This window comes from Chitinophaga sp. 22308 (assembly GCF_052045305.1).
Classification (GTDB): Bacteria; Bacteroidota; Bacteroidia; order Chitinophagales; family Chitinophagaceae; genus Chitinophaga; species Chitinophaga varians_A.
Window position 1 is genome coordinate 461372 of the sequence record NZ_JBQEOP010000004.1, and the last position, 115343, is coordinate 576714.

The window sequence follows — 115343 nt, forward strand, 5'->3', positions numbered from 1 at the left end:
TGATCATCGAAAGTGGCATATTATTGGAAGAGGAGATCATCAAATGTTGCCAGCTCTACAGTAAATACGGGGTAGATTTTGTAAAGACTTCCACCGGATATGCGGAGAAAGGCGCCACCGTAGAAGCGGTGAAACTGATGAGGGCCAACCTGCCTGATAATATACAGATTAAAGCTTCCGGCGGTATTCGTACCTTTGCCTTTGCGAAGGAGTTGATAGCAGCCGGCGCCACCCGCATAGGGGCCAGCGCCAGCGTTAATATCATGAAGGAAGGCGGAGAAGACACGGCCCAATCAGATTATTAATTTTTAATTATACAGTATTCATGCAAAAATTATTCATCCTGGTTTGCTGCCTGTTGGGAAGTAGCTGGGCCATGGCGCAGGACTACACTATGTCCGGCAATGGTTCGGTAAAAGTGATCAAGGATAGCCGGCTGGACGTGCTGATCAGAAAACAGATCTACATCAACACCCTGGCTATTCGTAACCAGTCCGGTTTCCGGGTACAGGTGATCTCCACCAACAAACGCGGCGATGCCAATGAAGCCAAAGCCCGGGTAATGCAGTTGTACAGCGATTATCGTACTTACCTGGATTATCAGGCCCCCTATTTTAAAGTGCGCGTAGGCGATTTCAAAACCCGCGAAGAAGCGAGCGAGTTGCGTGATAAGCTCTCCAGCCTCTTTTCAGGCGGCGTATTTGTTGTTCCCGCCATCATCAACGTGTCACCGGATAAAGAACTGTCGAATGAAGAACCGTATTAAAGAGCTGGCCAAAGCCTATGCACCTGCTTTTATAGATATCAGGCGTCATATTCACTCCCATCCCGAATTATCTTTTCAGGAACATAAAACCTCCGAATTCATCCGGCAGCAACTGGATACTTTCGGCGTGCCTTATAAAGCCGGTATTGCCGGTACGGGCATTATCGCCCTGATAGAAGGTAAAAACCCGGCCTCCAAAACCATCGCGCTGCGTGCGGATATTGATGCGCTGCCGATCACCGAGGCCAATGATGTGTCTTATAAGTCAGTAAACAATGGCGTCATGCACGCCTGTGGCCATGATGTGCATACCACCGTGGTACTGGGCGCGACTAAAATATTACATGAGCTGAAAGATGAACTGGAAGGCACCATCAAGATCCTGTTCCAGCCCGGGGAAGAAAAACATCCCGGCGGCGCCAGCATCATGATAGAAGAAGGCGCACTGGAAAACCCGCGCCCCGACGCTATCCTGGGCCTGCACGTACATCCTTCCATGGAAACCGGTAAACTGGGGTTCTGTGAGGGCAAGTACATGGCCAGCGCGGATGAAATCTACGTTACCATCAAAAGTAAAGGCGGACATGCCGCCCAGCCACACCTTACGGTAGATACCATTTTGGTGGCTTCGCAGCTGGTAGTGAGCCTGCAACAGGTGATTTCGCGCAATAACAATCCATTCTCCCCGTCTGTACTGTCTATCTGTGCTTTCAATGGAGGGTTCACCACCAACGTGATCCCCAGCGAAGTGAAGCTGATGGGCACTTTCAGGGCCATGGATGAAACCTGGCGTTTTAAAGCGCATGAGCTGATCCGCAAACAGGCGGCGGGCATTGCGGAGGCTACCGGTGCTGAAATTGAGATCGATATATTAGTGGGTTATCCCACCCTGTACAATAACGAAGTGGTGACCGCCAAAGCAAGACAACTGGCGGAAGATTACCTCGGCAAAGAACAGGTGGAAGATACAGAACTGCGTATGGGCGCGGAAGATTTTGCGTTTTATTCGCAGATCGTACCGGCCTGCTTCTTCCGGCTCGGCACCGGCAACAAGGAAAGAGGCATTACCTCCGGTGTACATACCCCTACCTTCGATGTGGACGAAAGGGCCATTGAAATAGGGATGGGCACAATGGCTTACCTGGCCACACAATTCTGATCGTTGAGCTATTCACATAAAACAGAGCGTCCTGATGAACATCAGGACGCTTTTTTTATCAATTAACTTTTGTGATGACAGAGGAGGAGTAAAAAATCTTCCCCGGGTTGTGAATCTGTAAAATCGTATAGTCTAAAACGTTAGTAGTTATTTTATTTCCCTGATTTTTTGCAGCACTTTTTCGGAGAGCTCTATTTCCTGCAGACTGTCTACCTGAATATGTCCCCGTTGATAGGCGCCTTTAAAGCGGAGCTTAGAACCTTTGCCCAGGGCAATGTTTACGCTGTCGGCCGTTGTCTCCTCGTTGATATCGAGTGTGCCTCCCTGCCCGCCGGTAAAAGAAAGCGTGCCTACCTGGTTGTTGTTGACGCTTGCTTCCACATTCGGGCCTGTTGTGATGATCAGTGCCGGCTCTTTGTAGTTACTGATCCTCAGATGGGAAGAAGGTGCCATGACCTGTGTGATATGAGGCGCTTTCAGTTCCAGGTTGCCACCATGAAATACTGTGAGTATCAGCGTGTCGGCAGCATACCTAACTAATATGCTGTCTGTGCTTCCTTTCGTCAGGGTATAGTTTTTATCAGATGAGATATTGACGAAACCGGACGGCCAGGTACTTTTGATGGTCGTCTCGCTGGTGGTTTTTCCATCCATGGAGCGGGCCTGACGGACACGGGTTTCAAATGCGGTATCGTACAACGGGCGGCCGGAGGCGGTCTGTAATTTTACCACCTGAAAGGGCTGCAGTGTTATCGTGGTTGGTTGTTCGGCGGGGGTGCTTCTGCCAAAATTGGCATTGGTGATCCCTTTGCTGAAGTTGGCGCGCAGCACGATATCTGTGCAGAGCATCAATAACACGAGCGAACCGAAGAAGCCGAGTAATAATTTAGTGCTGGTTTTCATGTTATTTGAAATTAGATTTTTTGAATTTTTCGTAATACGGTTTCAGTTCATCTACATCGATATCCAGCAAATACATGCTACGGAAGAGAGATGGCAGCTCATTGGTGATAAACGAATCTTTCTTGAACTGCCTGATTTTTTTGACAGCATCATTGCTGATGAAATAGCCGATACCCCTTTTATTGTAGATGATCTCCTGCTGCTGAAGCAGCTCGCAGGTACGCATGACGGTGTTGGGATTGACTTCCAGCTGAACAGCCAGTTCCCTGACAGAAGGGATGCGTTCTTCCGGTTGCCATTTGTTCAGCAGCACCTGTTCGCATATATAGTCTGCGATTTGCAGATAAATGGCTTGTGAGTCTTTAAATTCCATGTCGCAATGTTTTAGATTTCCTTGTCTTTTAACCGGAAATAGGCGATGGTCCAGAGAATGGGCGCCAGCACGTACTGTGCAATGAATGCATAGCTGTGGACCATTTTTTCTGAGATCACGAATACATCTGTTTTAAACTTACCGCCGTGGGTCCCTACCAGTATGAAAGGCGCGTTTTGAAAAGGCGTGGGCGTATGCCTGCCGAACAGTATCCAGACAAACAGTGTGTTCAAAAGGTATAGGCACACGAGGCATAATAAGGTGGCCACCAGTGTCTTTATAAAAGCCAGACGGCCAAAGGATACGGCACCCAGCAAAAACACCGCATGGAAGAAGATATAGGCAAAATAGATATAAATATGGCCGTCTTTCGAATCGAGGAACTCCCAGTCAATAAGAAGGCTCACCTCGTGCCTGATGAGGGATACCCGGTTAAGAAACAGCAGGGCTGAGTAGGCGGCTATATGATATACCAGGAGGTAACCGACGGTGGTGACCAGGAAAATGGTGAGGAACTTTTCAAACTGGGAAGCCGGCAACATGAGGAACTGGCTTCCTTTTTCCTTGCTGGAGAGATCGTTGAATGCCATGCTGGTAAATAGCAGGCCACCAAAGAAAAGGCCGAAATAGTAGACGCCTACCACTTCGCTTAATTCCCGGGGAGCGTTGTCTGTGAGCAGCATAAAAGCCGGTATCAGCATCAGCAGGCCGAAGATGGAGAGGGCTCCCAACAGGTACGATTTCCACGATGCCAGCATATGGTATTGGAAATAATAGCCCAGGCGGCGGAAATCCAGGACGTTATTGGTTTGCATGTGTTTAATCAGTTAAAAAGTTCTTGAATGGGTTGGCGGTTGGAGAGGATGGCGTTAAACAGCAGTTCCATATCGATCTTGCTCTGTTCCATGGTTTCATTTTTCATGATCACGGAGTGGCCGCGCAGGCTGCTGTCGGCATACAGCACCGGCTGGCGGTCGTCCAGCTGTGCCAGCAACTTGAAGCTCAGTTTATCCGTTACCGTGCCTACGTCCTGGTGGAAGATAATTTTATGATCGTCGATGATCACGATATTATCTATGAGGTTATCAAGATCTCTCACCTGGTGTGTGGAAATCACTATGCACTTGTCATCCGTGACGGCGGCAGCCATCACTTTGCGGAACTGGCTCTTGGAGGGAATGTCCAGCCCGTTGGTGGGTTCGTCCATAATGAGCACTTTGGTATTGGTGGCCAGCGCAAAACTGATGATAACCTTTTTCTTCTGGCCGTAAGACATGTTGGTCAGCTGCTGGTCCTGTGGAATGGAAAATTCTTTCAGGTAGCTGTAGAAGGCCTGTTCATCGAAACGGGGGTAGAAAGGGGCGTTAGCTATAACATAAGTGCGGATACTGACTTTAGGCAGAGAGAACTCTTCCGGTACCAAAAATATTTCCCGAAGGAAAGCCGGTTGCCTTTTAGCCGTTTTATAACCCATTACCTCACAGGTGCCCCCGTCGGGGAATAACAAACCGGCTATCTGTTTAAGCAGCGTGGACTTGCCAGCACCGTTTTTACCGAGGAGGCCATATATATGACCTGCCTCCAGATCCAGGCTGAGGTCCTCGAACAGGGGCCTGTTGGGGCGGTAGCTGAATTTCAGGGATTGGATGTTAATCATATCGTGTGATTTAGTGTACTACTTAACTAGTACACTATAAAAGTACGACTTCTATTGATAATTCAAAATATTTTTTTGGGGAGATGGGTGGGCGGTTGAAAAAAAAAGGGGGAAATGAGGGAGAATGAGGCGATGAAAGAGAGGCGGCGGAAATTGTAGATATGCCTTTATGCTTGGTTGGGTACAATCATCTTGCAGGATAAAAGAACTAACCCAATACGATAAATATCTCAGGAAAGGGGATTTGAACTCAACGTAGCCCAGGGCTTCAGCCCTGGGACGAAAAAAGGCTGCCCGGGTAACAGGCAGCCTTGCTATAAAGAATATATTATCATCCTACAGTTCCGGGTACAGCGGGAACTGCTGCATGAAGCCATTCACTTCACCTCTTACTTTGGTGATAAGGGCTTCGTTGTCAGCGTCCATCAGCAGTTGATCGATCCAGTCAACGATCTGCTCCATATGACCTTCTTTCAGGCCGCGGGTGGTGATGGCAGGAACGCCTACACGGATACCAGAGGTGATGAAGGCGGATTTATCGTCGAACGGCACCATGTTTTTGTTGGCAGTGATTTCTGCTTTCACCAGGGTTTGTTCGGCTTTTTTACCGGAGATGTTTTTATTGCGGAGGTCAATCAGCATGAGGTGGTTGTCTGTACCGCCGCTGATGATCTGATAGCCTCTGTTGACGAAGCTTTTAGCCATAGACTGGGCGTTTTTCAGCATCTGTTTGGCGTATACGTCGTATTCGTCAGACAGGATTTCGAAGAAAGACACCGCTTTAGCAGCGATCACGTGTTCCAGCGGGCCGCCCTGGATACCGGGGAATACAGCGGTATCGATGAGGGAGCTCATGAGGCGGATTTCGCCTTTCGGTGTTTTCAGGCCGAATGGATTTTCGAAGTCCTTGCCCATCATGATCATACCGCCGCGGGGACCGCGCAGTGTTTTATGGGTGGTGGTGGTTACGAAATGGCAGTGTTCAAATGGTGAGTTGAGCAGTCCTTTGGCGATAAGGCCGGCAGGGTGTGCAATATCAGCCAGTACAAAGGCGCCTACCTGATCAGCGATTTCGCGGATACGTTTGTAGTCCCAGTCACGGCTGTACGCGGAAGCGCCACATACGATCAGTTTTGGTTTTTCGCGGTTGGCGATTTCCTCCATTTTATCGTATTCTACGAGGCCGGTTTCTTTGTTGACACCATAGAAATGAGGCTCATAAAGCTTTCCGGAGTAGTTTACGGAAGAACCGTGGGTCAGGTGGCCGCCCATGCTCAGGTCCAGACCGAGGATTTTGTCACCGGGCTGCAGGATGGCCAGCATCACTGCTGCATTGGCCTGTGCGCCGGAGTGAGGTTGTACGTTGGCATAAGCCGCACCAAATATTTGTTTAGCCCTGTCGATAGCCAGTTGTTCGCTCTGGTCCACGATTTCGCAGCCGGCGTAGTATCTTTTGCCAGGGTAGCCTTCGGCATATTTATTCGTCATCACATTACCCATGGCCTGCATTACCTGCAAGCTGGTAAAGTTTTCAGATGCGATCAATTCGATGCCATGGCGCTGACGCTCCAATTCCTGGCGGATAATATCAAATATTTGCTGGTCTCTTTGCATGATGCCTTAAAATTTGCTGCAAATTTAGAATAACTCCTGATGAAATGCAATTCAGAGATTTAGGGATTTTCATATTGGCGAATTTTGTGTTTTTGATTGTTAAAATTCGCACAGCCATAAAGCCCAAAATCCCTAAATCTTCATAATTTGTCCTATTTTCGCGGCATTCGGAGCTTATCCTAACTACAACTACATGAAGGCAATAATACCTGTGGCAGGAGCTGGTACTAAACTCAGGCCACATACATATACACAACCCAAAGCACTTATTCCATTAGCCGGCAGGACCATATTGAGCATCATCGTGGACCAGCTGGTGGATGCAGGTATCACTGAATTCGTTTTTGTGGTGGGATACCTGGGTGAGAAAATACAGCATTACGTTGAAAAAAAATACCCGCAGCTGACCTGCCACTTTGTGCAGCAAAACAGCCGTGAGGGCACCGGTCACGCTATCCTGCTGACCCGCGAGGTAGTGGCCAATGATGAGGTGCTGATCGTACTGGGAGATACCATCTGCGAATGCGATTTCAAAGAAGTGATTGCTTCTCCGTATTCTGTACTGGGACTGAAAAAAGTGGACGACCCGCGCAATTTTGGCGTGGCTGAACTGGAAGAGGGCGGAAAGATCACCCGGGTAGTGGAAAAACCACAGATCCCTAAATCGAATTTGGCGCTGGTAGGACTTTATAAAATCAAGGAGAGCGCACAGCTCTATGAATGCCTGCAGGCCAATATCGACAATCATATCAAGTCGCACGACGAGTTCCAGCTGACCGATGCGCTGGAATGCATGATCGAGCATGGCGTACAGTTTAACGCCTTTAAGGTGATCAATTGGTTCGACTGCGGCCGTAAGGACACCCTGCTGGAAACCAATGCCATCCTGTTGAAAAAATACAAAGCCGCTAACAATCCGGTATTGCCGTATGAGAATACCATTATCATACCGCCGGTGAGCATAGGGGAAGGCTGCAACATCAAAAACTCCATCATCGGCCCTAACGTGGCCGTAGGCGATAATACGGTGATCAACTACTCCATCGTAAAAGATTCTATTATCGGTTCATTCAGCAACCTGTATGAGGTGGTGCTGAAATCATCGCTGATAGGCAGCGATGCCAATATCCGCGGCCTTAGCCAGAGCCTTAATATCGGCGACAATACGGAAATCGATCTGGGCTAAAGATATTATATTCGTTACATGAACCGGATTTCAACTTTATTCGGGATACAATACCCGATTGTACAAGCCGGCATGATATGGGCCAGCGGATGGCGTTTAGCCAGTGCAGTGAGTAATGCAGGCGGGCTGGGCCTTATTGGCGCAGGCAGTATGTACCCCGATGTACTGAGGCATCATATCCAACGCTGTAAAGAAGCTACCAACAAACCTTTTGGGGTGAACGTGCCCCTTTTGTACCCGGACATCGAACAATTGATCAACATCATCCTGGAAGAAAAAGTACAGGTGGTGTTTACTTCTGCCGGTAACCCCAAAACCTGGACACCGGTGTTGAAGGCTGCGGGCGTCAAGGTGGTACATGTGGTGTCCAGTTCCACATTTGCACTGAAAAGTGAAGCTGCAGGCGTAGACGCCGTAGTGGCGGAAGGTTTTGAAGCCGGCGGACATAACGGCCGCGAAGAAACGACCACCATGGTGCTGATACCGGCTGTCTGTGAAAAAGTACAGATACCCGTGATCGCTGCAGGGGGCATCGGTTCCGGAAGAGCCATGGCAGCAGCTTTTGCGCTGGGAGCTTCGGGAGTACAGGTAGGCAGCCGTTTTGTGGCAACCCCGGAAGCATCTTCCCATATTAACTTCAAACAGGCGGTGGTCAACGCCAGGGAAGGCGATACCATGCTTAGTCTGAAGAAACTAACCCCTGTACGCCTGATTAAAAATCATTTTTACGAATCGGTAAAAACCGCTGAAGACAGCGGTGCCGACCCGGATGCACTGAAAATACTGCTGGGCCGCGCCCGCGCCAAAACCGGCATGTTTGAAGGCAACCTGGAAGAAGGAGAACTGGAAATAGGCCAGGTAAGCGCATTGATCCACGATATAAAGCCTGCGGCCGAAGTACTGGAAGATATCTGGAAGGAGTTTCAGACAGTGCGGAAACAATTGGGCGATTTAGCTATTTGATCATTTTGATATTTGATTATTTAAAGAACGCCTGGCGCGCTTCAAATAATCAAATATCAAAATAGCCAAATGCTTAAATGATATTATCCTTTCTTCACCACCCATTTCAGGGCTTCTTTCAGGGTGATTTTTTTACCATACAGCAAAATGCCTGTACGGTATATCTTTCCGGCCGCCCAGGTATTCACTATAAAACCTCCTGTCAGCAAAGCAAAAGACAATGCCAGTTGCCAGTAGGGCACGGTTCCCGGCACGCCATACGGCAAACGGGCCATCATCACCATGGGCGAAGTGAAGGGAATAATGCTGCCCCATACGGCCAGCTGGCTGCCCGGGTCCTGCACGGCTTTCATCATGATCATAATACCAATAATGATGGGCACCGTGATGGGAAAAGTCAGCTGTTGCACATCGGAAGCGTCTTCATTGGCCAGGCTGCCGATAGCGGCAAACAGCGAGGAGTAGAACAGATAGCCGCCGAGGAAATAAAATGTGAAGCAGGATAACAGCAATGGCCAGTTGATACTGTCCACCACGTCGGCCACCCGGCGGAAAGCTTCTGCTGCCTCAGCATTGTTGCCCTGCGCCATCATGTTGCTTTGACTGGCAGCCTGGATACTTTCCGGGGAAAGGAACAGCGGTATGATGGTATAGATGACGCTGATCAGTACGCCCCATATCAGAAACTGCAACAGTCCCACTGCCGCAATACCTACGATCTTGCCCATCATCAGCTGGAAAGGTTTTACACTGGAGATCATCACTTCGGCGATGCGGCTTACTTTCTCTTCCATAACGCCGCGCATTACGGAAGTGCCGAACAGCAGCAGTACGATATAGATGGTAAAGCCACAGGCATAGCCTACGCCGTAGGCCACCCATGAGTTGCCTTTCTTTTCGTCGTCGCCGCTTTTGAAGTCGACGGAGATATTGGAACGGAGCGCGTCCAGCTTGGATTTGTCGATGCCTTCCTGCTCCATGCGTTTCCTTTCGATCACGTTGTTGATATCACCGTTGATCGCTGATTCCAGGGAGATGCCCACCTGGCCTTTACTGTAGTATTCCAGTCCGACCGGGCGGTTAATATCAATATCCGGTATATAAAGGATACCGGAGTAGTCTTCTGCCTCGTAGTGGCGTTTGAGACTGTCGAGATTGGCGTCCGGCAGGTATTTGAAGTAGACGCCTCTTTTGTCCGGCAGCTGGTTGTTGAAGATGCCGCTTTTATCGATGACCGCAATGCGTTTGCTCTCGTTGCCGCTGACAGCCATGAGGATGGGGATAATGATCATGGCGGCAAAGGCTACCGGCACCAGCAGGGTTACTACCAGGAAGGAGCGTTTGCGGACGCGGGTAAGGAATTCTCTCTTAATGATAAGCCATATCTTGTTCATAGTCGATGTGCTGGGTGATCAGGCAGGTTGCTGCGCCGCTGTGATGACAGGCGCTTGTTCCGTTTGCTGGACCTGGGTGATGAATACTTCGTTGATGGAGGGCAATATTTCCTCGAAATAGGTAACGGGTATGTTCTGATGGATGAAGTGCAGCAGGATGTCATTGGTAGAGCTGTCTTCATTCATCTTTACCGTGACGGTATTTTCGTGTATGCTGACGATGGTGAAGTGATAGGTGGCCATCATTGCTGCGTTGGGCACTACGCCAAGACCTATACGGAAGAGTCCCTGTTTGAAGTCCTGTTTGATTTGTTTTACGCTGCCATCGAGTATTTTATGGCCTTTGTTGACCAGCATGATGTGGTCGCATATTTCTTCCACCTGTTCCATGCGGTGGGTGGAGAAGATGATGGTGGTGCCCTGCTGCGCCAGGTCAAAGATCTCCTGCTTGATCAGGTTGGAGTTGATGGGATCGAGGCCGGAGAAGGGCTCATCAAGGATGAGCAGTTTAGGGTCATGCATGATGGTGGAGATGAACTGCACCTTTTGTTGCATGCCTTTACTGAGTTCGTCCACGCGTTTGTTCCACCAGGAGTTGATATCGAATTTGTCGAACCATTTTTTGATTTTGGCGGTAGCTTCTTTTTCGCTGAGGCCTTTGAGGCGTGCGAGGTACAGGGTTTGTTCGCCGACCTTCATTTTTTTGTATAGCCCTCTTTCTTCGGGCATGTAGCCGATCAGCGGGGTATCGCGTTGTGGATCGAAGGGTTTGCCGTTGAGCAGGATGGAGCCTTCATCGGGGTAGAATATGCCGGTGATCATGCGTAGCAGGGTGGTTTTCCCGGCCCCGTTGGGGCCGAGCAGACCGAATATGCTGCCTTGCCGGATGTTAAAGCTGATATCATCTACAGCTTTGTGGGTGGCATAGTGCTTCTTCAGGTTTTTGACTTCAAGTAGATTCATGATGAAAATTTAGCAATTATTCGTGAATAATGTGCTATGCCTTTCATCATGATAATCCGTGGAGGCGGGCAGCGATCATGGCGGCCACGCGTTCCCCGTCCATAGCGGCTGATACGATGCCGCCGGCATAACCAGCGCCTTCCCCGCAGGGGTATAAGCCTGCCAGTTGCGGGTGTTCCAGAGTATCGTTGTCGCGGGGTATCCTTACGGGAGAGGATGTACGGGATTCTGTGGCCACGAGGATGGCATTATCTGTATAGTAACCTTTTATTTTGCGGCCAAATGCTTTAAAGGCGCCGGCGAGGCGTTGGTGTACCGCTGCCGGCAGGACAGTGCGCAGGTCGGTGCTGTTGACGCCGGGAAGGTAAGAGCATTCGGGCAGCGTGGAAGACACTTTGCCTTTCACGAAGTCGGTCATCCGCTGCGCCGGCGCTACGAAGAGTCCGCCGCCGGCAATGAAGGCCTGGCGTTCCACTGCCTGTTGATAATACATAGCTGCGAGCGGGCCATGGTGGGCAAATGGTGCGAAGTCGGATTCATCTACGGTAACGACCATACCGGAATTGGCGTATGGGTTGTTGCGTTTGGAGGGCGACCAGCCGTTGACCACCAGTTCACCGGGATCTGTGGCTGCCGGGGCGATGATACCGCCGGGGCACATGCAGAAGGAGAATACGCCGCGTCCTTCTACTTGTTCCACGAGGCTGTAGCTGGCGGGTGGCAGGTATTCGCCGCGCAGGGCGCAATGGTACTGGGCGCTGTCGATCAGCTCCTGCGGGTGTTCCACGCGGACGCCGAGGGCAAATGGTTTGGCTTCCAGCAGTATGTTTTGCCGGTGAAGCATGACGAAGATATCGCGGGCGGAGTGGCCGGTGGCGAGGATCACGTGGCGCGCGCTGAAAGTGTGTCCTGCTGCGGTTTCCACGCCGGTAACAGTGCCATTGTGTATCTGGAGGCTGCTGACTTTCTGTTCAAAGTGTACTTCCCCGCCGGCGGCGATGATCTGTTCGCGCATGGCCGTAATGATATGCGGCAGTTTATTGGTACCGATATGCGGGTGTGCGTCGATCATGATTTTTTCTTCCGCGCCGAAGTGTACGAATATGTTAAGGATGCGGTTGATATCGCCTCTTTTGTTGGAGCGGGTGTACAGTTTGCCGTCGGAGTAGGTACCGGCGCCGCCTTCCCCGAAGCAGTAGTTGGAGTCGGGATTGACGATGCCTGTTTTATTAAGGGCTGCGAGGTCGCGGCGTCGTGCGCGTACATCTTTGCCTCTTTCGAGGATGATGGGTTTGATACCGTCTTCAATGAGGCGCAGTGCGGCGAAGAGGCCGGCAGGGCCAGCGCCGGCAATGATAACGGCCGGTGCGTTGGCAGGCAGTGGTTTGTAGACAGGATGTGCATGTACCCTTTCATGAAAGGGTTCATTGACAAATACGAGCAGGGTGAGGATGAAATACACCTGTTGCCTGGAACGTGCGTCGATAGAGCGTTTGAGCAGGTGGTAACCGGTGATGGCAGCAGGTTTTACGCCGAGGGTGGCTGCTGCCTGTGTAGTGATGCGGGAAGGGTGGGCTGCGTCCGCGGGCGTCAGCTTCAGGGAGATTTGTTGTTGCATAAACGTAGTTAGGGAGTTATCCTAAAAAGAGTTATGAATTATAAATTTTGAGCTTTGACTTTATAACGAAGAGCTTAACGGATAATGTGTTTTGAAGCATTATACGTTAAGCTCTTCGCAATAAATTCGTCTCGTCATTCCACATGACCGGGTGGTCATTAAAACGGCAGATCGTCGCCACCATCGCCGGCAGCAGGCATCTGCGGAGTGTTGTAGTTAGGCATGGGGTCTGCGCCGGGAGCAGGAGCTGCCATTACAGATTCCATACGCCATGCGTCCAGGTTGGTGATGTAGTTGACCTTGCCGTCTTTTTCCCATCTGGTGCCTTTGATATTGAAATAAACTTTAACGTTTTCACCTTCATTGAACCGGTCAACAATACCTGTACGGTCCTGTACGGACTGGAATTTGATATAGTTGTTAATCACACGGCCGTTGATATCATCGGATTTCTCAATAACGAACTCTCTTGTTTTAAAAGTTTCGCTGCGTTGTACCGTGTTGTACTTCACAATCAGCTTTCCGGTAATTTCAAAACTCATAGAAAAATTTTTTAAATTCAGAAGCATCAAAGATACGGTATTCAGCTAAGTGCGTGCAAATATTTTTTATTAAAACCGGGCGCGCGGATATCTAATAAATTTATCTGGTAATAACTAATTGGAAACACATTTTTTTAAATGGAGATACTAACATAGTTTTGCACCCTCGCAGAAAAAATTGTGAATATCTCATCCTTTTCCTGCGGTCGTTTTTTTTGCCATGAGGAGGTGCGATATTATTTTATCAGTTATATATCCATATTTATGATAAAAAGGACAATGAGAAAGACAAAGATGCTGCTAATCAACGGAGTTTATAGTACTGAAATCCGTGTAACGTTAGTGCTGTAAAGCGCTGACAGCAGGGCGTGACGCAGTATCAACACACTGTTGTCCGGGGAATATAAACAAGGGTAGATAAATTTTTTTTTTCAACATTTTCTACAGATATTCGTCGTCCTGTCTGAAAATTTTTCAACATCCTGCGTTGGGAGATTTCTAAAAATTCGAGAACTAAGCAGCATCCTTAATTAAGAAACAACTAATTTATTTTATCTCAATGAATAAAACTTGCGAACAAGTTTGGGAAAGGTGTCTTAATATAATTAGGGATATTGTGGAATGGCAGCCGTTTAAAACCTGGTTTGAACCTATTAAGCCCATTAAACTTGAAAACAATGTTTTAACCATCCAGGTCCCCAGCCAATTCTTTTATGAATACCTTGAAGAGCATTATGTGGGATTGTTAGGGAAAACTATAAAAAGAGAATTAGGTAAAGAAGCCCGGTTGGAATACCGCATTGTAGTGGAAAACGGTACACCACACCAACATCCCAGAACGGTGAACATGCCTACGCAGTTCACAAAACCCCAGAAAGATAATGAGGTAGACTTTCCGTTAACCATACATAACCCGGTAAAGAACCCATTCGTTATCCCGGGGATTAAACGGGTACAGATCGATTCTCAGCTCAATCCAAACTATACGTTTGATGCGTATATAGAGGGGGATTGTAACCGTGTGGCGCGCCGGGCAGGAAAAACGGTCGCGGAAAAACCAGGCGGCACCTCTTTCAACCCACTGGTGATCTACGGTGGCGTTGGACTGGGAAAGACACACCTCGCACAGGCCGTGGGCAATGAAGTGAAGCGTATTCATCCGAATAAGGCCGTGCTGTATGTGAGTGCCGAGAAATTCATCAACCAGTTTATTGATCACTCAAAAAATAATATCATCAACGACTTCATTCACTTCTATCAATTGATAGACGTACTGATCGTGGATGACATCCAGTTCTTTGCCCGTGCGGAAAAAACACAGGACGCGTTCTTCGCGATCTTTAACCATCTGCATCAATCAGGCAAACAACTGATCCTTACGTCGGATAAGGCCCCCAAAGACCTTGATGGCGTACAGGAACGCCTGCTGAGCCGCTTCCGCTGGGGCCTCAGCGCGGATATCCAGATACCTGACTTTGAAACCAGAATGGAAATTCTGGAACTCAAAATGAAAAACGACGGACTGGAAATGCCAAAGGAAGTGGTGAAGTATGTTGCCTATAACATACAAACCAACGTACGTGAACTGGAAGGTGCGCTGATCTCCCTGCTGGCCCAGTCTTCCCTGAACCGCAAAGAGATCGACCTCGAACTGGCTAAACGTGTACTGAAGTCTTTCGTTAAAACTTCTTCCAAAGAAATTACCATCGAAAGCATCCAGAAAATGGTCTGCGAATATTTTGATGTGCCCTACGATAAACTGCTGCAGAAAACACGCAAACGCGAAATCGTACAGGCGCGACAGATAACCATGTACCTGGCTAAGTCATTTACAAAAAATTCACTGAAAACCATCGGCGAACATTTCGGTGGCAGAGACCATACTACAGTGATCCACAGCTGTCAAACCGTTAAAGACCTGATGGACACCGACAATAATTTCCGCGACAGCGTAATCGAACTACAGCAAAAAGTACAGCTGGCCGCTATGTAATGGCCATCCCCTAACCTATTTGAATAATGCCGCTCCATACCGGAGCGGCATTATTGTTTATGACATATTTATTAAAATAACATGTGTTTTTACGATTTTGTGCAACTTAATTGCCGTTATTGACAAGACAGCTGTTGTAATGAACGTAAAAAAGACGCGGCGATATTTTTAAGGTAATACGCTGTAATGCTTTACTGTAAAGGCTTCTGCCGGTAAGTGCCACGCTCGTCTTCACTGCTTCAAAGAAAATTTCTGAAAAAAATTAAATTGCTTTTGGAGAATATAAAACTTTTCCTATTTTTGCAACCCCTTCACAGAGGAACGGTGAGGTGCCTGAGTGGCCGAAAGGAACGGTTTGCTAAACCGTCGTACGGGCTTAAACCTGTACCGAGGGTTCGAATCCCTCCCTCACCGCAGAGAAAAGTCTTCAAATATTATTTGAAGACTTTTTTATTTTAAACAGATTTCGGAGCGCTATTGACGCTCCGCTGAATATAAAGCAGCGATAGCAGTTTAATGAAAACTAGTATCGCTGTTTTGTTTTTTTACAGATACTATTGCGCCTGCACTGACGACGCAATTAAGTAACTTTACCTGCCCAACTGACGAGGTGAATAAAGAGTGGGTTAGTTTTGAATGGATAATAATTAGATGTTTTTAAGTTAAATCATTTAACATGGGACCAATTACTATCAGAGAAGCCTCCATCACCGATGCCAAACAACTGAGCGACCTCATTACCGAAAATGCAAATGCCCTGCTAAAACCCCACTACAGCCCCGAACAGTGGGAAATATTCATTAGATACTATTCTGAACAGACCATGATTGAAAAGATAAATCAGCAGGTCATGTTCTGTGCGGAAGCAAATGGCCACATTGTTGGCACTGTCGCACTGGACAACGATTTGGTGGTCGGCTTTTACACACGGCTCCAACAAGTGGACCAGGGAATAGGAAAACAACTGATGTCGCACCTGGAAAATTACGCGCGTGCCCACGGAATAAAGGCGTTACAGTTAGCAGCATCTCCCGCCGGCCTGGCATTCTACCATAAAAACGGCTGGCAGAAGGTAAAGGACTTCACTGTTTACCACTACGGCGTAGGCTTTGAAGAGACATTAATGATAAAGACACTTTAGCCGTCGCCGGAAGAAGGCTTTGCATCTCTTCAAATTCCTGAATGCGCAAATACAGCCCGTTATTATTCCTGAATTCGTAAACCATTCCGTCTGCCTGCATTTACCTTTGCAAAAATTTTTTGCATGAGCATTATGTTGAAGCGGATGATATGGGGGATATGGCTCCTGCTGCCTTTGTGGGTGGCAGCCCAGCATGAAACCACAGGGAGCCTCACTGGTAAAATTACATCGCTGGACCATCAGCCGCTGGAGCTGGTATCAGTGTCATTGCCGGTGTTGCAGAAAGGCACACTGACCAACAACGCAGGAGAGTACCAGATCACCGGCATCACTCCCGGAACATACACGCTGCGTATACAAATGCTGGGCGCCACAGAAAAAGACTTTACGGTGGTCATCACCGCAGGACAACCAACGGTAGTGGATTATCAGCTTAGTAAAGAAAACATACAGGCCTTGCAGGAAGTAAGGGTAGTGGGCACCGTGAATAAGTTCTCTCATAAAGAGAGCATCTATATCAGTCGCCTGCCCCTGAAAAACCTGGAAAACCCGCAGGTGTACAACATTGTGCCGAAAGCGCTGATAGAAGAACAGATGGCGCTTGACCTTGGCAGTATCTCCCGTAATGTGCCCGGAGCAGGCATTCCGATGCTGGCCAACCAGGGCCGTGTCACTTTCCGCTCCCGCGGTTTTGAAACAGAACCGAATGCCAGAAACGGAGTTGCCGGTGCGGCTTTTTCTACTATCGACCCGGCCAACCTGGAAAGGGTGGAAGCTATCAAAGGGCCGTCTGCCACCCTGTTTGGCACCAACGTGTCCAGCAGTTACGGCGGTTTATACAACCGTGTTACCAAAAAACCATATAACGGTTTTGGTGGCGAAGTGGCTTACTATGGCGGCAACTGGAACTTTAACCGGTTGACCGTAGACGTGAACACACCCGTGAATACAGATAAAACAATGTTGTTCCGTTTGAACGGGGCCACTACATTTGAACAGAGTTTTCAGGACATGGGCTTTACCCGCAGCCTGAGCCTGGCCCCCAGCTTCTCGTATCAGATCACGGATAAACTGTCATTGTTGCTCGATGTGGAGTTCGGACAGGCTAAAGGTACTTCGGTAGTGCGTTTCAACCCTTATACCGGTAGCAACAAAACACAGTCCGTCGCTGATATGGGTTTTCCCTATAACCGTATGTTCCTGGGTAATGATATCGCGTATCAAACGCAGATGATGAACATTTTTGCACAGTTGAACTATAAAATATCTTCCAACTGGACATCACAAACAATTCTTTCCCGTGCCCGCTCTTCTATCGACGGATACATCACCGCGCTGAACGGCCGCTCTGATTCTACCCTGCGCGCGCAGGTAATGGTGGGCTACACCGCTTTTATTGCAACTGACATACAGCAGAACTTCATCGGGGATTTTAAACTGGGTGCTTTCCGTAACCGCCTGGTAGTGGGACTCGACTATTACAACAACTCCAATTCATTTGACCGTGTGTCCGTTAACGGGCCTACGGTGAATTTTATCAATCCGGGGAACAGCTATAAGATCACCCGTGCAGATATTGACGCGCTGGTGCCTAACGGTACGCCGCGCCGGGAAAACAATGGTGATAACACCTACGCCGTCTACGCTTCCAACGTGATCAACTTTACGGACCGCCTGATGGCCATGCTGAGCCTGCGGCTGGACCGATACGAGAACCAGGGAGTATATAACATCACTACCGGCGTGACCAACGGTGCTTATGGCCAGACATCACTGTCTCCCAAATTGGGCCTCGTGTACCAGGTAGTGAAAGACAGGGTGTCCCTGTTTGGTAACTATATGAATGGTTTCCTCAACAAAAGCGGTTCAGATGCGCAAGGCAATTCTTTTAAACCGGAGCAGGGCAACCAGCTGGAATACGGCGTGAAGGCGGATGTGCTGGACCACAAGCTGGTAGGCACTGTCAGTTACTATGATATCCGCGTTAAAAACGTGTTACGTACAGATCCCAATGATGTGAACTATTCCATTCAGGACGGTACCCAGGAAAGCAAAGGCGTGGAGGTGGAATTTACTGCTGCACCGGTCACAGGGTTGAACATAGTGGCTGGATATGCTTATAACGATAGTAAATATACGAAAGCGGACAAGTCGGTGGAAGGACTGCGCCCTGCGTTGTCCGGGCCGGATAAAATGCTGAATTTCTGGGCCAGTTACCGTTTCCCGAAAGGAACGCTGAAAGGACTCGGTATTGGCTTCGGCGGTAATGCCGGTAGTGCTTCGTTCCAAACCAATACCCAGACCGCCAGGGTGATCATCCCGTCCTATACCATCCTGAATGCAGCCTTGTTTTATGACTATGGCAAGATTCGTGTAGGCGCCAAGGTGGATAACCTGACCAGTGAAAAGGCCTGGTCGGTGCGGTTAACGCCGCAGAACCCCGCCCGCTTCACGGGTAGCGTCAGCCTTAAATTCTGATATTCATATAAAAGAGCCGGTTTCAAACCGGCTCTTTTTGTTTAGGGTAAACAATCTCCGACAGGATAAAAAAATCTTGCAATGAATAGTCTACAAATATTGTGTACTAATAAAAATAGTATTACTTTTACGCCGTTGTCATATCAGCGCACACTGTAAAACCAATCTATATACAGCAGAACCAGCCTTGTGTAGTTTTTAGCACCACCCGATAAAACTACCGGCAGCAGTGTTGCAGGGCGACTTATTCTTCAATACTAAACTTTAAGTAGATGTCAACCACTGACTACTTTAACCGTACATGCGGAGCGCGGTGCTGTTTCGTATGCTGTTGTAGACGGTAACAGCTTTCCGGCGCTTTCCCTTTTGTCATTTCTCTGAGAAGCCCGTTTTCTCCGGGCAGGCCTTGTTATGTCCTGCTGCCAGCAACATTGGCGGCGGGTGGTCTAAACTTTTAAAACATGCAAAGAATGTTACGAAAAAACATATTGGCATGGATAGGGCTATCCATGCTTTATTTGCTGCCACTGCTGGTGGTGGCGCAGGTGCCCACCACGCCGCTGATTAATTCGCATCTGACGGGGCGCGTGGTAGATGCCCGTACCCATGAGCCTTTACCCGGAGCAGTAGTGAATATCAAAGGCACTACCCACGGTGTTTCCACGGATGCGGAAGGACGTTTTGTATTCGTTACCGGACAGAAATTCCCCTATACGCTGATCATCAGTTACATCGGTTACCGTAAAATAGAAGTTACTGCTACCGGTGGCCATATCGAGATTCCGCTGGAAGCGATACAAAGCCAGTTGAATGATGTGGTGGTAGTAGGTTATGGCACACAGAAAAAAAGCGACCTTACCGGCGCTATTGCTTCTGTTTCCGGTCCGCTGCTGAAGCAGCCTGTCAGCTCCTTTGACCAGGCGTTAAAAGGCGCGATTCCCGGCGTACAGGTAACGCAGACATCCGGGCAGCCCGGCGGCGGCGTCAGCATCCGCATCCGCGGCGGCAGCTCTATACAGGGCGGCAACGAACCACTATATGTCATTGATGGTTTTCCTATTTATAACAGTACTGCCAGTCCTGGCATCCTCACGGGCGCGCCTGTCAACCCGCTGGCCAGCATCAACCCCGCAGACATAGAAAGCATCGATATCCTGAAAGATGCCTCCGCCACGGCCATCTATGGCTCCCGTGGCGCCAACGGCGTAGTGATCGTCACTACGCGCAAAGGCAAAGCGGAAAGGAATACATTGAACTACGAAGGTTCCTATGGCGTACAATCACTTCGAAAGAAAATAGACCTGCTGGACGCCCGCAACTTCGCAATCCTGCGCAATGAAGCGCTGTATGACGCTAACCCGTCGAAAGGGCCTAACCAGTACCTGTCGGCGGACCAGGTCAGCCAGCTGGGAAAAGGCACCGACTGGCAGGATGCGGTGTTCCGTACAGCACCGGTACAGAACCATCAGCTGTCTATCAGCGGTGGCAACGCCAAAACCCGTTACCTGCTCTCCGGCAACTACTTCGATCAACAGGGGATTATCAAACACACGGACTTTACCCGGCTGGGTATCCGGGCCAACGTAGACGCGCAGCCGTTAGACAGGCTGAAAGTCAGCGCCAGCCTTTCTGTTAACAAGTCAGATGCTAACGTGGCGCCTTCGGGCTTTGTTACCTCGCTGTTGTTGATGCCGCCTACGGCAACTATCTACGAACCCAATGGCAGCTATACCCTGCGTAATCCTTTTGAGAATATTTTCGCCAACCCGGTAGCCACGATCAATGAACAGATCAACAAGTCCACCACCAACCGTTTGCTGGGGACCGCTTTTGCCGAATACAACATTATCGACGGCCTGAATGTAAAAGTGCTGCTGGGAGCCGATGTGAACAATACCACCGAAAAGAATTATATCCCGTCTACCATATACGAAGGACTACTAACTAAAGGAAGCGCCGCCCGCGGCACCTACAACGCCTACTCCTGGCTGAATGAAAATACGGTAACGTATACACGGAATATAGCTAAGCATACTTTTGATGTGCTGGCGGGTTTTACGCAACAGGAATTCAAAAGCGACATTGTAAGGGCCGGTGCACAGAATTTTGTCACAGACGACCTAACCTACAACAGTTTGCAGAGCGGCGCCACACTGGTGCGCCCTTTTGCTGACGCCACCGCCTGGGTGCTGCATTCTTACCTGGCACGTGTTAATTACAATTACAACAGCCGCTATTACTTTACTGCCAGCATCCGGGCCGATGGCTCGTCCCGTTTCGGGAAAGGCAATAAGTGGGGCTATTTTCCTTCTGCCGCCGCTTCATGGCGTATCAGCAATGAGCCGTTTTTTAAAGATGCATCGCGTGTAGTGAATGACCTGAAACTACGTGCCAGCTTCGGCACTACCGGTAACCTCGAAATCGGCGAGTATCAGTCGCTTGCCACTTTATACAGCCTGAACTATCTCTTCGGCAAAAATATGGCGACCGGTTTTGCGCCTTCCCGTCTGGCCAATGATCACCTGGGATGGGAAAAAACGTATCAGTACAATGCCGGTCTGGATGCAGCTTTCCTCAACAGCCGCTTGTTGTTTACCGTAGATGCCTACTATAAGAAGACGACCAACCTGCTGTTGAACGTGGAAATCCCCTGGACCTCCGGACAAACTTCTTCCTTACAGAACTTCGGATCAGTGCTGAATAAAGGCATAGAGCTGAGCCTTAGCAGCCGGAACTTTACCGGTGCCTTCACCTGGAACACCGATTTTAATATTTCCTTTAACCGTAACGAAGTACTGAAAATCGGTAATGGCGCCCGGTCCTATATCAGCGGGAACTACATTGTCCAGGTGGGGCAACCGCTGGGCAGCTTCTATGGCACGGTTACAGATGGTATCCTGCAAACCGGTGAAGAAGCGACCAAAGGCAAATATACCGGCAATGCCGTACCCAAAGCAGGCGACCGGCTGTATAAAGATATCAATGGCGATGGCGTGTTTACTACCGCCAACGACCGTACGATTATCGGTAACGCGCAACCTGATTTTATACTCGGACTGGGCAATAACTTCTCCTGGAAAGGGTTTTCACTGTCCGTGTTCCTGCAGGGTTCTTATGGAAATAAAATCCTGAACTCCAACCAGCAGTCCCTGGAGCTGTTTAACGGCCAGCAAAATGCTGCCGCATCCGCCCTGGACCGTTGGACACCGGCACATCCCAGTCAAACGACGCCCCGTGCCAAGCTGGACCCTGCGCCGGTTTTCTCCGACCGGTTCATTGAAAACGGCTCCTTTCTGCGTGTGAAAAACGTGTCGCTGGGGTACTCGCTGCCGAAGTCGGTTATCGGAAAAGTATCAGCCATTAACGTGTTTGTATCCGCGCAAAACCTGCTCACCTGGACCTCCTACACCGGCTTCGACCCGGAAGTCACCTCCGGCAATAATATCTCCCCGGGAACAGACCTGGGTATCTATCCGGTATCGCGGACAGTCAGTGCAGGCGTACGCGTTACCCTGTAGTCGTTATTCATCTTCCAAAAAATGAACGTATGAAAAAAGCCTTTTTACGATATAGTGTGTTACTGCTGCTGCTGGGAACTTCCTGCTCCAGGCTGGATGAACATCCGGAAGCAGTTCTGATCACCGACAATTTTTACCAGAACGAAGACCAGGCCAATGCAGCCGTGACAGCGGCTTACCGCAAGTTGTATGAAAGCGGCCAGTCGCTTTACAACAGTCTTTTCCAGATAGGCGTGGAGATGGCCACCGATGACTATGAGGCAGGGCCACGTGCGCGTAATGCGCATGTACGGGCTATTTCAGGGCTTACCCATGATGCCTCCAACGACAGGATGGAGCAGTTGTGGAAGCAGAGTTATGATGCCATCAATGTGTCTAACATCGCCATTGACAGGATTGCGCTGATCAAAAAAGAGAATATCACCGAAACGATAAGGGTACGCCTGATCAATGAAGCGAAGTTCCTGCGTGCGCTTCATTATTTTAACCTGGTGAGATGGTTTGGCGGGGTGCCGCTGGTCTTGCACGAACCCGGCTCGCTGTCGCCGGAGGCGCTGTATGTGGAGAAATCGCCGGAAGCAGATGTATATGCGCAGATCATCAGTGACCTTACCGCCGCGGAGAGCCTTCCCGCGCCCAATGAATACGGCGCCAATGATATCGGCAGGGCCACCGCCGGCGCGGCCAGGAGCCTGCTGGCGAAAGTTTACCTCACACGGAAAGACTGGGCCAAAGCGGCCGCTAAAAGCAAAGAGGTGATCGACAGTCATTGGTATGGCCTGTTTGAGAATTACGCCGATGTGTTTAATGTGGCCAAAAAGAATGGCATTGAACATATATTCTCTGCACAGTTTCAGGGCAATTCCGGTTACCAGGGCAATAGCCTGGCCAGCCGCTCTGCACCCAATGAAGTACCTGGTATCAATGGCGACTATGCTGATGCGCTTCACAAACAGGGAGGGCTATACGAAAGTTTTGCGGAGGGCGATGCCCGTAAAGCTGTCACCTTTGTCACACAGATGACCAGCCCCACAGATGGAAAGCTGTACACCTTTGAACCACACTTCTACAAATACTATGATCCCGCGGTAATCGGTAACCAGGGGGAGTCTTCCAAAAACCTTCCGATTATCCGTTATGCGGAAGTGTTGCTCATCTATGCGGAAGCCCTGAATGAGCTCAATGGCCCTACAACAGAGGCGTACCAGGCGGTAGATGCTGTGCGGCAACGTGCCGGTGTGGCACGTTTGCAGGATGTGGCGCCCGGCCTAGGCGCGGACAACTTCCGTGATTCCGTGTTCCAGGAAAGAAGGAAAGAGTTTGTGTATGAATACCAGCGCTGGTTTGACCTGGTACGGCGCGGGCCGGATTATTATGTCAAAGTGCTGAAAGCTGCCGGTAAAACGCTGGCGGCGCCGCGGCATATCCATTTCCCGACACCGCAGCGGGAGCTGAACCTCAATCCCAAACTGAAACAAGACCCGCTGTGGGTTAATTATTGATATCGCTTTTAAAGTATGTCTGATGAAAAAGATGCTTACCACCCTGGCCCTGCTCGGCTGTTTCAGCTGGAGCATGGCCCAGAAACAGCAGCCCAACATCATCCTCATTATGGTGGATGATATGGGCTACTCCGACATTGCGCCCTATGGCGGAGAAATACAAACGCCTAACCTGTCGCGGCTGGCGGCCGAAGGGCTGCGGCTACAGGAGTTCTACAACAACTCCATCTGCGCGCCTACCCGCGCATCGCTGTTGACGGGGCAGTCCAACCACAAAGCCGGTATTGGTTTCTTTAATGTCAACCTCGGTTTGCCGGCATACCAGGGATATCTGAACCGGGAATCGCTCACGTTGGCGGAAGTGCTGAAACAGGCCGGTTACAGCACGCTGATGTCCGGCAAATGGCACGTCGGTGATGACAGCATCTATTGGCCCAATCAGCGCGGGTTTGACAGGTTCTTTGGTTTCATCGGCGGCGCCAGCAATTATTTCGATATTGGTAATTATACCGATAAAGCGCCACCAGTGCCGCTTGTGGAAAACAACCGTCGCTTCAACCTGGAGCCGGGACATTACCTGACCGATGAAATTGCAGGCCACGCGGTGAAATTTCTCGAAGAGCAAAGTCATACCAATAAACCATTTTTTCTGTACGTAGCCTATAATGCGCCACACTGGCCCTTACAGGCGCTTCCGGAAGATATTGCCAAATACAAGGGCCGATACGCCATTGGTTGGGATTCGCTGCGCGAAGAACGTATAGCGCGGCAGAAAAAACTGGGACTGATCAAACCTGACGCCACGATAGCACCTGATCCCGAAGTGCCCGGGTGGGAAAGCCTTACCTATGACGAGAAGAAGTTATGGGAGAAAAAAATGGAAGTATATGCGGCTATGATAGACCGTATGGACCAAGGCATTGGTAAGATACTGGACAAACTGAAAGCATTGAAGAAAGATGATAACACCCTGATTGTATTTATCTCTGACAACGGTGCCCAGGGCGGGTTTATCCCCGCTGGCAGAAAGCGGCAGCGCAGTTCAGGCCCTATCGGTTCCGCCGGTTCCTATGACTATCAGGAGCAGAGCTGGGCGCATGTTTCCAATGCCCCTTTCCGTTCTTATAAAGCCAGTGCTTATGAAGGTGGTATCAGTTCCCCGCTGATCGCCTGGTTTCCTGCCAAAATCAAAGGCGGTGGCATTGCCCGTGGTACGGCCCACCTGATAGACCTGGCACCTACTTTCTATGAAGTGGCCGGAGCGGCCTATCCCGCCACCTATCACAACGTTGCTACCCATCCATTACAAGGGGTGAGCCTGGCGCCTTTATTTTTTTCCCTTCGGGAGATAGACAGGGCCGCGCCCCTGTTCTGGGAGCGGGCAGGCAACAGGGCCGTGCGTAAAGGCAAATGGAAGCTGATATCGTCGTACCCGTCCAAAGAATGGGAGCTATACGATATTGACCGCGACCGGGGCGAAACCAACGATCTCGCAGCACAGCAACCGCAGGTCGTGAAAGAACTGTCAGCCGCGTACGACGTATGGGCCAAAAACAATAACGTGGTGGATTATGATAAGATCAAACCTGTTGGCCCTGCCGGGTTTGCCGGTCCAACAGGAGGAGGTCCCACATCGCCGGCAGGCAGAAAAAAATAAGGTCATCATCCTAAAAAAACAAACATGAAAAAAATATGGATAGCACTGGCAGCTATCGCACAGCTGTCGGCCGCAGGTAACGTATACGCGCAAACGAAAAATCCCAACATCATCCTTATCCTGGTAGATGACATGGGCTACTCCGATCTCGGGGCCTATGGTTCGGAGATTCACACACCCAACCTGGACCGCCTCGCCAAAGAAGGATTACGGCTGAAAGAATTTTATAACAACTCCATTTGTGCGCCTACGCGGGCATCCCTGATGACTGGCCAATACCAGCACAAGGCTGGTGTGGGTTACTTCGATGTAAACCTCGGGCTGCCTGCCTATCAGGGTTTTCTGAACAAGGAATCGCTGACGTTGGCGGAGGTATTGAAGACAGCAGGTTATAACACGTTGATGTCCGGCAAATGGCATGTTGGGAATGATAGCCTCGCATGGCCCAATCAGCGTGGTTTTGAGCGGTATTATGGTGTCATCGGCGGCGGCGCTGATTACTTTGACGCCAAACCGATGCCATTGTTTGGTACCGAGTATCCGGTGGTGCTGATAGAGAATAATCAGCGCCTGCATCCGGCAGATAACAGCTATTACTTTACTGACGAGATCGCCGCGCATGCCGTGAAATATCTCGAAGAGCAAAACAAAAGCAACAAGCCGTTCTTCCTGTACCTCGCTTTCAATGCGCCACACTGGCCGCTGCAGGCGCTTCCCGAAGACATTGCCAAATACAAGGGGCGCTATGACATCGGCTGGGATTCGTTGCGCAACGAACGATTGGCAAGACAGCGGCAGCTCGGCCTTCTCGATGCGCAACAGACCATTGCTGCGCGGGACGCGGAGGTCCCCGAATGGAACAGCCTCACCTATGACGAAAAAGAACTGTGGAAAGCCAAAATGGAGGTGTATGCCGCCATGGTGGACCGTATGGACCAGGGTGTGGGCAAGGTGCTGGATAAACTGAAAGCGTTGAAAAAAGACGATAATACGCTGATCGTATTTATCTCTGACAACGGTGCTCCGGCAGAAGATGTGGCGCACTGGGGCGGAAAACGCGCCGCCCGTAATACCGGTCCGGTAGGCACGGCCGGCTCTTTTGAGTCGCAGGGCAAAAACTGGTCGTACGTGTCCAACAGTCCTTTCCGTGCGTTTAAGAATTTCATGTATGAAGGCGGTATCAGTTCTCCGCTGATTGCCTGGTATCCTGCTAAAATCAAAGGTGGCAGCATCGCCCGTGGCACCGCTCATCTGATAGACCTGGCGCCTACCTTCTATGAACTGGCCGGCGCCCGGTATCCGCAGCAGTATAAAGGCGTACAGCCGAACCCGTTACCCGGCCGGAGCCTGACGGGACTGTTCTTCCGTGGGGAAGAACTGCACCGCGAAGAGCCAGTGTTCTGGGAGCGGGCCGGTAACCGCGCGGTGCGCAAGGGCAAATGGAAACTGGTGTCTATCTATCCGCAGTACCGGTGGGAGCTGTACAACATTGACGAAGACCGTGGCGAAACCAACGACCTGGCAGCTAAGAATCCGCAGCTGGTCAATGAGTTGTCGGCCGCTTATTTTGAATGGGCCAAACGTACCGGGGTGGTAGAATATGAGCAAATCAAACCAAAGGGGCGGCTATAGCGCTTTTGCGGATGGCTGACATGCCCTGGTTGTAAAAACGTTTCATCATTTTATTGAGATGACTGCTGTCGGTGAAGCCGAGGTCGTACGCTATTTCCTTAAAGGGGATGTCGGTGTACAGGGCCTTGGCTTCCGCCAGTTTCAGCTTGGACCGGAGCACAAATTCCTGATAGGTTTCGTTGGCGTTACGTTTGAAGTATTCGCTGAAATAGGTCGCTGAAATATGGAACTTTTCGGCCAGGTATTGCGGAGAGATCATCTCTTCATCCAGCAGATGGTAGTGGATGTGCAGCAGCATGTCGGCAAATTTTTTCTCTTCATATAGTGTCTGTGGTGATATCACTGCCGCCACATTGCGGGCGATCAGTTCAAGTACCGTAACCATGGTGCTTTGCATGATGCGGCGTGTATGCGGGTCGTTGCGTTTGGTTTCCACCATCAGCAACTGTAGCAGTTGTACGAGATGTTGTTTGTCCACCGGATCACTGATGAGTTCTCCCGGCAGCCGGTTGTAGTTGCCGATGATGAAATTGAGCCGGCAGAACCATTTGCCGAAGTCAATTACACAGTCGTCATCGCTGGAGAAATAGGTCGCGGTAAAACGAATGAACAGGAAAGTGGTTTCTTCCCTGATAGTATAAGTATGGCAGTCTGATGCCGGCAGCAGGAATATACTGCCAGCCTGGTAGGGGATCTGGTTATAGTTGACACATTGTGCCCCTTTTCCTTCGATGATATACACCAGTTCGAAAAAGTTATTCCGCCGGTTCCGTTTCTCCCAGTGGTCCAGTGTTTCTATGTTGACGCTGAAGGGTGAGTGTGCTTTTTCCATACCGCTAAGTTACATATTTTGATGTTGGCGGTTCAGGGTCATCCCATCTCGTTACCGTTCTTCCCTTTCTGTTTACCATTCCAGCGGCAGTTGTCCTGCTACCTTTGCCAGTACCAAAAATTACAAAAAGATGAAAGCTATAGTATTAGAAAAACTCGACCCTGCATCCCCGCTGGCAGTAACAGAGACAGCAGTTCCTAATATCGCCTCCGATGAGGTGCTGGTGAAGACCCATGCACTGTCCATCAACCCCGTAGATGTTAAAACGCTGGAAGACCATATCGTCACCCGTGACGGCGAACGGATGCGCGGCAGCGCTGCGCCGGTATTTGACGGCGTATCGCCTATTATACTGGGCTGGGACATCGCCGGGGTAGTCACCGTCGTAGGCAGCGATGTCACTAAATTTAAAGTGGGCGATGCCGTATTCGGTATGGTGCATTTCCCTGGTCATGGTAAAGCCTACGCCGAATATGTAGCCGCCCCGGCATCGCACCTGGCGCTGAAGCCCGCGCAGGTGAGCTTTGAAGCCGCCGCCGGCGCCACATTGGCTGCTATCACCGCCTGGCAGTGCCTCACCACACATTACACCGTTAAACCCGGCGACCGTGTCCTGATCACCGCGCCCACCGGCGGTGTAGGCCACTATGCCGTACAGATGGCCAAACACCTGGGAGCATATGTCATTGCGCTGACCAATCCGGCCAATGCCGCCCTGGCAGCCGAGCTGGGCGCCGATGAGATCCTTGAATATGCCTCCTTCGACGCAGCAACCGCCGCGCCGCTGCAGCTGGACCTCGTACTGGACGCTGGCGGCCGTAACCCTGCTTCCTGGTTTGCCCCTCACCTTAAGCCCGGTGCGCCGCTGATTTATTTGCCCTCCGGCCTTTCTAAAGCTGAGCAGGAGCGGAACGCAGCGCAAGGGCTTAATGCCGCTTTCAAAATGGTCACCAACGAGGAGCGTGCCATTGATGATATCGCGCGGCTGTTGCACGATGGCAGCATCGTCACTAAAATCGCCGGTGTTTTTGAATTTGCAGAGATGAAAGCAGCCTTCGCTGCGCAGCAAAAAGGTACCGCTCAGGGGAAGATCATCATCCGCATGCCGGTGTCAGCATAAAAAATATCAGCTGAAGATGCCCTCCTACTGGGCGTCTTCAGCTGATAATGTTTTTTTATTTGAAATTTTTTTGGATATCATTGTAATATCCCTACCTTTGCACTCCACTAATCAGGAAACAAAGTACTGAAAGGTGGGTCCAAGGGGACTTCGGGGCGTAGCGTAGCCCGGTTATCGCGCCTGCTTTGGGAGCAGGAGGTCGCAAGTTCGAATCTTGCCGCCCCGACGGAAACAAAAAAGCCTTGCATTTATGCAGGGCTTTTTTGTTTTAACCATTCCCGGTAAGAAAACTTCTCAGGCGCTAATTTCAAGCCTATATCCTTTCCCACGTATCACCACAATTTTAATATTCGGATAAGGTTCCAGTTTTTTCCTGAGTTTTGATATGAACATGTCCAGACTACGGCCTACAATAACTCCTTCATCTTCCCATATCTCTTTTTGAAGCCTGCTTCTCTCAATAGTCTCGTTAGGAGACAATGCGAAAATGTGCAATACACGGGATTCAGTACCGGTTAATTCTGTCGTTTGCCCATTTATGATAAGCTTACGATTGTTCGCATCAAACAAAACGGGGCCCAAAGTAATCATGCCTGTCTGCTGGTCTTCCCTGGGCGGAGTGTTTTGCGGCTTAACTGATCTCAAAAAAAGAAAACCAACAAATGCCAGAAATGGCAGGCTGCCCAGAAGATATACATTTTTTGCAGTGTGGCCGCCTGTTGATTTGAATTTAATATTAATCATATAACACGCACTGGGTTGCTCTCTTCCCATGCATGCTATGATATCATCTTTTTTATTTTTGGATATGGCGTATCCATAGGCAACGCTGGAATTACTACAGTTCAGTACGTTAACAACATAATCACGTGCAAGAGGGTCTTGTGACAACAAACGCCGGGTGGTATTCACCAGGGAGTCTGGTTGAAAGGTAAGATCATGCTCAAAGCTGATTAGATATTCATTTTCTGCGATCTTTTTTACCGGGAGCACCCTTGACTTATTGTCGCCCGACTGTAAAAGGAGTTCATGTCCAATCTTGCGGAGTAAAACTTCTCTTCTGGAAATATCAAAATCGTCATTTCCCTCCAGGCTGAAAGCCACGGTGATGATCGAGATAAACAAGAACAGTATCAAACCGAACAGGTATTTGCGTTTTCCGGAGAGGAGGTTTGGGCGGCCAGGCATACTGTTTACGATTTATTTACAAAGGTTACATTTTTATTTACAATCCTGATTTCCAGGCTGAAAAATAGGAAGTTACTTTCGTTGAAATCAATTTTATAAGATATGAAAAATCTAAAAAATGCCTTAAACGGACCTGATTTATCAGAAGGTAGATCTATGTTTAAATCTACAAAAAATTTGAAAAAAGTTATTTACGCGCTGATCTTACCGCTGGTTGTGGCAGGCGGACTGGTATTTGCTAATCGCGAAATCAAAAATGATACTTCTAAAAAATCAACCCCGAAGCCACTCTCTGCCGCTGAAATGAAAGCAGAAAGGGAGAGATGGGAGGCTACCCCTGCTGGTATAAAGTACAAACAATGGGAAGCGTCCCCCGAAGGTAAAAAAGTACTTGCCGGTGCTGCTAAAATAAGGAATCATATAAGTAATTTTACAAATATGGAGGCTGTTGTAACCTCTCTTTCTCTGCCGCCAGGCTCACGATTAGGTTTCGGAGTGATGGCCAGAATTAATGGGGAAGATTATATTCTTAGTTTTGGGCCGGAAAAGTCTGACTGGAATTTTTTGAACTTTAACAATGAATTTCAGCAATTGCATAGTCTGAAAGTTGACGACAAGATAATTATAAAAAGCCATAGCGTATCGCACGCGCCCAAGTATTCATATCCGATAGTATCGGGCGATTATGTAGAACGGGATAGTAAAATAATTTACAAACGTGCCTCTCGCAAAGGTGGTTGCTGAGTAAATAAATCATGAAAAATACACGGACATATATGCTTTGTTCCTGATGTTTGTTTTTTATACTTCCCGTGGACAAAACCAAACAAATGTAATACAAGATAGTTTCAGTAAAGGACACGATGGCTACTCCGGGGGGGGCTACCTCGAAGGTTTCTATGAGTATGGTTCGGAATGTAAAACAAAAAAGAAATAAAGGAGGGGCAGCCTGCAAGCGACTTACAAACAATTGTAAGGCTTCATACCCCGGAGTTTGGGTGGTAATATTTAATGTCGTACCGGTGCTACTTGGTCAGATACTGTATCGCTGTTTGTAATATAACATCTCTCTTTCCCAGCACTTCTTGCAGGGAAAGAGGTACCTCAACATCGGGCTTTATACCAGTCCGCTGCGTTTCGCTGTTGTCAGGATAGGTAATACGTACACCGGAAAAAGTGAAGCCTTCTATTCCGATACCGGGTATAAAGCTGACATTGCCATCCGCTCCCGCTGTTGTCCTGCCAAAAAGCCTAACATGCTTATATGCCTGAAACATCATCGTGTTAAACTCTCCTCTGCTTTGTGTTCCTTCGTCAATTAACAAGGCCAGTTCTCCCTGGAATAACGGTAATTTGTTGCCGGCTGTCCTGCCTTCCACTTTTTTCTCCAATATTCCCGGATGGGTCCCCGGGTACATAAAATTGACATAATGGGTTTCCTGCGGAATGAAATATGCTGTTATTCTCAAAGCATCCAAAGAAGGATATTTCCTGAAGTCTATAATTGCTTTCTTTGCTAATGGGAATAACAGCATGAATTGTGTGGTATCTTTTTGGGAATACCTGGCAGCATCCACATATAATATCGAATCACTCAGCATCCTGACGGCAGGATCCGCGGCTTCTTCCAGAATCGGCCCCATCATGTTTTTTCCGATAAAGGATGCGTAGTTTTTATAAAACGCCGGGGATATCATCTGAGTGGCCATGCCTGTACTATCGTCTTTCGTCATATATTTCAATGACAACGAATCACTTGCCAGGCATATACCCGTGAGCAGATTGGACCGGGAAATATAATGATACTTCATATTTATCCTGCCACCACCAATATAGTTGACAAGATTCGAAACATAGGCTGATATCTGCTGATTATTGATCGCCAGTATTTTGTCCCCGGCTTTAATACCAGTATTACGTGAAAATCCTGTATCAATCTGACTTACTACCACCCGGTTACTATCCATTACGTTTAACTGCACAGGCAGTACCGCGAGTTTTCCATTCCCATACACCGCCGTCCAAAAGACCAGGTTATTCACTCCGGCGACTAATGCAGCATGACCATCATTAATCTCGGTATTCAATCGCAAAGCAGTAGCTACATAGGCATTCCGGCTGGTTGCTGTTATGAAGGCGGGAATATATTCCTCCAGCACCTTATCCCAGCTACTGCCCATAGCATATTTGTAAGGATAATAGTATTGAATGATATTCCAGTACCTTGCAAGCATCAATAGCCGGTATCTCATGTCCGGCAACTCATACATGCTGTAAGGTTTTTCGTGCTGGAATTTAGGGTTGGGAGCAAAATCATTATCGCCTACCGATACATAGTAATTATCAAATGCCCGGAAGTTTTCCTTTAAGTTTAATAATTTACCACGTACCTGTTTAGGGAGCAATGTGGATTTATACAGCCAGCTGTCATCACAGTTTATCAACTGCGCTGCTGAAAAAGCGTTAACGGGTGATATCTTTCCCAATTTGCCTGTCTGTGAAGCGACGATCAGATCGTTCAGTTGTTTCTTCAGGCCATCTGTATCACCAGTTCCAAACACAGCTGGGATGTATTTTATAAATACGTCATCCCAATCCACCTTCTTTTCACTGATTGAAGCGGCATAATACTTCAGGAATCCCCATACCTTCACAAATAAAGCTATCTTTTTTATCAACAGGCTGTCGGACTTTACCTTTTCTGCATATGTTGATTTCCACACCGGATCAAACTCACCTTTTGTGACGGTAATTTTCAGATTTTTTACCTGCACGCTACCGGGTTTTTTCAGATATACAAAACCGACTATTTTATTTATAGGTGTTTCAAATGGGATAACCAGGTAAACATAATTAACTGTATCACGGCCTTTAATACTCTCAAGGGAAAGGTTTCTGAAAACAAAGGGGGGCTGGTCATTCTGACTTCCCTGTATGGAAATGCCTGCATCGTTTGCATCTGTCAGGCTATCCGTCTTAAACTCACAGGTCAGCACTATTGCCCCTTTTGTAACAACGGAATCCAGGAAAAAAACATTATTCAGCCAAGAAAGGCTGTCTATAGCCCTACTTCTGGAAATACTGCCATATTTCAGTTGAACGGTATCATCTGCAGCTGTCTTCAGCTCATATCGGTCTCCCTGATAAACCAGTGGCCTCCATCCCTGTTGTGTAAAGCGATAAGATTGCTGCGCCACAACCAGAACTGGGACAAAGAAGAAAACAAAACACAGGAGCCATCCTCTTTTTAACAAAGGTGAATAATGCATATCAAAACAGGGTTCATTGTTACAGTGTTTAAGATAGAAGAAATGAGTAACAAAACAAAGAAGACCAAAAAATATATCAACTTATCAGGACTCACTATTCAAAGGAAATCCATATTTTCACCAAAGGATCATATGGTCCAGATTAGCATTTGGCAGACAATCCCACAAGCATCCCGATTAAATGTTCAACCCAGTTAAACAATCACGTGCATGGAAAATCCCTTAGTTGCTCGGTTAAAAAATATTTTACTGACAAACACAATAGCCCTTATTTGCAATGGACTGGAGGGCAAGGCTGGTGCCTGCATTTTTTTCTTTCATTATTTCCGGGCTACCGGTAAAACAGTATATAGTGATTTTGCCGCGGAGCTGCTGGAAATCTTAATCGAGAAAGAAAGTAATACCCGCCAGCAACCAGACCTTTCTCTCAGTAAAGGGATTACCGGAATTGGCGCTGCCCTGATATATCTTTATGAGTCAGATTTCCTTGATATTGAGTTGAATGATTTTTTATCACCTATTGATAAAGAACTGATCAATATAACGGATATTTTTTCGACATCCGTTGCAACAGCTCCGGATGTATTAATTGATATTGCCTTCTATTGGACATACAGGTTGCAAACCGAAGTGACCCAACAGCTAGACCCTGCTGCTGCTCAGCAGTTATATCAACATCTGGAGAAAATTATCTATAAACTTAATAATCTGCCTGTCAACCAGCTGCATAAATATTATTTTAAACTGGCGATCCTCGACGCAATACTGCTAAAACATACTTCTCTCCGGCTCGCGGGTCATATCATGTCTTTCCCGGATGCACCTGCTATCGTCACGATACAAATGCCAGACTGCTATTGGATGTTATTGTTTACCATGCCTCATCAGGATTGTGCTATAAAGGAATCGATCGCCGCAGCCATTGCCAAACATAACAACGACGCTGAAGCGCCCATGCCTGTTTATGAAAAAAACCGTTCCACATTGGCACTCCTGTCAGGTACAACAAGCACCGGCGGGCATACTGGAAAATTCAGCGACTACTTGGACAAAACTATTTTGCCGGAAGAGCTTCCGGACCTGATAGTGATCGGTATTAACCATATACTTTTATTGAACCAGATATTGTCGCTTTAGTTTCTCATACAGCGAGCCGGGAGCATAACTCCAGTCTTTATTAAAGCCGTTGCGACGCCAAAGTTCATTCCACAGATGGATAGCCAGGCTCTCTTCCGGAATACTATACGGACGTCCGTCAATTAAGCGGTGTACCTCCATTGTATCAAGCGGGCAAAATACCTCCGGTGATCTCATATACTCTTCAGATTCATAGGTATCCAGTACTTTTTTCATCAGTTTTAGGGAGATTTCTCCCCAGTAAAGGTTGTCAAATCCCCTGGCATTGATGTAGTCAATGCATTCTTTTAAAAATTCTGCATGTGCGGGAGCCTTGATGTTGCCACAGTTCAAAATGATATTGCCAAACCTGTCATACTCCGAAGAAAAGCAATATTCTTCAGGTACATCAAAATATTTCAGACAGATGCTATCCATATCCACCCACCATCCACCTTTTTTATAGAGCAAACAATAACGAAAATAGTCCGCGAAATGGGCCCATGTGCCGCCGTCCTGAAATACCACCTCTGAAGGAACAATCTGGCTGGCATCCATCAGCACGGTCCCGGAAGGAATATTCTCTATTTCGTCATATACGTAGAGATGAAAATCATGACCGTTCTTAACAAAGGAATTAATGCAAAGCAGCTCCATGGTTGAAAGCCGGGAAGAGCCTACCCACAAGCTCTGAATAATCTTATTATCCATAATATACCATAATTTATCTATTACATATTATAAAAAGGGGATCGCAGCTGTTTCTGTCACTTTTCTATATGTTGCCATCAGCTGATTCACCATCCGCTGAGAGCTGAATTGCTCCAGTACTGCTTCCCTGGCTTTTTCTTTCATTTGAGCTGCAAACAGCGGGTCAGACAACAGCCTTATAATAGCATCAGCCATCTCCTGAATGTCGGGGCTCACCTTGTCCTTGTCCAATTTTACCTTCAGTGCTGAAACGTTGTGTTCAACAACCTGCTCAAAAGCGGGGATATCACATACGATCATGGGCAGCCCGTTTGACATCATTTCCAGGCCCACATAACAACTTTGTTCATGAAGAGAGGGAATTACGCCAACATCCGCAAGCCTGTAAAATTTATACAACTCTTCTTTTTCCAGATAGCCCGTGAATGTTATATAACTTCTTGCTCCATTGCACTTGTCAATGTAATTCTCAAAGCCGCCAAAATGAGCAACGTGTTCATTTCCCGCGATGATCAGTCTTACGTTCTTTCGTTTTTTTAGCACGAGTTTAAATGCATCAATCAGAAATGACAGTCCTTTCGTGGGATGCAACCGTCCTGCAAACATGACAATTTGTTCCCGGGGGATAAGGCCCAGCTCTTCTTTTATGGAGAGTACATCCTCCTGACTGTCTAAAACCGGTACCTGGATACCATTACCAATCAGTGCTATTTTTTGGGCCGGTATTCCGTAGTCATTGATAATGTATTCTTTTGTGTCTGCTGTCAGACATATGATTTGAGAAGCGGCACTACATATGTTCATTTCCATATCGATAAAAATCAGCATCTTATCATCCCGCTGGGCCCGTGCCTTTAAAAACTTTTCATGATCATTATCGAATAGCTCTTTCCATAGAGAAAGATGTACGGTATAGATAATGCTGTTCCAGGAGTATCCTTTCAGTAGTTCACAAATACTCCATTGTAAATTACTGTTCAAGTGAAAAACCGTGGGTAAAGAGAGGTCAGCTACTTCACTGACCAGACAATAGGCAGCCCTGGCCGTCAGCCTGGTAATAAAAAAACCACTCATCTTTCGTACGTCAAAAGGAATGAAGATGTCTACCACATTTCCCTCTTCCTGTATGCAGACTTCACTCACCTTTGTTGATAACAGGTGAACATGATAGAATCTGACACCTGCAACGCCTTTTATTCCGTTGACAATATTCAGCGCATAGGTGCTCAGCCCGTACTTCCTGCTGGTGCCTTCGGATTCAAAAAATACGATATTCATACCTTGATGAACGTTTAATTCAGACTGCTGTTTCTTGTTAAAAGAAGACTCGCTATTGCGCTACTTCTCACAACAAGAAACATAAATGATACACATAGCTTCAGGTGGCATCCAAAGATTTGCAAACCCTCTAATGGCATGCCGCAAGTGTAGGTCCGTTTGTGTAAGGTGATGTGCAACCAACTACAGTGCATTCCACGGTGCATCTTACCGTAGCCGGCGGACACCCGGCTATAGAGCATTCGTTGGTAACAGGACATTGCCCGCAGGCTGTTATTTGCGTAGCCGTTCCACAATAAACAGCTGTGGCCATGACATCGCCACCGAGCATATAACGTTGCTCTTCCTCTGTCAGGTCGGAGATGTGTTCTCTTTTGAACGCCAGTGTTTTTACTATTTTCTTTTTCATAATTAAATTGTTGGTTAAGAATAGAACCCTGGGTAGCTGGTAAGCTGCTTAAAGGAGGTAAGGCATTAAACCTTACCTCCTTTCTTTAACAGGAAAAAGATGTTTTACATATGCATGAAACATCTTCTGAGTTCCGGTAACACAATTTTTTATTCATAAAATTGTATGACCGGTTAAGCATAAAAGGTTACTTAGCTATGACAGCCACAAGTCGCATCTTTATAAGTTGCAGGGCATTGTCCGGTGCATTCTGCCTTCGTGCAATTGACGCTCGAAAAGCATATGTTAAGGTTGGTGTGCGCACAATCCAGATAGGTGCTGGAAGGGCTACATCCGGTCTGTGCAGCGCTCGGGCAAGGACCGGTACACCCCTGGGTGCAGTTGGAAGGTCCAGCGGTAACTGTTCCGCAACCAACCTGCGTACAATAGCCACCATGAGCAGGATCTACAAAAGTTGGTGCAACACCTCCAATCATATAGCCCTGCTCTTCCTGGCTAAGATCAGTAATGTCTTCCTTGGTGAAGGATAGCTTCTTGATAATTTTCTTTTTCATTTTTGCATTTATTTAAATTGTTAGGAAAGGAAACATTGTTATGTCGACGGATAACAATGAAAAAGGTAAACTCGCACCCTCCTTCCGGGCATAACAGCCTACTCCCGCCATCTGATGATGGCAGCACAAATACATCTCTCCTGAAGTTGTAAATCCATTTACAACTTCAGTCGATGTTATTATAGGCACGCACACTGAAATGTATTGTTATGCGGAATTCATGAGGTTACTGCGACTTTGAAGGGTTATTCAAAAACATCATAATTATCTGTTGTTAATTTACAATCATGTGGAACAGGATTTCACTTACACACATTGCTATTACAAATCATAAACTGCCATCGGTTAACTTCTATCATAGCTTCTGCACACAAACAATATGGCGATAGGTAATGCTCAATGTTCAGATTTCACAAGAAATAATGTGTTGGGTTGTTGGTCAGGATTCTCTTTGAATTTTGATTCTAATTGACATAAACTAATGTACTGTTTAATTCTAGAAATTCTAAAACATTCGTATGCTTGATAAATACATGATGTTTGAATAATCAGCACTCTAAACAAAAAGGACAATAAGCATGTTGAAAACAGATTTTTCGAATTTATCGAGTCTTTAATTTTTGTGTTCTCTTGAATCATTATCCATAAATTGTTTGAAATAACTGCCATTACATGGGCCACTAAAAACATTGTAGGATAATCTTTGTCACGGTAAAATCTAGTCCCTTATTTTTAAAAAGTTAAACCTGTTAACCGCGTTGTAAATCCTGTAAAGATGAGTTTCCAGTTCTACAAACAAGCGAATGCCAAGGATTGTGGTGCTACGTGCATCAGAATGATTGCAAAGTACTATGGCAAAAATTATTCGATGGAAACACTCAGGAACCTCACTGGTTTTAACAGAGGAGGTGTCTCCATGCTGGCTCTCAGCAAAGTTTCTGAGAAAATCGGGCTTCGCCCGCGGGCTGTACAGATGGGGTTTGATGACCTTAGTGTATTGAATGGCTCTCCCTGTATCCTTCACTGGCAACAAAACCATTTTATCGTTTTTCTGAAGAAGAGCAAATCGGGTAAAGTAAAAATTGCTGATCCAGGTGGAGGCATTATCTGGTACACAAAACAGGAATTTCTGGATGGATGGATAGCCGCCGTTAATAAAAATAAAACGCCGGTCGGCACTGCATTACTTATCGAAGTGTCACCAAGGTTCTATCAGGAAGAAGATGAAGAAGAAACCAAACTTGACTGGACATTTTTTTTCTCCTATCTTAAGCTGGCGCGAAAACAAATCTATAGGATCTTCGCTGCTTTTGTATTTGGTCTGCTGCTTCAGATGATTGCCCCTTTTATTATGCAGAGCACTATAGATATTGGTATTAATGGGAGAAATTTCGGGTTTATTAAGGTTATTATCATCGCCCAGCTGGTGATGCTAATCAGCAGCACCATCGTGAATTTTATTCAAAGCCGTGTTTCCTACAGGATGTCTAATATACTCAATATCTCCATCCTGTCTGACTTCTGGATTAAGCTCTCAAGGTTGCCTATCTCCTATTTTGACAAGTACCATACCGGAGACACACTGAAGCGTCTGGGGGACCATGGTGTTATACAAGGGTTTATGACCAGTACCGCCCTCGGGATCACTACATCGGTTATTAATTTTATTATCTATTCCGTTATCCTGTTGAACTATAGTATACAACTGTTCACAGTCTTCGTTTTAGGTAACCTTGTCTATTCCCTTTGGATAAGATTGTTTTTAGGTGTCCGTCGAAAACTGAACTATCAGAGCTTTGAACTGGGCGCCAAGGCGCAAAATATGACAATTCAGATGATCCAGGGAATGCAGGAGATAAAACTTAATAATGCAGAACAGGTTAAACGTTGGGATTGGGAAAAGATCCAGGCGGCTGTATTTAAATTTGGATTTAAGAGTATGGATTATAACCAGATTCAGTCCGCAGGTGGTTTACTGATCAGCCAAAGTAAAGATATTCTGCTTACATTAATCGTTTCCAAACAAGTGATTGATGGCACCATTAGCCTTGGTACGATGGTTGCCGTACAATATATCATCGGACAGTTGTCCGGGCCGGTAAGCCAGTTCATTGGCTACATACAGAGTACGCAGGATGCCAAAATAAGCCTGGAGCGATTGAACGATATTCATAAAGTGGAAGAAGAAGAGCCATCTTCCCGCCAGTTTATCAATACATTGCCAGATGGCAAAGACATTCAACTGAAGTCGCTTTGTTTTTCCTATCCGGGATCAGATACAAAAGTGCTGGACAACATTAATCTCTCTATTCCTATCGGGAAAATTACTGCCATTGTGGGAGTGAGTGGTGGTGGCAAAACTACCTTGTTAAAGATTTTAATGAAGTCGTATTATGAGTACGAAGGAAGTATTGAAATTTCGCAGACAGATTTTCAGAACATTAGTCCTTCTTATTGGCGAAGCATATCCGGGGTTGTACAACAGGATGGCTATATTTTCAATGAAAGTATCTCTCAAAATATTGCACTGGGATCAGAGGCAATAGACACCGACAAACTCATTAAATGTTGCCGCATCGCCAATATTCTGTCCTTTATTCAGTCACTTCCCAATGGTTTTAATACCAAGCTGGGCACAGATGGAGTAGGTATCAGCCAGGGGCAACGACAAAGGATGCTGATAGCAAGAGCTTTATACAAAGATCCGCGGTTCATTTTTTTTGATGAGGCCACGAATGCCCTCGACGCCAACAACGAAAAAGAAATCATCGAAAATCTGAACGATTTTTTTGATGGACGTACTGTCGTAGTGGTGGCACACAGGCTGAGCACCATCAGAAATGCCGACAAGATTATTGTACTCCACCAGGGAACAGTGGCAGAAGAAGGTACTCATGAAGATTTATACCACCTGAAAGGCCGGTACTATGAACTAGTAAAGAATCAATTCGGTTTAAAAGATGTTGTGTCATGAAAGCAGCTGAAAGAGAACTTACAGAGATGAGCATCAACGGTGTTGAGCGCTCAGAGGACGCAAAACTTATCATTTTCCAGGATCAGGGCCCTGTCGAAAAATGGGGTATATACATCATTATATCGATCTTTTTTCTGTTGATAGCCGGTACCTGGTTTATTAAATATCCGGACGTGATAACTACAAATGCCTATCTGACTTCCGAAAATGCGCCCAAAGAAATCCTTTGTAAAACAGACGGGAAAATAAAAATACTCTTCTATAAAACCGGTGATTTTGTGAACGAAGGTACGATTATTGGATGGATTGATAATATAGCGAGCTATCGCGACGTGATGCAGCTGCACGCTGCCATTGATTCCCTGGAAAAAATAATTGACCAAGAGAGGACATCTGTCATTTCACCGGAGATTGTAGTTAAAGGGATGGATATCGGAGAGCTTCAGGGCTACTATACCGACTTTATAAAAGCCTGGCAGCAGTACAATGATTATTACGTTAACGGTTTCTATGACCAGAAAATAACCTACCTGGCCCATGATATAGATCTGATTAAAAGGAAAAACCAAGTTATACATGATCAACAGCAGCTGGCGGAAGAAGACCTGGACCTGGTGAAAGAGACCTATGAAATGAACAAGAAACTGGAACAGGAGAAAGTTATCTCCCGTGATGAACTCAGGAAACAGACCAGCGCAGTGATCAATAAAAAGTTGTCGAAACAGGAACTGTTGTTCTCGTTAATTTCCAACGAATCAGTTGTGCGTGACAAAGAGAAAGAGATATCGCAGATCATCCATGACAAAATCCAAAACAAAGTGCAATTTGTGCAGGCTATACAAATCCTCAAGAGCAATCTGAATAGTTGGATAGAACGGTTTGCCATCCGCTCGTCCACCACCGGGAACATTGTTTATTCGTCTTTTATTCAGAACAACCAATTGGTGCCGGTGAACCGCAACCTCGGATACATCGTTCCCTTGAAGACAGTATATTATATGAAAACGAATCTCAGGCAGGATAACTTTGGTAAAATCGGATTGGGCGCCAGTGTACAGATCCGCTTCAATTCTTATCCTTATAATGAATTTGGCGCCGCCTCGGGAAAGTTGACATATATATCACAGGTAGCCTCCGACAGCGGTTTTCTGGGAAAGATACAACTGGTCAATGGACTGGTGACCAGTCAGAAATATAAAGTCCCTTACAAGGAAGGGTTGGGCGCACAAGCTATCATCATTACCAAAGATATGCGGCTCTTGCAGCGACTCTATTACAATCTCATCGGTTCTTCAAAACTCTATTAACTCTCTTTGTTTATGGAATATAAACCCGCGCTACAGATGGAAGATAACCTGAACCTGTTGACCAACCGATTTCTGGTCAATCAATTTTTATTCAATGGAAATATTGGACATGAAATTGAGAAAATGCACTATCTCCTCGTTGTTTATTCGATACAGGAAAACGATATGTATCTGGATCTGGCCATAGCGCTGCTGGGTGATTTGATGAAAGATACAGCTTCTTCCAAAGCGGGAAATACATCCGACTATCTGGTTAACCTTGCCTCTTTTGTTGGCCGAATGGCAGACAATGGTATGTTAAATACCGAGGTGGATGATTTTTATGATATAACCGATGAAAGTATTTGTAAAGGCTGGACAGATCCCGGTAACATCACGGCATTACTAAGGGCAGGGATCTACCTTAACGACAGGAAACGAAAAAATGCTTCAGAGAAGTTACCGTTGGCGCCGCAGGTTTTCCGGGCGTCAAAACGCATCGCCGACAGCTTAAGGCAGGCAAGACGTTCTGCGCTCAGCGCAAGGGATCTTTTTAACTGGGCAGTGTACAATTCCACCGTACAGCACCCCGGCAGTGCACTGCCAGATAATAACGATCTGCTGAAACAAATCTTCAGAACGTTCAGAACTGCGACATCTGCAAGCGAAAAGATAATCCTTCTCTGGAGCGCGTGGTTATTATGCGGAGGGGAAGAGACAGGAAAATTCCTTAAAAAAATACGACGGGAAATCAACACTTTGCTTCAAACTTTGGAAATGCTAAAGGAGTGCGATAGTTTTCTGTTGTTGCATTTATTGGATAGTCTTTCGGGCAATCAGATCACGGCAACAGGAATATCCATATCCACGCTGTTTGATCTTCTGTATAGGGATAAGTCGATCCAACTCAGTACCGGTCTTTTGCTGGCACTGTGCGAAGCCTCACTGCCGCCGGAACAATTGTTACGTAGTGTTGCTACTATTATTGATCTAAGCAATAATTAAACCTTAAACTTAAAAGATGTCAGGAAAATTGGATGTTTTTTTTGTAGAGACATTGGGCCTTAGCAGTGAATATGGTGTTGGGAGCTATGGTAAACACCTTATGCCCCAATTAACGGAAAGCCCCGAGGTCAATAAGCTATATTATATACAGGTGGGATATGCAGACACGGGAAGCGTTACCCGCACTGTTACATCCGACAAAATCATCAACATAAAGATATTATTTAAGGCACATAATCCGGTATTGAAGGATATTGATTGTTCCATCTCCACGCATATGGCTAAAGTGTGTTTCTCCGTTATCCTGCAGGAGCCGAATATCGATGAAGGGGTATTTCATATTAATTCTATTCTTCAGTACCAGCTTGCCGTGATCGCCAAAAGCTATGGTTTTAAGGTGGTGTTCGTACAACACATTTCCCTGTGGAGAGCTGCCTTTAAGAACAACTATGATCTGCTCAGACAGGCGTCCCCGGGAGATATGAGATTCGTCGCACTCGATACGGACCGAAGACAATGCCTTCTGGCAGACAGGATCATTTGTTTGTCTGCAGAGGCAAAATCATTTGTAGTGCAACAATATGCCTTGCCAAAGAGCAAAATAGCCATCATCTGCAACGGATTAAAGTCATCTCATCAGCCAAACGAAAACAAAAGCCAGTTATTTCGGTCACAGTATGGTTTTCGCGAGGATGATTTTATTTTCCTTTTTGTAGGAAGGATCACCCGGGACAAGGGTATTTTTGATCTGATAACATCCTTCATGAAGTTCTCAAAACAGCGGTCGGACATAAAACTACTGATCGCAGGCGGTGGAGATATGGTGGCCGCTCATAAGATTGCCCACGAGGGCTGTGGTAAAGTCATACTGACTGGCTTTATTCCCCCGGATAAATTAAACGACCTCTATAAAATAGCGCATGCAGGCGTATTGCCGTCTTATCATGAGCAATCGAGTTATGCTGTATTGGAAATGATGAGCAACGGGCTTCCGATGGTTCTCAGTCAGATACCCGGCTTTCAGATTTTCAGAGATCGCATACACGTTTTAAAAGCTAGAATGATAAAGGGGATCGACGATTTTATTGGCGTTGACCAACATTCGTTGACCGCCTGTATGGAAGAAATATATCAAAGCAAAAGCCTGAGAAAACAATTAACCGATAATGCAATTGCGTTGCTGGATGGCAAACTGAGTGCTAATTCCATGGGAAGAAAAACACTGGGCGTCTATAAAATGGCAATGCGGAACGAGTAGTATTAAATCCTTCAGCAGTAAAAAAATAGAAAATGAAGCTTACCAGGGAAGAACCACGCCAGATTATGGCTCTTGAAGCTCTCAATAAGATACGGGATATCATTGCTGCATCTGTGCGCTATGGTGCACCGCCGGATTATGGTGCTATGTCCACGTCATCGGGATACCTGCTGTTTCTGTTGAATTATGCAAAGGTTTTTAATGATGAGAGCATGGAAGAAAAGGCCTACGAGCTGCTGGATCATCTTCTTTCCCGAAAGAAGGTATACCGGGAGGAAATACCTGGAACGATTTCATTCTGTTCCGGTGTACTGGGAACAGCATGGGTCCTGTTGCATGCCAGAAACAGAGATTTTATAGACTTTGATGATGACATACTGGATGACCTTGATCCGGTGGCTATGAATTTCATCGAGCACACCATGAAAAAAGGCAACTACGATTTCCTCCATGGTGCAGGTGGTGGCATCTATTATTTAATGCAAAAACGTAAGACGCCTGCAACTCTGCAGCTCTTGAAAAAAGCCGTTCAGTTGCTGCTGGACCAGAGTATTATTCGCGATGGCTGTCAGTACTGGGAATCATATGATGTACTGGAAGAGAGGAAGGACGCGAATGTAATTAATCTGGGTCTTTCTCACGGAATGCCTTCCATCATTGCAATATTATCAAAATTGTATGTATGGGACCCGGAATTTTATTTTCTGGGAGATGTTATCAGAAGGGTAGTAGCAGCTGTGCGTTTCGGGCGAAATGACGAAAACGCCGGCTCCATATATCCATACGCGAAAAACATTCAGCTGGCTGCATCAGATACCTCTAGAATAGCCTGGTGCTACGGCGATATGGGAATTGCGGTCAGCTTGTGGCAGGCCGGTGAAGCTATGGACGAAGATGATTTCCGGCAGGAAGCTGTGTTCCTCCTGGAACAAATATCTGCCAGAAGTACAGAAGACACTTCTGTAAATGATGGCGCACTGTGCCATGGTACAGCCGGTAGCTCTCATATTCTGAGGACTTATGCTGCCATTTGTGGTAGCAGAGAGATGTCGAAAGCGGCGGACTTCTGGCTGGAAAAGACCTTAGAGTATTTGCATCCCGTAGAAGGATTGTTAACAGCCAGAGCCAAATGGGACGCCCAAAAGGGTTATGTTAATTGCTTTAGCTTGTTGGAGGGACTTAGCGGAATAGGCCTCGCATTATTGTCAGCATATTCGCCGGAGAGATTGCACTGGGACGAGACACTCATCATCAGCCTTTAATTAATATACGACCCAACATTGTCTTCCATGAAAAATACAGATTTTGCAATACCCTTTTTCACGTTACGTATACCCTCGTTGTCTATTGAAGACTTGTACCAGTTCTATTCGGAACTGGAAAGAAGTAACGATCCCCACCGTGCTATCCTTGAAAGATTCAATACGCCTCTGTTGCAGGAGGCACTATATCTGGCTTCTCCTGTTTTGTGGGAGGAATACAGTAAATATCTGGCTCACCCTGCTTTCTGCCGGCCCGAAGAAAAACAGAAGCTTGCGGGGTCCATTCTCAAATATTATATAAGAGCCTGTACTCGTTCCACTCCTTTCGGATTGTTTGCCGGGTGTACTATCGGCGCCATAAAAGATTGTACCCGTTTGAATTTGTCTGCTGATGACAGCATTATCCGGCATCTCAGGCTCGATATGGATTATTTATGCTCTCTTGGAAATTATTTGGGCACTATTCCCGGCGTCAGAAATACGTTACTGTATACACCCAATCCAACAATATATAAGCTCAATGGAGAAACCAAGTATATAGAATACAGATATGGCAGATTTAATGACCGCAGCTTCCACCTGGTGAGTTTAAAATTGGATAACCCCGTTATTAGAGATATTTTAAAGATATCCCAATCCGGCAAAACTATTGAAGCGCTGGTCGACTATCTGGAGCAAAATTATGAGCTGGAAAGGAAAGAAATCAGGTCCTATATTGAAGACCTGATTTCCAACGGTGTACTTCAAAGCTCCATAGATCCTAATGTAACAGGCGATGAATATTTCCATGTTTTACATGCTGCTGTCACCGCAGCAGCAGTGGTAGATCCGACAGTCGGCACCATTGCGGCACTATTTGATCGTGTTCACGCCAAAATACTGGACATTGGAAGAGGCGGCACTGACATCGCTGCCTACAGAGAGGTTTTACACCTGCTGAAGGAAATCAATCCCGGAAATGAAGTAAACGAAAGCCGGTTATTCCAGATGGATACCGGCAGGGAATCTGCTTCCTTAAGCATTGATATGGCTGAGACAGCGACCTTACTGGAATGCCTCGAAAAAATCAATAACCTCTATTCCAATACCTCCCTGAAGGGATCACTGAGTACTTTTAAAAAAGCTTTTTATGAAAAATATGAAGCGAGAAGCGTAAAACTCGTCGAAGCACTGGACAGTGAAGTAGGTATTGGGTTCAAAAGCGCGCGTAGCCTGGCTGACTATTATTCCTCCGATGCCCCCGCACCCGGACAGACAACTGGCATAGATGCATTGGCTTTTCGTAAATACAAAGAATTTATCCAATCCAATAGCTCGGAGATAGTCCTCACGGATGAAGATTTTGGCCATACTTCAGGTGCAAGTAGGCCATTGCCTGACAATTTCAGTATAATGACAACGGTTCTGCAATCGGAGGGGAAAACGCTTTTCTGGGTACCGGAAATCGCCCTCTCTACCACCAATTTACTAGGGAGGTTCTGCCATTCCAACAAACAGCTGAACGATCATGCAGTCTCCCTCATCCAGCGAGAACAATCAGCATTGAATGGGAACGCCATCATAGCAGAGATAGCGCATCTTCCACAATCAAGGGTAGGTAATGTATTATCGCGCCCGCATTTAACAAACTATGAAATAGAATATCTCTCACGTTCCTCTCTGCCGAAAAAACAACAAATTAATATTGACGATCTTTATTTAAAAATAGAAAATGGCGATCTGATTTTATTCTCAAAAAAACTGAAAAAGAGGATCATTCCGAGATTGTCTTCCGCACACAACTATATGTCAGGCAGCCTCGATATATACCATCTCCTGGGAGAACTACAACATCAAAATATGTCCCTCATCAGCACATGGTCCTGGAACCCCATGTTCTATAACTCGGTTTTCCTCCCCAGGGTTTCCTACAAGAATTGTGTGCTTTCACCAGCCAAGTGGGTGCTGGACAGCAAATCTATTTTAAAGAAGATAGGCAGCTGGGAGAAGTTCAATACTCTGTTTCACAGGGTAAAGTCCGAAATTGGCCTCCCGGACATGATAGTGGTGAAGGAATCAGACAACTCATTACTGCTGGATACCCGCATATCTATCTGTCTTGAAATCCTGAAAAAGACCCTTATAAAAATGGATGTTCTTGTGGTGCAGGAAACCATCAGTAATTACCATGCAGCCAGCCCCGCAGTAAAGGATCCGACTGGTAAGCCGCTGACAAACGAGGTAGTTTTTCCAGTGGAAAAGATATCCGGAAGAAGAACAATAACGCCGATAAACAGCGATTGGTTGACAGGCACCAGAAGTCAACGGTCTTTTTTTCCGGGCGATGAATGGTTATACCTTAAAATCTATTCAAAGCAAAAAAATTTCAACAGTATCCTCCGGGAAATAGGTCCGTTGTTGCACAGGAAAATGAAACGAAAAGAAGTCCTATCCTGGTTTTTTCTCCGTTATGCCGATCCTGCGCCACATTTGCGAATACGTATCAGGCACAAAAACAACCAGACAGATATCCTGAAAGAAGTGCACACCCGACTGAATAAGCTGACCGCCAGCGGGTTTATCTCCAATATGATAGTGGACACCTATACCCGGGAGCTGGAACGATATGGCGACAAGACCATTGATGTGAGTGAAAATATATTCTGCCATAACAGTGACCTCGTTTGTTATCTGCTTCACCGGCGCGACAGTCAAGTAAATCCCGTCAGCCAGGACATAACAGCAACATTTGTCGTAGACCACTTGCTGACAACCTTTGGTTACGACACAAACGCTAAATCCTTATTCTGGGAAGAAGGCTATAAACAGTTCGCTGCTGAGTTCAATCTCAAAAATAACAAAGGTCTGAGAGATGCCATCCAGAAATCCTACCGGGCCAAACGAGATGATATAAAAAAAATCATAGCAAATGGAGAGGAAATGCTGGGGACAACCTACTTTAAAGCCTATAACGCAACCTCCCGTGCATTAAGCATCAGGCTGAAGGACCTCACTAAGTCGGAACTGGACAGGAACATGGCCAGTTATGTACATATGTTTATCAATAGGTTTTTTTCAATCGCTCAGCGACAGGAGGAACTGATCATATATTACTATCTTGATTCCCATTACAGATCATTAAATGCCATAAAAAAACACGCTGGTCAGGTAATGGACTAAATAGGGCGTGATTGAATGAAAGTGATATTATCGAAAATAAATCAACAGCATTAAAAATGGACCGGTAGCAAATCCCGCTGCCGGTCCCCGTTTACTCCCTCACTGGTGCCGGACACACTATAAAAAAGGCCATCCTCTTATATTCTACTGGTTCATTAGAAGCATCTGTTGGTGCCCATCTGGCTTTCTGCGGACCTTAAAGCTGCACGGTATCGGAGCAGTCTCTTTGCTCTTTGTTGCTGCGGCGAATGCGCCCATGATCACCGCGAAAAAAGTGATAGCAAAGAGTAATTTCTTCACGATTTTATTTGGAGGTTTTAAATGATGATGATATTGTTCGAAATGGAGGATGATTAAGAATGACGGATGTTTTATGTTGATGTAAGAAATAACAGAAACAGAAGAAGGTGCGGGGACAATCAATTTGGTGCGGCGAATAGAGCTATATATTGTATGATCTTTTGTATCTTACAATAGTCCACGTAAAAAACTAACAGTCATGAACAACAAGCACGAAATAACATTGCGGAAAACGGTAGTTGCCGATTTAGAGCACCTCTTTATTTTTCAGCTTGACGAGGAGGGTGGCTATTTAGCCGCTTTTATGCCCAAAAACCATACAGATAAGCAGGCTTATCTTCAGAAATACACAAAGTTCCTCAGCGAACCGACGATTAATATGTGCACTATTCTGGTGGATAATATTATAGCAGGCAGCGTCTCCAAGTTTGAAATGGACGGCAATGCGGAGATCACCTATTGGATTGATAAGAAGTTCTGGGGAAAAGGAGTGGGCACTCAGGCACTGCGTGATTTTTTAACCCTTGAAGGGGCCAGGCCTATTTTCGGACGGGTAGCGTTTGACAACATAGGTTCTCAACGGGTACTGGAGAAATGTGGCTTTACAAAAATCGGTACCGACAGAGGGTTTGCCAATGCGCGGCAAACAGAAATAGAAGAATTCATTTATAAACTGATCTGAGAAAATACTTTTTGCAAACCGGTAGGTGGTTTCCCACCACCGGTTTGTTTGGGCAACAGATACAGGTTGCTAAACTTATCTACCATTATTTTTCCTTCCTTTCTACCCAACCTCTCCGGTTATTCCTGCCGTTTACTATTGTAAACAGACTTTTCTATGAAATATCTTCCCCTTATTTTTTTGGCGGTAATGCTGGGTATCTGCTGCGTGATCGGTTGCAGAAAGGATATGACGGAAGCGGCCCGTCAGGAGCTGGCAGCTGAAAAGGCAGCGAAGCTTGCTGCCGGACTTGATTCTGCCGGTAACCCGAAGGACACGTCCCGCCACGATTCTATTCCCCATCCGGGAGATACCACCAAACCTCATTGGCCGGTTGACAGCCCTAAAATTCCGGTCGATAGTCCCAGGCATCCGGTGGACAGCCCGAGACATCCGGTAGACACGCCGTGGCATCCACGTCCGGACAGTTCCCGGAGAAGGTAGCCTGATTACGTATATGCTATCATGTTAGAAAAAACGTATTCTGTTCTACATTTGCGCCCAAACTGATAGTAAAAACGATAGTTGCTGTATGACTGATAGTCTATGGCAACTTTTCCCGTTTTGATAACCCACATTTCCTACTGTAACGGATTGCCCTTTGGAAGATTTACAGCAATTGGTACGTGAGTGCCTGACCAATAACAGGCGGAGCCAGGAAAAATTATACCGGAAGTTCTATCCGGCACTATTCCTATTGTGCAGGAAATTCTTCAACCAGCAGGAAGAAGCGGTAGAAGTATTGAATGATGGCATGCTTCGGGTATTTACGCAACTTGATAAGTACGATGCAGATAAAGGCGAATTCTTTAACTGGGTATATACTGTTGTCAGAAATACAGCACTGGATAAAATAAGGAGCCGCAAATGGCAGTCCCATAATGAAATTGAAGATGAGATGGTGGCAACGCAAAATAATATTCTGAGCAAGTTGGCCTGGGAAGATATCTATAAACTGCTCGACGTCCTGCCTCCATCTACCAGGGCCGTATGCTCGTTATTCTATCTGGAAGGAGTACCGGTAAAAGACATCGCTGAAATGCTGCAACAGAGCCCGGGAACAGTCAAATGGCACCTCAGTGAAACCCGAACTAAACTGAAACCGATATTGGAGCAACATTACCTTAAATGATACCTGAGTGAGTGAAAGTAACCTGCATAAACACTTCCGGGACGATGGCAATGTCCCTATTCCCATACCTCCGGCCGATGACAGCTGGAAGTTGATGGAACAACGGCTCAATGAAGTGATGCCTGTAACACACCAGGCAGGTGGGCATGCCACGCCCAATTCGTCAGGTATCATCGCTAAAATGCTGCCGGCTGTTAAATATGCGGTCGCCGCAATATTTGTGTCGGGTGTAGTATTGTATAGCCTGCACCGTATCAATCGTCCTGTACCGGCGCCGGCTCCTGCGGCGCAGGACGGCCCGGCTACTACAAAAGACAGCGCAGCCCTGACAATAGACACCATGGCTGATCAAAGCAATATCATCACCATACCGGATACCAATTATACAACATCACCAATCAATGCCGGCGCAGAGGGCAATATACCACCGGTAAACGCTTCAGGTAAACCGCTGGGAAACACTTCCGGCAGCACCGCTGAGGAACAGACCGGGCATCCGTCTGTCACTAATTCGATAGCTGCTACTGTTGGTACACCGGCAACCCAAATGATAACGGATGCCAACGCAGGCCATACAACACATCCCTCAGCTACCGGTACGGCAGCAGCCAAACCTTCCGCCACGGGGAAAACAGCCGCTGCGGCCTCTGTCAACAGGAATATCCCGCATAATGCCAATACAACGAAAGCCACCAGGGGGAAACAGATGATTCCCCATGACCAGCCCACTCACCGAACTCCCGCTGGTAAAACATCAAAAACCATTAACCAGCAAAAAAATCTTTTAAAATCCGGTCGACAGCCATCTGACGGGGTACATACATCGCTTCCCGCAGACAGCCCGGAAGAAAATAATGTTGCAGTAGTAGGCCGGGAAGGTCATAACCTCCCCGAAACAGCCGCCATGCTAGAACCTGGGTTACCTGCCCGGCTGACCCTGCAACAATTACCGCTTTACAAGGTCAGTCAGCCACTGAAAGTTAGCCGTGAAACCATAGACCGCCTGGCGTCTTACCGCATGCCGCGCTCCAGGTCCTATACCCCCGGATACTGGCAGCTAATGGCACAATGGACCGTGCCGGTGCCAGCTGTCAGCAACCCTGGCTATTACAAAGGCCCCGATGGGAACACCCAGTTATACAGACTGCTAATCCCCGGCATAAGAATGCAGCGTACCTGGAGTAATGCAGCGCTAAGCCTGGACCTCAACGCCATGAGTACACAACCCTACAGGAACGAGCCTTATTATTACACCAACAATCTGGCAGGTGCTGACTGGATGACCCGCACCATCCTGCAGACATTCGGCTACAGCGCCTCACTGGCTTATCATCACCGCATCGCTGGTAATTTTTTCGGCAGTGCAGGCGTACAGGCATATTACGGACATACCGCTTCCATCCTGGAGGTAGTCCGGTCACACGATACGACAGGCGTACATACCAAAACAACTACCAGCAGCGAAAAAGACAAGGTATGGAACAGCATCAATAAGTTCCGGGGGCGTATAACCGGCGAAATATATTACGACCAAGCCAGGTGGCAGGCCGCATTACGTACGGCCGTTCCCATACAACAACCGGCGAAAGACTCCATGGGAATGGGGATGAAACCTGTCGTACAGTTCGAATTGTTACTTAGATGGAAGATCAACCGGAGAAAATAAACAATTACTTTTACCTTTTCTGTTGTATGGTTTTATGATTATATTTGGATGATACAAACGTCCCGTTTTCCCATATTGAAAAACCAGATAGTTAGCCTTATTAACCATGCTAGTCAGTAATAAACATTTTACTCCGGTTATTGGACTGGATATCCATATCGTTATTTTGTTTGGCTTTCCTGTGCCATTGCCTCATCCATATATTGGGCTGGTGATAGACCCGATGGACTATGTCCCCTTTATTGGCGCCACTACCAAGGTGAATCACGTACCGCGTGGAAAGAGTGATACCAGCGGCATGATGATTATCCTCTTCCATATCCCCATGGGAGGACCTTTTCTGCTGGCTCCCATGATTGCACATGATTCTGTGAACTTCTTCGGTAGCAAAAAGGTGAAAGTGGAAGGCAACCTGATGAGCCCTTCCGGTCATATGCTGATGACCTGCAATGATATCGGACTGCCTTTATCACTGCAGCCCGGCAAAAAGCTGAGACCTATTCCCAGTATGTACCTGCCTACTTCTTACTCCATCCCCTTGTCCTTTGGGAAGCCTGTGATGGTAGGAGGCCCTTATGTGCCCGACTGGGCGGGCGTTTTACTGAACCTGCTGATGTCTTTTGGTTTTGGCGCACTTATGAAGGGAGTAGGCAAGGCAGGTAAAAAAGCGCTGACTAAATTCAATCACGCGCTGAAAGGCAAGCTGGGCAGCAATAAGCTGAGTAAATTCCTATGTAAAAAAGGCTTTGAACCGGTAGACCTGGTGCAGGGAATTGTGATCTATGATGGGAGCGATTTTGAACTGGCAGGTCCTATCCCCCTGCAATGGGGACGCTCCTGGAATAGTGACAGTGACTTTGAAGGACTGCTCGGGCATGGCACCCACTTCAGCTACGATCTGCGCGTACAGGAGTTCGCCGAGGAAGAGGCTACCGTAGTGCTACTGGGAGATGGCCGTAGCGCGGTATTCGAGCTGCTGCCTTATACCGGCAATATTGACTATAACCGACATGAAAGAAGTACACTCACCCGTAGCGCTACGGACGAATACGAACTGCTGGACCATAACACCCGGTTATACTACCGCTTTCGCAAGCTGCATCCCGCAGACTCACAGTACAGGCTATACGCTGTTTCAGATGAGATTGGTTTTATGATCAGTTTCCATTACAACGGCCAGGGACATTTGTTGCGGGTGATAGACAGCATAGGTCGCCATTTGCATATCAACAGTGATGAAAACGGACGTATGCTGGCCGTTATCATTAAACACAGGGGAGAGCAGCAGCAGCTTGTACAATATAACTACAATGATACAGGTGATCTCTGTGAGCTGACAGACGCGCTCGGACAAACCACCCGTATCCGCTATTATCAACATAAAATGATCGCCAAGACAGACCGCAACGGCCAGTCATTTTATTGGGAATATGACAACAAAGGCCGCTGTACGCATACATGGGGTGATGGCGGACTGCTGGAAGGACGGATCGCTTATTATCCCAAAGAAGGGTATAACCTGGTGACCAATTCCCTGGGACAAACCACCACCTACTATTATACGCCTGATTTTGTCGTTACTCAGATAAAAGATCCATTGGGCTACTCCAGATTTCTGGAGTATACCGGGGATGTTGAAATATATCGGGAAATTGATGAAGCTGCTAACGTGAATGGATATACGTATGATGAACGGGGCAACTGTACCAGCCTTGTTCAGCCTGATGGGAGCAGCACCAGTTTCTGTTATGATAAGGAAGACCGCATCACACTGGTGACTGATCCGCAGGGCAACAGCCGAACTTATATCTACTATAGCAAAGAACAATATAAGGGATTGTTACATACCATCACGGAAGCAGACGGCCGCATCTCTATCTTCCGCTACAATGCACAGAACCGCCTGAGTAAAATTGAAGATGAGCAGGGACGTATTACAAGTATGGAGTATGACGACGATGGCAACCTCTCTGTACTGACACTGCCGGATGGAGGAAGTGCGCGCTGGCAATATGATGCCTTGGGAAAAGTACAGCAATCCATCAATCCGCTCGGGCAACAGCAACAGTTCCGCTATGATGCCCTGGGCAGAGCAACAGAGGTGGAATTGCCGGATGGGAACCTTATTCAGCTGCAATACAACGCCTATGAAGAGGTGGTACAGATCCGGGATAAACATCACCAGGTAAAATTTGATTACACCCCGTTGGGCAGCCTGAAAATGCGGGAAGAAAATGGAGCGAAAGTTCATTTTGTATATAACAGGGAAGAACAGCTGACCGGCCTTGTAAACGAACAGGGGGAGATGTACCAGTTTGCCCGGGATGGCAGAGGAGATATTATCCAGGAAACCGGTTTCGAGGGGCAGGTCCGCCGGTATCAGCGGGATGAGACCGGCAAGGTGCTGAAGGTGTACCGCCCCGGTAAACGGTGGACAGAATATCAATATGATTACAACGGAAGACTAACCTATGCTGCCCATAGCGACGGTACCTGGCAATCGTATAGCTTTGACCGTAGCGGACAACTGATAGAGGCCGCCAATGACCACAACACGGTGAAATGGCAGCGTGATACGATGGGGAGGGTATTGCAGGAATGGCAGGATGGCTACACTGTCACCAATATCTATGACCGTGATGGTCGTCGGACCGGGCTGCAAAGCAGCCTGGGCGCCAATATCCGGCTGCAACGTAATCCAACCGGTGAAGTGGCCGCCATACAAGTCCATGCTGCCGGCATGGATACCCCCTGGACGGCGCAGTTTCAGCGCAACCTGCTGGGACTGGAAATAGAGCGCAGCCTGCCTGGTGGCGTAAAAAGCAGCTGGACCTACGACAAGGCCGGCATGCCTGAAAGCCACCTCGTCACCGCCAGAGAAAATGATACCTATAAACGGCACTACCGCTGGGATGCCAACCGGCGCCTCCGACAGCTGGTCAACGGTATCAGCAACGGCATGGTGAAGTTTAGTCACGATGAGCTGGGGAGACTGGCATGGGCACAATATGAGGATGGACAATATGATTATCGTTTACCCGATAAAGTGGGAAACCTGTACCGCACACCATCCCGCAAGGACCGTAAATACAGCACTGGCGGCCAGCTGCTGGAATCTGACAAGGCTCGCTTCACCTACGATGAGGAAGGTAACCTGCTCCAGAAAATAATCGCCCCGGACGCCGTATGGACCTACGAATGGTATGGCAACGGTCAACTCAAACAGGTGACCCGCCCGGATGGTAAAATAGTGGCGTTCCGCTATGATGCGGTGGGACGTCGTACTGAGAAGCAGTATGGCCACCAGTTGACCCGCTTCGTCTGGGATGGGAATGTTCTCCTGCATGAATGGCAATATCCGGCTAAAGACAGGCCGGAGGTGACCGTTACTGAATTGGGTGACCTGAAACAGAGCCACCCGGAACCAGTGCCTGCCGAAACGCTTGTCTCCTGGATATTTGAGGAAGGAACATTTGCCCCATTGGCGAGAATAAGCCAGGGAAAACAATATTCCATCATCGCCGACCACCTGGGCACTCCCTGTGAAGCATATGACGAAAAGGGTGAAAAGGTTTGGGCGGTCGAGTTGGATATTTATGGTAAGGTACGTAAGTTAGCAGGAGACCGATCACTGATACCATTCCGGTATCCGGGACAATATGAAGACATTGAAACCGGATTGTATTATAACCGCTTCCGCTACTATAGCCCGGAAGAAGGAATGTATCTCAGTCAGGACCCGTCGCGCCTGAAAGGCGGTATGCTGCTATACGCCTACGTATCAGACCCTAATGTCTTCGTAGACATATTCGGATTGATTCAGGAGGTGATCCGTACCATGAGCGAAGGGGAAAAAGATCTGACCATCGATAACAAAGGATTGGTACGAGGTCCGAATAATTCCAGAGGTGCTAAATGGGTATCCATTGGAGACACCTTTGATACCGCCAAAAAATCTGATTATAAAGTAGTTTTCCATACAGATGACAGTGTAAAAGATTTCCTGGCCACAGATACGTTGGATTATGAAGAAATGGTAGGAGGAGAAAGCAAGCATACTGATAAAATTTTAGTGAAAAGCAATGAACGCGGTGCCTATGGTATTGGCGTTGACAGGATGGAGGACTTTAATAAAAAGATCCAGAAAATAGAAGTGTTCAAAAAAGAAAAAGGGAAGTGGAAAAAAGTGAAGGAAATCAAGTGTAAGTAAAAATACTATATGAAGGTCAATATCATAGAATTACTCTCCTGGCGCGACAGAAGAGCGGTCGGTCAGGGAGGGGAATTGTTGTCAGCAGATGGACTGTTCATCAACAAACGGCATCAGGGAGCATTCGGACTCTGTTTTGCCGATACACCGGAAATAGCCGTTGATGAATTTATTACGCCTGAACGCTACCAGGAAGCCACTGCCTTTACAGGAAATGAAGCTACAGAAGATTATTTTTTTCTGGCAGAAATACTGTTGAATATATTCTGGTACCAAAAAAAGAAACAGGTGGTCAACCAACGCCTGAAATTATTTTGCCTGAAGCAAATTATTTTTCAGCAACAGCATGATGCCATGCAGCTGCCAAGGTTGTTTCATTTTCTGCTGTTCTTTCATCCCTGTTCAGAAGATTATATAGAACGCTTCTCTTTAGACAAAGACGGTTTTTTATACAAAGGCGCACTGGTCGATCTTCCTTCCATCATAGCAACACTGTTCGATCATTTTATCAGTCATGGAAGTCAATCTCCGTCTTCTGATGATTTCAGTAAGGAACATTTATCTATCAGCAAGGCATTGGTGCTGGATACACTGAAATTGATGTTGTCTCACAGAACACAGGTAACCTATGAGGTGCCCGGAACAGGAGCCTCAACACCCCTGGCAACTATCTTTTCGCAACCACAGGCCTTTTTTGATCTTTACCATAACAAAAGAGCTGAATTCTTTCGCTTGTTGAAGGAAAGTTTACCCTTGTATTTCGTCAGAAGTTGGGATGATGATCCGGATGCACTGGCCTCTTCATACTATGGTACTACCAAAAAGGATAGCATCGAAGCTTATTTCAACAGACAGGCCCGCGTTATTCGACGAAAGAAATACCTGACGGAGTTTTTTGTGGACATGTATATTTTTTATGTTCTCAGTCATCCGGATGGAGTCAGGACCATGTTGGATGTTGTTGAGGAAGGAGATGTTTTCCGTCAACAACTACTGACGGTACTTTTCTCCCATCCTTTTTTTAATGCTGATGCCAGGGTGGAGTTAATTAAATCAGGAGTGTACAAGCAGCTGCCGGAGGGCCATTGGAAAGACCAAATCAATAAAATGGCTGCCAATATGTAAGTCGGTGCTGCGCCGTTCCAGCCGCTGTGCCAGATGGCGGTGCCATGATGCAGTCCTGAAATAAGAAGCATTATACCCGTATAATGCTTCTTATTTTTTATGTAGAGAGATTATTGTAAATACTGCTGTGTGTTGATGATGTCGGCATAAAAGAACGCAAGCCCGGCCATCATGGCGCGTTGTACTTCAGCTGCCGGTACTTGCTGCTGATCAACTTCCAGGTCCCTGGTGGCGCATGCATCGGCTACTACGGTGCAATGAAACCCAAAGTCTTTGGCAGCCCGGGTGGTGGCGTCTACGCAGGCATGGGTCATCATGCCGGTGATGATCAAATCGGTAACACCGATCTGCTGCAGATGATGCAGCAGTGTTGTTTCCCGGAAGCTGTTGGGATAATGTTTGGTGATGATCGTTTCTCCTGCCAGCGGCTGTACGGAAGGATGTATCTCCGCGCCGGGCGTATTGGTGACCAGGAAACCGGCATCTGCCTGATGTTTGATGTAGATGACAGGAATACCTTCTTTGCGGCATTTGTCCAGTATCTGCCGGATATTGGCTGTGGCGGCATCTGGGCCGGACAACTCCATTTTCCCGCCTTTGAAATAATCCTGTTGTACGTCGATGATGAGGAGCGCTTGTTTTTTCATGTTTGTTTTTTTGTTTGGACCTTCCGCAAATATGTTTCCGGCAAGCAACAGTAAAATGATTGCCAGTACGGATACCCCGAGGGGACGCATGTTCATGGGATGATGTTTAAAATGATGAAAGAGAAGTAAAGCGCTTTACAGGACAAAGGTGAGGATAATAAAAAAAACGCCACTTGACCTAGGTCAAGTGGCGGACTAAATTTCAGGAATGACGTTTTGATTTAAGCATGCGGCTGAAGAACGCCGGCGTTACGCCAATAAAGGAGGCAATCTGTTGCTGGCTGAAAGCGCCTGCAATCCGATGATAGCGCCGGAGAAACTGCTCATACCGCTCCACTGCCGGAAGGCTCAGGATATCCGTTATGCGCTGCTGGCTGACGGCAAATGCCCGTTCGGTAAGTATCCGGAAATATTGCTCGAAACGGGGTATCCTGGAAAATAACATTTCCCGTTTTTCTTTCGTCAACAGCAGGACGGTGGTGGGTTCCACGGCTTCGATGAATAGCTCTGACGGCGTATCAAAAACAAGGCTCTGGTAATCGGCTACCCACCAATCGGCTATCGCAATGGTAAGAATATGTTCATTCCCTTTCTGATCGGGCAGGTAACTTTTAACACACCCGCTGACGATAAACGCCAACTGGTTACAGACACTGCCTTCCCGGAGCAGGTATTCTTTTTTGTGGTACTGCCGCTCCTGTAAAAGTGAACAAAAGAAAAGCTGTTCCGCTTCGGAAAGGGGAATATGTTTCGTTACGTTCTGCAGGATGGGCTCGTATCCGGTTATCATGCTGTCACCAAAGTAAGCGCTAAGGTAAGTTTTTCAGCCCTTCGTTCCTCATGCCTGCCGGCATTGCGCCCTGGGCGCAACAGGATACTTGCGTGTCCTGCCCCATACCACCAGACCGGCCAGTAAGATCACTGCCATGTTGAAGCCCGTTACGGACGCTTCTCCCCGGGATATATGGAACAGGGTGGCCAATACCATCAGTATGATGATGCCAATAGCGGCCCATACGGTCAGTATCGGTTTGATACGGAGCAATGATGGCAGCAGTAAACCCAGGCCACCTGCCAGGTCTACGATGCCAAGCAGCCGCACATATACGGCAGGCACCTGCCCTGTCCAGGGATATAAGGCTGCTAATTTATCAATGGGATATCCCAGCTTCATCACTCCCGACATAATGAACAGCGCGGCTAACAGTAATTGCACTGCCCACAGCAGGATGTTAAGTACAGACTTTCGTTGTTGCATAAAACTGATTTTTGATGCGATAAAATTAGACTAGCTTTACTATAAAAAGGTAAGTACTATACTGTTGTATAGCCCTATACTACAGTATAGCAGCTCTTCAATCGACCGCATATGAAAAAGCCGTTTGGTGCCTGGGTGGACTTCCGTTTGTCGCCGCAGGACTGCCCTAAAGAATACATGCTCGCCTTAAATGATGCGCTGAACGTGCTGACCGGAAAATGGAAGTTGCACGTGATAGGCGCATTAACGACCGGGAAAAAACGCTTCAGCGAAATTGAACGTTTCATCCCGGAAATTAATCCGCGGATGTTGTCTAAAGAACTGAAGGAACTGGAAGTGAATGGCATCGTGTCCCGCACGGTACAGGATACATCTCCGGCTATAGTGGAGTATGAACTGACGAAATCAGGAAAGGAAATCAAACCTGTCTTTGATGCGATGATCACATGGGGGCTGGAGCACCGGCAGAGTAACATCAGGAACGGTGGAAAATAGCCACCCTGCCCGTTTTTTTAAACAAGATAAGAATGTTTGTTGTAACATTTAGCGACGTGCTCCCGTTCTATGGATAAATCCACACGCATGAAGAACAACATTTACCCCCTTATTCTGTTGCTGACCTGTGTCTTGTTTGTAGCCTGTAAAAAAGACAAAATAGAACACAAAGGAGACTTCCAGCGAAGCTATAATGCATGGCTCGATTTTAAAAATGCCACCGGCAATACCTACCGTTACAAAACCACTGCCGGCTCCTGGACTGGCTATGGCGACGAAATGACCGTCACGGTTAAAGATGGTAAAATCGTTCATCGTTCTTACGTGGCTAAACATTACGATCGTAACAATCCGCCGCAAATCGTGATAGACGCTACATGGGAAGAAGATGAGACAACCCTTAATACACACACGGACATGCCCGGGTCCATGACGCTGGATGAAATATATGAGAAGGCGCGGTACGAATGGCTGATAAAAAGAGATGATGCCTCGGTGTACTTCGAAGCCAATAACAATGGCATGATTTCCAATTGTGGATATGTGCCGAAGGGCTGTATGGATGACTGTTTTATCGGTATTTCGATCCCGCTTATTGAAAAGATATAACATTGCGCCCCCCGGAACTTTCCAGGGATTCTTCCAATGTTCATCAGCAATTTTTTTGATCTGTCCGTCATAAATCTCTCGGGATTTGTGACCGCCTTTCGTACCTTTCGTCCTTTAAAACGGACATCCATGAGTAACTTTTCAGACATCGGTTTTGATGTAAATACAGAAGAAGAATTTCAGGATTTACTGGAGAAGACATATCATGAAAGCACCCTCATCAGGGTGCAGGAAGGGGCTTATGCAGTATACGCAGACGAGTCAGGAGCGGAGCTTTGGATACAGCTCAATAATCAACAGGAATGTATCGGCGCTAACCCGCACTATAAAGGAAAAAGCCGTAGAAAAGTATGCCTGACCGCTACGGTGGAAAGACCGGAGAACCCACTGGATGGCGGATTTTACGCCTGGGCTGCCCCGTCAGAAAAACAGAATCCGCAAAGCGGCCTCTATCCCTTTGTATTTGATGTGCCTGATTTCAGAATACCGGAGCCGTTCTCCTTCCCGGCAGATGTGGAAATCCAGCTGACAGCCTTTGCACAGGACGTACAGCGATACGAAAATGAGGCGGCTTTTGATGCTGCGCAAACGAAGGAACCCAAGTTTTCCGTACAATCATTTATTCCAAGCGGACTGTTTTCTTCTTCGGAAGAAGATAAGCCTGCTACGCCGGAAGCATTCGGTTTTTTTACGGGTGTCATTAAACAGGTGGAAGCCAGGCAGAATACGCTGACGCAACAAATATTCTATGTCCTTCTCGTGGACACCCTGGGCGGAGAAATAGATGTAGTGGCAGATGCCGGCTTCTTTGAAAAAGCACCCGTGGTCAATGAAATTATCCAGGTGGAATGTTGGTTGTCCGGTCAGGTAATTAATCCTGCACCATGAACATCCCCGAAAATAAACAACGCCTATTAACACAAATAACGGCCGCTCTGCAGCCTGTCGAAGGAGTTGCCGCAGTGGTGCTGGGAGGCTCGTATGCGGCCGGAATGGCATCAGATCAGTCCGATCTGGATATTGGTATTTATTATCATGCAGATAAACCGTTTAAGGTAGATGATATTAAAACAGTAGTGGCGAAATATACCGTCAGTCCCGCTACGGTGACTGGCTTCTACGAATGGGGCCCCTGGGTGAACGGAGGCGCATGGATGATGACGGAACAGGGCAAGGTGGATTTTCTGTACCGGAATATAGATCAGGTGCAGCAGACTATTGACAATGCGCTGCAGGGAGAATGGGAGAATCATTATGAGCAACAACCTCCTTATGGTTTCTCTTCTGTCATTTACCTGGCAGAGGTGAGTGTCTGTCAGCCTTTATATGATCCGGCCGGTGTGTTGGCCACCTGGAAAAAAACGGTGTCCGTTTATCCGCAGCCACTAAAGGAAACGATTATACGGCAATCGCTGTGGTCGGCGGATTTCACCCTCTGGCAGGCAGCAGGATTTGCAGAAAAGCAGGATGTGTATAACACCATTGGCTGTTTGGCCAGGGCGGTGAAAAACATCATGGCTGCGTTGTTTGCCGTCAATGAACGTTATCCGCTGGGAGACAAAAGAGTGATGGAGCAGCTGCAGTGCGCCGCCAAAGTGCCGGCTGGCCTGCGGGAAAAGGTGGACGCGATATTATGTACGTCCCTTGGCACTTTGCCGCAAAACGTAGCGCAACTGAAGGCGCTGCATCAGGAAGTGGTACTGCTGTCGGATGGATTGTATAAACCATTATATCAGCTATAACTGATACGGGAAAGGCAGCCGGTGAGGCTGCCTTTTTTATGATTGAGGAGAGGATGACACGTGATGACGGGGCACCCGGTAATTCAGTGCCGCTGTAGTGCCGGCGGTGACGTCGATGGCCACGCCGGTGATTTTGCTGGCCATATCGGAAGCCAGGAACACGGCGGTCTGCGCGATGTCTGCCATCAGGGGCAGTTGCTTCAGCATAGTATCGGCTTCCATTTTTTCCAATGCGTCTTTTACCATTTCAGGAGCACTCTCCATGGCGCGTTTAAATACCCTGGAATCCGGTGAGCCGCCGGAACGGATAGTCAGTACCCTGATACCGTAAGTGCCCAGTTCGGAAGCGAGATTAGTGGAGAGGCTTTCGGTGGCACGGCAGGCGGCGGCAAAGCCGCCGGTGAGTGGATACCCGATTCCTCCGGGGGTAGCGGTGAGGAAAAGAATAACGCCCGATCCCTGGCCTTTCATGACCTGCCCGGCTGCTTTGGCTGTCAGGAAGCGGGTTTGCAGGGAACGGGTGACGGGTGTTACATAATCGTCTACGGAAAGCTCGATGAGCGGAACACCCTGAATAACGTCTACTCCCACGGCATTAAAGGAGATGTCTACGGTGCCGTATTGTTGTTTTACGGTATTGATGTGTTGTGTAACGGCCTCTTCGTTGAAAGCGTCCACTTCGGCGATTTCGGCTTGTCCGCCGGCAGCTTTTATACTGTCTGCTGTTTGTTGAACAGATGCCATTCGGTGCCCGGTTAGGAACACACGTGCGCCGGCTTGTGCCAGCGCTTCCGCTACGGCGCTGCCGAGTGAACCGCCGGCGCCGTAAACAATTGCATTTCTGTGCTGCAGTAACATAGCATGGAAGATTTATAATGTTAGCGATATTCAGTTACACCAGTAATTTTTCATACAGCAACAGTTCCTCTCCATTATACATGATCGTTTCACTGAAGTGGAGGCCCAGCTTTTCCAGCAGGTGGATAGAGCGCCTGTTTTCCGGCAAAGTGGTGGCGAGGATATGCGTGTGGGCCTTGTCTGTTTTTACTGCTTCCAGCAGGGCGGACGCTGCTTCGAAAGCGTATCCCTGACTGGCATGTTCAGGCAGAAAAGCAAACCCGATATCGTGGTGTGGCAAATAAGTCCGCTTGATAAGGGTTACAATGCCCATTGGCTGATGGTCCTGCTGCCGGAAAACAACCCTGAAATCAGTATCAGGATTGTCAATCACCCGCTGTATATAACCAATGGCGTCGTTGATATGATGAACATGCCGGTCGCCGATAAACTGTTTCCAGGCAGGGGTGTTTACCAGTACAAAAATAAAGGCAGCTTCATGGGTGGTGATGGGTTCTATGAATAGCCGTTCTGTTTGCAATGTCTCCATCGTGAGAATGCTGTTTCAACGAACTTACAATTTTTAAGGAAAATCGTAAAAAGGATTACATGAGAAGTAGACACCAGGAGCTTATTAATGGTCCGTTATATTGGAATGAAAAGGTCCGTGCCAAAGCACGGACCTTTTTTATGATCAGTTGATGGCCTGAAAATCAATGGTAGCAGGCTTCTCGGTGTTTTCTTTTTCCGGGTGCACCACTACTTCTATGGGTGCTTCCTCCCTGAATCGGGGCATACTGATAGGCACACCGGCAAACAGGCATAAGCACATGGCCGCGAGCATACAGTACGCAACGATCCGTAATACCCGGAATACGGGTTGCAGACGTTTCATGTTGTAATGTTTACATCAAAAAATAACTGAATAAAAAAATAACTAAATGAATAGTGCGTCCGCCGGAAGGGGGTCAGGGAATATTTTAGGCTGCGGGAGATGACGGATTGTTTCAAAGCACTGGCGTGTTTCCGCCGCGCAACGAAGCGCCAGGCTGGTTTGTTGTTCGGTGAAAGCCAGTACATAAGCGACCGGTGGCCTGTACGAACAGGAAGGGATACATGCGGCCAAAGCCCGGAAATACCCGATACTCTTTCCTTTACAGCAGCGGGCCTGGTAAACAAGTTCATCCTGCACGGAAGGCCGGTCGCAATTGTTACCTTCCAACGGCAGGTAAAAGGCCGTACTGCACAGCAATAACATCGCTACCAGCCAACAGGGCAGGTTTTTTCTGGTAGTAGTAATGGTAGTTGCCGGTATCATCTTCCAAAGATAAAAAAACAGGATGAAGGAATATCTCATCCATAAAAAAGGGCGTCTGTGAAAAGACACCCTGCTGTTTTATTAACTTCTAACATACCTGCGTTCAATATTTAACGCAATATCGTTGTTCGCTCTATGGTTGTTGACAAGGTTGACGATTGACTATGAAATCATCAACACTGCAAAATAATGGACAATCGGTCAGTTATCAGCACACTTTTATACAGCCGGTCATATTCAGTGTCGGATAACTGACAGGCACTATAACCACTATAGTGCCATTTTCCAGTTCTGTTGATTGTCAGGTAGTTACATTGGAGCGAAAACATTGGTACGTTCGGTTTTGATACAGTCATCTGTCCGGTTTTATAATGCCTACACTCTTACCACGGCAATCAGCGCTGCCAGTAGGGTGAGGCCTGTCAACCAGTAGTAGGCATGCCTGGTAAACGGTTTATCGGCAAAGAGGCCGTTCAGCACCGCGATCACCAGGAATATCAGCAGCTTCGGCACTACTTTGTAGTAGTTGATGGCCGGGTATTTCAGCGCTGCAAGTCCGATGCCGGTCAGCAGGATAACGATGCCCAGTATCATACCGGTTTTGTTGCGTGGCGCGGTGATGTCTTTCCATAAAGAAGCCAGGATAAAGATATAGCCGGCAAAGGCAGCGAAGTGTAATAGCAACAGGATGTTGAAAAGCAGCATGGATCAGGATTTAGCGGTGGTGCGGATATAATAAAAGCCCAGTATTAGTGACAATGCCACGGCGATGGCATGCGGGTACAGGCGGGCGGTCACATAGTCGGGGTGGCTCATCACAACGGAGAAGTCAACCATTGGAATGATACTGCCGGCCAGCAAAAGGAAACCGGCAGCCCGGAATTCACGCATCAGCAGCAACAATACGATCGCTGCGCCGGTAAATAGGTCCCGGACGCCTTTGATGTAATGAAAGGAATAGTCGCCACCGGTAGAAGTATGAATTCCAAAGGCGGTTTCGGCGGTCATCGGCACCAGCAGAAAACGCGCGCCGATAAAGATCAGCAGCAGGCCGGTGAGCAAAGTCAGGTAGTAAGATAACTGTTTCATATACTTTGTTTGGATTGATGAAACAAAGCTATGACGACGTTAAAACCTGTTCGTTCACCTGGGTTAATAAATCTGCCGGGAAGCCATTCTTTTCCGGATACGGCTCAGGGATGGTGGTTTAACACCCACAAATGAGGACACATAATATTGCGGGATGCGCTGCTGCAGGTCGGGATAGTCTTCCTGGAACCGCAGGTACCGCTGCTCCGGCGAGTCTGCATACAACGATGCTATTTTTTTGATGGCATGAACGTAGAGCTGTTCACATGCCAGCCTGCCAAACCGTTCTCCGTGTTTTATGCTGCTGTACAGGCGTTGCAGGTCTTCATGGGAGATGAGCAGCACTTCACTGTCTTCCATAAACTGAATGTTGCTGGCAGACGGGGAGTGATCAAGGAAGCTGCTGTAGTTGCAGAAAAAATCATTTTCCCTGCCGAAGTCATAAATCTGTTCTTCCCCGTTGGTGTTGGTGGCATAGTAGCGTATCAGTCCATGGTTGATGAAGCCTACGGCCCTGCACACCTGGCCTTCCCGCAGAAAATAGTCTTCCCTGTTATATCGTTTCAACTGAAAAAGGGAGGCGACGAATTCCTTTTCGGCCGCGTCCAGCGGGATGATGTTTTCGATAGCGTAAATAACCTGTTGATACATGCCTTAAAGTTAAGAATGTTATCATGTTTGCAGTTAATTTCCTGTTGACATGGAAAACATTTCTATATTACTTTTTATGTACTTTTAGGTAGATGAAAACCGCAGATACCCATATCAGGTACGAACTCATTCCGGCGCCTGCCTGCCTGCAGGCCTATATCCGCTATTTCTGGACGCTGGAAGGAGATGATCCGCAGGCGTTGGCCAAAGCCTTTGGCTCGCTGGTGGATGGCTGTCCGGGGTTAATTTTCCAACGTCCGGATGTGGGCGCTTTTGTCCGGGAAAGTAAAAAACTGCCTGAGATGTTTCTCTACGGCCAAACCACGAAGAACGTGGAAATAGCCTCCCTGGGCACCTCCAAAGCTACCGGTGTGATCTTTCAGCCCAATGGCCTGAAATCGGTTTTCGGCATGAATGCCGGGGAACTGACCAACGATTGTGTAGACGTGCAGCTGTTGCCCGGAAACAACTACCTGCCGGAACAACTGGCCGATGCGGGGGCCGCCGGCACCCAGGTGGAGGTCCTTTCTGCCTGGCTGCATAAACGCATCACCGGTAATCCGGCCGCTATAGACCCGCAGGTGGACTATGCCGTGAGGCAGATAGCCAATTCCAATGGTAACATCTCCCTCCGCGATCTACAGGAGAAGCTGCAACTGACCGAACGCACCTTCGAACGCCGCTTTAAAGAACAGGTGGGCATCACCCCCAAATTATTCTCCCGGATATGCCAGTATCAGGCATCCCTGCATCAACTGAAAAGCAACGACTACAACAAGCTGTCAGATATCGCCTTTGAAAACGACTATGCCGATCAATCCCACTTTATCCGTTCCTTCAGGGAATTTACCGGCTGCTCACCCTATCAGTTCCAAAAGCTGCTCGACGAAGCCGGAGAAGAAATTATGCTGATTAAATAACCCATGTCGGTTTTGTTCAATTTTAAAAATACTGTCCGCCCTAGCTTTGGGGTATAAATAATCCATCCCATGAACGCAAAACAAATTGTATTAATACTCGCCGTACTGACCACTGGCCTGCTGACCGGCATATTTTTCGGATTCGAGGTCGCCATCAACCCGGCATTTGCCCGGCTGGACGATGCCCAATATATCATCGCTATGCAGGCCATCAACGATGTGATCGTGAACCCGGTGTTCATCTTCGTATTTCTCGGAGCAGCCGTGCTCCTGCCGGTGGCCGCTTTTCAGCAACAGGGCCGGAGGAAAAGCCTGTTGTGGGTTGCTGCCGCTTTATACATCATCGGTGTGCTGGCCATCACGTCTGTTTGTAACGTGCCGCTGAACGATGCCCTCGCGAAAGTACAGGTGGCCGGCGCTTCCGCGCAACAGCTGAAAACCGCCAGGGAGGGCTTTGCCGAGCCATGGAACAGGTGGCATACCATCCGCACCATTGCCGGTATTGTGGCTACCATAATAGCCATCGCAGCCTGTCTGCAAAAAGATGCTGGTAAAAAGGGCGCTTAAGGAATTTTTTTTCGAAGAGTTTGGTTTTGTGAAATTTATGCCTACATTTGCATCCCGATTTGCCGGAAACGGTATCTGTCGGATACGGGGCGTAGCGTAGCCCGGTTATCGCGCCTGCTTTGGGAGCAGGAGGTCGCAAGTTCGAATCTTGCCGCCCCGACATTAAAGGACAAGCCAAATTTATTTTGGCTTGTCCTTTTTTATTTCCGCCTGAATTGCTGTATAGCTGCGGTTTGATAGATACACTCCGGCCTTAAAAGAATGGCCATCCCAGTCCTTAATGTTTATACCGTTATGAGAAAGCCCGCTTAGGTTGGCTTTCAATTTTTCAACCTTGCGACTGTAGAACGAGGGCTATATTCACAATGCTCTTTTTTATTCTTTAACTGCCGACTTGGGTTAATTGTTATCGTTAAGGTGGTAGTATTTACTTAATTTGTATACGAAAATACAGCGCGTATGACAACACAGGAATTCATTGCCGCAGCATTTCTCGAAGATGTGGGTATCGGTGATTACTCTACACTGGCATCTATACCAGCCGATGCGAAAGGTAAGGCGGTACTTAAAATAAAGGATGAAGGCATACTGGCAGGCATGCAGTTGGCACAGGATATTTTCCATCATCTGGAAGAAGATGCAAAATTCACTGTCTATAAAAAAGATGGCGATGCTGTAAATAATGGCGAAACCGCGTTTACCGTTGAAGCCAGCGTGCATACCATCTTAAAAGCAGAAAGACTGGTGCTTAACTGTATGCAGCGCATGAGTGGCATCGCAACGCTTACCCATAAGTACGCCGATAAAATAAAAGGCTACAAAACCAAAATACTCGATACCCGCAAAACCACGCCGCTGTTCCGCGAATACGAAAAGCAGGCGGTACGCATTGGCGGCGGTTACAACCTTCGCATGGGCTTGTACGATATGATCATGCTGAAGGACAACCATATCGATTTTTGTGGCGGCATAGAGCAGGCCATACAGAAAACCAACGAGTACCTGGCGACCAATAACCTCAACCTGAAAATAGAGATCGAGACCCGTAACCTCGATGATGTGCGCCGTGTGCTTGCTGTGGGGAATGTACACCGTATCATGCTCGATAACTGCTCGCCGGAACTATTGGAAGAAGCAATTGAGCTGATTGGCGGTAAGTATGAGACCGAGGCGTCCGGCGGTATCAATCTCGATAATATTATTTCATATGCCCGTACTGGTGTTGATTACGTCTCATGCGGGGCTATCACCAATCAGGCTGTGAGCATGGACCTTAGCTTAAAAGCACACAAAATATAGAGCAGGTGTTATCGCTGTTGTTATTATCTCGCGGTCACTGGCCCTGATACGGATATCTTTCTTATGACCATGTCCGGACTACGGCCTACAATAACCCTTTCATCCTCCCATGTCTCTTTTTGAAGCCTGCTTCTCTCAATAGTCTCGCGACCTTGGACAGAGCCTGGTTAGATTGCGACTGTTGTGGATATGAGACAGGGGGGGCACTGTGAATTATCTGGCTTACTCAACCCGATGCCTCCTTTTTTTTCTGTTAGTCAGGTGTCCGAACAAAATAGGGCAAAAGCTTCCTTTGGGACAGCCTCTTTTTGTGTCCGCTATCTCTATAATATACTGAAATTAAATTTCAGCAAAAAATGTTATTCCTGTTTGTTTAATCGACTGATCACCTACATTTGTAACTATAAACGGACCCCTTTAATTTATTCAAACCTCAAAAATTTTATACCTCAAATAACTCGGCATTACTCGAAAGCCCCTTGCACATACGTACGCTGCTTCCTCACTCATTTTTTAAATAATCATTTAAAACTTAAACGAAATGCAAAGCGTAGAAAAAAAAGCCCCCGAAAAAAAAGCCCCCTCCTCTACATCGGGGTTTCAGTTCAGGACACCGGCAGACATTCAGGATTTTGCAGGTGACCCGTCTAAACAAAACATGATGAACAGTTTGTGGAGTAACAACCTGGACGGCTTCATACAACAAGGCATGTTAAATAATCCATGGAACACGATTAACACACCTCCTACAACAAATTATTACAATCCCATCGACAACAATCCGCCAAGCCAGGCCGCCAATATTCAATGGCTGGCTTTCCCGGGAAGGTTGGAATACAATTTCCCCAATGCCACACAAGACCAGTTGTACCAGATGGCAGATACCGGATCAATGCCCGGCCAGATATCGAATGATCCCTGTGGCACAGGACAGAACGTCGCCTATTTCCCTTACGGCCCCAGAGGCTGGCAGGATGAATATTGTGAATGGGCCGTTACCCGGAATGCCGCGGGAAAAATCACACGGATTGATTTCACCTGCGAAAACCCGGAATACTGGAATACCCTATGGATGGTAGATCCTAACAAGGTGTTGGAACTGTATCGGTCTATCCTGGATAAACCTCAGATCACGCTGGAAGACTTGTCTGTGCCCGGTATCGTGAACCCTATCACCAATCAGCCGGTATACAATCCACTGAACAAATGGAACGCGGGACCGGTATCAAATGCCACCACCGGCGGCGCTATCCATCTGACCAGTACGCCCAATACCATACAAACGGAAATAGGCCTGGCCACCACCTCCGGCATTCAGCGCTTTAATCCGCCTCCTCCTCCGCCCACTACCAATACCATGTGGCCATCCGCACAATTCAACAATTTGATTTGTGTGGGCCAGTTCGGTCAGCGGTACCGCAACAGCGACCCTAATATCGGCGGCACGGTGAATAATTTCGTGACACAAGGCTTTATGGTGACCCTGGCGGATCCTCCGGGGCTCTATATTCAAATGCCGAATTTCTCTGCCTACAAAACGCCAGACGGCACCGATCCGTCCACCTTCTGGACAATTAAACGCGGCAGCAAAACATTGACTGACCAGTCTGGTAATCCGCTGCCCGGCAATTTTATCCTGCATGCGGTGTATGAAGTGCCGGCCAGTAAGGGTTATACCGTAAGCGATATCACTATTTCCAATCAGCCCATCAACTGGGGATCTCAGGTGGCGTATACCTTCAAAATGCAAATTGTAGCGAGCGCTTACCAGGGCACTACGCCACAAGGCTATGAACCGGTTGACGACACTCCTCCGGACCAGACATTTGCACAACCGCTGCAGCTCTTTTACCAGGACTATTTTGATACGTTGTATAACATCAATGTTCCCAATCCGGTTAATCACCCCATTCCTTTATTAAGCAATAGCACTTATGTGCCGTCGTACATTAACGTTGGCACTACGGCCGCCAGCATGGTAATAGTGGTGGGCACATGCACGGCAAAGGCGAACCAGCCGTCCACCTGGCCATCGGTTACTTTCGATGATCCCAATATTACCGCAAAGGTGACCGCTGTAAAAGAGAATATTACCTACGCTATACCGGGCAATAGCCAGCCCAGCACCAATACGGCGGTATACATGACAGTTACTGTTGGCGCCAATGCAACGCCCGGGCAACATGGCGTGTATGTTACCAATGCCGGGCAACAACAAAAGCCTGCAATGCCTGCACTGTTTATGGTATCTCCTGTAACCGTACAGGCCAATATTGCATGGCAGAATACCGGCGTGGTGCTCACTGCCGCCAATAAGGCTACTATAAAATATGCATCGGGCCTGTGGACAGCCAATCCGCAGGACAATGGCGGCCAGTTGTACAATGCGGCCGGCAATCCTGTCTTCATCGCCGCCAAACAAGGCTACACCATGCCCGGACAGGATGAAGGCGCGCTCATCGGCAGAGTGGGCAATACCGTTTTCCTGGTTGGCATGGGCGCTACCGTTCCCTCCGGTCTCAGCGGCGAGATACAATTATGCATCAATGATGACCTGAACGGGCTATATGGCGCCGGATTAACGGACAACATAGGGTCTGTCACTGTCTCCATCTCCGTGAGCTGATGTAGAGACTAACCAACCTGTCAGATTGATAAAAGAGAGGCGCATATACCTTGATGTGTGCCTCTCAAACTATATGTACTCCCTCATTTAAAACCTCAAAAATGAAAAGATCTGTTGCTATCTTCCTGATAACAGCTGCGGTTTTGTTTATCACCCAGCACATCGTCACCGCTTTCAAACCGGGAAATGCGCCACAATCAACAAACACCTGTAACTGTAATGCTAATTCTCCACTTTATAATATCGTTATTAAATTCAACGACCAGGTGCCCGGAGACCTTCCGGCGTTTAACAATCAATCCCAGGCGGACTGCTTTGCCTGGCAGGAATTCATCGCTTTGAACTGGCCGGTCAACCCGACAGGGTATTTTGGTCCTCCCGGAGACACTACGCCTGTAAGCTGGGAGGCATATATGCCGCTGGAAGTGTTGTTCCCGCCGGATGGCGCAAAACCATCCTCCTGGGGTACGCTTGTGGCGCCGAAATATGCAGAGAAGTTCAAAACACAAAGTCTACTGATGAATCCTGGTAGAACGAAGCTGTTGACTTTCGCCACCAAGTTTGCGGTAGACACCACCTTCGGTCTGGACCCCGATCAGGCGGCGCCCTTTGGCAAACCCAACTGGCTGGGCGCTCAGAATAAAACCAACGTATGGTATGAGATCAAACTAAATAAAGATTATTATGATTTTGTCATCAAAAACGGTTACTACAACGCCGTTATTCAGCACGATTCGGCCAGAAGCGGTGTGCCGCTCAATTTCCCGCAGGGCGTATATAACGGGCCTGTAGGCGCCATAGAAGTAAAAGCCGCGTGGATGGAAGTAGACAATCTCAGTTCGCCCAAATGGCAGCGGTATAAGCTCTCTCCGGCAACAGTATATGATTCTACCACAGGAAAATTAAGGCAAACTACTGTAGCCCTGGTAGGACTGCATATCCTGCATAAAACTCAGAACCAGCCCACCTGGGTATGGGCCACTTTTGAACAGGTAGATAACGTGCCGGACGCCAACAGTAAAACAACACCGCCCTATGGATACAACTTCTATAACGCCAATTGTACGCCCCAACAGGTAAAACTGAAAGATGGCAGCACAGTAACCGTGAGCTGTACGCCCAATACATCACCGCCGTATTACCTGTCACAGGCCGCCCCGGTACCTATACAGGTAACACGGTCCAACCCTATCGATCCTACCGATGCTATGCCTATCAATGATAGTATGCAAAGCAATATCAGGAAGTTTTATCCCCAATCTGTTTTTCAGTATTATGAACTGGTAGATGTTATCTGGTCGCAAACACTGCAGCCGGACAAGACGACGCCCATCCAGGCGCCGTTTCCGCTCAATACCTCTGCCATGCTGAGCGGTGCGCATATAGTGGCTAATACTACCCTGGAGAGTTATGTGCAAACCACCAATACCTGCTTTAGCTGCCATAAATACAGTACCATTGCACCTTATCCGGCTGACTCGGCGAACAACAATATTTTCGGTGATTTCAGTTTTGCGATATCTGCGGCCCAGTACCCGCCGGCAAAAGCGGGTAAGAAGAAATGATAGTTTTACAGAGATTTCCGATACTTCATAAAAAGAGGGTGTGATGTGCCCCCAAAAATCTGTCTAACTTTTTGGGGCACTTCATTTTTGAGACACTCTCTTTTGTTTTCAGGGTAATTATTAATGAATAATTTAAGTAATAAACACCGCAAATACAGTGCAGTGGCTTTTCTTGTAAAAGAAATAATATGCAGGACGGGATTTAAATTGTAATTTCAAATTATCAGTTTAACCCAAATAATCTCCCTATGAAATTATTTTTGCCCTTGTTATTTTTATTGACATTTTCGTTGTCCACATCCGCTCAAACCATTTCAGGAAATGCCAGCCCCTGTCCGGGTACACCTCAGCGTTATACGATCACCGCTCCCTGTACGGGCGCTTCAGTAACCTTTGGCGTAAAGTATGGCAATGCAACTATTACTCAGTACGGGCTTTCCTGTGATATTGTTTTCAGTAATGAAATATTCCCTAAAGACGCGAACCGGGTGATCGCAAATTATTCCTGTGGAGGCTCCAGTACTCAGGTGGAATTTCCTATCACCATTAAAGCATTGCCAACCCCTTACGTTCAACCGCAGATTTTCAACCTGCCCTGTAATTTCAAAGGCGTACAAACCTTTGTATCACCTGAAGGTGCATATGGTACACAGTACACCTGGGAAAGTAACACCAGCTGGACGGTTAACAATGGCGCTGGCACCAGAAGCATCACCTACAACGTGAACGGCGTACCCGCCGGTGCAAAAGTAAAAGTGCGTATCTCCAATGACTGCCCTTCGATGAGCGCAGTAGAGCAGGATTTTTATATACAGCCCGTGGGCGTCAGTTTGGGTAAACCAGACCTGAGCAGCGAAATCTGGCCACGGTACATTTGTAAAAGAAGTACACAGGATGTCAGTATCAATCAGGACATCGCCAATGCTACGGAATATGTCTGGGAAGCCGATCAGCCTTCCATTCGCATCAATGGTCAGGTACCACCCGTCACACTGCCTGCTGCCACCGGAAAAAAAGTAACTATCAGCAATGTAGATGATGTGGAAAAAACTGCCGTTATCAGCTGTAAAGCCAGTACAGGAGGAGGATGTTCCGTATCTGCACCAGGTACCCTTTCATTTCGGGTGAATGCTGCCCCGGTGGTGGAAGACATATGGGGAATGCCTCCCGGCGGGCGTCTTTCTCCCGGAGATCAATACGCATTCTATGTGCCTGCACATCCTGCAATGACCTCCTATCGCTGGACAGCCCTGAATGGCACCATTAGTGGCGGACAGGGTACCAATCAGGCATGGGTGGTTACAACAAGTGTAGGGGTGAAAGAATCCAAACCATTTAATGTTACCCTCACCTATCTTTCCCAATGTGGTGAAAGTGTTCCGTTCATGTCGAGCGGCCGCATCTACGGACCCGGCGGTGGCGGACCCGAAACCTTTACCATCAGTCCCAACCCTGCCAGTGATGTACTCACCATCAGAGATAAGGATTTTAAATCGGGTACTTCCTACGAAGTAAAGATCTACGATATGAACAATCAGGAAGTAAGAAGAAGCGTCTCCAATGGACAGCAGCAGCTGTCGGTAAATATTTCCGGTTTAAGGAACGGGCAGTATATCGTTCAGATCAACCGAAATGGGAAAATAACGGCATCGCATATACTGATAAACCGATAGGTTATAAAATATTTAAGGCGAGGATGTCTCAAAAGTAATTTGATGGCAGGGAGAATTAAATAAACGAAAAATCTCTTCATCAGGTACCCGAATAAAATCGGTGAAAAATTACTTTTGAGACATCCTCTTTTTATTGCTCGTCTCATGCCTCAAAAAAAGTGAATACATGCCGTAGCAGGAAAGCCCACTGCACCAATCGCAAAAATATTCTGATATTCCGCTGTTCAGCGTATAGCCGTTGGCGATACTTTTAAAATCTGTCATGGTGGATTGAGTGACGCCACTGTCCAGCGTATAAACTTTGATGTAGTTTTGACTGGTCCTGTTGTAAGATGGTTGATATAGTAAAAGAGGACCTGAAGCGGTTGGAAACTTACGTGGAAAAGCCTCGTTCCCGCATGACCTTTTAAACAAACCAAATTGAGCTGTTAAACAAACAGCCGGATCATTAATTGAACGACCTTCGTACTGTAAAATTGAAAGTAATGGTGAATGCCGGTGATATAAAGGGACTGCAAAAGCCGATTATTCTATTCAATAACTATAGCGATAATTTTATGGAAGGAGAAGCATTTGTTTCCGACCATATATTCAGCTATATCGTATCAGGCACACAGGAGGTCTGGTCCGGAAATCAAATGTATGTTTTCAAAGCGGGCGACTATCGCTTTTTTAAACGGAACCAGTTGACGAAGTACATAAAACGTCCCGGCCAGCAAGGCTTTAAATCCATTGCGGTACATATTGACCAGGGTACGCTGCGCGAGATGGCGGAGTTGTACGGTGACCCTCTTCATCGGTCCTTTCCGGGAAAAGATATTGTGTTGCTCAAAGCTGGTTCCTATCTGGAAAACTATGTAAACAGCCTGGCACCTTATACAAAAGTATCGGGCGTGTATGAAGATGCGCTTGTGGTATTGAAGGCCAAAGAACTGGTGTTGCTGTTATTACAAACAAATCCGGAGCTAAAGCATGCTTTGTTTGATTTTGACGCACCCGGGAAGATAGATCTGGTGGCTTTTATGAATATGCATTACCGGTATAATGTAGGGTTAGACAGGATGGCCTTTCTCACCGGGCGTAGCTTATCTACTTTTAAAAGGGATTTTCAAAAGACTTTTAATACTACCGCCGGCAGATGGCTTACCAGGAGACGGCTGGAAGAGGCTAACTACCTGATAGCCCGGAAGGGTAAAGCAGCTTCAGAGATTTACTTGGACCTTGGCTTTGAAGATTTGTCTCATTTTTCGGCAGCTTATAAAAGAGCTTTTGGGAAAACCCCTTCCCAGGAGAGACGACGATAATTCTTAAGTTAAAAATCATATATCATGGATTTCAAATTAGCCGGTAGGCGTGCGTTGGTAACAGGTTCCAGCGCAGGCCTGGGAGAAGCTATTGCCATTATGCTGGCGGGTGAAGGTGTGCACGTCGTGGTGCATGGACGTAATGAAGATCGTGCCAGGGCAGTGGTGCAGCGGATTATTGATGCCGGAGGCACTGCCGAGGCTGTGCTTGGTGACCTGGCTACCGATGAGGGGGCGGATCAGGTGGCGGACCAGGCATTGGCTGGTGGCCCCGTACACATACTGGTCAATAATGCCGGTTTTTATGCACATACTTCGTGGTCAAATACGACTAGCCAGGATTGGCTGGAGGTATATAATGTGAATGTGGTCTCTTACGTGCGTATGGTCCGGCGCATCGTACCCACGATGAAATTACAGGGCTGGGGCAGAGTTATCAACATTGGCGGAGGGCTGGGCATACAACCCATCAATGATCTGCCGCATTATAATGCTACGTTGGCTGCGCGGCACAATATGAGCGTGTCGCTGGCAAGACAGTTGAGCGGTACCGGTATCTCCTCCAATGTGGTCGCTCCGGGCGCTATCATGAATCCCGGCGTGGAACAGTGGCTCCGCCAGGAGGCGGCGCTGAGAGACTGGGGGGCTGACCTGGAAGAAATGGAGCGCAATGCAGTAAAAGTATTGGTGCCCAATGATGCCGGCCGGTTTGGAAGGCAGGACGAAGTGGCCGCCGCGGTGGTATATCTGGCCAGTCCCTATGCGGATTATGTCAGTGGGGCCGTGTTGCGGGTTGATGCCGGTACTGTTCGCAGTATTTAGACACCAGGGGAAGGCCTGATGTCCAAATCGCCTCCTAAGAATGTCCGATAAGCAAGTGGTGCTGTTGGTGTTTAGGCCATACCTTCGTGATTATAAAACAACGTAAAAAAGAATGTGCTGAAATGCGCATTTTTTTTACTTAATTGCGTAACTGATCGGTTACAAGTTGATCGAAAACAAATTCATTAACAAAAACAAAGCATAAGTCATGTCAAGTCAAAATTTCAGCGTTACGTTATTGTTTGACCAGTCACCGGCAGTAGTATATGAAGCCGTTATTAATCCCCGCGCCTGGTGGTCGGAAGAGATAGCAGGCGGAACGGCCAAAGCGGGCGATGTCTTCGATTATCATTTTGAAGATATTCACCGTGCGAAAATGAAGTTAACAGAATCTGTTCCGGACAAAAGAGTGGTCTGGCACGTACTGGAGAACCAATTCAAGCCGGGGCTTTTCGGAGAGGCCGCCGCGGGCCATGTTAAGGGCGACGGCTTCGAAAACGATAAAGCGGAATGGGTAGATACCCACGTAATCTTTGATATCGCAAAAGAGAATGGAAAAACCAGGCTCCGCTTCACACACGACGGACTGGTGCCCGATTATGAATGTTATGATGTTTGTATCAACGGCTGGAAGCATTATATCCAGGAAAGCCTGTACAAGCTTATTACCACCGGGCAAGGCAGGCCTAACAAAACAGGTAGGCCCATGACCATTAATGAGGAGCAGTTCAATGCCGCAGCAGGCAATGTGTAAATAGAAGTCCCCGCCATGGCCGCTGCCTTTGCGCCATAGCGGGGACAAACGAATGACGGTGTGCTTAGAAATTAGACGACAGGTAGTTGCTGCAGTTAGGATCAGAAGCGGCTAATGTGCTGGCATTGTAAGGCGGACGATTGGTGTTGCAGTAGTTAGCTTCTGCTGATACTGCCAGATATTCAGCCTGGTTGCTCAATACATAAGACCCTGCAGGATAAACGTTGGAATAACGACAATTCTGCCACAAATTATAAATGGTGGAATTGTTGAAACCGCCGGATACCCAGTTGTCGTGCAGGTAGTGGAACAGCTCATGGAAGATAACGTTACCTGGGCCGGTGTGTACATTCCTATAGACGCTGAAGTTTACAATATAAACGTTGCCGTTAGTGTAAAACAGGTCGCCCTGACCGGGAGCATTGTACACGTTGATAGGACAATTGGTCATCCTTGATTTGGTGGTGCTGGTAGTGCTGGTGGTGTACAATTGATCGATTTCTCCATTTACCAGTGCCTTGATGTCATTAGGCACGGAGCCATAATAATTAACAGTGAAAGAACGGTAGGCGGCAGCAGTTACGAGACCAGTGGCTTCGCCTCTGGCATTTTTGTTTTTGTTGAAGAGGTCGATGATCTTTTGCCTTTCTGGTGTGATGGTAAGGTGATCTTCAACAAGTTGTTGGGCGGGTTTTTCAGGAGCTACAGCCGGTTGATCAGCTTTTTTACAACCGTACTGAATGGTGATGGTTAACAGCAGAGCAATAGCTGAGTTAACGAGGGTTTTGGTGCGTCTCATTGGTAAGATTTTGGGTGAAGGTTATTACTCGCCTGAACGGGCCAGACAAGTGGGTTTCAAAAATCACACAATGCTACAAACTAAAACTGCAATTGAGCGTCAATTGCTGTGAGATGACAGCCAGGCGCTGCTTAAAATGTGACACCCAGAATAAACACGTTGGTACTCACCAATTTGTCGGAAATATTTACTATCTCATCATTTATTTTAATGTCGGGTGGATATTTATAGGTATAACCACGGTATAAATACGACGCATATACGCCAAAATATTTGAAATGCCGGATGATGCCTGCGCCTGCTCCCCAGAAATATTTACCTGTTTCATTAAAGGTGGTCATCTGTTGAACGCCGGATGGGGCCGTCAGGCTTTCTATCTTTTTTACGTTGTAATTGTTGTAGCCAAACTGGCCGGCGATGTAGGGAGACCAGTTGCCCATGCGGTGTTTGATTTTCACATCGAGGAAGACCGGGATCATCGTATGTCCGTCAAAAGAGGTGAGTTCCACTGCTGGTCCGATGTTGACAAGGTTCCATAGTTCCACGTTGCCGGCGAGGCCGCCGCCGAAGGATCCATCGTGTATCATGCCATAGGCATAACCATATAGTAGTTTATCGTTTTGTTGCGCAATGCAGAAAGCGGGCATCAGGAGCAGTAAGAACAATAGTTTTTTCATGGTGATCAGTTGTTTAAAATGGTCAGGGAATCCCTTACTTTAACAGACAGCCTGTCGATATTGTTGTTATCCCGTGGTAGGGTAACAGGAGCGCTGTTTCCTGTTATTTTCTCCGAAGATACTACAACAGACCGCAGGCTCCGGTCACCGTTTCTGCTATGAATAGCTGTGCATTAGCGGTACAACCGCTCCGGAATCTGCGCCAGTGCAGATGGATGTACTTTGGTGCCCAGACCATAAAAATGCTGGAAGCTCATGATCAGCGGGCGCCACTTGTCGGGGTCCACTCTGTCTGATTCTCCGTCCATCAGGATAGAGGCGTCAAGATGTACTTTCTCGATTTTCAGTTCAAAGGTGATAATCCTGCCATGTTGCGCCGGATCATCCTGGGCCAGCCGATGTTGGGCTATCAGCCTCGCTTCCAGTTGTACCGGGCATTCTGCCGCTCCTGGTGCGGCTACGGTGGAGGAAACGGTTGGTGTAAACCCTGCCAGGGCAAATTTTTCTTTTACATGGCGGTAGCCCCGTTGCAGTTTCTTTTCTGGCACCGGATCGGCTCCGGTAGTCAGCGCCAGCCGGTCAACCGCCGCGGCTTCGGCTACAGATGGCAGGTTCAGCACACATTCCCCGGTACGGACCAGGTTTTGCACTGTCTGGGAGGAGCTTCCCAGCCCGATCATACAACGCCATCCCAGCCAGAAGGCTGATGACATGGGCGCCAGGTTATAACTGCCGTCTTCATTAATAGTGCTGATCAGCACCACGGGTGTGCCGAAATAAAGAATCGCCGGATGACTGTCTATATGCATAACAAGTTGTTTATGCCATCAAAATTGGCGCTTTGCATCAGCAGTGAAAACCCGTTTCTTGTCTTTTCGGCCAGGCAAAAAAAAAAGCCGCACCCGTGCGGATGCGGCTTGGGATATCCTGTAAATATTGTTAGTCTTTTACATCGTAAAGGATCACAAATTCTACCCGCCTGTTTCTGGCTTTGCCTTCTTCGGTGCTGTTGGAGGCTATCGGATCGCGGTCTGCCTGGCCCCAGGTAAACATCCGGTCGTTGTTTACCTTGAACTCGTTGAGCAGCTCTTTGGCATGCACAGCGCGTTTCTCAGATAACTCCCGATTGTAATTGGCAGAACCAGTACTGTCTGTATGGCCTGTTATCAGGATTTTTGTTTTGCTGTATTTGTTCAATACATCCGCAAAATGACCAAATGTCGGCCTGATCTCAGGTTTCAGTTCGTCAGAGGAAGATGCGAACAATACGTTATTAGGGAAGATTACTTTCAAACTGTCTTTGATAATACTTACTTCCGCTTCGTTCAGCACATTCTTCAGTTCTTTGTACTGTTTGGTCATGTAAACATGCGGACTGGCACTTTTCTTTGACGATGCGCAGGAAGCCATAAAAGTAACGGCCAGCAAAGCGTATACCCAGTAACGTGAGGTCATTAACATTCTTTTCATATCCTGTTTATTTGGCTGCAAAGGTATCTAAAATTCAGATTATCAATTTGTTGTGATGATAATCTTTAATATCTGTTTAAAAATATATGTAAGAGAATTATTTACCGGTTATTATGATTTGTTTCACCTTAATGTCCTTTAAATCGTTATCCGGAGCCCCGGTTAAACAGCTGCAAACAGTCAGACCTCCATCAGTATGTCAAACGGAAACTTTCTCTGTAAGGCGGTCGCTTTATTTGAGTATTAAAAAGGTGAATGACTAGATAACAATATCAATATGCATTTTGTTGCAGCGGGGGTAATGGAAAGGGGAAACTTGCTGAGGCCGGATGTTTTCTGTAGACGAGACGACAGATGCATCATCTGTGGAGAATATCATTTGTTGGGCATCCGTGGGGCACATGAAGGGGAATGTCTGTTGTACACTGGGTGCCGCATTCAGCATATGTGGAGACATGGCGCGGCTGCAGGGTATATTACTTTGGGCTGTTACTGCGTATCTCCTCTGGTGGCGGGTTCCGGGCGAACCCGCCACCACGAAGGAAAAATATTTAGCGTTGATAGCTGCCTGCGATTTTAATCAGCCTGTCAGGGTAGTTGGTGATGATACCATCCACGCCCAATGACAACAACTGTTGCAGATCGGCCTCTTCATCCACCGTCCATGGCAGCACCTGTACTTTTTTTGCATGTGCTTCTTTGATCAGCTCCGGTGTTACCAGCTTGAAATTAGGACTGTAAATATCCGGTACAAATCCCAGTTCCGCAATGTTGGCGGCAAACGACTGCTGGTTGCCGATGAGCAGCGCAGTCTTTTGTTTGGGCCATTTTTTATGCAGTACCTGTAATGTCCTGATGTCGAAAGATTGTATGGTCACCCTGGCAGCGATTTTTTTCTGGTTGATCACGGCCATTACCCGCTCAACGAATACGTCCGGCGTAGGGTTGTAAACACCATCACCCTCCGGAGAGGATTTAGTCTCCATATTGTAATACACCGGTTTCAGGTGATGTTGCTTCACATATGCTTCCACGCTGTCGATAAGATCCGCCAGCAGCGGACGATGTACCATCATTTTCTGCTGCTGCGGAAAACGGGGATGCGGTTTGGTGCCGGCATCATATTTACGGATGCTGTCATAGGTCATGGAATACAGCGCCAGTTTTTTCTGCTCTTCTTTGGTGATATCGCTGCCATCGGGTTTGCGCATGAACTCTGCTGACATATAGGCGTCGTGTGATACAACCACCTTATTGTCTGCTGTGATGATACAGTCCAGCTCCAGCGTGCGTGCACCCAGTTTGACAGCATTCAGCATGGCCGGGACCGTATTCTCCGGCATCAGCCCCATGCCACCGCGGTGGGCCTGCACATCCGTTTTCTGTTGGGCTTTACTGCTAAGGCCGAGAAGGCTTCCTCCCAGCAATAAAATAAGGATACGTTTCATCTCAATTATGTTTTTAAAATCTGTTCCACAAGATACAATATTCATTTTCGCCATAACAGCCTGCCGGTCTTATCAGCATCAATCATAAACTAAATTTAACCATGCACGACACTTTTCAGTACCTTGGTATGATAAAAATGGACGATGTTTGGTTGTTTAGTATTGGCTGCAGGCCTATGGTTGAATGAATCAATAAAGGAGACGGAAGCCGCACGGCCTGAGCCGCGGGAAAACAAACAACATATTTCTGTGGCAGCGCCACCTGACACTTCACACACTGGCACTGCTGCATTACCTGCCGGCATACCGAAAGCTGACCGTATCTTCAACGCTTTCATGAAAAAATACCATGTGCCGGGAATGGCCGTGGCTATTACCCGCAACGGTAAACTCGTGTATGCCAAAGGGTTTGGTGTGGCCGATCGCCGTACCGGTGAAAAGGTGACTGCGCACAGTCGTTTCCGTATTGCCAGTGTCTCCAAGAGTATAACGGCCGTGGCTATACTAAAACTGGTGGAAACCGGAAAACTCTCTTTAGAGGACAAAGTATTTGGCGCCGGTGCCCTGTTGGGCACTACTTACGGCAGCAATCCCTACGACCACCGTTTGCAGGCTGTCACCGTACAACACCTGCTGCAACATACCGCCGGTGGCTGGTCCAATACAGCCAACGATCCTATGTTCAGCCACCCCGGATGGTCGGTCGATACGCTGTTGGCCCGTACAATAGACCAACAGCCGCTGGAGTATGACCCAGGGACGGTATACGCTTATTCCAATTTCGGCTACTGTATCCTGGGACGGATTATCGAAAGAGTGACGGGTAAAAGTTATGCTGACTACGTACAAACGGCGGTATTACAACCTGCCGGTATCCATCATATGGAAATTGGCGGTAACACCCTGTCGGAAAGAAAACCCGGCGAAGTGGCGTACTATGGCCAGCAGGGGCAACAACCCTATAATTTCAACCTTTCCCGGATGGACGCCCATGGCGGCTGGATAGCCTCCGCTACTGACCTCGCCCTGTTCCTCACCACTATCGACGGTTTTAATACCCGCGCGGACATATTGTCTCCCGCATCTGTAAAGACGATGACCACCGGATCGGCAGCTAATACCGGCTATGCGCTTGGATGGGCGGTCAACGCCTGGAATAACTGGTGGCACGCGGGCTCCCTTCCCGGTACCGCCAGTGAAATAGTGCGCGCTGCCAATGGCTTTAACTGGGTGGTACTGTGTAATACCCGCACCGATAAAGCTTTTTTCAATGATCTGGATGGGCTGGTGTGGAAGGTCGTGAACGACCAGCAACTGGCGTGGCCGGATACAGACCTGTTTCTCCGTCTCAACCCGTAAATACCGATGGGGTTTCGTTTACCCGATTGGTCCTCGTTGGATATCTGTCGCCGCCTCAATCCCTAAACGCCAACAAGGTCTCGTTTATCCGGTTGATCCGCCGTTGCCATAACTGCCACAGCAGCCCCATTTGTATGGTCATGATCACCGTAGCCCCGGCCAGTAGCCAGTATTTGGGCGTTGTCCATGTAATGCCGGTGCAAAAGAACAACAATATACCAGCCCAGCCCAACACCCGTGAGCCTACCGACAGCCAGGCATATTGCTTCAGCTGCCGCATCTTTTGCTGTAGAGACTGCAGTATGTCCGGCTCTCTCATTCTCCCTGCAGCCAGCAGATAGCCGTTGATATGCTGTAACAGCATACAGGCCACAGACAACACCAGAATGATGTTCAGGTACAGTGGCTTGGTATGGCCGTCAAAAAAATCGTAATACACCAGCAGGAACACGGTGTAACTACCACCTTCCAGCAGCAACTGCCGGCGTATACGGGACATCACGGGATGTCCGCCCTTTGCACGTACCAGCGCCTGCAAGTCGTGATGCACCGGTGGTGTGCCCTGTCGCCAGGCTGCCTTCAACGGATCGTTTGTCATGGGTCATGATTTTAGAATGGTCTTCAGTTTACCTTTAATACGATTGAGTTTTACACCGACATAATTCACATCAATGCCGGTAATGGCCGCTATCTCCTGATAGCTAAGATCTTCCAGGTACAGGGTGATGATTGCTTTCTCGGCATCAGAAAGCTGTTGCAGGGCCTGAAACAGCTGCTCTTGTTGCTCGGTCGGCACCGGAGCAGGAACAACAATATTGTCTGGCAGGGAATCGGGATAGCTGACCCGCGGCTTCTTTTTCCGGAAAGAGGCCAGCGCAGTATTCAGGGCAATACGGTAAATCCAGGAAGACAGCTTGGCCTGGCCCTGGAAAGACGGATACGACTTCCAAAGCTGATAAATAATTTCCTGAAAAAGGTCTTCCCGGTCTTCCGGCGTGTCACGGTACAATCGGCATATCTTATGAAGAATGCTCTCATGTTGCCGCAGTATGCCTAAAAATATTTCCTGATTCATGGACAGCAGCTGTTTGGGTATATTAGTTGCTGCCGGAGTGCAAAAACTTACAGCCCGGAGGAAATTTAGAAATTTTCATATTTATTCATTTAGGGGCTGTTACTTACAAACCACTCTCTCAATACCCAAATAACTAAATAACCAAATATCAAAATGTGAGCATTTTACTGACGGTGGCCAGGTTTCGCGTAGTGGCCACAAGGCCCAGTTTCTTTTCGAGGTAGTTATTGGAGAAGGGAGGCGCGCCTGTATTTTTTTTCATCAGCACATATACTTCCCTGTTATGCATCCGGTAGGTTTCAATATCATTCTGCATGGTTTCCAGGACCGCCGCAGCCTCTTTGCCGGGGTGGGTTTGCAGGAAGGCGATATATATCTGCAGGTCTTTGTCCGGAACAACGCCCGGATAAGGATTGTTGTCAAGCACTGCCTGTATCTCGGCTATACTTCTGATACAGGTGGGCACATCAAAGCCCAGGTTTTTCTTCAACAGCTGTTCTATTTTGGGTTCCAGTGCTATGCCCTTGGCGCCGGAGTCGAAGATAACATTGCCGCTCTGAATGTATGTCTTTACGTTTTTTAACCCTGCCTGCTCCAGCAACGCTCTGAGTGCCTCCATTTTTACCTGCCGGCCCCCTACATTGACAGCCCGCAGGAATGCTACATACCTGGTCATAACTTCGTTAGTTTTTGACCCAATACTACTGCAAAGAATCCATAAAAAACAGCCGCCATCACAATGGCAAGATAGTCCATGCTCTTGTGGAACATATGTGGCTGTTGCCGGTAAAACAACAGGATGGCACTGGCGATAACGATAATGAGCAACCAGAATACCGGCTTATGACGGCCCTGTACTTCCGCTGGCAGATAAGGCCGCGGAAGACGCATGAAAAACCAGAACAATAACAACAGTCCCACTGCTGAAGTGAGATATTGCATCACGTACCAGATCTCCATCGGTTCACCGAAAAGGACGGCTTCTCCCTGCAAAAAAGGAAACAACTGCACAAAATATCCATGCCCGTGGGTAAAACCATCCAGGAAAAAATGTGTAAGCGTGCCGGCTATGATGGACAAAATCACCACGAGATAATTTTTACGGAAATAACTGCTCCACTGGAAATACCTGAAATGATGCAGCCGCGCAGCCGCCCAGGCAGGCAAATAACGTATCAGCGCAGGTTTGGCCAGTTCATGGTATAAAAACGCCAGTAACAGCGCCAAAGGAATGTCATATAGGAAAATGCCCCACCACTGGTGACCATCATCGAAATAAGGATCAAAGAGGACAAAATAAAAAAAGTCAGGCACCATCGCACCTATCATCAGGCCGGTCAGAGAAAGGAAAGGGCGCTGTCTGCAGGTGAATGGCAAAACAATGGCTATATGAGAGATCGTAAAAGGCATAGCGGCTAGTTGTCGCTAAATTTAATGCATCTGTTGATATTATGTTAAAATCCGAAAAGTTAAATTATGGCGTTTGTGCAATTTGTCCATCATTTCCAGTGTTTTATCCAACTATAAAAGACAGACCGGAATTAAATTTGTTTAGTCTTTGAAAACATAAAAAAACAATGTGCTATGACTAACTGGAAAATTGATGAATCACACAGCGAAATAGGATTCAAAGTAAAACATCTCATGATCACGAACGTGAGCGGCTATTTTACACGCTTCTCCGGCAGTATTCAGACAGAAAGCGAGGACTTCCACGATGCGACGATCTCTTTCGAAGCAGCCGCCGATAGTATCGATACTCAAAACCAGCAACGTGACGAGCATCTGCGCAACGGCGAGTTTTTTGATGCTACCAACCACCCTAAAATCAGCTTCACGTCAACAAAAGTGAAAAAGATAGACGGCGAAAAATATAAACTGCTGGGAAATCTTACCATCAAAGGCCAAACCCACCCGATCGAACTGGACGTGGAACATAGCGGCGTTACTGTTGATCCGTGGGGCCAGCACAAAGCCGGTTTCGCCCTGAAAGGCCGCCTGCACCGCACTGATTACGGCCTGCGCTGGAATGCCACTACCGAAGCCGGAGGCATCGTTCTCTCCGATGAGGTGAAACTCAATATGGAAATTCAGTTGGTCAAATCCTGATAATATCCTCCTTCAGACGCGCGGCGCCGGAGCATAGAAATGCCGGCGCCAGCGTCTGTTCTTCTTTGCGTGCGGTAATTGGTTTATCTTCGCGGCAGATAACCAGCGCAAATGAAATTTGAACAATACCATATATCTTCTGAAATTAAGGATAGCCTCGCGGAATTGGGCTTTAAACGTCCTACGGACATTCAGTTCAAAGCTATTCCCTCTATCCTGAAAGGAGATGACGTGATGGCCATTGCCCAGACAGGTACGGGCAAAACGGCCGCTTTTGCCATTCCGGTGCTGCACCGGCTCCAGCAACAGGACCGCTACCAGCGGAAAGGCAAATATGAAGTGAAATGCCTGGTAATGGTGCCTACCCGTGAACTGGCCATCCAGATCGCGGAAGTGTTCCAGCAAATCGGTCAGTATACGGAACTCCGTATACTCGCCCTCGTGGGCGGCGTGGACCAGGGACCACAGATCAAATTCCTGGAAAAGGGCGTGGACGTGCTCATTGCCACGCCCGGCCGCATGTTTGACCAGCTGAACCAGCAACACCTGGACCTCAGCAAGGTACAGACACTGGTCCTCGATGAGGCCGACCACATGCTGGACCTGGGCTTTATCCGCGATATCCGCGATGTGATCAGGCATATCCCCCGTCAGCATCAGACCCTCTTTTTCTCCGCTACGCTCGATAAAGACATCAAAGACCTCGCTTATTCCGTGGTCAATAACCCCATCCGTATACAGATCTCCCCTGAAGATCCGGTGTCTAAAAATGTCACCCACTCCGTGGCCTACGTGGAAATGGATGATAAACGTTTCTTCCTGGAGCGGCTGGTAAGGGAATTTCCGGACAAAAAAATACTGGTATTTGTACGTACCAAAGTACGTGCGGAAAGAGTGGTGGCTGCCATGGCCCGTGTAGGGATCAGCTCCCTGGCCATGCATGGCGGTAAAGAACAGGATGACCGCCTGCAGGTAATGGAAGAATTCAAAAAAGGCGATGTCCGTGTACTGATCACCACCGATGTAAATGCCCGCGGCATTGATATCCCCAACGTGGATTATGTGGTCAATTACGACCTGCCGGACGTGCCGGAAAACTATGTGCACCGTGTAGGCCGTACCGGCCGCGGCGTACAGAAAGGCCGTGCTGTCTCTTTCTGTGCCACAGAAGAAAAACCCCTGCTGGACGCTATTCAGAAGTTTATCGGTAAGGAAATCACCGAAATGAAGATTAATAAAGGAGATTATGAAGATACCATCCGTTTTTCTGAAGAAGCGCCTAATGATAACTGGCAGCTGCTGATAGACCAGCACCAGGAAGAAATGGCCAAACTGGGCAAGAAAAAGAAGAAAAAGAAATAATAACGGTTACCCGTATACTTTTTTCATCCCGCGATAGAGCATCTGCGCTTTGTTACGCATGGCCCTGCTGTCTGCTGACGGGTGCAGTGCTGCATGGAGGATGGCCATACCGTACAACAGCGGTATTTTCCCGAAGTTGATATTGTTGCTGTGCAGGTCGTTTTGCCAGTTATTGCCCGAATAGTTGTCTTTGTAACTTTCTTCCATGGCATCGTATTGTACCTGGCAGCTTTCCTCATCAAACCAGCCGGCCATGGCGGCAATACCGGTCAGTTCTTCCATCAGCGCCCTTTCTTCCTGCTCTTCAGGTCGTGAGCGGCCATAGAACAGCACCATGTATAAGGCTGAGAGTGCGAGGATAACGGCAACGGCTATAGATAGGTTCCCGGGCCTGTCACCTGCAATGAGAATGGCCGCGATGCTGCTTGTTACCAGCGGCGCACGCAGATAACCGGCGATAACGCTCTCACGGTTCAGTTTAATGCGGAACCCTTCTTTTTCCTGTCCGTGCCTGCCCACTACTATCATGGAGTAGAGCGGCTTAACAGGAAGTATGATCAGGGCGAACCTGGTTTCGATTTGCTGATGGTTGAATTTTTTGACTGCGCCGAGGAAAATACTGCCAATGGCCATTATGAAAGGGTTTGAACAAATCTAAGATAATAATTTAGGAATTTTTTGATTTACGATTCCCTGATTTCGGGGTTGATAAAAAGCGAAGATCGAAGCGATGAATTAACCCGCTTCGATCTTCGTTATTCTTATTCCTGAAATCAGGAAATCGTAAATCAAAAAATTCCTACTTTTTAACGATTTCAGCGTTTACCAGGATATCAACAGTAGGAGCTACTGCGTATACGCCGGAAGGCAGCTTGTCTGCATATTTCACGCCGAAGTCCAGACGGTTGATGGTAGCTTTGGCGGTAAAACCTGCTCTCCACAGTCCCCATGGGTCTCTTACCACACCATTGTAGGTAACGTCGAAGGGTACACGTTTGGTAGTGTTGCGGATGGTAACATCAGCCAGCATGATGTATTTGTTGCCGGCAACTTTTATGAAGGATACGCTTTTTACCTTGATGTCCGGATATTGCGCGGCATTGAAAAAGTCATCTGATTTCAGGTGACCGTCACGCTGGTCTATACCGGTATTGATGCTGTTCACATCGGCAGTGAAATCTACTTTTGCATTCTGGAAGTTGGTGCTGTCTGTAGTTTCAATGGCGCCGGTGAATTTGGCGAAATGGCCTTGCACATAGTTAATGCCGAGGTGTTTTACGCTGAAAATGATAGCAGTATGAGCCGGATCGGCATTCCATTTTACCTGTGCAAAAGAGGCGATGCTGGCTAATACCAGGAGGGCGGTAGAAAAAAACGCTTTCTTCATGTGTTGTTGTTGTTTTATGGAAAGAAATTAAATTATTTAGTCAGTTGACGGTCTGCCGACCAGCGGCCTGCACCTTTGATCAGCAGTGCCAGCAGGATGCCCAGCACCAGGATGTGATATTCAAACCCTTCGCCGGCCTGTGTGCCGCCCCAGTTCATAAAGAACCCGTTGGCTGCGTGCATGGAAATAGCTACCAGCATCACGGCAGACAACATCAGTGCCCACAGACGGGTGGCAAAACCGAACAATATCAGCAAAGAACCGATGCTTTCGGTGATGATCACCAGGAAAGCGAGGAAGGCAGGCGTACCGTTGGAGGTGAAAAAGTTCATGGTGTCTTTGAAACCATGGCCGCCAAACATACCCAGCAGTTTCTGCAAACCGTGTGGCAGCATAACAATGGCCACGGTCACGCGGATAATAAAGGAAACAACGTTATCGTCTGTTTGCAATAAGCGTTTAAGCATAAAAGGTGTTTTTGTTGTGTGTTTAGGTGTTTATTTTGGATATAATGATAATATAAAGTCCAAACAAATATTGTATATACAATGATTAAGGCAAAAAATAATCTCCGTATTCAGGAGAAATCAACGGCCATCATCGTCAGTCACGCAGCTTGTCCAGCATATCACCCAGCAGCTTCACTTCCGCTGCGGTGAGCTTTTTGGCCAGCAGCTCATCACTTTCATCCATTAAAGGGTCCAGTTCTTTCAGTACTTCCATGCCTTTGTCAGTAATTTCGATCTCTACCTTACGGCGATTGGTAGGGCATTGGATACGTGTCAGCAACTCTTTCTGGCGCAGTTTCTCCACCAGTCGGGTGGCGTTGCTCATCTTGTCCATCATGCGCTCCTGGATATCCAGCAGATTCAGCGGATTAGGCCGGCTGCCCCGCAGGATACGCAGTACATTGTATTGCTGGGAAGACAGATCATACTTCTTCAATAAGTGCGAAACGCCCACTTCCAGCCAGTTTGCCGTAAATATGATATTCAACATGGCCCGCTGATAGTCGTTAGCAAATTTTACCTGTTTTATTTCATCCTCCAGTCTCATAATTACAATTACTACTGTTGTATATACAACAAAGGTAAGTGTATTTTTTATTCCGGCAAATTTTTTTTGAAAAAAGTAAAACGCTGCTGACATAAGGGTGTCACAAACGGGTGTTTTCTTTGTATTATAAAACAAACACACTATGATAAACACTACTATCACCCCTGCAACTGCCACTACAGAACTGGTTAACTACGCTAAGGGTTTTGCTGCTTATGAATTATGGGCTGTTAAAACTACCGTGGAATGGTTAAAAACGAAAGATGCCACCTTATTGGAAACACCGGTGACTTCCAGCTATGGAACGATTAAGGAAACATTGAAGCACATGTGGGCCACTTCTGCCTGGTGGGTAAAAAACCTCCGCGGCGAACATCCGTCACTCACTTTTGGTCCGTTGGAGTGCAACGAGTCCGTCGCAGAGGTGTTGGAAGGAGTAGTGAAACAAGCTGAAGAATTGCTGGAACTGGTCAGCGCGATGACGCCGGAGCAACTGCTACAGGCTTACCCCGTAACCATCCCGTTTACCGGCGATTTTAATATTCCGGGTTATGAAATGCTGTCGCAGATTACACATCATACTACCTACCACCGCGGACAGATAGTAACCATGGGACGCCATCTTGGCATTACCGACGCTTCCAATACGGACTATATGTTTTACCTGCTGGTAGGTGAAAAACGCTACTAGCTGTTAGTGCCGCCATCTATAGTAATAGCGGTACCGGTAATGTAGCCGCTTTCCGGCGAAGCCAGAAAAGTGACCAGGGAAGCGATATCCTCTACTTTACCATATTCCCCCAGTGAGATATTTTTCCTTTGTGCATCGGCATGCGCGCTGTTGGCAGGGTTCATGTCGGTGTCAACCGGGCCGGGCTGTACAAGGTTAACGGTAATGCCTCTCGGGCCCAGGTCACGGGACAGGCCTTTGTTGAAAGCTGTAAGTGCCGATTTGCTCATGGCGTAAAGCGTGCCATACGGACCAGATACCCTGTCAGCCATGCAACTGCCGATAGTAATAATACGGGCGCCTTTGCCCATATGTTTGGCGGCAGCCTGTGAACCTACAAACACAGCCCGGGCATTGATGTCCATCGTCTGGTTGTATTCTTCCAGCGTATAATCTTCAAATGGCTTCATCACAGCGATACCGGCATTGTTAACGAGTATGTCTATACGCCCGAACTCGGCCACGGTTTTATCTACTGCCGCTACTACAGCAGACGGGTCTGCGCTGTCTGCTGCTATCGCCAGGCTGCGCTGCCCTTTGCTGGTAAGCTCCGCCGCTACGCCGGCTGCTTTTTCAGCTCCCTTGTTATAAGTGAATGCCACGGTTGCTCCTTCTGCTGCCAGTTGTTGTACAATGGCCGCACCCATGCCGCGGCTGCCTCCTGTTACCAGGGCTATCTTGTTTTCCAGACGTTTCATATGATTTGATTTTATGCCTGCAAAGCTAGATGGGGCGCGGGGAATAAAGAAGAGGAGATGTAATTGTTAAGGACTAACATAAATGTTAGTCCTTATTACTATAGATATCTTTCGCGGAGAATACGGAGATGGTGTATCTGGTGGCCCACCATCGTAAAGCCCATTGCCAGCACGCTCATCTGGTATTTCCAGCAGGTGCCGTACCTTAATAACCCTTCATCAGGAAGACTGCGGAAAAACGCCAGGGTGGATTGCCGGATGAGCATCAGCTCCTGCAATACGTCTTCAAAGCTACGCTGTGCAGTAAAGGCTTCGGCTGCATAGAGGTCCTGGTCAAAGCCCGGTGCCGTGTTTTTATCATTGCGTGCAAACAGTAACGCCCGGAAGGAAAATACTCTTTCCGTGTCGGCAATATGCTGGAACACGTCTTTAACGGTCCATTTGCCAGGCGCATAGGCATAGTCGCCCAATTCCGACAGCCTGGCCTTGTCCAGCGTCTGCAGCTCCTGCAGCGACTGCTCAAGGGCTTCCAGAATGGTGACGTCGGGTACCTGGTCAATGTACCGGCCAAAATACTCAGGGTCCGGGTAGATAGCCTGCTTTTTCATATTATGCTTTCTTTTTGCCGTAAAAATAATTGATGCCCAAAACTACGATACAAATGAATAACCCGAAAAATTCACGGGTGTCCTCTATCCACGGCTTTTCTGCTTTCATGGTCTGTGCAATATTCTCCGCCTGGTGTTGCGATACCCAGTCCACTACCCCGTCTTTGGTGAAGAATAAATAGACCGCATATACGAAATAAACAGCGATGCCTGTCAGGTACCAGCGGGGATAAAACCGCTGCCGCGCTGCCAGCCAGCAGCATACGGCTGAGAACAAATAAATAGGCATCCAGACGTAAGGATCAGGGTCATTGTATTGCAGCCCCGCAAAAACAATAAAAAGGAAACAAAAGATAATGTTGAAAATTTTCATGGCCCGGAATAATTGAGACGCTAAACATACATAAAAGATCAAGTGCTTGTACTTTTTTAGCCGTAAACTATTGTACTTTTTTATCCCGCCGGTGTGGATTACTGTAAGAATGGCCCCGTAGAAATTTTTTATTTAGAGAAATGTTAAAAGAACACTTGTCCAGGCTAATTTATTGTTATATATTCGACGTATTGTAAGAAAAATTCCACGTGAGAACCAAAATCTGGAAAGGGGAAGTGTTAGTACTTATTTGAGCCGATTCTCACTAGATCATTGTCAGCAAATCAATTGTTTACTAAAAAACGTTGCTTTATTCCATGTAGTTAAACCTTGGTGTAAACATGTCCGCATCCATGTCTTGCATCTTCAAATTTGTGTTTTTTAATTGTTGAACAGACAGTTATTGTTTGTGCTGCTTCACTGTAACGCATCATACAGGGAGGCCGGGACAGATAATGCCTGTACATGACACCTCTTTTTACCGGCAGTCACACATTATCGCCGGAACGGGATTGTTATGTCTTACACTGTCTGATGGACAAGGAACATACAAGACAGGTACTTTATTTTTTAACCGATTTTTCTAAAACGTTACCCTTCAACCACGTTATGAAAAAACATTTTTACCAGGGACTGGCCGTTCTTCTATGCGGCATACTGCTATTACTGGGCAGTAGTAACGTATTCGCACAAACGAAAGTTACGGGAAAGGTGTCTGATAAAGCATCAGGCAACCCGCTACCCGGCGTTACGGTATATGTAAAAGGTACTAACCGCGGTACCGCTACTGACCCCACCGGCAGTTTTACCATTCAGGCTAAATCAGGAGAAACATTGGTGTTCTCCTTTGTTGGTTACGATCCGCAGGAAGCAGTGATCAGCTCGGGCGCTGTCAACGTACAGCTGGCCGAGAAAGTCGGTTCACTCGAAGAAGTCGTAGTGACCGGTTATGCCAGCCAGAAGAAAAAAGACCTCACCGGCGCAGTAGCCGTAGTGAAGGTGGAAAACATTACCAAACAACCTACCTCCCAGATCGCTAATCAGCTGCAGGGACAGGTTTCCGGTATCACCATCGTAGGTACCGGTCAGCCCGGCCAGGAACCACAGGTGTCCGTACGCGGTAAAAACACCTTCGGTAACAACACGCCGCTGTATATTATCGACGGGGTGCCCATCTCCAATCTGGCAGATGTAAACCCTAACGACGTGCAAACCATGCAGGTACTGAAAGATGCAGGCGCAGCCTCTATCTATGGTGCCCGTGCAGCCAATGGCGTTATTATCATCACCACCAAAAGAGGCACCGGAAAAGTAAAAGTGCAGTACGACGGTTATTACGGCACACAAAGGCCTCAGGGCGGTAATCCTTTCCACATCCTCAATCCACAGGAACAGGCCGACCTGCTGTGGATGGCTACCCGTAACAGCACCGCCGCCGGCAGCACGCCCGTGTTTGACGATGTGCTCTACGGAAAAGGAGATAAGCCGGTACTGCCGGATTATATCTATCCCGAAGGAGCCATGGAAGGAGATCCCCGCGTAGATCCCTCTAAATACTATCTCATCCCGGACTATAAAGATCCAGGCCTGCTGAACAGCTTCTATCGTATCAACAAAGCCAACAAACAAGGCACTGACTGGTACCATGAGATATTCAAGCCTGCCCCTATCACCAGCCATAATATATCTGTGGCCGGTGGCGGCGATATCGGCAGCTACTTCTTCTCCATGTATTATTTCAATCAACAGGGTACGCTGACCAATACCTATAACAAACGTTATGCGGTAAGGGCCAACAGCAGCTTCAATATCACAGACCATATCCGCGTGGGTGAAAACATGGAGTATTCCATTATCCAGAACCCGCAGATCGGTATCCTCACAGAAGGCAGTGGTATCGGCATGGCTTTCCGTGAACAAAGCATCATCCCGGTGTATGATATCAAAGGCAACTATGCCGGTACCTGGGGTGGCGCGCTGGGCAACGCCCGTAACCCGGTGGCCATACAGGACCGTTTCGGCAGCACCAAAGCGCTCGCCAGCAGATTGCTCGGTAGTGTGTACGCTGAAGCAGACATTATGAAGGACTTCACCCTGCGTACCTCTTTCGGCGGTGAAATCTATTCCTTTAACAACCACAGCTTCACCTATCCGGAATATGAAAACAAGGAAAATACCAGCGTAAACTCCTATACGGAAACTACCGGTAACGGTTACGACTGGACCTGGACCAACACCCTCAGCTATCATAAAAAGATAGCCCGTGATCATGACCTGAAAGTGATGATCGGTACAGAGGCTTTCCAGCAGGTAGACCGTACGCTGACAGGTACTACCACTAATTATTTCTCCTTCGATCCGAACTTTACATCCCTCTCTTCCGGCTTCGGAACACCTGTAAACGGCAGCGGCTATGGCTCCAATACACTGTTCTCCCTGTTTGGCAGAGTAGATTACTCCTTTAAAGACAGATACCTGTTGGGCGCCCTGATCCGCCGTGATGGTTCTTCCCGTTTCGGCGCCAACAACCGCTATGGTAACTTCCCTGCGGTGAGCGCGGCATGGCGTATTTCCCAGGAAGAGTTCATGAAGAACATTACCTGGCTCTCCGACCTGAAAATCCGTGGTGGCTGGGGTATTATGGGTAACCAGATCAATGTGGACCCGGCCAATGCCTTTACCACTTTCACATTTAACAAGGCCACTTCTTTCTATGACATGACCGGCAGCACCTCCAATCTGGCCACCGGCTTTATGCAGGGAAGGATCGGCAACCCGAATGCCAAGTGGGAAAGCAATACCAACTCCAATATCGGTATCGATGCGACCCTGTTCAAAGGCGCATTGGAGTTCTCTCTCGACTATTATAACAAACGGATTAAAGATTTGCTGTTCAATCCTGAACTGCCCGGCGTATACGGTGCCGCTGCTCCGCCTTATGCCAACGTAGCAGAAATGAAAAACCATGGCTGGGATTTCTCTGCTACCGGCAACATACAGCTGGCTTCCAAACTGAAACTTACCCTCACCGGGACCTTCACCAGCTACAAAAACGAGATCCTGAAAATATCTGAATCTGCTCCCTACTTCGAAAGAGATACCCGCCGCTACGGTGTAGCGATTATCCGCAACGCAGTAGGCCACAGCATCAGCGAATTCTTCGGATATCAGATCGATAAATTCTGGGACAGCCAGGCAGAAGTGGATGCTGCCAACAACGCGGCCAAAGCCAAATATCCGGGCCTCTCAGAATATCAGCAGGCAGCTGCCCCCGGCCGCTTCCGCTATAAGGACGTTAACGGCGACGGCAAAATCGACGCGCAGGACCGCACCTATCTCGGTAGTCCCAACCCAGACTTTACCTATGGCCTGAACATCGGCCTCACCTATAAGAACTGGGATTTTTCCATGTTCTTCTATGGTGTGCATGGCAACAAGATCTGGAACCAGGTAAGATGGTGGACTGATATCTACGGCTCTTTCAACGGCGCAAAAAGCAAAACAGCCTTATACGATTCCTGGCTGCCTGACCGCAAAAACGCCAAAGCACCTATTCAGGAGCTGAAACCTAACTTCAGCACTTCCGATCCTCCAACATCCTACTATGTTGAAAACGGCTCCTATCTCCGCGCTAAGAACCTGATGATAGGGTATACCTTCCCTGCCTACATGCTGAAGAGAGTAGGTGTGGAAAAATTCAGGATATATGCACAGGCTGCCAACCTGTTCACTATCACCAAATACACAGGTCTCGATCCTGAAATCACCGGTAATACAGACTCCTTCGGTATCGACGAAGGTGCTTATCCTAACCAGCGTCAGTACCTGGTGGGCGTTACACTGAATTTCTGATCTGATTATCTGAATTGTTAAACTGAGAAAAATGAAAACATTACGATATACTAGTGCAATATTGCTCGTGGCTGCGCTACTGAACAGTGGTTGCTCCAAGAACTTTCTTGAAAAGCCGGCGTACAGTTCCCTGTCGGAACAGATCGTAGCCAACAAGGATGGCGTGAACTACCTGCTTGTAGGTGCCTATGCAGCGCTCGACGGCTCTGGTACGCCTACCAGCTCCCTCGGTGGCGGTAATGCCTGGGAAGCGGCATCCACCAACTGGGTGTACGGCAGCGTGGCCGGTGGCGATGCTCATAAAGGCAGTGAAGGTACCGACCAGACGCCTATCAATGAAATTGCCATCTGGCAGCCGAACGTCGCCAACTCTTTCTTCAATACCAAATGGAGAGCGGTATATGAAGGCGTGGCCCGTTGCAACAATACCCTGAGACTGATGGCGCAGGCTAAAGACATGTCTGATGCCGATAAACTAAAGGTGACGGCAGAAGCACGGTTTCTCAGAGGGCACTATTATTTTGAGCTGAAGAAAATGTTCAATAACGTGCCTTATGTGACGGAAACTACTACCGATCCGCTGGTACCCAATGATGTGGACATATGGCCCAATATTGAGGCCGACTTTAAATTTGCACAGGCCAATCTGCCGCCTACACAGCCGCAGGTTGCCCGCGCCAACAAATGGGCCGCACAGATCTATCTGGCTAAAACCTACCTCTATCAGAAAAAGTATGCAGACGCCCTGCCGCTTTTCAACGACGCCATCGCTAACGGCGTAACGTCTAATGGCCTGAAATACCAGCTCACGGACAACTTCGAAGACAACTTCGATGCGTCCAAAAAGAATAATTCGGAATCCGTATTTGCCATCCAGATGTCTGCCAACGATGGTACCAACGGTATCGCCAACGCCAATATGGGAGACATGCTGAACTTCCCGGCCAACTTCAAATGCTGCGGTTTCTACCAGCCAACTTTTGACCTCGTGAATTCCTATCGCGTAGATGATAATGGATTACCTTATCTGGACGATTATAACCAGCATGCAGTGAAGTCTGATATGGGCATCAAGGCCACACAGCCTTTTACGCCGGATAACGGACTGGTAGACCCCCGTCTGGACTGGACCGTTGGCCGTCGCGGTCTTCCCTATCATGACTGGGGATACTTTGCGGGTTCCACCTGGATACGTGACCAGTCACAACGATATGCCGGTCCGTTTGCCACCAAAAAAATGGTGTACTGGAACTACAATAAGGACAAATATATGGACAACAACTCCTGGGCGCCCGGTACAGCCATCAACGTATTGCTGATCCGTTTCTCTGATGTGCTGTTGATGGCCGCTGAATGTGCTGCCGAAACAGGTGATCTGGGAACAGCAATGGGCTATGTTAACCGGGTACGCAGCCGTATGAAAGATCATCCGGAGGGATGGGTGCATGATTATAAAGATCCTGCCAATCCTATTCAGGGCTTCGATCCTGCCAAGCCATTGCCTTATTACAAGATCGGCTTGTATACCGCTTTTCCGGACGTGACTTATGCGCGTAAAGCGATCCGCTTTGAGCGTAAGCTGGAACTGGCCATGGAAGGGCACCGCTTCTTCGATCTGTCCCGCTGGGGCATTGCAGACCAGGTGCTGAACGCTTATTTTGCTTTTGAAGGCGCTATCACAGATGACGTGAAAGGCGGCCATTTTACGAAAGGCAGAAATGAGTATTTCCCCATTCCACAACGCCAGATAGATCTGACGTTGAAAAATGGTCAGCCGGTATTGAAACAAAACACCGGATATTAATTACGAATTACAAATTACGAATCACGAATTAGGGCTCCCATTTTGGGGGCCCTAATCGTAACTGGTAATCAAAATTTGTAATTCATCTTTTATATTTCATAATTTATACTCCGCTTTTAAAATTCGTAATTCGTAATTCCATGAGAGTCCTTTTGGCCGCATTATGTATCGCATTTACTGGTTGTTTTGCCCCGTCAGCCAAAGAGAAAGGGAAAATGCTGGCCGATAAATATTGTTCATCCTGTCATCTGCCGGTAGATCCGTACATGCTGGACAAGGAAACGTGGACCAAACATGTGCTGCCGGCCATGGCGCCGAAGCTGGGCATCCGGGTATGGTCCGGCGACCAGTATTATCCGGTGGAAGGCCAGCGGCAGGAGGGCCAGATATCTTTTCAGGAGTGGGTGGAACTGGTGAAATATTATGAACAGCAGGCGCCTGAAAAATTGTCGCCCGCCAAACCGCCGGTGCCATTGCAACACGACTGGTTCGGCTTCTCCATTAAACGGCCTGTTGGCGTGGATTCGCCAGGCGTGGCAACTACGACGATGGTTTCCTTTGACACAGCTGCCGGCCGCATTTTTACCAGCGATGGATATAAGAGTACGCTCAGTGCCTGGGATAGTTCCCTGCGTAAAATCAATAGCTGGCAACTGCCTTCCGCGGTGGTGGATATGCTCTATACAAGCGATAGCGGTAAATCATCACCTGCAATCATCACCCAGATCGGTAATATGAGAGCCATCGATGAGCCATCGGGCATCATAAGCAGGCTCAACATTAATGACCCTGGCAGTAAAAAAACGGACCTCATGCCTTTTCTTAAACGTCCTGTGCAAACACTGCAGGCAGATTTCGACAAGGACAATCTGGTTGACCTGTTAGTATGTGCCTTCGGTCATAACCAGGGTGGTTTATATTGGCTGAAACAGTTGCCAGACCACCGTTATGAGCAGAAGACCATCACAGAGGTACCGGGTGCCATACACGCAGAAGTAGGAGATTTTAATGGTGACGGATGGCCGGATGCCATGGTCCTTTTTGCTGCAGCGGACGAAGGGATCTGGTTATATGAGAACGACCGGCACGGCGGCTTTAAATCTGTTAACCTGCTGAGATTCCCGCCACTAAACGGTTCTACCGGTTTTCAACTGGTGGATTTTAACCAGGATGGTAAGCCGGATATTTTATATACCTGCGGAGATAATGCAGATTTTTCTATGGTGCTTAAACCTTTTCATGGTTTGTACGTCTATATGAACGAGGGTAACAACAGCTACCGTCAGGCATGGTTTTATCCAGTAAATGGCTGTACAAAGGCTGTAGCAGCAGATTTTAACCTGGACGGTAAAACAGATATTGCGGCGATTGCTTTTTTCGCAGACCTGAAAAATAATCCTGCAGAAAAATTTATTTTGTTTGAAGGAAAGGACCATCAGCTGAACTTCACGCCCCATGCGCCTCCTGTCGAAAAGGAAGGGCGATGGATCTGTATGGACGTAAGAGATATGGATGGTGACGGAGACCAGGATATTATACTAGGAAACTATGGAAAAGGATTTAATATACTGGATGGATATACGCCTGATTGGAAGGAGTATCAACCCTTTATAGTGCTGGAAAACAAACGGAAGTGAAAAGTGTAACGTAAAAATCGATGGTTTATTTGGAGAAGAAGTAGAATAATATGTATATTACAGCCGGTAAATATTTCCACGAACGGGTACTTATATATGTCGGGTCGCACATTGCAAATAATTGCACCAGTTGTTACGGATGTAACGTACCTTTGCTCTTTTAATTCAGCTCATCATTATAGCAAGATATTTTCATGGTGCTATAGCCAGGCAGCATGAATAAAGATATCCTGATGCATAATCAGGTTTTAGAATGGCGGAAGGAGAGGCAGCAATGCCTCTCTTTTATTTTAATAACCACCTATCAAATATTAGCCCTGTAATTCGGAAAATCTGCCCAATCCTGTTTATTTTTAATCAGAAATCAGTGTTCTCATTTAAAACAGGAGTGTTCAAGTGGCGGAATATGTATATGACAGGCAGCAAATGAGCGAAGGGCTAGCTGCCATTATTGCCGGCAATAGTAGTGATGCGGCCAGAGAATGGCTACAGCAGCGGTTACAGAAGGCCGCTTCCATCCCGCAGTTTAACCAGACTTTCACCGCGATCCCGAGGTTCACCGGAAAAAATATCATTGTCGTGTCGCCGGAACAGGCTGCAGTACTGCAACAGCAGGTGCCCGGCTTCTTCGTACACGGGTGGACGTTAGACCGCCTCATACGGGCATGGTGGCTGTTGCAACTCGATACTTCCGATAAGGCCGTTTACCTGGACACCATCGAAAAACTATTTCTCTCTGCCGAAATGAATGAACTGGCAGCACTCTACAGCGCGCTGCCCTTGCTCGCATGGCCGGAAGAATGGAAACTTCGTACAGCCGAAGGCGTTCGGTCCAATATCGGTGTGGTACAGGAAGCTATTATGCTCCACAATCCCTATCCCGCCCGTTATCTGGACGAACCCGCCTGGAACCAGCTGGTTATGAAAGCGATTTTTACAGATAAACCGCTGCACCTCATTTCCGGCCTCGATGAACGCAGAAATACCGCGTTGGCGGCGATCCTGACTGATTTTGCACATGAGCGCTGGGCTGCCGGCAGAAAGGTATCGCCGATGCAGTGGCGGTTGCTGACAACCTTCATCACAGCAGATAATATGGCAGACCTCACCCGGATATGGCACTCTGCTGACCAGACAGAAAAAGCGGCGGCGGCCCTCGTGTTTGCCAATACTGATTATGCACCGGCCAAAACATTACTGGCCTCAGACCCGGCACTGACTGCCGAAATACAAAGTGGCGCCCTCTCCTGGGACGTCATCGCAGCTAAATTATCCCAGAACTAAATCTGAAAAATTATGTGTGGTATTCATGAACTGACCGAAAAAGATCTTCAACCGTTAACGTATACTCCGGCTTATCTCGATAAAATCAAAGGCATGCGCTTCTTTGATCCGCATGTACACATGACTTCCCGGACTACCGACGATTACCAGGCTATGGCCGACGCAGGCGTGGTAGCCCTTATTGAGCCCGCTTTCTGGCTGGGACAGCCTCGTACCGGGGTAGACACCTTCCGCGATTATTTCAACAGTATCCTCGGCTGGGAAAGGTTCCGCGCGTCTCAGTTCGGCATTAAGCACTATTGCACCATCGGACTCAATTCCAAAGAAGCCAATAATGAAGCGCTGGCAGAAGCTGTCATGGAAATACTGCCGCAGTTTATTTACAAGGAAGGCGTGGTAGGCGTAGGGGAAATCGGTTTCGATGACCAGACACCGCTCGAAGAAAAATATTACCGCGCCCAGCTGGAACTGGCTAAAGAAGCCGGTTTGCCGGTACAGATACACACCCCTCACCGCGATAAGAAAAAAGGCACACAGCGTAGCATGGACATCGCCATTGAACATGGACTGGCGCCTCACATGGTCATTGTAGACCATAACAATGAAGAAACCGTGAAGGAAGTGCTGGACCGTGGCTTCTGGGCAGCATTTACCATCTACCCCTTTACCAAAATGGGCAATGAGAGAATGGTGGAGATAGTGAAGCAGTACGGTAGCGAGAGGATTATGGTCAATTCAGCGGCCGACTGGGGTATCAGTGATCCGCTCGCCGTTCCCAAGACGGCAGCCCTCATGCACGAAAGTGGTATTGACTTGAATGACATTCATTTGGTAACTTACATGAATGCTGTAAAGGCGTTTGCGCAAAGCGGCCAGATAAATGAAGCGGATTTTGATTTAGCCGGAAATATTGACCAGCGTGAGAAATTTAATGGAAGCACCGTTTTACGTGGAGGCCAGCAGCCCAGAATTAATAAAAATACAACCATCATCCGGTAAAGGCCTGGCAGTTTCGTTACTGCTGGCAATGAACCATGAAAACCTGTTATTCGGTGAGTTATATTGTTAGCAAAGTAATCGGATACCTGCGCCTGATGCGCCCGGCCAATATTGTCACCGCCATTGCGGATATCCTGGCGGGGGTGGCCATTTCCGGCTATTTCCTGAGTGTGACCTTTGAAACACTGACACTGGACCTGACACTTCCGGTGGTATGCCTGTGTCTTGCCACCGCCGGCTTATACGGCGGCGGCGTTGTATTCAATGACGTATTTGACGCGGAACTGGACAGCAAAGAAAGGCCGGAACGGCCTATTCCTACTGGTGTCATCTCGCTTACCCAGGCCATCATCCTGGGAAGCTACCTGTTGCTGGTGGGCGTCCTGGCAGCCTTTTCGGTAGGCGGCATCAATGGCCTCGCCGGCTGGCTAGCCATTGCCACAGCGGTTTCCGCACTCGTATACGATAAATGGGGAAAACACCACGCCTTCCTCGGTCCTGTTAATATGGGCCTGTGCCGGGGCCTCAACCTCCTCCTGGGCATCAGTATTGTGCCCGGGGCCGTGGCCACCTGGTGGTGGGTAGGACTGGTACCTATCCTTTATATCGCAGCAGTGACCAATATCAGCCGGGGCGAAGTATATGGCGGCACAGCCAACAGTATCCGGATTACAGCCATCTGTTATGCTATTGTGTTGCTGACAATTGGCACTGTGGCCATTTTCCACCACAACGGCTGGAAAGTGCTGCCCTTCCTGCTGTTGTTCGCATGGATGATTTTTAAGCCGCTGCGGAATGCCTGGAAAAATCCCATCGGGCCTAACATCGGGAAAGCGGTGAAGGCCGGGATCGTAGCGCTGATCGTCATGAACGCCTCGTGGGTGGCCGCTTTCGATGCGCTCAGTTATGCTTTGGCAGTACTGTTGTTATTGCCCGTCTCTATGTCGCTGGGCAAAGCATTTGCCGTTACCTGAGCCGGTCACGCATCAGCATCCCCTGACAAACAGCCGCTCATTCGTAATTCGTAATTTATAATTCGTAATTAATCTACGAGTCCTCTTTTGATGGCTTCTTTCACCAGTCCGGCGGTATTTTTTACGGCCAGCTTTTGGGTGAGGTTAAGCCGGTGTGTTTCCACAGTACGAAGGCTGATAAATAGCTTCTCTGCGATCTGCTGATTGGAATGTTCTTCTGCAATCAGCTTCAGTATTTCTTTTTCACGCCGGGTAAGCGGAATCTCGTAACCGGATGATCGTTGCCCGGTAAGCATTTCGTGGAGCAGCTGTTGTTTGATGCCGGCATCAAGATATTGTTCTCCGTGGTACACCTTCTCAATGGCGGCCACCAGCGTTTCTTCATCGGTGTTTTTCAACAGATAGCCACTGGCGCCGTTGCGCAGCATCTGTTTGATGTAATGTGATTCCATGAAGTTGGTCAGTGCAATGATTTTGATCTCTGGATGATTTTTATGTACCTGTTTGCACAATTCCAGTCCGTCAATATCAGGCATTTGTATGTCTAACAGCAGCACATCGGGTTGTGCTGCGGGCAATGCCTCCATCAGGGCGGTGGCGGCATTGCTTTCATATACGATCGTAATGTGCGGATAAGGTGCCAGCATGGCTTTTAACCCATTGATGACCAACAGATGATCGTCGGTGATGGCTAATTTTATCTTCATAAAAAATAATTGGGGCAGCTATCCAATTTCTGCCAGTTGCATAATCGCGATATTAAATTCTATATAGGCGGTAGTTCCTTGTCCATGTGCGGCTGCGATCTCCAGGTTGCCGTTCAGCGCCCTGATCCTTGATTGCAGGGCGTTCAGTCCCATGCCCGGCCCGGTGTCGCGTGTTTCCTGGAACCCGATGCCGTTATCTTCTACAGTGATGCTCAGCAGATGGCCTTGCCGAGTGAGCTGTACCAGTGCTTCGGTGGCCTGCGAGTGTTTGATGATATTGTTGACCAGCTCCTGAACGATACGGTAAACGGACAGTTCGAAATTACCTTTGAAGCGGCCGATGCTATCGGGCGCATAACACGAAATGGTCAGGTGCCGGGAGTGGCTTACATTGCGGCAATAGAAACGTACGGCATCTGCCAGCCCCATTCTGGCCAGCAGTTCCGGCATCAGGTTGTGGGCGGTCTTGCGTACTTCACCGATGGCATCGTCCAACATGCCCATCGCGTGGCTGAAGTCCCTGTCTGTTTTCAGCGCCGGCTGCTCGTGTTTCAGCGCGCCGAAATGCATTTTCACGGCAGACAGCAGTCCGCCTACGCCGTCATGAAGGTCTTTCGACAGACGGGTGCGTTCTTTTTCTTCGCCCTGTATCATCGCTTCCAGTACCTGTACGGTTTTCTCCGCCTCCATGGTATGCAGCTGCTGTTCCTGCAGGTGGGTACGGTGCTTTAACCGCTGCCAGATGAAGAACGCGGTGGCCAGCAGCAGCCCGGCGGCAATGAGGAAGAGGAATAACCACATGTTTTTTTGTTGTATCTGGAGGTCCTTCCGTGCCAGTTGCAGTTCTTTGGCGGTAAGCTGCCGGTCTTTTTTCTCAGACTCGTACTGCATTTCCAGCAGCATCACATTATTACGGGCGGCATCGCCGGTGAGAGAGTCGTTGAGCACTTCAAATTTTTCCCGCAGGGTGAAGGCCCGCTGATAGTGTCCCATTGTGGCTTCCAGGTTGGAGGCTACCAGGTAGCCCCATCGGAGCTCATTGATGGCTTTGTATTGCCGGGCCATGGTAATGGCCTGCTCTACATAGGACAAGGCCTCTGTATATTTTTTCAGGTTAAACAGCTCACGGCCATAACCCAGGTATATGTACGTCAGCAGTTCTGGTTCAGGGAATTTGCGGGACAGTTCCAGTGACCGGGTGTATTGCTGATAGGCTTCCGGTCTCTTTTCCTGCTCGAAATACAGGTTGCCGAGGTTCACGTGGGCTTTCAGCACAAAGGCGCTGTCTTCGAGCTCCTGCCCCATGCGGATGGCTTTCCGGTAGTACTGTTCACCTTCTGCATAACGTTTCAGGGATACCATACAAGACCCCATGTTGATCAGCGCGGCAGTGGCCCGTCGTTTATTGCCAATGGAAATCGCATGCCGGTAGGCCTTCCCCGCATACTGGAACGCTTTGGCGCCATCTTTTAAATTGATGAAGATGCCTGCCAGGTTGTTGTTCATCAGGCTGGAGAAAAGCGTGTCCCTGGCGGCGTCGGACAGCTTAAGCGCTTCCAGGTAACGGCTGGCCGCGCGAGTGTAATTCCCCAGCTGATGATGTTCATTGCCGCTGAAGCTCAGGGCTCGCATCAGGTTGGCCGTATCCCGCAAACCGGCGTAAATCTTCACGGCATTGTCTACCATGAACAACGATTCTTCATACCGGCCTGTCATGTCCTGTATGTACATATAGTAGCAGGCGAAATCAGCCACTCCTTTGGAATAGTGGAGCTGCCGGCTTAAACGGAGGGCTTCCCGGAAGATGCCGTCAGCTTTCTTCATGCTGTCAGGCATGTAGCTCATGCCGTAGGCAAACAAGGTGTTTACCCGGCCGGTATCAGCTTTCTGATGCTGCAGTGCCCTGAAAAGGCTGTCCTGCGCTGCTGTATTGAATGCCCATGCAGAGATACCCTGCTTTACAATCAGGCAGACAGCAAACAATATCTTTTTAAACATCGCTTAATGCGCTTTCCTGTTAACAATCAGATCTAAAAATGCAACAAGAGAAGTATGAAAAAACATCCGTGTTACAGGGTTAACAACATGGGGGGCATATGCCAGATATTCATCTAAAACAAACAAATTTGTTGGCCTGCAACAAGCCCGGAGGCCGCCGCAACGAAGGGTAAAGATCTTCATTTCCTGTATTATACGCAATAGGCAGCTGGATGAGCGGAAACCGGTGCCACCCGTGTTTATCCCTATATGTGACCATAACGGGCTGCTGGTAAGGCTTTGCGCCCCCGGGGAGGGCCTCCGTAGAAATACGCAATTTTTAAAATAATGGTTTGTACCGTTAAATCCCCCCTGTAAACGGGGTTTCTTTACATCCGGTAATGAACCGTTTCTCTATTGCATACCGATAACAACAAACAGGTAGAACCCCAAAAAGGCTCCGTTCACGGAGCCTTATTCTTTATGAAAATATCTCATTTTTATATGTACTTTTAAAGGCTATTGAATTTTTTTAGATTGATGCAAGCGGAACAATGCCATGGAGTACATTCAACAACAATTCGACGTTAACTTTTCGTTCAGGGTCTTTTTTTCAAGAGATTTATTTGATCCGGCTAATACCTGTTTGTCAGCCTTCCTGGAGTCCAAAGCAGAAGCGGCTTTCCAGAAAAAACTGCTGGTGGTCCTCGATGGAGGCGTAGCCGCCAGCCATCCCGGCCTCGCCGAAAAAATCACTTATTATCTGATGCAGGTGCGCGGTTTCCGGCTGGCGCCGGAAATAGTCACGCTCACCGGCGGAGAAAGCGTGAAAAATGATTTGTCACAGCTGTTTTCCCTTGTGGATGCCATCGATCAGCATGGCATCGATCGCCACTCGTATGTGATTGGCATTGGCGGCGGCTCCCTGCTCGACCTCGTCGGCTTTGCAGCGGCCATCTCCCACCGTGGCGTGAAACATATTCGTATACCCACTACCGTATTATCACAAAATGATTCCGGTGTGGGCGTAAAAAACGGAATCAACTATAAGGGCAAGAAAAATTTCCTTGGCTCCTTTGCCCCGCCGGCGGCCGTGTTCAACGACAGTACTTTCCTGACCACGCTGGACGGGCGCGACTGGCGCTCAGGCATGGTGGAAGCGGTAAAGGTAGCCCTTATCCGCGACGCTCCTTTCTTTGAATGGATGGAGAAAAAAGCGGAGGCCCTTACCGGCGGCGATATGCCGGCCATGGAGGAGCTGATATACCGCTGCGCGGCGCTGCATATGGCGCACATCGGCGGTGGCGGCGATCCGTTTGAAAGCGGCTCGGCACGCCCGCTCGATTTCGGGCACTGGAGCGCACATAAGCTGGAACAGCTGACCGATTTTTCGCTCCGGCACGGGGAAGCGGTGTCTATCGGCATTGCCCTCGATAGCGTGTATTCCTTCCTGTTAGGATGGATCGACGAAGCGGCGATGCTCCGTATTGTCCATGTGCTGAAAGCCATGCAGCTGCCCATCTGGCATCCGCTGCTGCAAAAGCAGGACAACGAACCATCTCCGGTGATCGCAGGATTGGAAGAGTTCCGCGAGCACCTCGGCGGACAACTCACGATCTCGCTGCTGCGGGCCATCGGAAGAGGCGCGGAGATACACCATATAGATCTGGATATGCTGTACAAAGCAGCAGATATCTGCCAAAAACTACAGTCATGAAAACAGCATACGGACATCTGACTTATTGCACCAATATCCATCCCGGAGAAAAATGGGAAGACCATTTCGCACAACTCCGGAAATATATACCCGCAGTCAAACAACAGGTGGCGCCGGACCAGCCTTTCGGTATCGGTCTGCGCCTGGCCAATACCGCCAGCCTGGAGCTGACTAAGGAAGAAAACCTGAACGCTTTCAAAGCATGGCTGCAACAGGAAAACTGTTACGTATTTACGATGAACGGTTTCCCCTATGGCGGCTTTCACGATACCGTAGTGAAAGACCAGGTACATACGCCCGACTGGACGCAAGCCGACAGGGTGGCCTATACCGTCCGGCTGTTCCGCCTGCTGGCGGCGCTGCTGCCGGAAGGTATGGAAGGCGGTATCTCTACGTCTCCTTTATCATACAAATACTGGTGCAACCGCTGTGAGGAAGAAAAAAATTCTTTCACGGAGCGCGCTACCCTGAATATGTTGCTGGTAGTGGAACAGCTGGCACGCATCCATCGTAGCGGCGGCCCGTTGATGCACCTCGATGTGGAACCTGAACCAGACGGACTGCTCGAAAATACGGCCGAATATATCAGCTGGTACATGGGATCGCTGTTGCCGGCGGGCATTCCGTTTATCATGGACAAGCTGCGTGTGGACGAAGCGGAAGCGGCGACCATCATCAAAAACCATTTACAGCTTTGTTATGATGTCTGCCACTTTGCGCTTGAATATGAAGTGCCAAAGCAGGTACTGGAACAGTTGCGGCTTTACGGCCTTAAAGTGGGCAAATTGCAAATCAGCGCGGCCCTGAAGGCAGGCCTGCCCGCAGCGGCGGAGGCAAGGCAAAAAGTAATAGACGCCTTCCGTCCGTTCAACGAGCCCGTTTACCTGCACCAGGTGATCGGCCGGAAAACAGACGGCTCCCTGGTACGTTATCCCGATCTGCCGCAGGCGCTGGAAGATGCCGGTAATACGGACGTAGTGGAATGGCGCTCCCATTTCCATGTGCCGGTATTTGCCGACAGGTTTGAGGTGCTGCATTCCACGCAGTCAGATATTGTGGATGTGCTGACATTACAACGGCAACAGCCTTTTACCGCGCATATGGAAGTGGAAACATATACCTGGGATGTACTGCCACAGGGCCTGAAAGAGGAAATGGCGGTGTCTGTGTCGAGGGAATTGAACTGGATTAAAAAAATAATAGCAAATAAGGACTAATGAACTGGCGGTTATGGGTCACTATTACGAACTAAAAAACGCAACAGCGCACCGGCCTGAAGGCCCTGCCCGTTACAGAACTTCCAATTCGTAATTCGTAATTCGTAATTTGTAATTGAATTTAAGGTTGTATCTATGAGAAAAACAGTCGTATTGGACGTTGTAGGATTATCCTCCGCACTGCTGGAGCACATGCCTTTCCTGAAAGCATATGCGCAGCAAAGGCATGTGGCCACCGTGGCCCCTATGTTGCCTGCTGTGACCACCTCGGTGCAGAGTACCTATCTGACCGGTAAATGGCCAAGTGAACACGGTATTGTGGGTAACGGCTGGTATGACCGTACCGACTGTGAGGTCAAATTCTGGAAACAGTCCAACAAACTGGTGGAATCTGCCAAAATATGGGAAAAAGCGCGCCGCCTGGATCCCTCCTTCACCTGTGCGCAGATGTGCTGGTGGTACAATATGTACGCTGATGTGGACTTTTCCCTGACGCCCCGTCCCAACTACCTGTCGGACGGCCGTAAGGTCCCTGACTGCTATACTTCGCCAGGTGAGCTGCGGGATTACCTGACGCAGGAACTGGGGCCTTTCCCGTTGTTCAACTACTGGGGGCCTACTGCCAATATCAAATCCTCCCAATGGATCGCTGATGCTACCATCCTGACCGATAAACGCCACGATCCCACGCTGACATTCGTTTATCTGCCTCACCTCGACTACTGCCTGCAGAAATTCGGGCAGGACCCTGCCGGTATCGCCAAAGAGCTGCAGGAGATCGATGGAGTATGCCGGCAGCTGATCACTTACTACCAGCAGAAAGGCTGCGATCCCATCGTGTTGTCGGAATATGGTATTACCAATGTGAATAACCCGGTGCATATCAACCGTATCCTGCGCCAGGAAGGGTTGATCGCCGTGCGCGTGGAAAGAGGCCTGGAACTGATGGATGCCGGTGCGTCCAAAGCTTTTGCCGTGTCTGACCACCAGATAGCGCATATTTATGTAAATGATCCTTCCTGTTATAAAAGAGTACGGGACCTCGTTCAGAAGGTGCCCGGCGTACAGCTGGTACTGGACCGTGAAGGCAAAAGACAGCATCACCTGCACCACGAACGCAGCGGCGACTTGGTGCTGATGGCGGATGCCAACAGCTGGTTTACCTACTATTACTGGCTGGACGATAACAAGGCGCCGGATTTTGCGCGTATCGTGGATATTCACCGTAAACCGGGATATGATCCGGTGGAAATGTTTATGAACCCGGCAGACCCGCTGATCAAGCTGAAAGCGGCCGCCAAACTGTTGAAGAAAAAGCTTGGGTTCCGGTACCTGATGAACGTTATTCCGCTGGATGCCACGCTGATCAAAGGCTCACATGGCCGTTTGGAGGAAAACCCGGTAAACCATGCAGTGGTCATCAACAAACAACCTTTCAAACAAAACCAGCTACAGGCGACCGATGTATATGAGGTGATATGGAACCAGTTGGTTGACTAAACCATCCCCGCATATACAGATCCGGCTGTATCCTGATCTGTTGGCTGCTGGCCGAAAGGCTGGCAGCACACCATCATGGAAAGAAACTGTACAAACGCCGGGAGGGTATAGAGGTCTCCGTTGCCCCGGGGCGTGTAGCCCTGGCGTATGGTTTGTAGGTTTTTCTATTAAAATCTGGTTAATTCCTTGCTTCTGCACGTTTGAAGTGCGTTATTTTATCCAATTAATTCGCTATTTTTATATAGCAGTTTCATTTCTATTTACAGCATAAACCCATTCCACATATGTGACATATTTTTATATGTTTATTTGTGGCCAGATTCTAATTGAGGTATCCGTTCAGGAACGGGAATATAAACTATGTTTAAACCTGCCGCTATGTTTGACAATGCCCTTGATTTTTGCCAGTCTTTACCGGCTGTTACCACTGATAAGAAGTGGGATAACGAACTGCGTTTTTTTGTAGGGGAGAAATTGTTTTGTATGATTTCTCTTGATCCGCCGCAACGCGTTTCTTTCAAATGTACGCCCAATCAATATCACCAGCTGATAGCCAAACGTGGTATTGTGCCTGCGCCGCATCTGGCGCGTTACCACTGGGTGCAGCTGCAACAGGAGGATATTTTGCCTGGCCCTGAGCTGGAGCATTTCCTGCATGATGCATATGATCTTATTTTGCGTTCTTTACCGCCATATGAGCAGGAAGAGATAGAAAAACTTCGTAAGCTGAATGCCTGATATTATTTCCAGACCGTGAAGAATATATCGTATAAGCCGAAGATAACAAGGGTGCCCGCGAATAATTTTTCAAGTAAGGGAGTCTTCATTTTTACTGCTGTTTTGGCTCCAAGATAGGAAGCCGGAAAAGCGGTGAGCGACAGCAGCAGCGCGATGTTCCAGTCAATATGCCCGAGGCACCAGTGTGTAATGGCGCCGGGAACGGAAAGTACCGCAGACAAAATAACCGCGCAGGCCAGCGCCTGTTTGATCGGCATCTTCAGGCGGCGAATAAAGAAGGTGCTGAACAGAATACCTCCCGCATTGGCCAGCAGGCCAGACAAAAAGCCGATGAACAAAGCTGCGCCCACAATTTGAGATGCCCTGATGTCGTCGCTGTTGACCGGTGTTTCCACAGAAGACCCTTTATGGCGGAGGTAGGAGTATAACAGGGAGCCTCCCAGTGTTACAATAAACAGTGCTGTCAGCAACATCAGTGTTTTCCCCGGCAGGTAACTGCTGAACCAGGAGCCCACTACGGTGGCAGGTACCCCAAATACAGCCCCTAATAACACCACACGTTTATTAAACAGCTTTTCACGGCTATAAACTGCTGTGGCAGACAGTGTGCTGGAAATAGACGCCGGTAGGGGCGATGCGAGGGCAAAAAAAGGATTGACGCCCGCAAAAATCTGTAGCGCAGGAGTGCTGATAGCGCTGCCGCCTTTGCCTAAAAGGCCCGATAAATAACCGACTACTACCCCTATGACCAATACTGGCAGGTAGTTGGATTGTTGTAAATACTCCATTCAATTTATCCCTCCGGGAACGTGCAAACTAATGGTTGGTGGTTGGTTTGTCTCAATTACAGGTTTATCAAAAATAGGGGGCATTTATTAATATAGGTGATAACTATAAGTTATGGGAGATAACAATATATTATATTTATTGCTAGTCTATAAAGCTAATGAACTGAATATTCGTTATTTTCATACCGCTAACGAATAGCAGTTAAATTGTGATATGACAAAGAAAGTGGATTTCCCCAATGCTGATTATTCCTTACAATGGCTGTACAGGGACCCGGACCAGCATATCTATGAAGATTACAATACAATCGGCGTTCCCGACGAACGGATTTTTGAGGATATCCACCGAGTGCTTGAAATATTGCATGCGGCACAGTTGCTAATACCTGTCAACCTGAACCGGTCGAAGAAATTTGAGTTCTCCGGTACCAGCATCGATGACATCGTGGCGGAAATCCGGCAGTGGGTGCGTTCGCGGGTGATCAAGCAGAAATTGTCCATCTATGGCCATGGGATAGTGAAGCTGCCCAATGGAGAGGAGGCCGTACAAAAAGATCTGGTACAGCTGGCAGATGTGCGTTTTACAGAGAGAAGTTTTAAGATCACTACTGCCAAAACCATCTGGGTGCCGGTAGTGCTGGACGATACAGATAACTACAACTGGCAGATTGGACTGGCAGAACAGAATGCACCAAGGTTGGAAAACTGCCTCGCTGCCGTATTCCACAAGCTGAAACTGGAAGTTGCTCCGGGCCTGGAAGAAGAAGACCGTTCCAAACCTGTGTGGCAGAAAGGGTTTAAGCTGTACCCATCCCGCGAAGCTATTGAAAGCGCTTATATCGAAGACCCGCCCCCGCCCAGTTTTGATATCGCCAAATACCTGTTGCCTAAAACGCAGACAAACCAATAAACCCGGGCTATACCTTTGATCAATAAAAACTGCCCGGCCGTATAACAGCCAGGCAGTGGTATCATTTTCAAAAGAAACCTCTTAAAAAATCTTACTGGCCATAGAACCGTGTCATTTTCTGTTCGAGTATGGAAAGCGGCACGCAGCCATCTTTCAGCAGTTCGTCATGGAAAGCAGGGAGGCTGAATTTATCGCCCAGTGCTTTGGTATATTTCTCCCGCAGTTCTCTTATTTTGAGCTCTCCTATTTTGTAAGACAGTGCCTGGCCGGGGATGACCATGTACCGCTCTACTTCCGCAGTAGCGTCGTGTTCAGACACGGGTTCATTGTCCATCATATATTTAATGGCCTGTTCACGGGTCCAGCCTTTATGATGCATGCCAACGTCTACGACTAAACGAATAGCGCGATGGATTTCATCAGTCAGCCGGCCGAAGTACATATACGGATCGGTATACAGTCCCAGTTCCTTACCGAGGCTTTCGCAGTAGAGAGCATATCCTTCGCCGAAGGCGCCCACCCAGTTGAAGCGGCGAAACCTGGGCAGGGAATCGTTTTCCTGTTGCAGGGAGGACTGGAAGTGGTGACCGGGAATGGCTTCATGCAGGAAGAGGCTTTCCATGCCGGGGTAAGGGAATTCAGCTGCATTCAGGATAGGAACGTAGAAGATACCGGGACGGGAGCCGTCCGGATTGCCGGGCTGGTATTCAGCGGAGGCTGATGCAGCGCGGAAGGCTTCTGTTTGCCTGATCTCGAATTTGGATTTAGGCAGATGACCATACATTTTTCTGACGCCGGGCATGATTTTGTTTTCGATCGCTTTAAAGGAATCGAGGATGGCGCCGGGTGTTTTGAAAATGCGCAGTTTTTTGTCGTTGCGTACTTCCGCGAAGAAAGCTGTCAGATCTCCTTTGAAGCCGGTGCTGTTTTTTACTTCTTCCATTTCCTGGCGGATACGGGCCACTTCGCGTTCTCCGATGGCATAGATTTCATCCGGTGTCTGGTTGGTGGAAGTCCAGTATCTGACGAGGAACCCGTAATATTTCTTTCCGTCGGGAATATCTCCGATACCGCTGGTTTTGCGGGCTTTGGGAAGGTATTCTGTTTGCATGAAGGTATACAGCTTTCCGTATGCCGGGAGGATGTACTTTTCGATGGCTGCCGTGTAATCGGTTGTCAACTGCTGTTTAGCGGCAGCATCCAGTGAATCGGGCAGTGTTTTAAGAGGCGCGTAGAAAACGTTGGCCGTATCTTTTTTAGCCAGGTCTTTCAGTTGCGGCAGTGTTTTGATCACCAGTTTTTCCGGTAATACATAACCGGTAGCGATGCCCTGGCGCATATTGGAGATGGCGGTGTCTGCCCACACAGAAAAACCTTCCATCCGATGCATGAAATTCTCGTAGTCTTTTTTTGTTTTGAAAGGTTGGGCGGAGGAGCCGGAGCCTAGCTGAGCGAGCGTGATAGGCAGGCAGGTGAACTGTTGCACCGGCATCAGGTAGTCGTGGTACGTAAGCATTTCCCGGTTAAGCGAAAGCTCTCTTTCCAGCATGTCATAAGTGATGCGGTCGTTGCCAGACAATCCCGTGGTGTCGATATTTTTCAGGGACTGCTGGTAGGCGGCCAGGAAAGAATCGGCATGTTGCCGGAAGGCGGCCCCGATATCTGTCGGCAGCTGATCGTTGTATTTGTTTTCACCGTTGAAAGTGGCTTGAAGCGGCTGCAGGGCCATATTACCATCGTAATAGCGCTCCACCAGCTGGTGCAGGGAGTCCCGCGAGGCTTGTTGGCTGTTGTGGGAACTTTTCTGCTGGCAGGAGGTGGCGGCCAGCACACTGCCCACTAACAATAAAGAGGCGTATTTCATGTTGAGTATGGATTAAGTAAACAATTTAATCAAATCCCAACAACAAAAAAGCATTCCGAAGAATCGGAATGCTTATTTAGAACAGTGAACAATGAAAAAAAAGATAAAAAATATTTTATTTCAATACTTTAATTCGAATGCTTTTGAAAGACACCTCGTTACCATGGTCTTGTAACAGAATGTGTCCTACCGGCCATAACCCAAAATTCTTCCAGTTTTTGTATTTGCTGATCGCCACCAGGTCTTTGAAGGCTTGGGAGCCCCGTTCATATTCCAATACTTTAAAACCGTTCAGCCAGTGCTCTACGTGGTTATTTGGATACACAATAATACGACCTTTGTTCCAATCTCCAATAGGTAGCAGGGCACGTTTTTCCTGTTTTCTTGTCATGAGATCGTAAAGTGACGCCAGGG

General features: G+C 47.9%; 102 protein-coding genes and 3 tRNA genes (2 of these 105 running past the window's edge). 58 read left to right on the forward strand and 47 right to left on the reverse strand.

Annotated features, from left to right (window positions below; all coding sequences use genetic code 11):
• The 3 genes in view from deoC to ACTJJS_RS17950 are tightly spaced (at most 20 nt apart) and all read left to right on the forward strand, a layout consistent with a single transcriptional unit that may run on beyond the window.
• Positions 1-305: the 3' portion of a deoxyribose-phosphate aldolase gene (gene deoC, locus ACTJJS_RS17940; RefSeq protein WP_168870321.1), read on the forward strand. The gene continues 373 nt to the left of window position 1, outside the view; the window shows 305 of its 678 coding nt (coding positions 374-678); its start codon lies off the left edge, out of view; its stop codon occupies positions 303-305.
• A gap of 20 nt (positions 306-325) precedes the next feature.
• Positions 326-766: an SPOR domain-containing protein gene (locus ACTJJS_RS17945; RefSeq protein WP_440664706.1), complete on the forward strand. Its 441-nt coding sequence runs from the start codon at positions 326-328 to the stop codon at positions 764-766.
• Complete coding sequence (locus tag ACTJJS_RS17950; RefSeq protein WP_440664707.1) at positions 750-1925, forward strand: M20 metallopeptidase family protein; 1176 nt, start codon at positions 750-752, stop codon at positions 1923-1925. Before ACTJJS_RS17945 ends, ACTJJS_RS17950 begins: the two co-directional genes overlap by 17 nt.
• Before the next feature lie 147 nt (positions 1926-2072).
• On the opposite strand, the gene ACTJJS_RS17955 is transcribed toward ACTJJS_RS17950, so the two are convergent.
• The 5 genes from ACTJJS_RS17955 to glyA form a co-directional block, all read right to left on the reverse strand.
• Entirely contained in the window at positions 2073-2828 is a 756-nt protein-coding gene (locus tag ACTJJS_RS17955) for a hypothetical protein (protein WP_440664708.1), read from the reverse strand.
• A 1-nt stretch (position 2829) separates the two neighbouring features.
• Positions 2830-3201 carry a GntR family transcriptional regulator gene (locus ACTJJS_RS17960; RefSeq protein ID WP_168870317.1) on the reverse strand — a complete coding sequence of 124 codons (372 nt, stop codon included), beginning with the start codon at positions 3199-3201 and terminating at the stop codon, positions 2830-2832.
• An 11-nt stretch (positions 3202-3212) separates the two neighbouring features.
• Complete coding sequence (locus ACTJJS_RS17965) at positions 3213-4016, reverse strand: hypothetical protein (RefSeq protein WP_440664709.1); 804 nt, start codon at positions 4014-4016, stop codon at positions 3213-3215.
• Positions 4017-4024: 8 nt separating this feature from the next.
• Entirely contained in the window at positions 4025-4858 is an 834-nt protein-coding gene (locus ACTJJS_RS17970; RefSeq protein WP_440664710.1) for an ABC transporter ATP-binding protein, read from the reverse strand.
• Between the two features lie 336 nt (positions 4859-5194).
• Entirely contained in the window at positions 5195-6472 is a 1278-nt protein-coding gene (gene glyA, locus ACTJJS_RS17975; RefSeq protein WP_168870314.1) for a serine hydroxymethyltransferase, read from the reverse strand.
• 193 nt (positions 6473-6665) lie between these two features.
• Between glyA and ACTJJS_RS17980 the strand changes: the two genes are divergently transcribed.
• On the forward strand, positions 6666-7658 hold the full coding sequence (locus ACTJJS_RS17980) for a sugar phosphate nucleotidyltransferase (protein ID WP_168870313.1): 993 nt from the start codon (positions 6666-6668) through the stop codon (positions 7656-7658).
• 18 nt (positions 7659-7676) lie between these two features.
• The gene (locus ACTJJS_RS17985; RefSeq protein ID WP_440664711.1) at positions 7677-8621 is read left to right on the forward strand and encodes an NAD(P)H-dependent flavin oxidoreductase; all 945 of its coding nucleotides are present in this window, start codon (positions 7677-7679) and stop codon (positions 8619-8621) included.
• Positions 8622-8704: 83 nt separating this feature from the next.
• Here the strand turns inward: ACTJJS_RS17985 and ACTJJS_RS17990 are convergent, their stop codons facing one another.
• The 4 genes from ACTJJS_RS17990 to ACTJJS_RS18005 all read right to left on the reverse strand — a co-directional run bounded on the left by ACTJJS_RS17990 (position 8705) and on the right by ACTJJS_RS18005 (position 13138).
• Complete coding sequence (locus ACTJJS_RS17990) at positions 8705-10015, reverse strand: ABC transporter permease (RefSeq protein ID WP_440664712.1); 1311 nt, start codon at positions 10013-10015, stop codon at positions 8705-8707.
• Positions 10016-10033: 18 nt separating this feature from the next.
• On the reverse strand, positions 10034-10978 hold the full coding sequence (locus ACTJJS_RS17995; protein ID WP_440664713.1) for an ABC transporter ATP-binding protein: 945 nt from the start codon (positions 10976-10978) through the stop codon (positions 10034-10036).
• Positions 10979-11024: 46 nt separating this feature from the next.
• Positions 11025-12596 carry an NAD(P)/FAD-dependent oxidoreductase gene (locus ACTJJS_RS18000; protein WP_440664714.1) on the reverse strand — a complete coding sequence of 524 codons (1572 nt, stop codon included), beginning with the start codon at positions 12594-12596 and terminating at the stop codon, positions 11025-11027.
• Between the two features lie 158 nt (positions 12597-12754).
• Positions 12755-13138, reverse strand: coding sequence for a DUF3127 domain-containing protein (locus tag ACTJJS_RS18005; protein WP_078669114.1), 384 nt, complete (start codon positions 13136-13138; stop codon positions 12755-12757).
• A gap of 559 nt (positions 13139-13697) precedes the next feature.
• Between ACTJJS_RS18005 and dnaA the strand changes: the two genes are divergently transcribed.
• From dnaA to ACTJJS_RS18045, 8 genes are all read left to right on the forward strand, one after another.
• The gene (dnaA, locus tag ACTJJS_RS18010; protein ID WP_078669113.1) at positions 13698-15131 is read left to right on the forward strand and encodes a chromosomal replication initiator protein DnaA; all 1434 of its coding nucleotides are present in this window, start codon (positions 13698-13700) and stop codon (positions 15129-15131) included.
• Positions 15132-15454: 323 nt separating this feature from the next.
• Positions 15455-15545 (forward strand) — tRNA-Ser (locus tag ACTJJS_RS18015).
• Between the two features lie 262 nt (positions 15546-15807).
• A complete protein-coding gene (locus tag ACTJJS_RS18020; RefSeq protein ID WP_440664715.1) occupies positions 15808-16272 on the forward strand; it encodes a GNAT family N-acetyltransferase in 465 nt (154 codons plus the stop codon).
• A 123-nt stretch (positions 16273-16395) separates the two neighbouring features.
• Positions 16396-18750, forward strand: a complete 2355-nt coding sequence (locus ACTJJS_RS18025; protein WP_440664716.1) for a TonB-dependent receptor domain-containing protein — start codon at positions 16396-16398, stop codon at positions 18748-18750.
• Positions 18751-19220: 470 nt separating this feature from the next.
• On the forward strand, positions 19221-22268 hold the full coding sequence (locus tag ACTJJS_RS18030) for a SusC/RagA family TonB-linked outer membrane protein (RefSeq protein ID WP_440664717.1): 3048 nt from the start codon (positions 19221-19223) through the stop codon (positions 22266-22268).
• A 29-nt stretch (positions 22269-22297) separates the two neighbouring features.
• Positions 22298-23770, forward strand: a complete 1473-nt coding sequence (locus ACTJJS_RS18035; RefSeq protein WP_440664718.1) for a RagB/SusD family nutrient uptake outer membrane protein — start codon at positions 22298-22300, stop codon at positions 23768-23770.
• A gap of 22 nt (positions 23771-23792) precedes the next feature.
• A complete protein-coding gene (locus ACTJJS_RS18040; RefSeq protein WP_440664719.1) occupies positions 23793-25427 on the forward strand; it encodes an arylsulfatase in 1635 nt (544 codons plus the stop codon).
• A gap of 24 nt (positions 25428-25451) precedes the next feature.
• Positions 25452-27059, forward strand: a complete 1608-nt coding sequence (locus ACTJJS_RS18045; protein ID WP_440664720.1) for an arylsulfatase — start codon at positions 25452-25454, stop codon at positions 27057-27059.
• Here the strand turns inward: ACTJJS_RS18045 and ACTJJS_RS18050 are convergent.
• On the reverse strand, positions 27037-27891 hold the full coding sequence (locus tag ACTJJS_RS18050; protein ID WP_440664721.1) for an AraC family transcriptional regulator: 855 nt from the start codon (positions 27889-27891) through the stop codon (positions 27037-27039). The two genes, ACTJJS_RS18045 and ACTJJS_RS18050, sit on opposite strands and share 23 nt — an antisense overlap.
• 130 nt (positions 27892-28021) lie before the next feature.
• Between ACTJJS_RS18050 and ACTJJS_RS18055 the strand changes: the two genes are divergently transcribed.
• Together ACTJJS_RS18055 and ACTJJS_RS18060 are read left to right on the forward strand one after the other, a co-directional pair.
• A complete protein-coding gene (locus tag ACTJJS_RS18055; protein ID WP_440664722.1) occupies positions 28022-29011 on the forward strand; it encodes an NADP-dependent oxidoreductase in 990 nt (329 codons plus the stop codon).
• 151 nt (positions 29012-29162) lie between these two features.
• Positions 29163-29237: transfer RNA gene (locus tag ACTJJS_RS18060), tRNA-Pro, on the forward strand.
• Between the two features lie 68 nt (positions 29238-29305).
• Here the strand turns inward: ACTJJS_RS18060 and ACTJJS_RS18065 are convergent.
• A complete protein-coding gene (locus ACTJJS_RS18065; RefSeq protein WP_440664723.1) occupies positions 29306-30199 on the reverse strand; it encodes a winged helix-turn-helix domain-containing protein in 894 nt (297 codons plus the stop codon).
• A 102-nt stretch (positions 30200-30301) separates the two neighbouring features.
• Here ACTJJS_RS18065 and ACTJJS_RS18070 point away from each other — a divergent pair, with 102 nt between their 5' ends.
• Positions 30302-30943: a hypothetical protein gene (locus ACTJJS_RS18070; protein WP_440664724.1), complete on the forward strand. Its 642-nt coding sequence runs from the start codon at positions 30302-30304 to the stop codon at positions 30941-30943.
• 281 nt (positions 30944-31224) lie between these two features.
• Here ACTJJS_RS18070 and ACTJJS_RS18075 read toward each other — a convergent pair whose 3' ends face one another.
• Positions 31225-33468, reverse strand: a complete 2244-nt coding sequence (locus ACTJJS_RS18075; protein WP_440664725.1) for a S41 family peptidase — start codon at positions 33466-33468, stop codon at positions 31225-31227.
• A 210-nt stretch (positions 33469-33678) separates the two neighbouring features.
• On the opposite strand from ACTJJS_RS18075, the gene ACTJJS_RS18080 reads away from it, so the two are divergent.
• On the forward strand, positions 33679-34605 hold the full coding sequence (locus tag ACTJJS_RS18080; RefSeq protein ID WP_440664726.1) for a lanthionine synthetase LanC family protein: 927 nt from the start codon (positions 33679-33681) through the stop codon (positions 34603-34605).
• Here ACTJJS_RS18080 and ACTJJS_RS18085 read toward each other — a convergent pair.
• The 4 genes from ACTJJS_RS18085 to ACTJJS_RS18100 all read right to left on the reverse strand — a co-directional run bounded on the left by ACTJJS_RS18085 (position 34579) and on the right by ACTJJS_RS18100 (position 37536).
• Complete coding sequence (locus ACTJJS_RS18085; protein ID WP_440664727.1) at positions 34579-35295, reverse strand: glycosyltransferase; 717 nt, start codon at positions 35293-35295, stop codon at positions 34579-34581. The two genes, ACTJJS_RS18080 and ACTJJS_RS18085, sit on opposite strands and share 27 nt — an antisense overlap.
• A gap of 27 nt (positions 35296-35322) precedes the next feature.
• Positions 35323-36573: a glycosyltransferase gene (locus tag ACTJJS_RS18090; protein WP_440664728.1), complete on the reverse strand. Its 1251-nt coding sequence runs from the start codon at positions 36571-36573 to the stop codon at positions 35323-35325.
• Positions 36574-36703: 130 nt separating this feature from the next.
• Positions 36704-36982 carry a hypothetical protein gene (locus ACTJJS_RS18095; RefSeq protein WP_440664729.1) on the reverse strand — a complete coding sequence of 93 codons (279 nt, stop codon included), beginning with the start codon at positions 36980-36982 and terminating at the stop codon, positions 36704-36706.
• A gap of 191 nt (positions 36983-37173) precedes the next feature.
• On the reverse strand, positions 37174-37536 hold the full coding sequence (locus ACTJJS_RS18100; protein ID WP_440664730.1) for a class I lanthipeptide: 363 nt from the start codon (positions 37534-37536) through the stop codon (positions 37174-37176).
• Between the two features lie 775 nt (positions 37537-38311).
• Here ACTJJS_RS18100 and ACTJJS_RS18105 point away from each other — a divergent pair.
• From ACTJJS_RS18105 to ACTJJS_RS18160, 12 genes are all read left to right on the forward strand, one after another.
• Positions 38312-40510: a peptidase domain-containing ABC transporter gene (locus ACTJJS_RS18105; RefSeq protein ID WP_440664731.1), complete on the forward strand. Its 2199-nt coding sequence runs from the start codon at positions 38312-38314 to the stop codon at positions 40508-40510.
• Positions 40507-41817, forward strand: a complete 1311-nt coding sequence (locus ACTJJS_RS18110; RefSeq protein ID WP_440664732.1) for a hypothetical protein — start codon at positions 40507-40509, stop codon at positions 41815-41817. The genes ACTJJS_RS18105 and ACTJJS_RS18110 overlap by 4 nt, the downstream gene beginning before the upstream one ends.
• A 36-nt stretch (positions 41818-41853) precedes the next feature.
• Positions 41854-42801, forward strand: a complete 948-nt coding sequence (locus tag ACTJJS_RS18115; protein ID WP_440664733.1) for a hypothetical protein — start codon at positions 41854-41856, stop codon at positions 42799-42801.
• A 16-nt stretch (positions 42802-42817) separates the two neighbouring features.
• Positions 42818-44059 carry a glycosyltransferase gene (locus ACTJJS_RS18120; protein ID WP_440664734.1) on the forward strand — a complete coding sequence of 414 codons (1242 nt, stop codon included), beginning with the start codon at positions 42818-42820 and terminating at the stop codon, positions 44057-44059.
• 32 nt (positions 44060-44091) lie between these two features.
• The gene (locus ACTJJS_RS18125) at positions 44092-45321 is read left to right on the forward strand and encodes a lanthionine synthetase LanC family protein (protein WP_440664735.1); all 1230 of its coding nucleotides are present in this window, start codon (positions 44092-44094) and stop codon (positions 45319-45321) included.
• Positions 45322-45348: 27 nt separating this feature from the next.
• Positions 45349-48480, forward strand: coding sequence for a lantibiotic dehydratase (locus ACTJJS_RS18130; RefSeq protein ID WP_440664736.1), 3132 nt, complete (start codon positions 45349-45351; stop codon positions 48478-48480).
• Between the two features lie 499 nt (positions 48481-48979).
• Entirely contained in the window at positions 48980-49462 is a 483-nt protein-coding gene (locus ACTJJS_RS18135) for a GNAT family N-acetyltransferase (RefSeq protein WP_440664737.1), read from the forward strand.
• 156 nt (positions 49463-49618) lie between these two features.
• Positions 49619-49945: a hypothetical protein gene (locus ACTJJS_RS18140; RefSeq protein WP_168870285.1), complete on the forward strand. Its 327-nt coding sequence runs from the start codon at positions 49619-49621 to the stop codon at positions 49943-49945.
• A 157-nt stretch (positions 49946-50102) separates the two neighbouring features.
• Positions 50103-50633: an RNA polymerase sigma factor gene (locus ACTJJS_RS18145; protein ID WP_440664738.1), complete on the forward strand. Its 531-nt coding sequence runs from the start codon at positions 50103-50105 to the stop codon at positions 50631-50633.
• 7 nt (positions 50634-50640) lie between these two features.
• The gene (locus ACTJJS_RS18150; protein WP_440664739.1) at positions 50641-52299 is read left to right on the forward strand and encodes a hypothetical protein; all 1659 of its coding nucleotides are present in this window, start codon (positions 50641-50643) and stop codon (positions 52297-52299) included.
• A gap of 106 nt (positions 52300-52405) precedes the next feature.
• Positions 52406-56509 carry a DUF6531 domain-containing protein gene (locus ACTJJS_RS18155; protein WP_440664740.1) on the forward strand — a complete coding sequence of 1368 codons (4104 nt, stop codon included), beginning with the start codon at positions 52406-52408 and terminating at the stop codon, positions 56507-56509.
• Positions 56510-56518: 9 nt separating this feature from the next.
• Entirely contained in the window at positions 56519-57634 is a 1116-nt protein-coding gene (locus tag ACTJJS_RS18160; protein WP_440664741.1) for a hypothetical protein, read from the forward strand.
• 110 nt (positions 57635-57744) lie between these two features.
• Here the strand turns inward: ACTJJS_RS18160 and ACTJJS_RS18165 are convergent, their stop codons facing one another.
• The 3 genes from ACTJJS_RS18165 to ACTJJS_RS18175 all read right to left on the reverse strand — a co-directional run bounded on the left by ACTJJS_RS18165 (position 57745) and on the right by ACTJJS_RS18175 (position 59539).
• Complete coding sequence (locus ACTJJS_RS18165) at positions 57745-58281, reverse strand: cysteine hydrolase family protein (protein ID WP_440664742.1); 537 nt, start codon at positions 58279-58281, stop codon at positions 57745-57747.
• Between the two features lie 202 nt (positions 58282-58483).
• Entirely contained in the window at positions 58484-59071 is a 588-nt protein-coding gene (locus ACTJJS_RS18170) for a Crp/Fnr family transcriptional regulator (RefSeq protein ID WP_440664743.1), read from the reverse strand.
• Positions 59072-59119: 48 nt separating this feature from the next.
• Positions 59120-59539 carry a DoxX family protein gene (locus tag ACTJJS_RS18175; protein ID WP_440664744.1) on the reverse strand — a complete coding sequence of 140 codons (420 nt, stop codon included), beginning with the start codon at positions 59537-59539 and terminating at the stop codon, positions 59120-59122.
• A gap of 111 nt (positions 59540-59650) precedes the next feature.
• On the opposite strand from ACTJJS_RS18175, the gene ACTJJS_RS18180 reads away from it, so the two are divergent.
• The 4 genes from ACTJJS_RS18180 (at position 59651) to ACTJJS_RS18195 (ending at position 62385) form a co-directional block, all read left to right on the forward strand.
• Positions 59651-60034: a winged helix-turn-helix transcriptional regulator gene (locus ACTJJS_RS18180; RefSeq protein ID WP_440664745.1), complete on the forward strand. Its 384-nt coding sequence runs from the start codon at positions 59651-59653 to the stop codon at positions 60032-60034.
• Between the two features lie 87 nt (positions 60035-60121).
• Positions 60122-60643, forward strand: coding sequence for a hypothetical protein (locus ACTJJS_RS18185; RefSeq protein WP_440664746.1), 522 nt, complete (start codon positions 60122-60124; stop codon positions 60641-60643).
• Positions 60644-60772: 129 nt separating this feature from the next.
• Positions 60773-61531, forward strand: a complete 759-nt coding sequence (locus ACTJJS_RS18190) for a hypothetical protein (protein ID WP_440664747.1) — start codon at positions 60773-60775, stop codon at positions 61529-61531.
• A complete protein-coding gene (locus ACTJJS_RS18195) occupies positions 61528-62385 on the forward strand; it encodes a nucleotidyltransferase domain-containing protein (protein ID WP_440664748.1) in 858 nt (285 codons plus the stop codon). The genes ACTJJS_RS18190 and ACTJJS_RS18195 overlap by 4 nt, the downstream gene beginning before the upstream one ends.
• Positions 62386-62421: 36 nt before the next feature.
• On the opposite strand, the gene ACTJJS_RS18200 is transcribed toward ACTJJS_RS18195, so the two are convergent.
• From ACTJJS_RS18200 to ACTJJS_RS18230, 7 genes are all read right to left on the reverse strand, one after another.
• Entirely contained in the window at positions 62422-63243 is an 822-nt protein-coding gene (locus tag ACTJJS_RS18200) for an SDR family NAD(P)-dependent oxidoreductase (RefSeq protein WP_440664749.1), read from the reverse strand.
• A 34-nt stretch (positions 63244-63277) separates the two neighbouring features.
• Positions 63278-63772 carry a GNAT family N-acetyltransferase gene (locus ACTJJS_RS18205; protein ID WP_168870269.1) on the reverse strand — a complete coding sequence of 165 codons (495 nt, stop codon included), beginning with the start codon at positions 63770-63772 and terminating at the stop codon, positions 63278-63280.
• 144 nt (positions 63773-63916) lie between these two features.
• Positions 63917-64117: a hypothetical protein gene (locus ACTJJS_RS18210; protein WP_168870268.1), complete on the reverse strand. Its 201-nt coding sequence runs from the start codon at positions 64115-64117 to the stop codon at positions 63917-63919.
• A 42-nt stretch (positions 64118-64159) separates the two neighbouring features.
• Positions 64160-64540 (reverse strand): hypothetical protein, encoded by a 381-nt coding sequence (locus ACTJJS_RS18215; protein ID WP_440664750.1) that lies wholly within the window; start codon positions 64538-64540, stop codon positions 64160-64162.
• A gap of 375 nt (positions 64541-64915) precedes the next feature.
• The gene (locus ACTJJS_RS18220) at positions 64916-65245 is read right to left on the reverse strand and encodes a hypothetical protein (RefSeq protein WP_440664751.1); all 330 of its coding nucleotides are present in this window, start codon (positions 65243-65245) and stop codon (positions 64916-64918) included.
• Positions 65246-65248: 3 nt separating this feature from the next.
• Positions 65249-65629 (reverse strand): DUF4267 domain-containing protein, encoded by a 381-nt coding sequence (locus ACTJJS_RS18225; RefSeq protein WP_440664752.1) that lies wholly within the window; start codon positions 65627-65629, stop codon positions 65249-65251.
• Positions 65630-65692: 63 nt separating this feature from the next.
• A complete protein-coding gene (locus ACTJJS_RS18230; protein WP_440664753.1) occupies positions 65693-66280 on the reverse strand; it encodes a Crp/Fnr family transcriptional regulator in 588 nt (195 codons plus the stop codon).
• Positions 66281-66372: 92 nt separating this feature from the next.
• Between ACTJJS_RS18230 and ACTJJS_RS18235 the strand changes: the two genes are divergently transcribed.
• The 10 genes from ACTJJS_RS18235 to ACTJJS_RS18280 all read left to right on the forward strand — a co-directional run bounded on the left by ACTJJS_RS18235 (position 66373) and on the right by ACTJJS_RS18280 (position 77810).
• Positions 66373-67200: a DUF6597 domain-containing transcriptional factor gene (locus tag ACTJJS_RS18235; protein ID WP_440664754.1), complete on the forward strand. Its 828-nt coding sequence runs from the start codon at positions 66373-66375 to the stop codon at positions 67198-67200.
• Positions 67201-67269: 69 nt separating this feature from the next.
• Positions 67270-67767 carry an anthrone oxygenase family protein gene (locus tag ACTJJS_RS18240; protein WP_440664755.1) on the forward strand — a complete coding sequence of 166 codons (498 nt, stop codon included), beginning with the start codon at positions 67270-67272 and terminating at the stop codon, positions 67765-67767.
• Positions 67768-67852: 85 nt separating this feature from the next.
• Positions 67853-67927: transfer RNA gene (locus ACTJJS_RS18245), tRNA-Pro, on the forward strand.
• A gap of 299 nt (positions 67928-68226) precedes the next feature.
• Positions 68227-69066 (forward strand): carboxylating nicotinate-nucleotide diphosphorylase, encoded by an 840-nt coding sequence (nadC, locus tag ACTJJS_RS18250; protein WP_440664756.1) that lies wholly within the window; start codon positions 68227-68229, stop codon positions 69064-69066.
• Positions 69067-69607: 541 nt separating this feature from the next.
• Positions 69608-71692, forward strand: a complete 2085-nt coding sequence (locus tag ACTJJS_RS18255) for a hypothetical protein (protein WP_440664757.1) — start codon at positions 69608-69610, stop codon at positions 71690-71692.
• 101 nt (positions 71693-71793) lie between these two features.
• The gene (locus ACTJJS_RS18260) at positions 71794-73257 is read left to right on the forward strand and encodes a hypothetical protein (RefSeq protein ID WP_440664758.1); all 1464 of its coding nucleotides are present in this window, start codon (positions 71794-71796) and stop codon (positions 73255-73257) included.
• Positions 73258-73505: 248 nt separating this feature from the next.
• A complete protein-coding gene (locus tag ACTJJS_RS18265) occupies positions 73506-74930 on the forward strand; it encodes a T9SS type A sorting domain-containing protein (RefSeq protein WP_440664759.1) in 1425 nt (474 codons plus the stop codon).
• A 452-nt stretch (positions 74931-75382) separates the two neighbouring features.
• Positions 75383-76234 (forward strand): helix-turn-helix domain-containing protein, encoded by an 852-nt coding sequence (locus tag ACTJJS_RS18270; protein ID WP_440664760.1) that lies wholly within the window; start codon positions 75383-75385, stop codon positions 76232-76234.
• Positions 76235-76258: 24 nt separating this feature from the next.
• The gene (locus ACTJJS_RS18275) at positions 76259-77056 is read left to right on the forward strand and encodes an SDR family NAD(P)-dependent oxidoreductase (RefSeq protein WP_440664761.1); all 798 of its coding nucleotides are present in this window, start codon (positions 76259-76261) and stop codon (positions 77054-77056) included.
• A gap of 208 nt (positions 77057-77264) precedes the next feature.
• Positions 77265-77810 (forward strand): SRPBCC family protein, encoded by a 546-nt coding sequence (locus ACTJJS_RS18280; RefSeq protein ID WP_440664762.1) that lies wholly within the window; start codon positions 77265-77267, stop codon positions 77808-77810.
• Between the two features lie 64 nt (positions 77811-77874).
• Here ACTJJS_RS18280 and ACTJJS_RS18285 read toward each other — a convergent pair whose 3' ends face one another.
• The 5 genes from ACTJJS_RS18285 to ACTJJS_RS18305 form a co-directional block, all read right to left on the reverse strand.
• Positions 77875-78609 (reverse strand): hypothetical protein, encoded by a 735-nt coding sequence (locus ACTJJS_RS18285; protein ID WP_440664763.1) that lies wholly within the window; start codon positions 78607-78609, stop codon positions 77875-77877.
• A gap of 131 nt (positions 78610-78740) precedes the next feature.
• Complete coding sequence (locus ACTJJS_RS18290; RefSeq protein WP_168870252.1) at positions 78741-79286, reverse strand: hypothetical protein; 546 nt, start codon at positions 79284-79286, stop codon at positions 78741-78743.
• 173 nt (positions 79287-79459) lie between these two features.
• Entirely contained in the window at positions 79460-80095 is a 636-nt protein-coding gene (locus tag ACTJJS_RS18295; protein WP_440664764.1) for a flavin reductase family protein, read from the reverse strand.
• Positions 80096-80225: 130 nt separating this feature from the next.
• Positions 80226-80756: an OmpA family protein gene (locus ACTJJS_RS18300; protein ID WP_440664765.1), complete on the reverse strand. Its 531-nt coding sequence runs from the start codon at positions 80754-80756 to the stop codon at positions 80226-80228.
• A gap of 551 nt (positions 80757-81307) precedes the next feature.
• Complete coding sequence (locus ACTJJS_RS18305) at positions 81308-82204, reverse strand: glycerophosphodiester phosphodiesterase family protein (protein ID WP_440664766.1); 897 nt, start codon at positions 82202-82204, stop codon at positions 81308-81310.
• A gap of 144 nt (positions 82205-82348) precedes the next feature.
• Here ACTJJS_RS18305 and ACTJJS_RS18310 point away from each other — a divergent pair, with 144 nt between their 5' ends.
• A complete protein-coding gene (locus ACTJJS_RS18310) occupies positions 82349-83563 on the forward strand; it encodes a serine hydrolase domain-containing protein (RefSeq protein WP_440664767.1) in 1215 nt (404 codons plus the stop codon).
• A 55-nt stretch (positions 83564-83618) separates the two neighbouring features.
• Here ACTJJS_RS18310 and ACTJJS_RS18315 read toward each other — a convergent pair whose 3' ends face one another.
• From ACTJJS_RS18315 to ACTJJS_RS18330, 4 genes are all read right to left on the reverse strand, one after another.
• Positions 83619-84161, reverse strand: a complete 543-nt coding sequence (locus ACTJJS_RS18315; protein ID WP_440664768.1) for a hypothetical protein — start codon at positions 84159-84161, stop codon at positions 83619-83621.
• A gap of 3 nt (positions 84162-84164) precedes the next feature.
• A complete protein-coding gene (locus tag ACTJJS_RS18320) occupies positions 84165-84638 on the reverse strand; it encodes an RNA polymerase sigma factor (protein WP_168870246.1) in 474 nt (157 codons plus the stop codon).
• A 148-nt stretch (positions 84639-84786) separates the two neighbouring features.
• Positions 84787-85314, reverse strand: a complete 528-nt coding sequence (locus ACTJJS_RS18325) for a DUF1697 domain-containing protein (protein WP_440664769.1) — start codon at positions 85312-85314, stop codon at positions 84787-84789.
• Positions 85311-86048 carry a DUF4184 family protein gene (locus ACTJJS_RS18330; protein WP_440664770.1) on the reverse strand — a complete coding sequence of 246 codons (738 nt, stop codon included), beginning with the start codon at positions 86046-86048 and terminating at the stop codon, positions 85311-85313. The genes ACTJJS_RS18325 and ACTJJS_RS18330 overlap by 4 nt, the downstream gene beginning before the upstream one ends.
• Before the next feature lie 174 nt (positions 86049-86222).
• On the opposite strand from ACTJJS_RS18330, the gene ACTJJS_RS18335 reads away from it, so the two are divergent.
• Positions 86223-86747: a YceI family protein gene (locus tag ACTJJS_RS18335; RefSeq protein ID WP_168870243.1), complete on the forward strand. Its 525-nt coding sequence runs from the start codon at positions 86223-86225 to the stop codon at positions 86745-86747.
• Between the two features lie 111 nt (positions 86748-86858).
• The gene (locus ACTJJS_RS18340) at positions 86859-88109 is read left to right on the forward strand and encodes a DEAD/DEAH box helicase (protein WP_440664771.1); all 1251 of its coding nucleotides are present in this window, start codon (positions 86859-86861) and stop codon (positions 88107-88109) included.
• Positions 88110-88115: 6 nt separating this feature from the next.
• Here ACTJJS_RS18340 and ACTJJS_RS18345 read toward each other — a convergent pair whose 3' ends face one another.
• From ACTJJS_RS18345 to ACTJJS_RS18360, 4 genes are all read right to left on the reverse strand, one after another.
• Entirely contained in the window at positions 88116-88742 is a 627-nt protein-coding gene (locus tag ACTJJS_RS18345) for a hypothetical protein (protein WP_440664772.1), read from the reverse strand.
• A gap of 166 nt (positions 88743-88908) precedes the next feature.
• Positions 88909-89496 carry a YceI family protein gene (locus tag ACTJJS_RS18350; protein ID WP_440664773.1) on the reverse strand — a complete coding sequence of 196 codons (588 nt, stop codon included), beginning with the start codon at positions 89494-89496 and terminating at the stop codon, positions 88909-88911.
• A gap of 32 nt (positions 89497-89528) precedes the next feature.
• Complete coding sequence (locus ACTJJS_RS18355; protein WP_440664774.1) at positions 89529-89963, reverse strand: DoxX family protein; 435 nt, start codon at positions 89961-89963, stop codon at positions 89529-89531.
• A 136-nt stretch (positions 89964-90099) separates the two neighbouring features.
• A complete protein-coding gene (locus ACTJJS_RS18360) occupies positions 90100-90552 on the reverse strand; it encodes a MarR family winged helix-turn-helix transcriptional regulator (protein WP_168870238.1) in 453 nt (150 codons plus the stop codon).
• A 142-nt stretch (positions 90553-90694) separates the two neighbouring features.
• Between ACTJJS_RS18360 and ACTJJS_RS18365 the strand changes: the two genes are divergently transcribed.
• Complete coding sequence (locus ACTJJS_RS18365) at positions 90695-91243, forward strand: DinB family protein (RefSeq protein WP_440664775.1); 549 nt, start codon at positions 90695-90697, stop codon at positions 91241-91243.
• Here ACTJJS_RS18365 and ACTJJS_RS18370 read toward each other — a convergent pair.
• The 3 genes from ACTJJS_RS18370 to ACTJJS_RS18380 form a co-directional block, all read right to left on the reverse strand.
• A complete protein-coding gene (locus tag ACTJJS_RS18370) occupies positions 91240-91980 on the reverse strand; it encodes an SDR family NAD(P)-dependent oxidoreductase (RefSeq protein ID WP_343744306.1) in 741 nt (246 codons plus the stop codon). The two genes, ACTJJS_RS18365 and ACTJJS_RS18370, sit on opposite strands and share 4 nt — an antisense overlap.
• A gap of 98 nt (positions 91981-92078) precedes the next feature.
• Positions 92079-92588 (reverse strand): DinB family protein, encoded by a 510-nt coding sequence (locus ACTJJS_RS18375; protein WP_343744305.1) that lies wholly within the window; start codon positions 92586-92588, stop codon positions 92079-92081.
• A 1-nt stretch (position 92589) separates the two neighbouring features.
• On the reverse strand, positions 92590-92961 hold the full coding sequence (locus ACTJJS_RS18380; protein ID WP_168870234.1) for a transmembrane 220 family protein: 372 nt from the start codon (positions 92959-92961) through the stop codon (positions 92590-92592).
• 609 nt (positions 92962-93570) lie between these two features.
• Here ACTJJS_RS18380 and ACTJJS_RS18385 point away from each other — a divergent pair.
• The 6 genes from ACTJJS_RS18385 (at position 93571) to eboC (ending at position 103511) form a co-directional block, all read left to right on the forward strand.
• Positions 93571-96813: a SusC/RagA family TonB-linked outer membrane protein gene (locus tag ACTJJS_RS18385; protein ID WP_440664776.1), complete on the forward strand. Its 3243-nt coding sequence runs from the start codon at positions 93571-93573 to the stop codon at positions 96811-96813.
• 31 nt (positions 96814-96844) lie between these two features.
• A complete protein-coding gene (locus ACTJJS_RS18390) occupies positions 96845-98617 on the forward strand; it encodes a RagB/SusD family nutrient uptake outer membrane protein (protein ID WP_440664777.1) in 1773 nt (590 codons plus the stop codon).
• Positions 98618-98757: 140 nt separating this feature from the next.
• A complete protein-coding gene (locus ACTJJS_RS18395) occupies positions 98758-100254 on the forward strand; it encodes an FG-GAP repeat domain-containing protein (RefSeq protein ID WP_440664778.1) in 1497 nt (498 codons plus the stop codon).
• A gap of 396 nt (positions 100255-100650) precedes the next feature.
• Positions 100651-101538 (forward strand): EboA domain-containing protein, encoded by an 888-nt coding sequence (locus ACTJJS_RS18400; RefSeq protein WP_440664779.1) that lies wholly within the window; start codon positions 100651-100653, stop codon positions 101536-101538.
• 12 nt (positions 101539-101550) lie between these two features.
• A complete protein-coding gene (locus ACTJJS_RS18405; RefSeq protein ID WP_440664780.1) occupies positions 101551-102537 on the forward strand; it encodes a TatD family hydrolase in 987 nt (328 codons plus the stop codon).
• Between the two features lie 53 nt (positions 102538-102590).
• Positions 102591-103511, forward strand: coding sequence for a UbiA-like protein EboC (gene eboC / locus ACTJJS_RS18410; RefSeq protein ID WP_440664781.1), 921 nt, complete (start codon positions 102591-102593; stop codon positions 103509-103511).
• A gap of 68 nt (positions 103512-103579) precedes the next feature.
• On the opposite strand, the gene ACTJJS_RS18415 is transcribed toward eboC, so the two are convergent.
• Entirely contained in the window at positions 103580-104218 is a 639-nt protein-coding gene (locus tag ACTJJS_RS18415) for a response regulator (RefSeq protein WP_168870229.1), read from the reverse strand.
• 18 nt (positions 104219-104236) lie between these two features.
• Positions 104237-106216 carry a tetratricopeptide repeat-containing sensor histidine kinase gene (locus ACTJJS_RS18420; RefSeq protein WP_440664782.1) on the reverse strand — a complete coding sequence of 660 codons (1980 nt, stop codon included), beginning with the start codon at positions 106214-106216 and terminating at the stop codon, positions 104237-104239.
• A 538-nt stretch (positions 106217-106754) separates the two neighbouring features.
• Between ACTJJS_RS18420 and ACTJJS_RS18425 the strand changes: the two genes are divergently transcribed.
• The 4 genes from ACTJJS_RS18425 to ACTJJS_RS18440 all read left to right on the forward strand — a co-directional run bounded on the left by ACTJJS_RS18425 (position 106755) and on the right by ACTJJS_RS18440 (position 111367).
• A complete protein-coding gene (locus ACTJJS_RS18425; protein ID WP_168870227.1) occupies positions 106755-107912 on the forward strand; it encodes a 3-dehydroquinate synthase in 1158 nt (385 codons plus the stop codon).
• Positions 107909-109129 carry a metabolite traffic protein EboE gene (gene eboE / locus ACTJJS_RS18430; protein WP_440664783.1) on the forward strand — a complete coding sequence of 407 codons (1221 nt, stop codon included), beginning with the start codon at positions 107909-107911 and terminating at the stop codon, positions 109127-109129. The genes ACTJJS_RS18425 and eboE overlap by 4 nt, the downstream gene beginning before the upstream one ends.
• A gap of 135 nt (positions 109130-109264) precedes the next feature.
• Positions 109265-110629, forward strand: a complete 1365-nt coding sequence (locus ACTJJS_RS18435) for an alkaline phosphatase family protein (RefSeq protein WP_440664784.1) — start codon at positions 109265-109267, stop codon at positions 110627-110629.
• 378 nt (positions 110630-111007) lie between these two features.
• Entirely contained in the window at positions 111008-111367 is a 360-nt protein-coding gene (locus ACTJJS_RS18440) for an MmcQ/YjbR family DNA-binding protein (protein WP_168870224.1), read from the forward strand.
• 2 nt (positions 111368-111369) lie between these two features.
• Here the strand turns inward: ACTJJS_RS18440 and ACTJJS_RS18445 are convergent, their stop codons facing one another.
• Positions 111370-112155 carry a sulfite exporter TauE/SafE family protein gene (locus ACTJJS_RS18445; RefSeq protein ID WP_440664785.1) on the reverse strand — a complete coding sequence of 262 codons (786 nt, stop codon included), beginning with the start codon at positions 112153-112155 and terminating at the stop codon, positions 111370-111372.
• 214 nt (positions 112156-112369) lie between these two features.
• Here ACTJJS_RS18445 and ACTJJS_RS18450 point away from each other — a divergent pair, with 214 nt between their 5' ends.
• Positions 112370-113065, forward strand: a complete 696-nt coding sequence (locus ACTJJS_RS18450; protein WP_440664786.1) for a hypothetical protein — start codon at positions 112370-112372, stop codon at positions 113063-113065.
• Positions 113066-113156: 91 nt separating this feature from the next.
• On the opposite strand, the gene ACTJJS_RS18455 is transcribed toward ACTJJS_RS18450, so the two are convergent.
• Both ACTJJS_RS18455 and ACTJJS_RS18460 read right to left on the reverse strand, forming a co-directional pair.
• Positions 113157-114929 (reverse strand): DUF885 domain-containing protein, encoded by a 1773-nt coding sequence (locus ACTJJS_RS18455; protein WP_440664787.1) that lies wholly within the window; start codon positions 114927-114929, stop codon positions 113157-113159.
• 115 nt (positions 114930-115044) lie between these two features.
• Positions 115045-115343, reverse strand: the final stretch of a protein-coding gene (locus ACTJJS_RS18460) for a 3-keto-disaccharide hydrolase (protein WP_440664788.1). Its footprint extends 1069 nt past the window's final position; only the last 299 of its 1368 coding nucleotides appear in the window; its start codon lies off the right edge, out of view; it ends in the stop codon at positions 115045-115047.

Coding starts and splice junctions, on each gene's coding strand:
- ACTJJS_RS17945 (WP_440664706.1), top strand. CDS start 326: ATGCAAAAATTATTCATCCTGGTTTGCTGCCTGTTGGGAAGTAGCTGG.
- ACTJJS_RS17950 (WP_440664707.1), top strand. CDS start 750: ATGAAGAACCGTATTAAAGAGCTGGCCAAAGCCTATGCACCTGCTTTT.
- ACTJJS_RS17955 (WP_440664708.1), bottom strand. CDS start 2,828: ATGAAAACCAGCACTAAATTATTACTCGGCTTCTTCGGTTCGCTCGTG.
- ACTJJS_RS17960 (WP_168870317.1), bottom strand. CDS start 3,201: ATGGAATTTAAAGACTCACAAGCCATTTATCTGCAAATCGCAGACTAT.
- ACTJJS_RS17965 (WP_440664709.1), bottom strand. CDS start 4,016: ATGCAAACCAATAACGTCCTGGATTTCCGCCGCCTGGGCTATTATTTC.
- ACTJJS_RS17970 (WP_440664710.1), bottom strand. CDS start 4,858: ATGATTAACATCCAATCCCTGAAATTCAGCTACCGCCCCAACAGGCCC.
- glyA (WP_168870314.1), bottom strand. CDS start 6,472: ATGCAAAGAGACCAGCAAATATTTGATATTATCCGCCAGGAATTGGAG.
- ACTJJS_RS17980 (WP_168870313.1), top strand. CDS start 6,666: ATGAAGGCAATAATACCTGTGGCAGGAGCTGGTACTAAACTCAGGCCA.
- ACTJJS_RS17985 (WP_440664711.1), top strand. CDS start 7,677: ATGAACCGGATTTCAACTTTATTCGGGATACAATACCCGATTGTACAA.
- ACTJJS_RS17990 (WP_440664712.1), bottom strand. CDS start 10,015: ATGAACAAGATATGGCTTATCATTAAGAGAGAATTCCTTACCCGCGTC.
- ACTJJS_RS17995 (WP_440664713.1), bottom strand. CDS start 10,978: ATGAATCTACTTGAAGTCAAAAACCTGAAGAAGCACTATGCCACCCAC.
- ACTJJS_RS18000 (WP_440664714.1), bottom strand. CDS start 12,596: ATGCAACAACAAATCTCCCTGAAGCTGACGCCCGCGGACGCAGCCCAC.
- ACTJJS_RS18005 (WP_078669114.1), bottom strand. CDS start 13,138: ATGAGTTTTGAAATTACCGGAAAGCTGATTGTGAAGTACAACACGGTA.
- dnaA (WP_078669113.1), top strand. CDS start 13,698: ATGAATAAAACTTGCGAACAAGTTTGGGAAAGGTGTCTTAATATAATT.
- ACTJJS_RS18020 (WP_440664715.1), top strand. CDS start 15,808: ATGGGACCAATTACTATCAGAGAAGCCTCCATCACCGATGCCAAACAA.
- ACTJJS_RS18025 (WP_440664716.1), top strand. CDS start 16,396: ATGAGCATTATGTTGAAGCGGATGATATGGGGGATATGGCTCCTGCTG.
- ACTJJS_RS18030 (WP_440664717.1), top strand. CDS start 19,221: ATGTTACGAAAAAACATATTGGCATGGATAGGGCTATCCATGCTTTAT.
- ACTJJS_RS18035 (WP_440664718.1), top strand. CDS start 22,298: ATGAAAAAAGCCTTTTTACGATATAGTGTGTTACTGCTGCTGCTGGGA.
- ACTJJS_RS18040 (WP_440664719.1), top strand. CDS start 23,793: ATGAAAAAGATGCTTACCACCCTGGCCCTGCTCGGCTGTTTCAGCTGG.
- ACTJJS_RS18045 (WP_440664720.1), top strand. CDS start 25,452: ATGAAAAAAATATGGATAGCACTGGCAGCTATCGCACAGCTGTCGGCC.
- ACTJJS_RS18050 (WP_440664721.1), bottom strand. CDS start 27,891: ATGGAAAAAGCACACTCACCCTTCAGCGTCAACATAGAAACACTGGAC.
- ACTJJS_RS18055 (WP_440664722.1), top strand. CDS start 28,022: ATGAAAGCTATAGTATTAGAAAAACTCGACCCTGCATCCCCGCTGGCA.
- ACTJJS_RS18065 (WP_440664723.1), bottom strand. CDS start 30,199: ATGCCTGGCCGCCCAAACCTCCTCTCCGGAAAACGCAAATACCTGTTC.
- ACTJJS_RS18070 (WP_440664724.1), top strand. CDS start 30,302: ATGAAAAATCTAAAAAATGCCTTAAACGGACCTGATTTATCAGAAGGT.
- ACTJJS_RS18075 (WP_440664725.1), bottom strand. CDS start 33,468: ATGCATTATTCACCTTTGTTAAAAAGAGGATGGCTCCTGTGTTTTGTT.
- ACTJJS_RS18080 (WP_440664726.1), top strand. CDS start 33,679: ATGGAAAATCCCTTAGTTGCTCGGTTAAAAAATATTTTACTGACAAAC.
- ACTJJS_RS18085 (WP_440664727.1), bottom strand. CDS start 35,295: ATGGATAATAAGATTATTCAGAGCTTGTGGGTAGGCTCTTCCCGGCTT.
- ACTJJS_RS18090 (WP_440664728.1), bottom strand. CDS start 36,573: ATGAATATCGTATTTTTTGAATCCGAAGGCACCAGCAGGAAGTACGGG.
- ACTJJS_RS18095 (WP_440664729.1), bottom strand. CDS start 36,982: ATGAAAAAGAAAATAGTAAAAACACTGGCGTTCAAAAGAGAACACATC.
- ACTJJS_RS18100 (WP_440664730.1), bottom strand. CDS start 37,536: ATGAAAAAGAAAATTATCAAGAAGCTATCCTTCACCAAGGAAGACATT.
- ACTJJS_RS18105 (WP_440664731.1), top strand. CDS start 38,312: ATGAGTTTCCAGTTCTACAAACAAGCGAATGCCAAGGATTGTGGTGCT.
- ACTJJS_RS18110 (WP_440664732.1), top strand. CDS start 40,507: ATGAAAGCAGCTGAAAGAGAACTTACAGAGATGAGCATCAACGGTGTT.
- ACTJJS_RS18115 (WP_440664733.1), top strand. CDS start 41,854: ATGGAAGATAACCTGAACCTGTTGACCAACCGATTTCTGGTCAATCAA.
- ACTJJS_RS18120 (WP_440664734.1), top strand. CDS start 42,818: ATGTCAGGAAAATTGGATGTTTTTTTTGTAGAGACATTGGGCCTTAGC.
- ACTJJS_RS18125 (WP_440664735.1), top strand. CDS start 44,092: ATGAAGCTTACCAGGGAAGAACCACGCCAGATTATGGCTCTTGAAGCT.
- ACTJJS_RS18130 (WP_440664736.1), top strand. CDS start 45,349: ATGAAAAATACAGATTTTGCAATACCCTTTTTCACGTTACGTATACCC.
- ACTJJS_RS18135 (WP_440664737.1), top strand. CDS start 48,980: ATGAACAACAAGCACGAAATAACATTGCGGAAAACGGTAGTTGCCGAT.
- ACTJJS_RS18140 (WP_168870285.1), top strand. CDS start 49,619: ATGAAATATCTTCCCCTTATTTTTTTGGCGGTAATGCTGGGTATCTGC.
- ACTJJS_RS18155 (WP_440664740.1), top strand. CDS start 52,406: ATGCTAGTCAGTAATAAACATTTTACTCCGGTTATTGGACTGGATATC.
- ACTJJS_RS18160 (WP_440664741.1), top strand. CDS start 56,519: ATGAAGGTCAATATCATAGAATTACTCTCCTGGCGCGACAGAAGAGCG.
- ACTJJS_RS18165 (WP_440664742.1), bottom strand. CDS start 58,281: ATGAAAAAACAAGCGCTCCTCATCATCGACGTACAACAGGATTATTTC.
- ACTJJS_RS18170 (WP_440664743.1), bottom strand. CDS start 59,071: ATGATAACCGGATACGAGCCCATCCTGCAGAACGTAACGAAACATATT.
- ACTJJS_RS18175 (WP_440664744.1), bottom strand. CDS start 59,539: ATGCAACAACGAAAGTCTGTACTTAACATCCTGCTGTGGGCAGTGCAA.
- ACTJJS_RS18180 (WP_440664745.1), top strand. CDS start 59,651: ATGAAAAAGCCGTTTGGTGCCTGGGTGGACTTCCGTTTGTCGCCGCAG.
- ACTJJS_RS18185 (WP_440664746.1), top strand. CDS start 60,122: ATGAAGAACAACATTTACCCCCTTATTCTGTTGCTGACCTGTGTCTTG.
- ACTJJS_RS18190 (WP_440664747.1), top strand. CDS start 60,773: ATGAGTAACTTTTCAGACATCGGTTTTGATGTAAATACAGAAGAAGAA.
- ACTJJS_RS18195 (WP_440664748.1), top strand. CDS start 61,528: ATGAACATCCCCGAAAATAAACAACGCCTATTAACACAAATAACGGCC.
- ACTJJS_RS18200 (WP_440664749.1), bottom strand. CDS start 63,243: ATGTTACTGCAGCACAGAAATGCAATTGTTTACGGCGCCGGCGGTTCA.
- ACTJJS_RS18205 (WP_168870269.1), bottom strand. CDS start 63,772: ATGGAGACATTGCAAACAGAACGGCTATTCATAGAACCCATCACCACC.
- ACTJJS_RS18210 (WP_168870268.1), bottom strand. CDS start 64,117: ATGAAACGTCTGCAACCCGTATTCCGGGTATTACGGATCGTTGCGTAC.
- ACTJJS_RS18215 (WP_440664750.1), bottom strand. CDS start 64,540: ATGATACCGGCAACTACCATTACTACTACCAGAAAAAACCTGCCCTGT.
- ACTJJS_RS18220 (WP_440664751.1), bottom strand. CDS start 65,245: ATGCTGCTTTTCAACATCCTGTTGCTATTACACTTCGCTGCCTTTGCC.
- ACTJJS_RS18225 (WP_440664752.1), bottom strand. CDS start 65,629: ATGAAACAGTTATCTTACTACCTGACTTTGCTCACCGGCCTGCTGCTG.
- ACTJJS_RS18230 (WP_440664753.1), bottom strand. CDS start 66,280: ATGTATCAACAGGTTATTTACGCTATCGAAAACATCATCCCGCTGGAC.
- ACTJJS_RS18235 (WP_440664754.1), top strand. CDS start 66,373: ATGAAAACCGCAGATACCCATATCAGGTACGAACTCATTCCGGCGCCT.
- ACTJJS_RS18240 (WP_440664755.1), top strand. CDS start 67,270: ATGAACGCAAAACAAATTGTATTAATACTCGCCGTACTGACCACTGGC.
- nadC (WP_440664756.1), top strand. CDS start 68,227: ATGACAACACAGGAATTCATTGCCGCAGCATTTCTCGAAGATGTGGGT.
- ACTJJS_RS18255 (WP_440664757.1), top strand. CDS start 69,608: ATGCAAAGCGTAGAAAAAAAAGCCCCCGAAAAAAAAGCCCCCTCCTCT.
- ACTJJS_RS18260 (WP_440664758.1), top strand. CDS start 71,794: ATGAAAAGATCTGTTGCTATCTTCCTGATAACAGCTGCGGTTTTGTTT.
- ACTJJS_RS18265 (WP_440664759.1), top strand. CDS start 73,506: ATGAAATTATTTTTGCCCTTGTTATTTTTATTGACATTTTCGTTGTCC.
- ACTJJS_RS18275 (WP_440664761.1), top strand. CDS start 76,259: ATGGATTTCAAATTAGCCGGTAGGCGTGCGTTGGTAACAGGTTCCAGC.
- ACTJJS_RS18280 (WP_440664762.1), top strand. CDS start 77,265: ATGTCAAGTCAAAATTTCAGCGTTACGTTATTGTTTGACCAGTCACCG.
- ACTJJS_RS18285 (WP_440664763.1), bottom strand. CDS start 78,609: ATGAGACGCACCAAAACCCTCGTTAACTCAGCTATTGCTCTGCTGTTA.
- ACTJJS_RS18290 (WP_168870252.1), bottom strand. CDS start 79,286: ATGAAAAAACTATTGTTCTTACTGCTCCTGATGCCCGCTTTCTGCATT.
- ACTJJS_RS18295 (WP_440664764.1), bottom strand. CDS start 80,095: ATGCATATAGACAGTCATCCGGCGATTCTTTATTTCGGCACACCCGTG.
- ACTJJS_RS18300 (WP_440664765.1), bottom strand. CDS start 80,756: ATGAAAAGAATGTTAATGACCTCACGTTACTGGGTATACGCTTTGCTG.
- ACTJJS_RS18305 (WP_440664766.1), bottom strand. CDS start 82,204: ATGAAACGTATCCTTATTTTATTGCTGGGAGGAAGCCTTCTCGGCCTT.
- ACTJJS_RS18310 (WP_440664767.1), top strand. CDS start 82,349: ATGTTTGGTTGTTTAGTATTGGCTGCAGGCCTATGGTTGAATGAATCA.
- ACTJJS_RS18315 (WP_440664768.1), bottom strand. CDS start 84,161: ATGACAAACGATCCGTTGAAGGCAGCCTGGCGACAGGGCACACCACCG.
- ACTJJS_RS18320 (WP_168870246.1), bottom strand. CDS start 84,638: ATGAATCAGGAAATATTTTTAGGCATACTGCGGCAACATGAGAGCATT.
- ACTJJS_RS18325 (WP_440664769.1), bottom strand. CDS start 85,314: ATGACCAGGTATGTAGCATTCCTGCGGGCTGTCAATGTAGGGGGCCGG.
- ACTJJS_RS18330 (WP_440664770.1), bottom strand. CDS start 86,048: ATGCCTTTTACGATCTCTCATATAGCCATTGTTTTGCCATTCACCTGC.
- ACTJJS_RS18335 (WP_168870243.1), top strand. CDS start 86,223: ATGACTAACTGGAAAATTGATGAATCACACAGCGAAATAGGATTCAAA.
- ACTJJS_RS18340 (WP_440664771.1), top strand. CDS start 86,859: ATGAAATTTGAACAATACCATATATCTTCTGAAATTAAGGATAGCCTC.
- ACTJJS_RS18345 (WP_440664772.1), bottom strand. CDS start 88,742: ATGGCCATTGGCAGTATTTTCCTCGGCGCAGTCAAAAAATTCAACCAT.
- ACTJJS_RS18350 (WP_440664773.1), bottom strand. CDS start 89,496: ATGAAGAAAGCGTTTTTTTCTACCGCCCTCCTGGTATTAGCCAGCATC.
- ACTJJS_RS18355 (WP_440664774.1), bottom strand. CDS start 89,963: ATGCTTAAACGCTTATTGCAAACAGACGATAACGTTGTTTCCTTTATT.
- ACTJJS_RS18360 (WP_168870238.1), bottom strand. CDS start 90,552: ATGAGACTGGAGGATGAAATAAAACAGGTAAAATTTGCTAACGACTAT.
- ACTJJS_RS18365 (WP_440664775.1), top strand. CDS start 90,695: ATGATAAACACTACTATCACCCCTGCAACTGCCACTACAGAACTGGTT.
- ACTJJS_RS18370 (WP_343744306.1), bottom strand. CDS start 91,980: ATGAAACGTCTGGAAAACAAGATAGCCCTGGTAACAGGAGGCAGCCGC.
- ACTJJS_RS18375 (WP_343744305.1), bottom strand. CDS start 92,588: ATGAAAAAGCAGGCTATCTACCCGGACCCTGAGTATTTTGGCCGGTAC.
- ACTJJS_RS18380 (WP_168870234.1), bottom strand. CDS start 92,961: ATGAAAATTTTCAACATTATCTTTTGTTTCCTTTTTATTGTTTTTGCG.
- ACTJJS_RS18385 (WP_440664776.1), top strand. CDS start 93,571: ATGAAAAAACATTTTTACCAGGGACTGGCCGTTCTTCTATGCGGCATA.
- ACTJJS_RS18390 (WP_440664777.1), top strand. CDS start 96,845: ATGAAAACATTACGATATACTAGTGCAATATTGCTCGTGGCTGCGCTA.
- ACTJJS_RS18395 (WP_440664778.1), top strand. CDS start 98,758: ATGAGAGTCCTTTTGGCCGCATTATGTATCGCATTTACTGGTTGTTTT.
- ACTJJS_RS18405 (WP_440664780.1), top strand. CDS start 101,551: ATGTGTGGTATTCATGAACTGACCGAAAAAGATCTTCAACCGTTAACG.
- ACTJJS_RS18415 (WP_168870229.1), bottom strand. CDS start 104,218: ATGAAGATAAAATTAGCCATCACCGACGATCATCTGTTGGTCATCAAT.
- ACTJJS_RS18420 (WP_440664782.1), bottom strand. CDS start 106,216: ATGTTTAAAAAGATATTGTTTGCTGTCTGCCTGATTGTAAAGCAGGGT.
- ACTJJS_RS18425 (WP_168870227.1), top strand. CDS start 106,755: ATGGAGTACATTCAACAACAATTCGACGTTAACTTTTCGTTCAGGGTC.
- eboE (WP_440664783.1), top strand. CDS start 107,909: ATGAAAACAGCATACGGACATCTGACTTATTGCACCAATATCCATCCC.
- ACTJJS_RS18435 (WP_440664784.1), top strand. CDS start 109,265: ATGAGAAAAACAGTCGTATTGGACGTTGTAGGATTATCCTCCGCACTG.
- ACTJJS_RS18440 (WP_168870224.1), top strand. CDS start 111,008: ATGTTTGACAATGCCCTTGATTTTTGCCAGTCTTTACCGGCTGTTACC.
- ACTJJS_RS18445 (WP_440664785.1), bottom strand. CDS start 112,155: ATGGAGTATTTACAACAATCCAACTACCTGCCAGTATTGGTCATAGGG.
- ACTJJS_RS18450 (WP_440664786.1), top strand. CDS start 112,370: ATGACAAAGAAAGTGGATTTCCCCAATGCTGATTATTCCTTACAATGG.
- ACTJJS_RS18455 (WP_440664787.1), bottom strand. CDS start 114,929: ATGAAATACGCCTCTTTATTGTTAGTGGGCAGTGTGCTGGCCGCCACC.